This window comes from Vibrio limimangrovi (genome assembly GCF_054064025.1).
Window position 1 is genome coordinate 459,959 of sequence record NZ_JBSUGF010000008.1, and the last position, 115,343, is coordinate 575,301.

109 protein-coding genes and 2 pseudogenes (1 of these 111 cut by a window edge) are annotated in these 115,343 nt (G+C 43.9%); 54 read left to right on the plus strand and 57 right to left on the minus strand.

What is annotated here, in order from left to right:
- The 3 genes from ACWYU8_RS12865 to ACWYU8_RS12875 form a co-directional block, all read left to right on the plus strand.
- Nucleotides 1–419: the 3' portion of an aromatic amino acid transport family protein gene (locus ACWYU8_RS12865; protein WP_457519983.1), read on the plus strand. 787 nt of this gene lie to the left of the window's left edge; 419 of the gene's 1,206 nt are visible here — the last part of the coding sequence; the start codon falls outside the window, past its left edge; the stop codon is at nucleotides 417–419.
- Between the two features lie 242 nt (nucleotides 420–661).
- Nucleotides 662–1,774 carry an HD-GYP domain-containing protein gene (locus ACWYU8_RS12870; protein ID WP_457519985.1) on the plus strand — a complete coding sequence of 371 codons (1,113 nt, stop codon included), beginning with the start codon at nucleotides 662–664 and terminating at the stop codon, nucleotides 1,772–1,774.
- 118 nt (nucleotides 1,775–1,892) lie between these two features.
- On the plus strand, nucleotides 1,893–2,111 hold the full coding sequence (locus tag ACWYU8_RS12875) for a hypothetical protein (RefSeq protein ID WP_457519987.1): 219 nt from the start codon (nucleotides 1,893–1,895) through the stop codon (nucleotides 2,109–2,111).
- Nucleotides 2,112–2,338: 227 nt separating this feature from the next.
- Here the strand turns inward: ACWYU8_RS12875 and ACWYU8_RS12880 are convergent, their stop codons facing one another.
- The 4 genes from ACWYU8_RS12880 to ACWYU8_RS12895 all read right to left on the minus strand — a co-directional run bounded on the left by ACWYU8_RS12880 (nucleotide 2,339) and on the right by ACWYU8_RS12895 (nucleotide 7,700).
- Nucleotides 2,339–2,887, minus strand: a complete 549-nt coding sequence (locus ACWYU8_RS12880) for an MSHA operon transcriptional regulator (RefSeq protein ID WP_457519989.1) — start codon at nucleotides 2,885–2,887, stop codon at nucleotides 2,339–2,341.
- Between the two features lie 222 nt (nucleotides 2,888–3,109).
- Nucleotides 3,110–4,888 carry an ABC transporter transmembrane domain-containing protein gene (locus ACWYU8_RS12885; protein WP_457519991.1) on the minus strand — a complete coding sequence of 593 codons (1,779 nt, stop codon included), beginning with the start codon at nucleotides 4,886–4,888 and terminating at the stop codon, nucleotides 3,110–3,112.
- 3 nt (nucleotides 4,889–4,891) lie between these two features.
- The gene (locus ACWYU8_RS12890; protein ID WP_457519993.1) at nucleotides 4,892–6,631 is read right to left on the minus strand and encodes an ABC transporter transmembrane domain-containing protein; all 1,740 of its coding nucleotides are present in this window, start codon (nucleotides 6,629–6,631) and stop codon (nucleotides 4,892–4,894) included.
- 382 nt (nucleotides 6,632–7,013) lie between these two features.
- Nucleotides 7,014–7,700 (minus strand): DNA-3-methyladenine glycosylase I, encoded by a 687-nt coding sequence (locus ACWYU8_RS12895; RefSeq protein ID WP_457519994.1) that lies wholly within the window; start codon nucleotides 7,698–7,700, stop codon nucleotides 7,014–7,016.
- 86 nt (nucleotides 7,701–7,786) lie between these two features.
- Between ACWYU8_RS12895 and ACWYU8_RS12900 the strand changes: the two genes are divergently transcribed.
- Nucleotides 7,787–7,981 (plus strand): hypothetical protein, encoded by a 195-nt coding sequence (locus ACWYU8_RS12900; RefSeq protein WP_457519996.1) that lies wholly within the window; start codon nucleotides 7,787–7,789, stop codon nucleotides 7,979–7,981.
- Between the two features lie 91 nt (nucleotides 7,982–8,072).
- On the opposite strand, the gene ACWYU8_RS12905 is transcribed toward ACWYU8_RS12900, so the two are convergent.
- From ACWYU8_RS12905 to ACWYU8_RS12915, 3 genes are read right to left on the minus strand one after another with little or no spacing between them, the layout of a single operon-like run.
- Complete coding sequence (locus ACWYU8_RS12905; protein ID WP_457519998.1) at nucleotides 8,073–10,895, minus strand: Hsp70 family protein; 2,823 nt, start codon at nucleotides 10,893–10,895, stop codon at nucleotides 8,073–8,075.
- Between the two features lie 58 nt (nucleotides 10,896–10,953).
- Entirely contained in the window at nucleotides 10,954–12,915 is a 1,962-nt protein-coding gene (locus ACWYU8_RS12910) for an Hsp70 family protein (protein WP_457520000.1), read from the minus strand.
- Nucleotides 12,915–13,547, minus strand: a complete 633-nt coding sequence (locus ACWYU8_RS12915; protein ID WP_457520002.1) for a DUF2760 domain-containing protein — start codon at nucleotides 13,545–13,547, stop codon at nucleotides 12,915–12,917. The genes ACWYU8_RS12910 and ACWYU8_RS12915 overlap by 1 nt, the downstream gene beginning before the upstream one ends.
- A gap of 551 nt (nucleotides 13,548–14,098) precedes the next feature.
- Between ACWYU8_RS12915 and ACWYU8_RS12920 the strand changes: the two genes are divergently transcribed.
- Nucleotides 14,099–14,629, plus strand: a complete 531-nt coding sequence (locus ACWYU8_RS12920; RefSeq protein ID WP_457520004.1) for an exonuclease domain-containing protein — start codon at nucleotides 14,099–14,101, stop codon at nucleotides 14,627–14,629.
- A 194-nt stretch (nucleotides 14,630–14,823) separates the two neighbouring features.
- On the opposite strand, the gene ACWYU8_RS12925 is transcribed toward ACWYU8_RS12920, so the two are convergent.
- The 3 genes from ACWYU8_RS12925 to ACWYU8_RS12935 form a co-directional block, all read right to left on the minus strand.
- Nucleotides 14,824–15,276 (minus strand): tellurite resistance TerB family protein, encoded by a 453-nt coding sequence (locus tag ACWYU8_RS12925; protein WP_457520007.1) that lies wholly within the window; start codon nucleotides 15,274–15,276, stop codon nucleotides 14,824–14,826.
- A 104-nt stretch (nucleotides 15,277–15,380) separates the two neighbouring features.
- On the minus strand, nucleotides 15,381–17,321 hold the full coding sequence (locus ACWYU8_RS12930) for an alkaline phosphatase D family protein (RefSeq protein WP_457520009.1): 1,941 nt from the start codon (nucleotides 17,319–17,321) through the stop codon (nucleotides 15,381–15,383).
- Between the two features lie 9 nt (nucleotides 17,322–17,330).
- Nucleotides 17,331–17,678, minus strand: coding sequence for a VC1380 family protein (locus tag ACWYU8_RS12935; protein WP_457520010.1), 348 nt, complete (start codon nucleotides 17,676–17,678; stop codon nucleotides 17,331–17,333).
- A 219-nt stretch (nucleotides 17,679–17,897) separates the two neighbouring features.
- On the opposite strand from ACWYU8_RS12935, the gene ACWYU8_RS12940 reads away from it, so the two are divergent.
- Nucleotides 17,898–18,299, plus strand: a complete 402-nt coding sequence (locus ACWYU8_RS12940; protein ID WP_457520012.1) for a hypothetical protein — start codon at nucleotides 17,898–17,900, stop codon at nucleotides 18,297–18,299.
- A gap of 101 nt (nucleotides 18,300–18,400) precedes the next feature.
- Here ACWYU8_RS12940 and ACWYU8_RS12945 read toward each other — a convergent pair whose 3' ends face one another.
- Nucleotides 18,401–18,985 carry an FMN-dependent NADH-azoreductase gene (locus ACWYU8_RS12945; protein WP_457520014.1) on the minus strand — a complete coding sequence of 195 codons (585 nt, stop codon included), beginning with the start codon at nucleotides 18,983–18,985 and terminating at the stop codon, nucleotides 18,401–18,403.
- Between the two features lie 186 nt (nucleotides 18,986–19,171).
- Between ACWYU8_RS12945 and hrpA the strand changes: the two genes are divergently transcribed.
- The 5 genes from hrpA (at nucleotide 19,172) to ACWYU8_RS12970 (ending at nucleotide 27,270) form a co-directional block, all read left to right on the plus strand.
- The gene (hrpA, locus tag ACWYU8_RS12950; protein ID WP_457520016.1) at nucleotides 19,172–23,158 is read left to right on the plus strand and encodes an ATP-dependent RNA helicase HrpA; all 3,987 of its coding nucleotides are present in this window, start codon (nucleotides 19,172–19,174) and stop codon (nucleotides 23,156–23,158) included.
- 451 nt (nucleotides 23,159–23,609) lie between these two features.
- Nucleotides 23,610–24,089, plus strand: coding sequence for a porin family protein (locus tag ACWYU8_RS12955; RefSeq protein ID WP_457520194.1), 480 nt, complete (start codon nucleotides 23,610–23,612; stop codon nucleotides 24,087–24,089).
- A 219-nt stretch (nucleotides 24,090–24,308) separates the two neighbouring features.
- The gene (locus ACWYU8_RS12960; RefSeq protein WP_457520018.1) at nucleotides 24,309–24,824 is read left to right on the plus strand and encodes a porin family protein; all 516 of its coding nucleotides are present in this window, start codon (nucleotides 24,309–24,311) and stop codon (nucleotides 24,822–24,824) included.
- 351 nt (nucleotides 24,825–25,175) lie between these two features.
- Entirely contained in the window at nucleotides 25,176–26,759 is a 1,584-nt protein-coding gene (locus tag ACWYU8_RS12965) for a BCCT family transporter (RefSeq protein ID WP_457520020.1), read from the plus strand.
- A gap of 121 nt (nucleotides 26,760–26,880) precedes the next feature.
- Entirely contained in the window at nucleotides 26,881–27,270 is a 390-nt protein-coding gene (locus ACWYU8_RS12970; RefSeq protein WP_457520022.1) for an ATP-binding protein, read from the plus strand.
- Between the two features lie 72 nt (nucleotides 27,271–27,342).
- Here ACWYU8_RS12970 and thpR read toward each other — a convergent pair whose 3' ends face one another.
- Nucleotides 27,343–27,864, minus strand: coding sequence for an RNA 2',3'-cyclic phosphodiesterase (gene thpR, locus ACWYU8_RS12975; protein WP_457520024.1), 522 nt, complete (start codon nucleotides 27,862–27,864; stop codon nucleotides 27,343–27,345).
- Nucleotides 27,865–28,135: 271 nt separating this feature from the next.
- Here thpR and ACWYU8_RS12980 point away from each other — a divergent pair, with 271 nt between their 5' ends.
- Nucleotides 28,136–28,978 (plus strand): DNA ligase, encoded by an 843-nt coding sequence (locus ACWYU8_RS12980; protein ID WP_457520025.1) that lies wholly within the window; start codon nucleotides 28,136–28,138, stop codon nucleotides 28,976–28,978.
- Nucleotides 28,979–29,054: 76 nt separating this feature from the next.
- Here the strand turns inward: ACWYU8_RS12980 and ACWYU8_RS12985 are convergent, their stop codons facing one another.
- Together ACWYU8_RS12985 and ACWYU8_RS12990 are read right to left on the minus strand one after the other, a co-directional pair.
- The gene (locus ACWYU8_RS12985) at nucleotides 29,055–30,068 is read right to left on the minus strand and encodes a DUF3080 domain-containing protein (protein ID WP_457520027.1); all 1,014 of its coding nucleotides are present in this window, start codon (nucleotides 30,066–30,068) and stop codon (nucleotides 29,055–29,057) included.
- A gap of 122 nt (nucleotides 30,069–30,190) precedes the next feature.
- Nucleotides 30,191–31,561 (minus strand): MATE family efflux transporter, encoded by a 1,371-nt coding sequence (locus tag ACWYU8_RS12990; RefSeq protein ID WP_457520029.1) that lies wholly within the window; start codon nucleotides 31,559–31,561, stop codon nucleotides 30,191–30,193.
- A 248-nt stretch (nucleotides 31,562–31,809) separates the two neighbouring features.
- On the opposite strand from ACWYU8_RS12990, the gene ACWYU8_RS12995 reads away from it, so the two are divergent.
- Complete coding sequence (locus ACWYU8_RS12995; RefSeq protein ID WP_457520031.1) at nucleotides 31,810–32,421, plus strand: riboflavin synthase subunit alpha; 612 nt, start codon at nucleotides 31,810–31,812, stop codon at nucleotides 32,419–32,421.
- Between the two features lie 88 nt (nucleotides 32,422–32,509).
- On the opposite strand, the gene ACWYU8_RS13000 is transcribed toward ACWYU8_RS12995, so the two are convergent.
- Entirely contained in the window at nucleotides 32,510–32,704 is a 195-nt protein-coding gene (locus ACWYU8_RS13000) for a CPXCG motif-containing cysteine-rich protein (RefSeq protein ID WP_457520033.1), read from the minus strand.
- Nucleotides 32,705–32,944: 240 nt separating this feature from the next.
- The gene (locus ACWYU8_RS13005; protein ID WP_457520035.1) at nucleotides 32,945–33,811 is read right to left on the minus strand and encodes a fructosamine kinase family protein; all 867 of its coding nucleotides are present in this window, start codon (nucleotides 33,809–33,811) and stop codon (nucleotides 32,945–32,947) included.
- Between the two features lie 225 nt (nucleotides 33,812–34,036).
- Between ACWYU8_RS13005 and ACWYU8_RS13010 the strand changes: the two genes are divergently transcribed.
- The 3 genes from ACWYU8_RS13010 (at nucleotide 34,037) to ACWYU8_RS13020 (ending at nucleotide 36,476) form a co-directional block, all read left to right on the plus strand.
- A complete protein-coding gene (locus tag ACWYU8_RS13010; RefSeq protein WP_457520036.1) occupies nucleotides 34,037–35,011 on the plus strand; it encodes a response regulator in 975 nt (324 codons plus the stop codon).
- Nucleotides 35,011–36,000 (plus strand): diguanylate cyclase, encoded by a 990-nt coding sequence (locus ACWYU8_RS13015; RefSeq protein WP_457520038.1) that lies wholly within the window; start codon nucleotides 35,011–35,013, stop codon nucleotides 35,998–36,000. The genes ACWYU8_RS13010 and ACWYU8_RS13015 overlap by 1 nt, the downstream gene beginning before the upstream one ends.
- A gap of 131 nt (nucleotides 36,001–36,131) precedes the next feature.
- Complete coding sequence (locus ACWYU8_RS13020; protein ID WP_457520040.1) at nucleotides 36,132–36,476, plus strand: DUF3802 family protein; 345 nt, start codon at nucleotides 36,132–36,134, stop codon at nucleotides 36,474–36,476.
- Between the two features lie 88 nt (nucleotides 36,477–36,564).
- On the opposite strand, the gene ACWYU8_RS13025 is transcribed toward ACWYU8_RS13020, so the two are convergent.
- Nucleotides 36,565–37,059 carry an NlpC/P60 family protein gene (locus ACWYU8_RS13025; protein WP_457520042.1) on the minus strand — a complete coding sequence of 165 codons (495 nt, stop codon included), beginning with the start codon at nucleotides 37,057–37,059 and terminating at the stop codon, nucleotides 36,565–36,567.
- A 141-nt stretch (nucleotides 37,060–37,200) separates the two neighbouring features.
- Here ACWYU8_RS13025 and ACWYU8_RS13030 point away from each other — a divergent pair, with 141 nt between their 5' ends.
- Entirely contained in the window at nucleotides 37,201–39,210 is a 2,010-nt protein-coding gene (locus ACWYU8_RS13030) for a methyl-accepting chemotaxis protein (RefSeq protein ID WP_457520044.1), read from the plus strand.
- Nucleotides 39,211–39,468: 258 nt separating this feature from the next.
- Nucleotides 39,469–39,849: a hypothetical protein gene (locus ACWYU8_RS13035; RefSeq protein WP_457520046.1), complete on the plus strand. Its 381-nt coding sequence runs from the start codon at nucleotides 39,469–39,471 to the stop codon at nucleotides 39,847–39,849.
- A gap of 110 nt (nucleotides 39,850–39,959) precedes the next feature.
- Here the strand turns inward: ACWYU8_RS13035 and ACWYU8_RS13040 are convergent, their stop codons facing one another.
- Nucleotides 39,960–40,787, minus strand: coding sequence for a sterol desaturase family protein (locus ACWYU8_RS13040; protein ID WP_457520048.1), 828 nt, complete (start codon nucleotides 40,785–40,787; stop codon nucleotides 39,960–39,962).
- Nucleotides 40,788–40,934: 147 nt separating this feature from the next.
- On the opposite strand from ACWYU8_RS13040, the gene ACWYU8_RS13045 reads away from it, so the two are divergent.
- The 3 genes from ACWYU8_RS13045 (at nucleotide 40,935) to ACWYU8_RS13055 (ending at nucleotide 43,438) form a co-directional block, all read left to right on the plus strand.
- Complete coding sequence (locus tag ACWYU8_RS13045; protein WP_457520050.1) at nucleotides 40,935–41,684, plus strand: tRNA-uridine aminocarboxypropyltransferase; 750 nt, start codon at nucleotides 40,935–40,937, stop codon at nucleotides 41,682–41,684.
- Nucleotides 41,685–41,859: 175 nt separating this feature from the next.
- A complete protein-coding gene (gene nagK, locus ACWYU8_RS13050) occupies nucleotides 41,860–42,768 on the plus strand; it encodes an N-acetylglucosamine kinase (RefSeq protein ID WP_457520052.1) in 909 nt (302 codons plus the stop codon).
- Nucleotides 42,769–42,949: 181 nt separating this feature from the next.
- Nucleotides 42,950–43,438 carry a DUF6515 family protein gene (locus ACWYU8_RS13055; protein WP_457520054.1) on the plus strand — a complete coding sequence of 163 codons (489 nt, stop codon included), beginning with the start codon at nucleotides 42,950–42,952 and terminating at the stop codon, nucleotides 43,436–43,438.
- Nucleotides 43,439–43,524: 86 nt separating this feature from the next.
- On the opposite strand, the gene ACWYU8_RS13060 is transcribed toward ACWYU8_RS13055, so the two are convergent.
- From ACWYU8_RS13060 to ACWYU8_RS13085, 6 genes are all read right to left on the minus strand, one after another.
- On the minus strand, nucleotides 43,525–43,791 hold the full coding sequence (locus ACWYU8_RS13060; protein ID WP_457520056.1) for a DUF2960 domain-containing protein: 267 nt from the start codon (nucleotides 43,789–43,791) through the stop codon (nucleotides 43,525–43,527).
- A gap of 168 nt (nucleotides 43,792–43,959) precedes the next feature.
- Nucleotides 43,960–45,738 carry a bifunctional molybdopterin-guanine dinucleotide biosynthesis adaptor protein MobB/molybdopterin molybdotransferase MoeA gene (locus tag ACWYU8_RS13065; protein ID WP_457520058.1) on the minus strand — a complete coding sequence of 593 codons (1,779 nt, stop codon included), beginning with the start codon at nucleotides 45,736–45,738 and terminating at the stop codon, nucleotides 43,960–43,962.
- Nucleotides 45,735–46,322: a molybdenum cofactor guanylyltransferase MobA gene (gene mobA, locus ACWYU8_RS13070; RefSeq protein ID WP_457520060.1), complete on the minus strand. Its 588-nt coding sequence runs from the start codon at nucleotides 46,320–46,322 to the stop codon at nucleotides 45,735–45,737. Before mobA ends, ACWYU8_RS13065 begins: the two co-directional genes overlap by 4 nt.
- Nucleotides 46,300–47,019 carry an energy-coupling factor ABC transporter ATP-binding protein gene (locus tag ACWYU8_RS13075; protein ID WP_457520062.1) on the minus strand — a complete coding sequence of 240 codons (720 nt, stop codon included), beginning with the start codon at nucleotides 47,017–47,019 and terminating at the stop codon, nucleotides 46,300–46,302. Before ACWYU8_RS13075 ends, mobA begins: the two co-directional genes overlap by 23 nt.
- 43 nt (nucleotides 47,020–47,062) lie before the next feature.
- The gene (locus ACWYU8_RS13080) at nucleotides 47,063–47,761 is read right to left on the minus strand and encodes an ABC transporter permease (protein ID WP_457520064.1); all 699 of its coding nucleotides are present in this window, start codon (nucleotides 47,759–47,761) and stop codon (nucleotides 47,063–47,065) included.
- Nucleotides 47,762–47,767: 6 nt separating this feature from the next.
- Entirely contained in the window at nucleotides 47,768–48,586 is an 819-nt protein-coding gene (locus ACWYU8_RS13085) for a substrate-binding domain-containing protein (protein ID WP_457520066.1), read from the minus strand.
- 325 nt (nucleotides 48,587–48,911) lie between these two features.
- Here ACWYU8_RS13085 and ACWYU8_RS13090 point away from each other — a divergent pair, with 325 nt between their 5' ends.
- The 3 genes from ACWYU8_RS13090 (at nucleotide 48,912) to ACWYU8_RS13100 (ending at nucleotide 54,234) form a co-directional block, all read left to right on the plus strand.
- Nucleotides 48,912–50,363 carry a sigma-54-dependent transcriptional regulator gene (locus ACWYU8_RS13090; protein WP_457520067.1) on the plus strand — a complete coding sequence of 484 codons (1,452 nt, stop codon included), beginning with the start codon at nucleotides 48,912–48,914 and terminating at the stop codon, nucleotides 50,361–50,363.
- The gene (locus ACWYU8_RS13095) at nucleotides 50,353–52,395 is read left to right on the plus strand and encodes a sensor histidine kinase (RefSeq protein ID WP_457520069.1); all 2,043 of its coding nucleotides are present in this window, start codon (nucleotides 50,353–50,355) and stop codon (nucleotides 52,393–52,395) included. Before ACWYU8_RS13090 ends, ACWYU8_RS13095 begins: the two co-directional genes overlap by 11 nt.
- Before the next feature lie 246 nt (nucleotides 52,396–52,641).
- On the plus strand, nucleotides 52,642–54,234 hold the full coding sequence (locus tag ACWYU8_RS13100) for an ABC-F family ATPase (RefSeq protein ID WP_457520071.1): 1,593 nt from the start codon (nucleotides 52,642–52,644) through the stop codon (nucleotides 54,232–54,234).
- A gap of 422 nt (nucleotides 54,235–54,656) precedes the next feature.
- Here the strand turns inward: ACWYU8_RS13100 and ACWYU8_RS13105 are convergent, their stop codons facing one another.
- A complete protein-coding gene (locus tag ACWYU8_RS13105; RefSeq protein WP_457520073.1) occupies nucleotides 54,657–55,487 on the minus strand; it encodes a formate dehydrogenase accessory sulfurtransferase FdhD in 831 nt (276 codons plus the stop codon).
- A 326-nt stretch (nucleotides 55,488–55,813) separates the two neighbouring features.
- Here ACWYU8_RS13105 and ACWYU8_RS13110 point away from each other — a divergent pair, with 326 nt between their 5' ends.
- From ACWYU8_RS13110 to ACWYU8_RS13155, 10 genes are all read left to right on the plus strand, one after another.
- Nucleotides 55,814–56,281, plus strand: coding sequence for a DUF3305 domain-containing protein (locus ACWYU8_RS13110; protein ID WP_457520075.1), 468 nt, complete (start codon nucleotides 55,814–55,816; stop codon nucleotides 56,279–56,281).
- The gene (locus ACWYU8_RS13115) at nucleotides 56,271–56,918 is read left to right on the plus strand and encodes a DUF3306 domain-containing protein (protein WP_457520077.1); all 648 of its coding nucleotides are present in this window, start codon (nucleotides 56,271–56,273) and stop codon (nucleotides 56,916–56,918) included. The genes ACWYU8_RS13110 and ACWYU8_RS13115 overlap by 11 nt, the downstream gene beginning before the upstream one ends.
- Before the next feature lie 306 nt (nucleotides 56,919–57,224).
- On the plus strand, nucleotides 57,225–58,886 hold the full coding sequence (locus ACWYU8_RS13120; RefSeq protein ID WP_457520079.1) for a 4Fe-4S dicluster domain-containing protein: 1,662 nt from the start codon (nucleotides 57,225–57,227) through the stop codon (nucleotides 58,884–58,886).
- A gap of 9 nt (nucleotides 58,887–58,895) precedes the next feature.
- A complete protein-coding gene (locus tag ACWYU8_RS13125) occupies nucleotides 58,896–59,522 on the plus strand; it encodes a TorD/DmsD family molecular chaperone (protein WP_457520081.1) in 627 nt (208 codons plus the stop codon).
- A 73-nt stretch (nucleotides 59,523–59,595) separates the two neighbouring features.
- The gene (locus tag ACWYU8_RS13130; RefSeq protein ID WP_457520083.1) at nucleotides 59,596–59,796 is read left to right on the plus strand and encodes a transcriptional initiation protein Tat; all 201 of its coding nucleotides are present in this window, start codon (nucleotides 59,596–59,598) and stop codon (nucleotides 59,794–59,796) included.
- A gap of 10 nt (nucleotides 59,797–59,806) precedes the next feature.
- Entirely contained in the window at nucleotides 59,807–62,662 is a 2,856-nt protein-coding gene (locus ACWYU8_RS13135; protein ID WP_457520085.1) for a formate dehydrogenase subunit alpha, read from the plus strand.
- Between the two features lie 11 nt (nucleotides 62,663–62,673).
- Nucleotides 62,674–63,282, plus strand: coding sequence for a formate dehydrogenase FDH3 subunit beta (gene fdh3B, locus ACWYU8_RS13140; protein WP_118118531.1), 609 nt, complete (start codon nucleotides 62,674–62,676; stop codon nucleotides 63,280–63,282).
- 14 nt (nucleotides 63,283–63,296) lie between these two features.
- The gene (locus ACWYU8_RS13145) at nucleotides 63,297–64,349 is read left to right on the plus strand and encodes a formate dehydrogenase subunit gamma (RefSeq protein ID WP_457520087.1); all 1,053 of its coding nucleotides are present in this window, start codon (nucleotides 63,297–63,299) and stop codon (nucleotides 64,347–64,349) included.
- Nucleotides 64,333–64,749, plus strand: a complete 417-nt coding sequence (locus ACWYU8_RS13150; RefSeq protein ID WP_457520089.1) for a hypothetical protein — start codon at nucleotides 64,333–64,335, stop codon at nucleotides 64,747–64,749. Before ACWYU8_RS13145 ends, ACWYU8_RS13150 begins: the two co-directional genes overlap by 17 nt.
- 442 nt (nucleotides 64,750–65,191) lie before the next feature.
- Nucleotides 65,192–66,412, plus strand: coding sequence for an ammonium transporter (locus ACWYU8_RS13155; RefSeq protein ID WP_457520091.1), 1,221 nt, complete (start codon nucleotides 65,192–65,194; stop codon nucleotides 66,410–66,412).
- A 34-nt stretch (nucleotides 66,413–66,446) separates the two neighbouring features.
- On the opposite strand, the gene ACWYU8_RS13160 is transcribed toward ACWYU8_RS13155, so the two are convergent.
- Nucleotides 66,447–66,626: a lipoprotein gene (locus ACWYU8_RS13160; protein ID WP_457520093.1), complete on the minus strand. Its 180-nt coding sequence runs from the start codon at nucleotides 66,624–66,626 to the stop codon at nucleotides 66,447–66,449.
- Nucleotides 66,627–66,746: 120 nt separating this feature from the next.
- Here ACWYU8_RS13160 and cobB point away from each other — a divergent pair, with 120 nt between their 5' ends.
- On the plus strand, nucleotides 66,747–67,478 hold the full coding sequence (cobB, locus tag ACWYU8_RS13165) for a Sir2 family NAD+-dependent deacetylase (RefSeq protein ID WP_457520095.1): 732 nt from the start codon (nucleotides 66,747–66,749) through the stop codon (nucleotides 67,476–67,478).
- Between the two features lie 69 nt (nucleotides 67,479–67,547).
- Here cobB and ACWYU8_RS13170 read toward each other — a convergent pair whose 3' ends face one another.
- The 5 genes from ACWYU8_RS13170 to potA all read right to left on the minus strand — a co-directional run bounded on the left by ACWYU8_RS13170 (nucleotide 67,548) and on the right by potA (nucleotide 72,719).
- Nucleotides 67,548–68,585 (minus strand): extracellular solute-binding protein, encoded by a 1,038-nt coding sequence (locus ACWYU8_RS13170; RefSeq protein WP_457520097.1) that lies wholly within the window; start codon nucleotides 68,583–68,585, stop codon nucleotides 67,548–67,550.
- Between the two features lie 252 nt (nucleotides 68,586–68,837).
- Entirely contained in the window at nucleotides 68,838–69,869 is a 1,032-nt protein-coding gene (locus ACWYU8_RS13175) for an extracellular solute-binding protein (protein ID WP_457520098.1), read from the minus strand.
- A gap of 105 nt (nucleotides 69,870–69,974) precedes the next feature.
- Nucleotides 69,975–70,745, minus strand: a complete 771-nt coding sequence (gene potC, locus ACWYU8_RS13180; protein ID WP_457520100.1) for a spermidine/putrescine ABC transporter permease PotC — start codon at nucleotides 70,743–70,745, stop codon at nucleotides 69,975–69,977.
- Complete coding sequence (potB, locus tag ACWYU8_RS13185) at nucleotides 70,745–71,605, minus strand: spermidine/putrescine ABC transporter permease PotB (protein WP_457520102.1); 861 nt, start codon at nucleotides 71,603–71,605, stop codon at nucleotides 70,745–70,747. The genes potC and potB overlap by 1 nt, the downstream gene beginning before the upstream one ends.
- Nucleotides 71,586–72,719: a spermidine/putrescine ABC transporter ATP-binding protein PotA gene (gene potA, locus ACWYU8_RS13190; protein ID WP_457520195.1), complete on the minus strand. Its 1,134-nt coding sequence runs from the start codon at nucleotides 72,717–72,719 to the stop codon at nucleotides 71,586–71,588. Before potA ends, potB begins: the two co-directional genes overlap by 20 nt.
- Nucleotides 72,720–73,103: 384 nt before the next feature.
- On the opposite strand from potA, the gene ACWYU8_RS13195 reads away from it, so the two are divergent.
- The 3 genes from ACWYU8_RS13195 to ttcA all read left to right on the plus strand — a co-directional run bounded on the left by ACWYU8_RS13195 (nucleotide 73,104) and on the right by ttcA (nucleotide 75,910).
- Nucleotides 73,104–73,904, plus strand: a complete 801-nt coding sequence (locus ACWYU8_RS13195; protein ID WP_457520104.1) for a hypothetical protein — start codon at nucleotides 73,104–73,106, stop codon at nucleotides 73,902–73,904.
- A 260-nt stretch (nucleotides 73,905–74,164) separates the two neighbouring features.
- Entirely contained in the window at nucleotides 74,165–74,824 is a 660-nt protein-coding gene (locus ACWYU8_RS13200) for a DUF2987 domain-containing protein (RefSeq protein ID WP_457520106.1), read from the plus strand.
- A gap of 192 nt (nucleotides 74,825–75,016) precedes the next feature.
- Nucleotides 75,017–75,910 carry a tRNA 2-thiocytidine(32) synthetase TtcA gene (ttcA, locus tag ACWYU8_RS13205; protein ID WP_457520108.1) on the plus strand — a complete coding sequence of 298 codons (894 nt, stop codon included), beginning with the start codon at nucleotides 75,017–75,019 and terminating at the stop codon, nucleotides 75,908–75,910.
- Between the two features lie 60 nt (nucleotides 75,911–75,970).
- Here ttcA and uspE read toward each other — a convergent pair whose 3' ends face one another.
- The 10 genes from uspE to ccoN all read right to left on the minus strand — a co-directional run bounded on the left by uspE (nucleotide 75,971) and on the right by ccoN (nucleotide 84,956).
- Entirely contained in the window at nucleotides 75,971–76,918 is a 948-nt protein-coding gene (gene uspE / locus ACWYU8_RS13210) for a universal stress protein UspE (protein ID WP_457520110.1), read from the minus strand.
- Nucleotides 76,919–77,098: 180 nt separating this feature from the next.
- The gene (locus tag ACWYU8_RS13215) at nucleotides 77,099–77,845 is read right to left on the minus strand and encodes an FNR family transcription factor (protein ID WP_457520112.1); all 747 of its coding nucleotides are present in this window, start codon (nucleotides 77,843–77,845) and stop codon (nucleotides 77,099–77,101) included.
- 91 nt (nucleotides 77,846–77,936) lie between these two features.
- Nucleotides 77,937–78,614: a sulfite exporter TauE/SafE family protein gene (locus tag ACWYU8_RS13220; protein WP_457520114.1), complete on the minus strand. Its 678-nt coding sequence runs from the start codon at nucleotides 78,612–78,614 to the stop codon at nucleotides 77,937–77,939.
- A 9-nt stretch (nucleotides 78,615–78,623) separates the two neighbouring features.
- Nucleotides 78,624–78,788, minus strand: a complete 165-nt coding sequence (ccoS, locus tag ACWYU8_RS13225; RefSeq protein WP_457520116.1) for a cbb3-type cytochrome oxidase assembly protein CcoS — start codon at nucleotides 78,786–78,788, stop codon at nucleotides 78,624–78,626.
- Nucleotides 78,789–78,803: 15 nt separating this feature from the next.
- A complete protein-coding gene (locus ACWYU8_RS13230; protein WP_457520118.1) occupies nucleotides 78,804–81,167 on the minus strand; it encodes a heavy metal translocating P-type ATPase in 2,364 nt (787 codons plus the stop codon).
- A 4-nt stretch (nucleotides 81,168–81,171) separates the two neighbouring features.
- Entirely contained in the window at nucleotides 81,172–81,648 is a 477-nt protein-coding gene (locus tag ACWYU8_RS13235) for a FixH family protein (RefSeq protein WP_457520120.1), read from the minus strand.
- 89 nt (nucleotides 81,649–81,737) lie between these two features.
- Nucleotides 81,738–82,712: a cytochrome-c oxidase, cbb3-type subunit III gene (gene ccoP / locus ACWYU8_RS13240; RefSeq protein ID WP_457520122.1), complete on the minus strand. Its 975-nt coding sequence runs from the start codon at nucleotides 82,710–82,712 to the stop codon at nucleotides 81,738–81,740.
- Entirely contained in the window at nucleotides 82,712–82,885 is a 174-nt protein-coding gene (locus tag ACWYU8_RS13245; RefSeq protein ID WP_457520123.1) for a cbb3-type cytochrome oxidase subunit 3, read from the minus strand. Before ACWYU8_RS13245 ends, ccoP begins: the two co-directional genes overlap by 1 nt.
- A 9-nt stretch (nucleotides 82,886–82,894) precedes the next feature.
- A complete protein-coding gene (gene ccoO, locus ACWYU8_RS13250) occupies nucleotides 82,895–83,515 on the minus strand; it encodes a cytochrome-c oxidase, cbb3-type subunit II (protein ID WP_457520124.1) in 621 nt (206 codons plus the stop codon).
- Nucleotides 83,516–83,528: 13 nt separating this feature from the next.
- Nucleotides 83,529–84,956 carry a cytochrome-c oxidase, cbb3-type subunit I gene (gene ccoN / locus ACWYU8_RS13255; protein WP_457520125.1) on the minus strand — a complete coding sequence of 476 codons (1,428 nt, stop codon included), beginning with the start codon at nucleotides 84,954–84,956 and terminating at the stop codon, nucleotides 83,529–83,531.
- Between the two features lie 257 nt (nucleotides 84,957–85,213).
- On the opposite strand from ccoN, the gene ACWYU8_RS13260 reads away from it, so the two are divergent.
- The 3 genes and pseudogenes from ACWYU8_RS13260 to ACWYU8_RS13270 all read left to right on the plus strand — a co-directional run.
- Nucleotides 85,214–85,570: a hypothetical protein gene (locus ACWYU8_RS13260; protein WP_457520126.1), complete on the plus strand. Its 357-nt coding sequence runs from the start codon at nucleotides 85,214–85,216 to the stop codon at nucleotides 85,568–85,570.
- A 112-nt stretch (nucleotides 85,571–85,682) separates the two neighbouring features.
- Nucleotides 85,683–86,357, plus strand: a pseudogene (locus tag ACWYU8_RS13265) (FIST N-terminal domain-containing protein); the annotation flags it as partial.
- 4 nt (nucleotides 86,358–86,361) lie between these two features.
- Nucleotides 86,362–87,864, plus strand: a pseudogene (locus ACWYU8_RS13270) (ATP-binding protein); the annotation flags it as partial.
- A 160-nt stretch (nucleotides 87,865–88,024) separates the two neighbouring features.
- Here ACWYU8_RS13270 and ACWYU8_RS13275 read toward each other — a convergent pair.
- Nucleotides 88,025–88,393, minus strand: coding sequence for a DUF3693 domain-containing protein (locus tag ACWYU8_RS13275; protein ID WP_457520127.1), 369 nt, complete (start codon nucleotides 88,391–88,393; stop codon nucleotides 88,025–88,027).
- A gap of 188 nt (nucleotides 88,394–88,581) precedes the next feature.
- Between ACWYU8_RS13275 and ACWYU8_RS13280 the strand changes: the two genes are divergently transcribed.
- From ACWYU8_RS13280 to ACWYU8_RS13320, 9 genes are all read left to right on the plus strand, one after another.
- Entirely contained in the window at nucleotides 88,582–88,884 is a 303-nt protein-coding gene (locus ACWYU8_RS13280; protein ID WP_457520128.1) for a hypothetical protein, read from the plus strand.
- Entirely contained in the window at nucleotides 88,877–90,901 is a 2,025-nt protein-coding gene (locus ACWYU8_RS13285) for a replication endonuclease (protein ID WP_457520129.1), read from the plus strand. The genes ACWYU8_RS13280 and ACWYU8_RS13285 overlap by 8 nt, the downstream gene beginning before the upstream one ends.
- 83 nt (nucleotides 90,902–90,984) lie before the next feature.
- The gene (locus ACWYU8_RS13290; RefSeq protein ID WP_457520130.1) at nucleotides 90,985–91,290 is read left to right on the plus strand and encodes a chemotaxis protein; all 306 of its coding nucleotides are present in this window, start codon (nucleotides 90,985–90,987) and stop codon (nucleotides 91,288–91,290) included.
- A gap of 263 nt (nucleotides 91,291–91,553) precedes the next feature.
- Entirely contained in the window at nucleotides 91,554–91,754 is a 201-nt protein-coding gene (locus ACWYU8_RS13295) for a hypothetical protein (RefSeq protein ID WP_457520131.1), read from the plus strand.
- 284 nt (nucleotides 91,755–92,038) lie between these two features.
- A complete protein-coding gene (locus tag ACWYU8_RS13300; protein ID WP_457520132.1) occupies nucleotides 92,039–93,418 on the plus strand; it encodes a virulence factor TspB C-terminal domain-related protein in 1,380 nt (459 codons plus the stop codon).
- A complete protein-coding gene (locus tag ACWYU8_RS13305) occupies nucleotides 93,418–93,747 on the plus strand; it encodes a DUF2523 domain-containing protein (protein WP_457520133.1) in 330 nt (109 codons plus the stop codon). Before ACWYU8_RS13300 ends, ACWYU8_RS13305 begins: the two co-directional genes overlap by 1 nt.
- An 11-nt stretch (nucleotides 93,748–93,758) precedes the next feature.
- Nucleotides 93,759–95,093: a zonular occludens toxin domain-containing protein gene (locus ACWYU8_RS13310; protein ID WP_457520134.1), complete on the plus strand. Its 1,335-nt coding sequence runs from the start codon at nucleotides 93,759–93,761 to the stop codon at nucleotides 95,091–95,093.
- Nucleotides 95,086–96,270: a hypothetical protein gene (locus ACWYU8_RS13315; RefSeq protein ID WP_457520135.1), complete on the plus strand. Its 1,185-nt coding sequence runs from the start codon at nucleotides 95,086–95,088 to the stop codon at nucleotides 96,268–96,270. Before ACWYU8_RS13310 ends, ACWYU8_RS13315 begins: the two co-directional genes overlap by 8 nt.
- A 553-nt stretch (nucleotides 96,271–96,823) precedes the next feature.
- Nucleotides 96,824–97,339, plus strand: a complete 516-nt coding sequence (locus tag ACWYU8_RS13320; RefSeq protein WP_457520136.1) for a DUF1554 domain-containing protein — start codon at nucleotides 96,824–96,826, stop codon at nucleotides 97,337–97,339.
- A gap of 572 nt (nucleotides 97,340–97,911) precedes the next feature.
- On the opposite strand, the gene ACWYU8_RS13325 is transcribed toward ACWYU8_RS13320, so the two are convergent.
- Nucleotides 97,912–98,283 (minus strand): regulator, encoded by a 372-nt coding sequence (locus ACWYU8_RS13325; RefSeq protein ID WP_457520137.1) that lies wholly within the window; start codon nucleotides 98,281–98,283, stop codon nucleotides 97,912–97,914.
- A gap of 263 nt (nucleotides 98,284–98,546) precedes the next feature.
- Here ACWYU8_RS13325 and ACWYU8_RS13330 point away from each other — a divergent pair, with 263 nt between their 5' ends.
- Nucleotides 98,547–99,257, plus strand: coding sequence for a phospholipase D family protein (locus ACWYU8_RS13330; RefSeq protein ID WP_457520138.1), 711 nt, complete (start codon nucleotides 98,547–98,549; stop codon nucleotides 99,255–99,257).
- A gap of 292 nt (nucleotides 99,258–99,549) precedes the next feature.
- Here the strand turns inward: ACWYU8_RS13330 and ACWYU8_RS13335 are convergent, their stop codons facing one another.
- Nucleotides 99,550–100,203, minus strand: a complete 654-nt coding sequence (locus ACWYU8_RS13335) for a hypothetical protein (protein ID WP_457520139.1) — start codon at nucleotides 100,201–100,203, stop codon at nucleotides 99,550–99,552.
- Between the two features lie 208 nt (nucleotides 100,204–100,411).
- Nucleotides 100,412–100,762, minus strand: coding sequence for a regulator (locus ACWYU8_RS13340; RefSeq protein ID WP_457520140.1), 351 nt, complete (start codon nucleotides 100,760–100,762; stop codon nucleotides 100,412–100,414).
- A gap of 200 nt (nucleotides 100,763–100,962) precedes the next feature.
- On the opposite strand from ACWYU8_RS13340, the gene ACWYU8_RS13345 reads away from it, so the two are divergent.
- Nucleotides 100,963–101,253 (plus strand): helix-turn-helix domain-containing protein, encoded by a 291-nt coding sequence (locus tag ACWYU8_RS13345; RefSeq protein WP_457520141.1) that lies wholly within the window; start codon nucleotides 100,963–100,965, stop codon nucleotides 101,251–101,253.
- Between the two features lie 952 nt (nucleotides 101,254–102,205).
- Here ACWYU8_RS13345 and ACWYU8_RS13350 read toward each other — a convergent pair.
- From ACWYU8_RS13350 to matP, 7 genes are all read right to left on the minus strand, one after another.
- Nucleotides 102,206–102,583: a PH domain-containing protein gene (locus ACWYU8_RS13350; RefSeq protein WP_457520142.1), complete on the minus strand. Its 378-nt coding sequence runs from the start codon at nucleotides 102,581–102,583 to the stop codon at nucleotides 102,206–102,208.
- Nucleotides 102,584–102,592: 9 nt separating this feature from the next.
- The gene (locus ACWYU8_RS13355) at nucleotides 102,593–103,063 is read right to left on the minus strand and encodes a GNAT family N-acetyltransferase (RefSeq protein ID WP_457520143.1); all 471 of its coding nucleotides are present in this window, start codon (nucleotides 103,061–103,063) and stop codon (nucleotides 102,593–102,595) included.
- A gap of 157 nt (nucleotides 103,064–103,220) precedes the next feature.
- On the minus strand, nucleotides 103,221–103,682 hold the full coding sequence (locus ACWYU8_RS13360) for a hypothetical protein (protein WP_457520144.1): 462 nt from the start codon (nucleotides 103,680–103,682) through the stop codon (nucleotides 103,221–103,223).
- A 449-nt stretch (nucleotides 103,683–104,131) separates the two neighbouring features.
- Nucleotides 104,132–104,665: a DUF2726 domain-containing protein gene (locus ACWYU8_RS13365; RefSeq protein ID WP_457520145.1), complete on the minus strand. Its 534-nt coding sequence runs from the start codon at nucleotides 104,663–104,665 to the stop codon at nucleotides 104,132–104,134.
- Nucleotides 104,666–104,849: 184 nt separating this feature from the next.
- Nucleotides 104,850–105,170 (minus strand): hypothetical protein, encoded by a 321-nt coding sequence (locus tag ACWYU8_RS13370; RefSeq protein WP_457520146.1) that lies wholly within the window; start codon nucleotides 105,168–105,170, stop codon nucleotides 104,850–104,852.
- 120 nt (nucleotides 105,171–105,290) lie between these two features.
- Complete coding sequence (locus tag ACWYU8_RS13375; RefSeq protein WP_457520147.1) at nucleotides 105,291–105,602, minus strand: DUF3634 family protein; 312 nt, start codon at nucleotides 105,600–105,602, stop codon at nucleotides 105,291–105,293.
- A gap of 11 nt (nucleotides 105,603–105,613) precedes the next feature.
- A complete protein-coding gene (gene matP / locus ACWYU8_RS13380; protein ID WP_457520148.1) occupies nucleotides 105,614–106,063 on the minus strand; it encodes a macrodomain Ter protein MatP in 450 nt (149 codons plus the stop codon).
- Nucleotides 106,064–106,274: 211 nt separating this feature from the next.
- On the opposite strand from matP, the gene ACWYU8_RS13385 reads away from it, so the two are divergent.
- On the plus strand, nucleotides 106,275–107,915 hold the full coding sequence (locus tag ACWYU8_RS13385) for an AAA family ATPase (RefSeq protein WP_457520149.1): 1,641 nt from the start codon (nucleotides 106,275–106,277) through the stop codon (nucleotides 107,913–107,915).
- Between the two features lie 70 nt (nucleotides 107,916–107,985).
- Complete coding sequence (gene fabA / locus ACWYU8_RS13390; RefSeq protein ID WP_457520150.1) at nucleotides 107,986–108,504, plus strand: bifunctional 3-hydroxydecanoyl-ACP dehydratase/trans-2-decenoyl-ACP isomerase; 519 nt, start codon at nucleotides 107,986–107,988, stop codon at nucleotides 108,502–108,504.
- Between the two features lie 131 nt (nucleotides 108,505–108,635).
- On the opposite strand, the gene rmf is transcribed toward fabA, so the two are convergent.
- The 5 genes from rmf to rlmKL form a co-directional block, all read right to left on the minus strand.
- Entirely contained in the window at nucleotides 108,636–108,809 is a 174-nt protein-coding gene (rmf, locus tag ACWYU8_RS13395; RefSeq protein WP_005532367.1) for a ribosome modulation factor, read from the minus strand.
- A 170-nt stretch (nucleotides 108,810–108,979) separates the two neighbouring features.
- Complete coding sequence (locus ACWYU8_RS13400) at nucleotides 108,980–110,701, minus strand: DUF3466 family protein (protein ID WP_457520151.1); 1,722 nt, start codon at nucleotides 110,699–110,701, stop codon at nucleotides 108,980–108,982.
- A gap of 7 nt (nucleotides 110,702–110,708) precedes the next feature.
- Entirely contained in the window at nucleotides 110,709–112,628 is a 1,920-nt protein-coding gene (locus ACWYU8_RS13405; protein WP_457520152.1) for an ABC transporter ATP-binding protein, read from the minus strand.
- Nucleotides 112,606–112,848 carry a glutaredoxin family protein gene (locus tag ACWYU8_RS13410; protein WP_457520153.1) on the minus strand — a complete coding sequence of 81 codons (243 nt, stop codon included), beginning with the start codon at nucleotides 112,846–112,848 and terminating at the stop codon, nucleotides 112,606–112,608. Before ACWYU8_RS13410 ends, ACWYU8_RS13405 begins: the two co-directional genes overlap by 23 nt.
- Before the next feature lie 17 nt (nucleotides 112,849–112,865).
- Nucleotides 112,866–114,989, minus strand: a complete 2,124-nt coding sequence (gene rlmKL, locus ACWYU8_RS13415) for a bifunctional 23S rRNA (guanine(2069)-N(7))-methyltransferase RlmK/23S rRNA (guanine(2445)-N(2))-methyltransferase RlmL (protein WP_457520154.1) — start codon at nucleotides 114,987–114,989, stop codon at nucleotides 112,866–112,868.
- Nucleotides 114,990–115,343 lie beyond the last annotated feature (354 nt).

The following is a 115,343-nucleotide window of genomic DNA, read 5'->3' on the forward strand; positions in this document are numbered from 1 at the left end:
TTCACCAATCTAATCTGGGGAATATTGTTGGTGTATTCGCTGACCTCGCGCTACTGACTTCTTTTCTTGGTGTGAGTCTGGGTTTATTTGAGTTTCTGGGTGACACGATTAAGGGTAGCAGTGATAAGCCAAATCGTTTGTTAGCTGCGTTGATTACGTTTACTCCGCCATTGGGCTTCGCTCTGTTTTACCCACAAGGGTTTATAATGGCGCTAGGTTACGCTGCGATTGCGCTCGCTATTCTCGCCATATTTTTGCCTTTGGTGATGGTAATCAAGGTTCGTCGCTCTGAGGACTTTGAGGGCAATTATCGTGTGGCTGGTGGGCAGGGCGCGTTAGTTCTTACAGGTATCGTAGGCACTGGAATAGTGGTAGCACAACTTTTAATCACGCTTGGAGTTCTACCAGCACTAGGTTAATTTCTTCCATTTCTCAGATACTTCCAAAAGCCAATGAGTCATACTCGTTGGCTTTTTTAATGTGGATCAAGTTAGTTAAATATAGTCCCTGAAAAAATTGGCGAAAATCTAACTTTATTTCGTACACTTATGTTGTGGTGTATCAAAAATATGAGTGGAGAAAATTTGCTCTGATAACAGAAAAATTGCTGATAATAAGGAGCTTTTTCACCTGGTATCTTATTTGACTGGGGAGCTGGAGAATGGCACACCGTAGTTTTTACCCGTTTGCAAAGCCACTGAACGAGCAACTGCAAGCGCTGAAAAATAGGATGCAGGCACATTTGCCATGTATCGATAGGGTGTCCTTTGCAAAATATCACCCCAAACAAGATCTGCTTAAATCTTTTGCAGATACCGAGTTTGATCACTGGGATTTAGCTCACTATGAGACCCACTTGCGTAAACTTCCTAACCTCTTTATCGCGGCTCAAAACGGGGTGCCTCGTATCGTCGATGATCTATACGAGGTTGGTCAAAGTGAACGAGTTAAAATCTTACTGGAACATGGCTATCGTTCATCTGCTGCCATTCCTTGCTATGAACATGAACTGTTTTCTGGCTTCGTCTTTTTAAATTCGATTCAACCACACGCGTTTACATTAGAAGCATTAGATAGCCTAAAACCGTACTTTGATATGGTTGAGTTTGCTGTTGAGTCCGAAGATCACGTAGTGCAAGAGATCGAAAGATTCGCAGACAGGAAACAATGCATGATGCCTGGCTACTGTCCGGAATGTTACGCGCACTCCAGACGAATGAGACTCTACGCTTATTTGATCGGTTCCAGAGTTGCTGAACATCATCATTTGACGGATGAAATCGTCGAGCAAATTGGTATTTTTGCTCAATTCCACGCTGTGAGTGATCGACGCCTGCCACCCGATATTGCCTGCGGCCGTAATCATTTTTCTGCGGATCAAAAAGCGATACTTATCAGCCATATTGAGCAGTGTATTGAGTCTGCTGACGACATAGTAGCCCGAGTTGGTAGTCCTGTGCATCCGAGCGTAGTGCTGTTCATGCAAATAGTGACTTACCAGTATGAAAACTTAAATGGTTCTGGTTATCCGTATGGGTTAGAAGAGAAAGATATTCCGATCGCTGCTCAGATTGTTGCGGTTGCGAACGCCTTCGACGTATTAACAACCCATCATCCAAATCGTCAGGCATGGTCAATTCCATATGCACTCATTGAATTGGAGAAATGGGTGCACGAAGGCTTATTGTCTGGTGAGTGTGTCAATGTCTTACGTGAGCACCAAATGTATCTAAAACAAATTATCCAGAAATTTCCAGAGCATTGTGCTAACTGAGATCGGGTTCAGCTTATCGTTTAATTTAAAGGAGAAGAGATATTGACGAGTAGGATTTTATAAACAATACTGTACGCACATACAGTATTGTGGTTTAGATTACGTTTGGAGGTGAAGTATGTTGTGGGAAACCCTAGAAAGAGTAAACCGCTTACGCCAACAAGCACTCGCGAATCCTGAGTTTGTGGAGTCAGCCAAAGAGCATGAACACGCATTACAGGAGCAAGAGTATCATTATCAACCAAAGAGATCGCGTTCAGCTAAAGGCAGGCAAGATAAAAAATCATTAGCTGATATCTACAAAGAAGTGGAGTTTAGCGCAGAATCTCGTCACTAATCCTATCTATCAAAGCTGCGGCTTTATCCTGTTTTTCTTACGCCGCAGCGTAACTCTTACTGATGAGCTAAGAATAGCTCGGGGAATGTCGTCTGGTAGCAATACAGAAAATTAGAAGGTGAGAGATTTTGGGGTGTTTTTAAACCCGCTAAGGCTTTTGTCAGTTAAGGATGCTATTCAGATAAGTGCAGTGACAAAGAATTGCCACTGCTAACCATCGAGTGATATTAAAAGTCGGCTTTACGCACGTAGTGCGGGTTTTTGTATTTCTTCTCTGGACCAAATGAAGAAACAACCAGCTTATTCCACAGTGACTTATCAAACTCGCCTTTCGGAATTGAAGGGTAGAGTGTTTCCTCCTCTTCTCTCGCGAAGTTGGCGTACTGCTTTTTCTTTATTTGGTTGTATTTTTTGGCAATTTGATTGTGTTTTGAAACCCACTCCAGTTTGTACTCACGAAGCACTTGTTCAGCTTTGTCTTCACTCATGCGTGAAAGAAACAGTCTTTTATAAGACACTTTTCTGTCTAGCATAGTTCTCATGACGGTCTGAATGTATTTGCCGTGATGTGTAATGGAGATGTCTTTTTCATCAATAGGAGTAATGCACCAGCCCTTTGGAAGAAAGTCTGGCTTCTTAAATTGCTTGTTACGTTCCATCAGCGCCTGATGTAATACTAAATCAGAAGTTCCGCGAAACGTTTTTTGCCATTTACCAATACGAATTTGAATCGAACCTGGCAAACGATAAATATTAGTAAACTTATCTTTATCCATGGACTTTGGTCATGAGATTAATATGCAAAATTAGAAAGAAATTACCAGCCTATCGAGCACTAATTATTAGACTGGCTGAATTTATTGACGATTTTACAACGACATCGCGTCACTTAGCGAGGGGTTATGTCAATAATCGGTGAGGAAATAGAAAATAAATGCAGATTGTGAAGGTATGTAGCGCTAAATAGCACGCCCGTACAACATTTACGGGCGTATTTTTCAAACAGCCTCTTCTAATTGACTGGCGTCTTCATCCACAATTTCTTGCAGGTGTCTGCTCGCTTGCTGTAACTGGTACATCTGTGCGTAGCGTCCATTTTGCTTAAGCAGCGATTTGTGCGTCCCTTGCTCAACCAAATCACCATGATGCAGAACGACAATTTGGTCGGCATCCAAAATCGTAGAGAGTCGATGAGCAATCACGACTAAAGTCATATTTTGACGTAATACCGACAGGCTCTTTTGAATCAACGCTTCAGTACCCGAGTCAATGTTTGCCGTAGCTTCATCCAGTATGAGAATCTTAGGTTTCGCTACCAATACGCGAGCCAAAGCAAGCAGCTGCTTCTGACCTGCCGAAAGGTTGGTTTCCCCTTGACCTAACTGAGTATCCAATCCGTTAGGGTAACGGCGGATTTGTTCCGATAAACCGACCTTCTCTAAGGCATCCCATATCTCTGAATCCTTCACCACACGCCCCAGAGAAATGTTCTCGCGAACTGATTCCGGAAGAATATGAGGATCTTGTTGAACCATCGCCACGTCTTTACGAAGTACATGTTTCGCGAGCGTATTTAGTGGGCGGTCATCAATCAGCAAGTGACCAATTTCAGTCGGATAGAAACCCATTAGAAGCGAGGCTAGGGTACTTTTACCACTGCCTGTATGGCCAACGAGTGCGATGAAGTCTTGGTGGTCTGCTTTTATCGAGATGTCTTTTAATACATCCTGTTTACCATCGTAGCTAAATGTCAGGTTTTTTATCTCGATAGCACCCGTTTTGAGTTCTCGATTATCATCGCCGTATGTCTGTTCTTTTGCGTCGATAAGTTCGAACACTCGCTCACTCGATACTAGTGCTTGTTGCAAAAGAGCGAGTTGTTGAGTCATTTCAATCAAAGGCTCAGTAACTCGCCCCAGATAACTGATGAACGCATAAAGCACACCAACACCAATCATATCAACGCCATTGAAACCAAAAATAGCGACTAAACTCAACAACGCCAGGCCTGCTAACAAGTCCATAAGAGGGCGTAATAAATATCCGTTCAGTCGGATGACTTTTTTAGACGCAACCAAGTGCTCGGCAGTGAGTTCGTTAAACTGCTGGTTAAAACGTTTTTCTTGTTGCATCAACTGTACAACACTCATCCCTTGTATTGATTCACTTAAGTTAGCGTTGATGTCAGTGAGTAAGTCGCGCATTCTGCGGTAACTTTCTGTACTGAGCTGCTTAAACAGATACATAAAACCAATCACAATTGGCAACAGTACGATAACGACGAGCGTAAGTTGCCAGCTCATAAAGAACATGACTCCCAACATCACGATGATCATCACTGCATTTTTTACCACCGTCGCAATTAAAAGCTCATAAAACTGCTGGAGCGATTCAGTATCGTTGGTGATTCGAGATACCAGTTTGCCTGCCGGAGTGTAATCGAAAGCAGAGAGGGGTTGCTTGATTACTCCGGAAAATACTTGTTTACGAATCGTTTTAATGGTGTTGGTTGCGACAATACTAAATTGCAGTGACTGAAAGTATTGGAAAGTCGCCGAAATGACCTGAAGCGAAATGTAACCAGCGGCCAGCGTGATCAACACGCTTTGCGAGTAATCACCTTTGGCAATGTGTTCATCGATAAAATACTGAATCAACCATGGACCACCAGCACTAGCTAACGCAGCGATAAACAGCAGACCTAATCCCTTGAGCATAGGTTTTGGCTGAGACAATGGATAAGACAACAACCGCTTGAGTGTGCTCGTCTGTTTCATCTGTTACTCCTCCATAGCCTGTTCTAGTTTTTGGTACTGTAACATTTCTGCGTACCAACCTTGGTTGTGTTCCAATTGTTTATGACGACCTCGCTCCGTAATATGGCCGTGATTAAGAACGATGATCTCATCTGCGGCTTTGAGTGCAGTTAAACGGTGCGCAATCACAATTAAGGCTTGATCACGATAGTGTGTTTCAAGGTTTTTCAGAATTTGGTGCTCTGTACGCCCATCGACGGCAGACAAAGCGTCATCCAGCACAAGTATTGGTGCATTGAGTAACATGGCTCGTGCAATCGCAATACGCTGCTTCTGACCACCTGAAAGAGTAATGCCTTTCTCACCAACTTCGGTGTTGTATCCGTCCGGAAACTTTTCTATGTCGTCGTGAATACAAGCCAGTTTTGCCGCTCGATACACTTCCTCTTTGGACGCTGTTGGGTTTCCTAATGCGATGTTGTCGAAGATCGACTTCGAGAAAAGGAACGGGCTCTGATTCACCACGGCGAATCGATTTCGCCATTGTGGCAACAGTGCGTTTTTGATCGACACATCACCAAATGTAATTGTGCCATTTTCCAAATCGTGCTGACGGAGAAGAAGCGTCAGTAACGTTGATTTACCGCTCCCTACAGGGCCTGCGATGCCAAGCATTTTTCCCGGTTCCAGCGTCACATTAATGTCTGCAAGGGCTGGAGGCAGATCGGTTGACCAATGAAACGTATCAATATTAATTTGCAGTGGTAAAGGTTTATCTTGTAGCGGGGTGTTACCACTGACAATTTCAGGTTGCTCGTCGAAGATTTCTTGCAGTCGATTCCATGCTGCCGATCCACGCTCTAATATGTTGAACAGGAAAGCAAACGCCAGCATTGGCCAAATCATTAATCCGAGATACATAGTGAAAGCGGTTAAGTCACCAAGAGAAATTTCTCCCTTATCGACAAGATACGCACCTGAAGCAACACTCAGCAAAAACGACACGCCGATAGTCAGCTGAATGGCAGGGTCGAAGCGAGCATCCACACGGGCTACAGCGATATTCTTTGCGCCCGTATCGTCAACAACATCTTCAAAACGTTGTTGTTCTTGTTTCTCTAATCCGAAAGCACGCAGCATACGGATGCCGTTTAACGACTCTTGAGTCATGTCTGACATCGTAGAGAATGCTTCCTGAGCGATACGAAAGCGCTGATGGAGAATTCGTACAATATAGAAAATGATGATGGCAAGAAACGGCATCGGCAGTAATGCCATTACGGTTAGTTTCCAGCTAACTTGAGTTACCATAACAATAAGTACAGCAATACCAGTAATGAAAGAGTCCGCAGCGGTGAGAACACCTTCGCCAGCGGTCATTACAATGTTTCTGACATCATTGGTACCACGTGCCATTAAGTCGCCGGTTTTGTAACGTTCAAAAAAGCGCGGGGGTTGTGTTGAAAGGTGACGGTAGAGCTTGTTACGCAGGATAGTACCTAGCTCCCAACTTGCTCCAAACAGCCAAATACGCCACAGAATTCTACAGACATAGATTATGACAAATATGGAAGTAAGGCCTAACAACCACATAATTAACGTGCTTGTTTCTAAAGTGTTATCAACCACACCATCAACGATAACGCCCACCGCTTTTGGCGGTATTAGTTGGAGGACTGAAATCATTGCCAACAGTAAAATTGAGCCTACGTAGTGTTTCCATTTTTGTTTGAAATACCAACGCAGCTGCCAGAAAATTTTCATTACGCCTCCCAACTTAATTTATTGAAATTATTATGGAACCATTATTGAGCGAAATGGAAAGTTTACAAGCACAAATATTGAGCACAGACAAAAACGATAGATTGTATTGATTTTGAATATATGCTCTACAGAATTACTCGCATTCTTACTGCAACCCGGCAGTGTAACAAGATTATGTGAAATTAATGTTAACTTGCATTTTCAGCTTGTTTATAACAAATAAGACATCAAAGGGATAAAATATAGGTTTAATGGTGCGAAAAATGCGTAGCAGAGCGCAGTTTTTCATGTATTGATAAGAACAGTGTAAAGATATAGGAAATAATTCAGCTCGGAAACTGTGAGTAGTTAAACCGAGCTAAGTTTAAGGGTAACCTGTGAGCTAAACTCGGTTATCACCGGTACTAAACGCGATGATTTGACTGATTTCCGTCAAGCTTTGGTTACTCTCTTGTTGCCACTGCATAAAAGCTATGGTTGCGGCCTCAAGAGATTTTTTGGTGTCTTTACCACCTTCAATGATCTTACAATTTCGAAGATAAGCCTCTACATCGTTAGACAGAATGAACGTATCTGCGCCCATTTGGCGTAATGTGTATGGTCCGGTATTACCACCTAAGCGATTGCCATGTTTTTTCAGATAAGCCCAAAGCTCAGTGATTTTTTCCTGAGGCCAATCAGCCACCATTTTACCGAATGAGCCATATTCGATTTTTGCTTCATGAATCATACGGGCGTTAGCCGGAATCGACATCACTTTAGCGTGATGGCGAATAATGCGTTCGTCGGTTGACTTGGTTTCCCATTGTTCGTCAGAGAGCATAAGCAGCGGTTCTATCTGGAAGCCAAAGAAGACTTCTTCAAAGCCAGGCCATTTTTTACGTACAACACTCCAGGATATGCCGCTCTGAAATACTTTCATTGAAAATGCTGCTAACCAACGGTCGTCTGGAATCGCTGCTATTTCTTCTTTACTCAAAGGGAGCGTAAGTAGTGCTTCAAGTTGGTCGGCACCGCCTTTACGTTCCGCTGCTCGTTGATAAATAGCGTCAAATTTTTCGATACTCATAAAAGAAGTTAGCCTTAGTGGATGTCGATGTTTGGCAAACATACTACGCTTAAGTGGCTGAATCGTAAATTCATGGAGTGTCACAAATGAAGAAGGTCACATTAACGTTTGTTGGAGAAGGTTCGGAACGTATAGCAGATAGATTTTACTCTTGGTTAGCTGATGGCGGGTTAGAAGACAGTCTGATTGAGACGCTTTCGGATAGAGAAGTCTCAGTGGTTGGCATTAGCGATATGGATAATGAAACGCGAGACGTCGTCATCACGACTGAGTTGAATTAATACGTACTTTATAGCGCGTTCAGATACAACAAAGCCCTTAACGATGAAGGGCTTTGTATGCTTGAGAAAACATTTCTTACAGAGATAAGCTTTAGTGATGAACCAATGTTAAACCACTTGGAAGAGCGTCACCAAAGACACGTTTGGATTCGCTTTCTGAAAGCTCTTTCACTTCTTCAACCAACGAAACCCAAGAGTCAGGCACTTTACTCTGTTTCAGTTTCTCCAGCACCTTCTCGCGGTAGTCATCTGAAATATCGAACAATCGGTCACCCGTTTTACGACAAATCATTACCGCTGCAAACGCGATCATTGGCTCTTTTTGCCAGTTTTGCTCTAACAGTTTTGGAAGCCACTGTTCTGCTTGCTCACGGGGTATCACACTGTGCTGGCTGCCGTATAGAGGAGTACGAGATGCAAGTCGACCCATTGCCCACCAGTGAGCCTGCTGGAATTGATTGTGGTTGATGGCTTTGCTCAGGAACCAGGTTGCCAGCAATACTTTATCTTCAACTTCCAGATGTTCGAGAGAAGCAGATAGACGCACCATCGATTCATAGCCCATTTCTTGTGCAGCTTTGGCGGATTGGGGATTCTTCATCGCACCAGGATGCAAGTACTTGGCGATGTCTGCCAGAATCGTTTCCTGCTGCTCTTGGCTAAGGCCACCGGCAATTCGGCGCCAGAAAACCCACCAGTCAGTCCAACCTTGATGGTTCTTAAATTGAATGTCTTGTTGGTAAAGCCCCCATACTTGCTCGATACGCCAAGAGTCAGTCGCGTCTCCAAAACCAGGACGCAGGGCGAAACCTGCAAGACGAAGCCAGTTTTTTTCATGTTGCTCTGAACGGCGGCGACGTTTTCTGCCCTGAGCAAATGCATCAAACAACTGACGCAGGGTAGTGAAGTCCCAGTCGTCACGCTTGCCGAGCTTTTTCTCGAGATCTTTAGCTAACGTTTTGATCTCTGCGCTGTCAGCACTTTTCTTGTTGCCACTGTAAAGACGGGCAACTAGCTCTTTACATTCATTCAATCTCGGATGAAGCTGTACTTCATCGCTGTCGTCTGCTTGTTTATTACGAACTTCAAACTCTAATCTCCAGCGTTTACTGTCGTCTTCTGCACTGACACATTCCATTTTCAATGTGCCTACTTCTGTCAATTGACAAGCAAGTTGTACCTCTACACGTTCTTTCTGGTTAGCATGAAGCTCAGCTCCTTCACCTTCTAATGTGGTGATATAAGGAGGTAAGGGGACAAATAAGTCCGGATCGACATCAACCATCACACCGTTTTGAATAGCGGTGTTGTTTGCCAGTGTGTCGTGGGTCGAAGTCAGAAGATTGAAGCGAACAGGTTCACCTAACGTCAGAGAGAATCGACGCCCGCTGAGACGAATTTCATGACCTTCTTCTGTACCCTTAGCAAGCAGACATAGGGCCTTGCCCATTTTATTTTTCTCTTGCAAGTGCAGGAAGTAAGAACGAGCGGCACCACCACCGATTTTTAGTTGTGCTCCACGGCGCGCTTTACCAAAGGCAACAGCACCAAGTGCGACTGACCAGTCAGGATGAGGGTTATCCAGCACGGTCACAGGCGCGCCACGCCAGTTGGAAAGTAGGGTAGTGACACGTTGTGTGACAAGGTCACTATTAAATACGCCACCGTTCAGCAATAAGCCAACCGGAATCGCGTTTTGATTTTCGTCTTCAATGCCAAGCGCCGCGCGAGATACTTGCTGATGTTGAGATAAAAACTCAGCAACATGTTTACTCACCGCAGGGTCTGCAACGTAAGGTAGTCCGAATTCTACTACCGCACTACGGCGTTTGTCGGGAACTTCACTAAAATCAGAAAGTGGGAAGAATCCATCGAGCGCGATTTGGTGTACTTCTTGTTTACTTAGCGCAATGCTCTTCGTGCCTCCAAGTAACTTAGAGCCGCTGCCAAGCATGGTGATTTTTACGTCTTCTGGTGCACTTGCTGAAAGCAGGTTTTCTTTCGCTTTGCGGGTCTGCTGAATCAGCTTAGTGAGGCTTGCGGCAGTCAGCTTTTTGCTCTGTTCCCCTTTATTTAGGGTAAAGCGACTTTCAGCCAGATGTGCTAATGCTAGGTCAAGGTTATCGCCGCCCAACATAAGGTGGTCGCCGACGCCAATACGGTCTAGGGTCAGTTCTTCTTCATTGAACTTAGCTTCAATTAAACTTAAGTCAGTCGTACCGCCACCCACGTCGCAGACAAGGATCAGAGGCAACTCTTTAAGCTCGTCTGCCGCTGTTTGTTGGTGGCGCGCATACCAGTCGTAACATACTGCTTGTGGCTCTTCGAGCAGGACTATTTTATTTAAACCGGCAAGCTCTGCGGCTTCAAGCGTGAGCTTTCGTGCGGTCTCATCAAATGAGGCTGGTACGGTAACCACGACGTCTTGATCTTCCAGCTTGTTACTTGGATGACGATAGTTCCACGCTTGTCGAATGTGGTTTAGATAACTTGCGCTGGCGATGACTGGCGAGACTTTATCTACGTCTTGTGCTCCAGCCCAGGGAAGAATGTCGGAGCTACGATCCACGGCTTGGTGGGAGAGCCAACTTTTCGCACTAGATACCTGACGGCCTTCGACTTTTGCACCTAACTCACGTGCCCATTCGCCAATAATGGCATTTTTGATGTCGCCAGAAACAGGCTCGTTTTCCCACGGCAGGGTTAAATCAGAAGAAGAGATTTGCCCGTTAGCTGGATGGTAGCGGAAAGAAGGTAACAGCGGTTTACGAACCACTTCACCAGGACCAATCAGTTGGTCGATGTTAAATAGGGAAACTTCGGATTGTTCAAGGTTGTCGGTAATTTCACAGTAGGCTACCACAGTGTTTGTGGTGCCGAGGTCAATACCAACAAGAAAACGAGGAGATGCCATACAAACCTTCGTGAATTTAAAAACGGCACCCGATTGGATGCCGTTTGATTTCTACTTATTATTCTTCGATTGAGTCGCTTTTCGCGTCTTCGCGGACATCGAACTCAACGTGCCATTTTTGACCGTTATCTGCGGCAATGGCTTCTAGGTAAAGCGTGCCAAGTTCGGTGACGCGAGAAGCAAGAGTAACAGGAACCACTTCACCTTCACGACGTCCTTCAGACACTGGCAGCGTAACTTGAATTTCTGGTAGTTCTTCAAGCTCTTCCGGAGCCCAGTGGTCAAGATGAGTACCTGCGAGGTCATCACGACGTACTGTTGAACCAAAGAACTGGAAGTTTACTGGTTGGCCGATGATCAAGCCAAACTCCTGGCTTGGTACGTCAACACTTGAACCTTCTTCCATGCCGAATGGGGCCACGCAAAGTGCTTCCATTGGAGGAGCCATGCCCGGAATCGCTGGCATCGCGCTTTCGATACCCACATAGTACGCCGAAGCAATACCACCGCGGATGCGAACACCTTGACCACGACGAACCGAGCCGTAGTAAGCCGCACCGCTTGCGACTGCAAGATCAAGATCAACGCCAGTCAGGCGTTTAGCCATTTCAGCATCTGCTTCAAGCAACCATTCGTTAATGGTGTCTTCTAAGCGAGAAGCCAATAGCGTTGACTTCAGTACACCACCGTTAAATAGAATAGCGGTTGGTTTGATGAAATCCGTTGATTGCGCAGTGTCAGCGCCCGGCATACCTGGCATATTTGCAAACGGATTGTAGTCTTGCGCTGGTGCAGATTCAGCACCACCTTGCGCATTTGCTTGTTTAGACAAAAACGCGGCAATGTGACGAGTGATACCTGCATCTTGTGCGTAAGGCAGACCCATTTGTGTTAGTGCACCACGGTTACGTTGAACTGGGTGGTCAGTAATTGCAACTTGAGGGAAGAAGCCGTCAACCAAGGTTTGTTGCACTTCTTCTTGAGTCAATTCTGTTTTCAGCGTCGCGCCTAGTAGTTTAGAACCACGACTAGGAACAACGATTGGCACAGATTGCATCTCGCTGTCGTTCAGTAGTGCTTCTTTTGCATCACGACATGCGTGAGTCATTGCCTGAACTTGCCAAGGTTGCAGCTCTTTACCTTCTTGCGCTAGCTTCATTTTTAGACGGTACGCAAGAGCAAGATCCATGTTGTCACCGCCAAGTAGGATATGTTCACCTACAGCGATGCGTTTCAGAGTCAGGTTGCCGTCATCTTCGGTTACTTCGACCAAAGAAAGGTCCGTCGTACCGCCACCGATATCGACCACTAGAACGATGTCACCAACTTCAACTTCATCACGCCATTTGTCGTTGCTGTTATCGATCCAGTTGTATAGCGCAGCCTGAGGTTCTTCTAAAAGCGTCAGATGCACAAAGCCAACATTACGTGCTGCTTCTGCCGTCAAATCGCGTGCGGCAGGATCAAATGATGCTGGAACAGTAATCGTCACATCTTGATCGGCAAGTTTGTGATTTGGATGTTTGTGATTCCAAGCATCTTTTAGGTGCTCAAGGTAAAGCTCAGTTGCGCGAAGCGGCGATACTTTCTCTACTTCTTCTGGGCTGCCAGCAGGAAGGAATGCATCGCGACGGTTTACGCCAGCGTGGCAAAGCCAAGATTTTGCACTGGCAACCAAGCGGATAGGTGTCTTGGAACCCAGGTTGCGAGCAATTGCACCAACCAATGCTTTTGGTTCGCTAGACCAAGGCAGTACGCGAGACTGCGGGTTCATTTCATGTTCGTGTGGTTGGTATAGAAACGAGCCAAGTTGGCTGCGAGTTTCTACCGTGCCAGGCGCTGTCAATTGCGGAATCGGTATCACTTCTACACGAGCGTCTTCATCGTGAGCATCAACGAAAGACATCACACAGTGTGTTGTACCTAAGTCGATACCAACGCTGAATTGAGGAGACTGCTGCTCTGCAATCTCTTGAATGTTTTCTTCTTGAGAAACGGATTCTTGGTTCATGTGTTCCATTACAGCTCAACCTCAGCTGGAGCGATCACTGATGCGTCATAGTTCTCCGCCAGTTTAGGCAAGTTCATAGACGTTGCTTTCCAACCTTTGTGAACGAGTGTTCCGTGGAAAGGCGCGCTACCTGTTACGTTGCCAGTTAAGCGGATTTCTTGCGGGTTGAAGCCTTCTTCAACAGTGATGCGAGTTTCTTCTTCTTCATTACGTACGTTTGCAAGTGTTACGTAATCGTTCAATACTTTTTGACCACCAGTGTGGATGACGCGAGCTGCTGCGCCTACTTCTTCATCAGAGAATGAAGTTAAGTCTTCTTTAAGGAAGTCAATCAGGCGAGCTTCTTGCTGCATGATAGAGAGCAGTTGCATTGCAGAGTCGGTAGAAGCGGTTGCTAGTTTAGATTCAACCTCAACCACTTTTTCTATTACTTTTTCTACTTCCACTACTTTTTCAACTTCAACGATCTTCTCGACAGGTTTTTCAACCTCGACGATTTTCTCAACCGGTTTTTCGACCACTTTTTCAATCACTTTGGATTTACGTGATACAGCAACCAAAAGAAGTAATACGCTCGAAGCAGCCAGACCAGCGTGAAGCATATCGAACGTTTGAGGAATTAGGTTCAAATCAATGTTCATGACGTTTTTTCTCTTTCTATTGATTCATTGGTGCATAGGCTCAATGTGTTAATTTAATTGATCGTCTTTGCGATCTTGCACCAAGTTTAGACACTAAAATGATGACGGATGTTAGCATATTCAAGGCTTAACGCTGTAATAATTCGTAACTTTACCGAACGATTAGCGCGAAAAATCAACGATTGGCACTCACTTGAAAGCACATTGCTTGCTAGTTTCACAATATTTCCTCGATCAATGATATTGAATCAGTGTTAACGGCAACGCTATGTATGAGCGCTTTTGGATATAAAAATCATTATTTGAGTATAAACCAGACGTGCTTTTACATAATGGTTTGTTTCTACTGATTGAATCGGACTAGGGAGATTTCATTGGTATAAATGTTCACCGACTTGGAGCTGCAAAATGGCAATTTGACTTTTTAGTCGAAGAAAGTCGCTGTAAAGCCCGACAAGCGGTGATTAATTCGGCGAGCAAATTCGAGTTTTGCATGGCATTAAGGTAGAATCTCACGCTTTAAAATCTGAGTTTAGGGATCAAGACAAACTATGAATCATAACCGTATCGTATGCTTCGACTTAGAAATGTGTTGCTGGAACGAGAATGGCGTCGGCAGCACAGGAGAGATCATCGAAGTTGGGTTGGCTGAAATAGATTTGTCCAAAGGTGAGATCGTTAAGCGCGCTCAATACTATGTCAAACCGGAACACGACGAAGTCTCACTATTTTGTGCAGAGCTAACGGGAATTACGCCACGTAAAATAGAGAAACAGGGCCGTCCACTGGAAGAAGTGTTGAAATCTATGGTTAAGAACTTCGGCGGTCGGAACAAAATTTACGCTTCGTGGGGGCGTGATGACAAGATTCTACTCGAAGAGTGCAAGCAAAAAGGGATCGAAGCTCCGTTTACCGAGTTTTTAAATCTCTCGACACTGTATCGGATACAAAATCGTCTAAAAGAGAAACGTATCGGCCATCGGGCAGCTCAAGAAGCAAAAGGTATTGACTGGGAAGGTCGCCAACACTCTGGTTACGTTGACGCATATAACTTAGCTAAGCTTGCACTGACAATGCTTTGAGCACGAATGCAGAGACCGCAGTCAGCAAGCATAAGGTTTGTAACGGCAATTTAATTCAATCGTTGTTTTTCTGTCATGTAAGGCCGGTAATTTGGAGCCTGTCAAACAATTCCAGACCTTGACCAGTTATTTACTACGATTGGTATAACAACAAGTTGGCCTCTATGCAAAAACGCGCCTATACAGCGCGTTTTTTATTGGTTGTTATCTGTGGATTGTAGCTTTGCACGGATGAAGTCTCGGTGGTCGACATACAACAACTCGGCAGTTTTGCGGATCACTGCATCTTCGAGTGGATCGATTTCCCCATCGGCATACGCTACTTCCCACATGCTTTTTATCAGGCTGTAACGGGTTTCTTGAGTCAGCTCTCTGAGTTGAGAGGTGAAGTCGTATAAAGACGTCGCATCTTTGGTTTTTCGTGTTGCTTGTTCAAGTAAAAGCGTCGCCTCTTCAGCGCTCAATGATAGCAATCTCATTAGCAATGCATGTTTCGTTTCTTGCTCTTTTTCATCAACGTTATGGTCAGCACCAGAAACTTCGCAGAGCAAGCAGGCAATTGCCATGTTTGGGGATAAAGTATTGGTTTGTGTTAAGTCGGAACCATCGAGAAGCTGCTTAAACAGAGAAGTTAGGGAATTAAACATATTGGACACCAAGCTGATAACTGTGTTTTTGCTGATAACTATACATTTAAGATGGTCATTTGTGACTTAAATCTCAAGGGGCAGTCGCTGAAATTACGAATTCTTTACGTTTCGATTTTCGTAGGTGGGAAATGAATTTCCTCATTATCACCCGTTAATATGCTGATATGACGCGGCTTACCGTCATCATCAAGATGCAACTCGCCGATCGCACAGTGGTTAACTAAGCGATAGAAATTGTGTGTGCTTGGTGCCCGTTTATATATCTTGAGACGTTTACGTTTAGTAAACCAGTTTAAAGGTGAACGAGGGCTATACAGCAATCTATCGAGTGCGTCACAGATGGTTAGTAATCTGCTTGGAAATTGGTTCTTAATACCGCTGCACGTGATTTGATAGATATTCGGACTGTTTTTTCGGTAGCGTAATTTTATGTCGTAGGCAAAAGAGTAGTGGACATCACCGGACAAAATAACAAAGTTCGTTGGTGTTTTCGTGTGAGTGAAGATACTAATGAGTGTATTCGCACTGCCCGGATGGGCCATCCAGTTTTCCGCATCGACCAATAATGGTTTGCCGAACGCGGTAAACACACGTTGCAGGGATTCGATAAATTTCACACCAAACATTGGCGCAGCAGAAACGATGATGACTTTGTCTTCATGGATGAGTTCCTGGTGAAACTCAATCAAGGCTTCCCAATCCATTAAGCCGGATGGTTTGTTCATCTTCGACTCAGATCGCCAACGACGAGTTCGGGTATCTAATACGACAACTTTAGGGGAGGTTGGAATGGTGTAATGCCAGTCTTCGAAGCGATACAGATATTGAATCAGGGTATCTTGGGCCTCCGTCGAGCCTTGTTCAACAAACTCGTTGATACGTTTCATAAATTGGTCGTCGAATTTCTCCGGCGAGTTACCCCAACCCTGACAGAACCAATACGCGATAAGGCTGTTGCCGATTATGCGCTTGGCAAAACGGTTGCTGTACGCTGCGTGTTCCCAACCGATAGTCAGGTTCCAGTCATCGGTGACATCGTGATCATCGAAAATCATATAAGTGGGGATGTGAGCAAGAAGGCGCTGAACGCGATCTAGCCCTTCAACGAATTTATCTATTTGAACCTTTTCATCCCGCCATTGCTGTTGCCAGTTAGGATCTAGTGTGTTGCCACCGACATCAAACTTTTGTTCCAGCAAACGGTCTCGATTTATCAACGTCCATAACGTCGGTGACCAAACCAGTAAGTACATGGCAAAGCATTCTGCAAAACTGATCAGGTGATTCTCACACTCTTTCGAGCTAAAAATAGGTGCTCCACGGTGAGGGAAGAATTTACTTAGCAGACTTCCGTCATCAACGTAATGTGGCAGCAATTTATCGCGGCCATAATAACAGGCGGGATGTTGATAAAGCGCTTTGGTGTCTGAAATTGGCGCTTCTTCGAACTGCTCATCCGGTAAACCAAGTAACTGGATGATTTGCTCAATTGCATCCAAAGTAGGCCCGGCAACGTGGTCTACGTAAATCTGGTCGCCGCTCATAATCAGCATATCCGGACGTAACTCTATACTTTGGCTGGCCAGTTTCGCATCCGCCGCAACTAATGCGTCTTCACTGAAGTGATGTGGGTTACGACAAGATCCGTGAAGGATGTAATCTGCCTTCTTGCTGATTAAAAATTCGATTCCTTTATGGGCTTTAACATCTTGCTCGTAGTTTATATGAGGCAAAAGATCGGTCAGCAATCCATCTTGCGTATGGAGCTGGTATCGAAGAGCTTGATGTGCCGGGAAATCTGTTTTTAAAGACAGTAAACAAACCCACGCTTGTTGGCCAATCTGAAGTTGGGTGAGTTGCGCAAGATCCCCCGAATAATAAGAAACATCAGAATGTGCATCGATGACCTCTATCAATCCTTGTAAAGGCTTTGTGGTGACCAGCCACAGGTTAACTTCTGCGGTAGTCACTTTTCGGAGTATCGGTCCCGCTATGACAAGAGGAAGGTTAGTGAGTGGGGTACTGTCTAACGATGCAGCCAAATTGGTTCCTTATTTATCTGATATTTCTAATACTTCTATTACTTGTGAGCTACTCAGTTCGTGGCCTACGAGAAATAAATCTAACATGGCGTTTGCTTTCGAAACGTTATCACAGTCTTCATCCAGAATTTGTTGTAGTCGAGTGCGGATTAGGTCAATTTCATGGTCAACGAAACCACGGCCTTCATCCTCACCCTGAGATTCCTCTGGTGCATTATCGAAGTTCAAAAATAGTAAATTGCCATCAAGATGGGTTTCTACCAACCTTTCTGGTAGCCAATCTTCTCCCATTACAATATCTGGGTCTGTGTTGGTCGGCAAATTATTGAGGATGGAAATGAGCTCTGATGCTTTCACTTGTGATTCATTATGGTTAATTTCAAACGGTTACTTTATTTGCAACACCCGCTATTATATCGGCTAAGATCCTGCAAACATAAGCTTAAAGTCAATATTGGCCAATGATTGCTTTCTTATCCATCAACTTTACGTCATTGATGGTTTTTCTTCTCATTTCAAAACAATATGTAAAGGTCGGATTTGTTGCAAAGCCACTTTTCACCCATGCTATTTGGCATGAAAACGACAATACAATTATCTCAGTTAAACTTTGTTTACCGTGCCAAAGTCAAAGCGGTATGTGAGCCGTTTGAGGAATGCGACGGTCAGAGAAGCATGCACATCGATTCTTCATTCGATATCCAAATCGAAGGTGATAACTGCACCAATGCTGAGTTTGCTAAGCGCTTTTTTGCTGTCCACGGAGAAGGCCATCTAGAAAGTGATGGTTGGCTGGTGCTTTACTCTAAGTCATTAGAAGTCAGTGTAGGAGATAAGCTCGAGATCCCAAGTGATGTTGCTTTCAATGCTTTAATAGACAACATGGTAAAAGAAGCCGAAGAAGTGTTAGAACAACTCTACGCCGATGCAATCGAAAACATAGAGAAAGAGTTTGGTGATGATACAGAAGGCACGTAACCAAATAGGCGTATTCTAAATATAAGACTGCGAATGGCATGAAACAAAAAAGGGACGGCAGTTAGCCATCCCTTTTGAAATTGTAAGCTTTTGAGTGATACTTAAGCCAGTGTTGCCAGTTTGCTTTGAGCTTCAGTGATACCTTTAGCTGCGGCATCTTCACCCATGTTTAGCGCTTCTGCGTAAACAAACTCTACATCAGCAATACCAACGAAACCAAGTACGGTACGTAGGTACGGAGTAACATTGTCTGTCGCGGTGTCTTTGTGAACACCGCCACGAGTCGTTACGACGATCGCTTTTTTATTTTCGAACAGACCTTGAACGCCATTTTCTGTGTACTTAAATGTCACACCCGCACGAGCAATTAAGTCAATCCAGTTTTTAAGCTGAGTCGGGATAGTGAAGTTGTACATCGGTGCTGCAATCACTAGTGTATCTGCAGCTTTAACTTCTTCAATTAGTGTATTTGACAAATTCAATACGTCTTGTTGCTCTTGAGAAAGGTCACCTGTCGAGCGAAGTGCCGTAGCAACAGTAAGATCTAAGACTGGCAGGGGCTTAGCTGCTAGGTCACGAACGGTTAGTTTGTCTTGAGCTACATTTTTGATGAACTCTTCAACCAATTTATTAGATTGCGAGTTGTCGCCAAGGATGCTTGATTTTAGAGCGAGTACACGAGACATAATGGTTATTCCTTAAATAAGTGCTTCAGACTATGTGATGCATTATAAAGAGTGAACTTAGGTTCTGAAGCCGACTGGTTTGCTTAAGATGTTCGAAAAAATTGAATGACCTTTCGGTTGTCTTGTTTTGTATCTAGTGTGATACAATCCGCGCAGTTTTATGTAATGAAAAGAATAGGAAACGCTTTGACTTCGTCACAGCCCACAAAGAAAACATCCGCAGAAGAGCAACCTGCACCAGTAAATGGTGAGAAAAAGGCTCCAGCGAACCATGCTAAAGCGCCTCACGCTCAAATGAACAGTGCGGCATCACTACGCAAGGCACTTCACCAGTGTATGATGCGGGACCGCTTTCGTTTAAGTAAACGTATTTCCGGTGCGAGTAAAATCCAGAAAGACGCGTCTCGTAATGTCGTTTTTGATGAAATCGCGTTAGACATTGCCAAATCGATGATGGAAGCGGAGCAACGTGTTAACTTCCAGCCGAAAATCGAATACCCGGAAATTCTGCCAGTCAGTCAGAAGAAAGACGACATCGCTAAGGCGATTGAAGAAAACCAAGTGGTTATCGTCGCAGGTGAAACGGGGTCAGGTAAAACTACGCAGTTGCCGAAAATCTGTGCGGAACTTGGCCGTGGCAAATTTGGTCTGATTGGTCATACACAGCCGCGTCGTCTTGCAGCTCGTTCGGTCGCAAACCGCATCGCGGAAGAGATGGAAAACAAACTCGGTGATTTTGTTGGTTACAAAGTTCGATTTAACGATCAAATCTCTGAAAACACGCAAATCAAACTGATGACAGACGGTATTTTGCTGGCTGAGATTCAGCATGACCGTTTCTTGAATCAATATGACACCATCATTATCGATGAAGCGCACGAGCGCAGTCTGAATATCGATTTCATTTTGGGTTATTTGAAAGAGCTTCTGCCACGACGTCCTGACTTAAAAGTGATCATCACGTCGGCAACCATCGACCCAGAACGTTTCTCTAACCACTTCAATAATGCACCAATTATTGAAGTGTCTGGCCGTACGTACCCAGTAGAAACTCGTTACCGCCCACTAAGCGGTGATGAAGACAGCGATCGCGACCAGCTAGAAGGTATCTTCGAAGCGGTTGATGAACTATGCGATGAAGGTTTGGGCGATATCCTGATCTTTATGAACGGTGAACGTGAAATCCGTGACACTGCAGATGCGCTTTCAAAACGAAACCTGAAAAGTACCGAAATCGTTCCGTTGTATGCACGTCTTTCGGCAGGCGAGCAGAACAAAATTTTCCAACCGCACACCGGCCGCCGTATCGTACTCGCAACCAACGTTGCGGAAACCTCGCTAACCGTTCCGGGCATCAAGTACGTTATCGATCCGGGTACGGCACGTATCAGCCGATACAGTTACCGGACTAAAGTGCAGCGTCTTCCTATTGAGCCTATTTCTCAGGCCAGTGCCAATCAGCGTAAAGGTCGCTGTGGTCGTGTGGAAGAGGGTATATGTATTCGTCTGTACTCTGAGGAAGATTTTGAATCACGCCCAGAGTTTACCGATCCGGAAATTCTGCGTACCAACCTTGCTTCAGTTATCTTGCAGATGACAGCGTTGGGCTTGGGTGATATTCAAGCGTTTCCATTTGTTGAAGCCCCAGATAAACGCAATGTCCAGGATGGTGTTCGTCTCTTGGAAGAATTGGGGGCAATCAACGCTGAAGTAAAAGATCCTAAGAAGCGTCTTACAAGCGTTGGTCGTCAACTTGCCCGCTTGCCTATCGATCCACGTCTTGCCCGCATGGTGCTTGAGGCGCCGAAATATGGCGCGTTAAAAGAAGTGATGATCATCGCAGCGGCATTGTCGATTCAGGACCCGCGTGAGCGTCCGTCGGACAAACAGCAATCGTCGGATGATAAGCATCGTCGTTTCTTCCATGAGGAGTCCGACTTCCTGACTTTTGTTAACGTGTGGGATTACATCCAGAAGCAACAGAAAGCGCTGACGGGTAATCAGTTCCGTAAACAGTGTAAACAAGATTACCTGAACTACCTGCGTGTACGTGAGTGGCAAGACGTCTATTTCCAGATTCACCAATCCATGCGTGAAATGGAATTCAAGCTTAATGATGAGCCAGCTTCTTACCACGGTGTGCACAGTGCGATTTTGGTTGGCCTGTTATCTCACATTGGTATGAAAGATCAGGAGAAGAATGAATATCAGGGCGCGCGTAATGCCCGTTTCCATATCTTCCCGGCATCAGGCTTATTCAAGAAGCAGCCTAAGTGGATCATGTCTGCTGAACTGGTGGAAACCTCAAAACTCTGGGGCCGCATCATTGCGAAGATTCAGCCAGAGTGGATTGAACCGCTGGCTAAACATCTCATCAAACGCAGCTACAGCGAGCCGCACTGGTCGAAGAAGCGCGCCGCTGTGTTAGCGTACGAAAAAGTGATGCTATACGGAGTGCCAATCGTTCCTAAACGTCTGGTGAACTACGGGAACATTGATGCTTCGATCAGCCGTGAGATCTTCATCCGTAGTGCGCTGGTAGAGGGTGAGTGGGAAACTAAGCACGCGTTCTTTAAGCAAAACCGTAAGCTACTCGAGGAAGTCGAAGAGCTAGAACACAAATCTCGTCGCCGTGACATTCTTGTGGATGACGACGAGTTGTTTGATTTCTATGACCAGCGTGTCGGTACAGAAGTGGTGTCTGGTAAACATTTTGACACGTGGTGGAAGAAAGCATCGAAAGAAAACCCAGAGCTGCTCAACTTTGAAAAAGAGATGCTGTTTAAGGGCGATGCCAGCCACGTTACGGATTTGGATTACCCGAACTTCTGGCACCAGAATGGTTTAAAACTCAAGCTTAGCTATCAGTTTGAACCGGGCGATGATAGTGACGGTGTAACAGTACATTTGCCGTTGCCAATCCTAAACCAAGTGGAACAAGCCGGTTTTGACTGGCAGATCCCAGGGCTTCGCCATGAGCTGATCGTGAGTTTGATAAAATCGCTGCCAAAGACGATTCGTAAGAACTTTGTCCCTGCTCCAAACTATGCTGACGCTTTCTTAGCGCGAGTTACACCGATGGAAGCGCCGTTACTTGATTCTCTTGAGAAAGAACTACGCCGTATGACAGGCGTTGAAGTGCTGCGTGAAGACTGGAAGTTGGAACAGGTTCCGGAGCACCTGAAAGTTACGTTCCGCGCGGTTGACCATCGAAATCGCAAGCTGAAGGAAAACAAAGACCTTCACGAACTGAAAGAAAGCTTGAAAGATAAAGTTCAGGAAACACTTTCTAAAGTGGCTGACGACGATATTGAACAGCAAGGTCTGCACACGTGGAGTTTTGGTGAGCTACCGAAAGTGTATCAACAGAAACGCGGTGGTTACGACGTTAAGGCGTATCCGGCACTTGTTGATACAAAAGACAGCGTTGAAATCAAACTCTATGAAACAGAGTTCGAACAGATTACCGCAATGCGTGCTGGTCAGCGCCGATTAATTTTGTTGAATGTACCATCACCGATTAAATATCTGCATGCCAACTTACCGAACAAATCCAAGCTAGGTTTGTACTTCAACCCTTATGGTAAAGTACTGGATCTGATTGATGACTGTATTGCTTGTGGCGTAGATAAGCTTATCGAAGAGCAGGGCGGCTTGGTTTGGGAACCAGAAAAGTTTGAAGCGTTGAAAGAACACGTTCGCGCTGAACTGGGTGACACCGTAGTCGAGATCGCCAAACAGGTTGAAACCATTTTGACGACGGCTTTCAATATCAATAAAAAGCTGAAAGGTAAGATCGACTTTACCATGGCGTTCGCACTATCAGACATCAAAGCGCAAATAGAAGGTTTGATCTTCAAAGGTTTCGCAACTGAGTGTGGCTGGAAACGTCTGCCAGATATTCTTCGCTACATGCGCGCAATTGAGCGTCGTATGGAGAAACTGCCGATCGATCCAAATAAAGACCGTTTGCACATGCTTAAAATCGAATCTGTGGCGAACGACTACAAAGAGTTACTGAATAAGATTCCGAAGGGAATGGTCATTCCCGAAAGCGTGAAAGAAGTGCGTTGGATGATTGAAGAGCTGCGCGTTAGCTATTTTGCTCAACAATTAGGCACTCCGTATCCGGTTTCTGATAAACGAGTCAAAAATGCGATTGATGCATGTTAGTCAATAAGTACAATCACTTAACTCGTTTTTTATGGTTAGTGCGTTATTGGTACAGTCCTTGCTAACTATTTTATTAGCATCGTTTTGTTAGTTATTGGGAGGCAATTTTTTGCCTCCCTTATATACCCAAATGACTTCAAGATGCAGGATTCAGAGCGTTGTCACTGATGCTAGTTCAAGGAAAATAACGCAGCGGAATAGCAAGCTCTTTCCAAGTTATTTGACGCAGAAATTGTGTCAGTGACACGCTCCCGAAGGGCGAGTTGTCTTGACTCACAGCCTTTGTTAACGATTTTTGATTTAGAACCACTAGATCTTCAAATCGTTGCCGCGTCTGAGAGCCAAGTCATTCTCGCTGAACCAAGCATCTCGAGGTTATTTGGGTATATTTGCAGTACCAACGTCTTATTTCAAAGGACGTGGGGAATAATAAAGAGTGAAAAGGTAAATGATGAAAAAAACTCTATTAGCAGTGGCTCTACTTGGTGCATCTTCAGCGGCAATGGCTGATTCTTGGATTTATGGTGGCGCAAGTGTTGGTCAATCTGACTACAAAGGTGAGACTGATACAGCATACTCAGTGCACGTAGGTACAGGTATCCTACCGATCATTGGTATCGAAGCTGGTGTGACTCAACACGGCGAATTTGACATCAACGGTTACGATACCAAGCTGACATCTTACTACGCAGCACTTAAGCCAAGTATCGATTTTGGTCCACTGCACATTTATGCTAAAGGTGGTATCCACCAGTGGGACAAGGAAGTGAAAGGCGGCAGCGATGATGATGATGTCGATCTAATGTACGGTGTAGGCGCTGAATACTTCATTTTTGGTCCATTATCTGTGGGCGCAAGCTACATGAACTACACAGTGGGTAAAGATGACGTCGATACATTCTCTGTGAATGCATCCCTGCACTTCCTTTAATTGTCTTTTTTGAATTACGAGCAAACGCCGGCAATTGCCGGTGTTTTTTTATGCATCAAAACGGTATTCATTCTGAATTGATGTCACACTACAACAAATTGAATATAAGTTATTCAATATTTGATCTTAAAATCCCGACACTTTCCAATATATAGTGGTCATTCAGTTACGAGCTAGGAAGCGCGATGTCGCGCAACAATCGAACAGGATGGTTTAACTATGAAAATAAAACTCTCGTTATTGGCTTTGACGTTGTGTTCAACGTCTGCTTTTGCTGACTCATGGCTATACGCAGGTGGACAAATAGGTCAATCCGACATTGATGGCGAAAGTGACACAACCTATGGTGTGCATGTTGGTACTGGTATTCTGCCGATCATTGGCATTGAAGCAGGCTACTTTAACCACGGTAAAGTGGGGTTGTCTGTGGACGGAAATAAAGGCGACGGCGATTTTGAATCATTCTACCTGGCGGTGAAACCAAGCATCGATTTTGGTCCATTCCACATCTATGCGAAAGGTGGTATTAACGCATTTAATGTCGATTACAAAGGGGCATTAAGTTCAATCGATAAAGATGACGGTGTATCGTACATGTATGGTGTTGGAGCAGAGTACTTTTTGTTTGATAACCTCTCTGTTGGTGCGAGTTACCAAGCCTTTGGCGTCGATATTGATGGCGACAGCGACTCTTTAGATAGCTTCACTGGCAACGTAACGTTCCATTTCTTATAGAAAACCCGTTCAAAGGTTTTTGCCTATCGGTCTTATTTGTTAAGAAGCTAATGGCCATACTTTTTCGTATGGCCATTTTGATGTGTCATCTTTCTCACCGCTCCCTTCGTTCCTTCTGACAGGAACTTCTATTTAATAATAATTAGATGTCATAGTTTATATCCTTTTCTCTCTTCGACTCCAATCTTATGAATTGTCATTTATATGCAATAAAAGAGGCATTTTTGCATGTTATTGTGACTAGTGTTAGACTTTGCTTTGATTTTATTAGTTAGAGTTCAAATTAATGGAGGGCGGGATTGGAGTACTTCTCAACAGAGAAGCGTTTCAAATTACGTTAAATTTGTATTTATGGATAATGTTTCATTTAAAAAATATAGTATCGAGACGACTGATTATCAGGTAGGTCAGGACAATGTACAGAAATGGGGATTTGACGTACATAACCCCGTATTCGGCATAAGTGCTGGTCTTATTGTTTTATGTCTCGTATCACTACTTTTAGTAGAGCCAGATACCGCTCGTGACGTATTAAACGGTGTTAAAAACGGAATTATCGAACAGTTTGACGCGTTTTTTATGTGGTCTGCTAACTTCTTCGTATTATTTGCCGTGGTTTTACTGTTATCGCCTCTTGGTAAAATACGCCTGGGTGGTAAAGATGCAACACCCGATCACTCAAATGTTTCTTGGTTATCCATGCTGTTTGCTGCTGGTATGGGTATCGGTCTTCTCTTCTGGAGTGTTGCAGAACCAACCGCGTACTTCACCGATTGGTGGGGAATGCCTCTGAACGCAGAACCATACTCTGAAGAAGCGAAGTCACTAGCCATGGCGGCGACCATGTACCACTGGGGTATTCATGGCTGGGCTATTTATGCGATTGTGGCCCTAGCACTTGCTTTCTTTACTTTCAATAAAGGGCTACCACTTTCTCTGCGATCCGCTTTTTATCCTATTTTTGGTGATCGTGCTTGGGGTTGGTTAGGTCATGTCATCGACATCCTTGCGGTGTTATCGACGTTGTTTGGTCTGGCTACGTCTTTAGGTTTGGGAGCTCAGCAAGCAACAAGTGGTATTAACCACGTGTTTGGTTTCGATGGTGGTATTGGTACGCAAATGATTGTTATCACCTTTGTGACTTTCATTGCGGTACTTTCGGTCATTCGTGGCATCGATGGTGGCGTTAAGGTACTGAGTAATGTCAACATGGTGGTGGCATTTGCGCTGCTGATCTTCATTACTTTTATCAGCTTTGATACTGCATTCAGCTCAATTGTTGATACGACTAAATCGTATATCGAGTATCTCATTCCTTTAAGTAATCCACATGGGCGTGAGGATGAAACTTGGATGCAGGGCTGGACAGTATTCTACTGGGCATGGTGGGTATCTTGGTCACCATTTGTTGGTATGTTTATCGCGCGTGTATCTAAGGGCCGAACAGTAAGAGAGTTCATCTTTGCGGTGATTATCATTCCAACCGTTGTGACATTAATCTGGATGGCAATTTTTGGTGGTATCGCACTTGATCAGGTCGTCAATAAAGTAGGTGAGCTTGGTACGAATGGTCTTACGGATATTTCCCTGACACTATTCCATGTTTATGACCAACTGCCATACAGCTCGGTAATCTCGATTCTATCTATCGGCTTGATCCTTGTATTCTTTGTTACGTCGTCGGATTCAGGTTCTCTGGTCATCGACAGTATTACAGCCGGCGGTAAGATCGACGCGCCTGTACCACAGCGAATTTTCTGGGCATGCATCGAGGGCGCGATTGCTGCCGTTATGCTGTGGATAGGTGGTAAAGAAGCTTTGCAAGCATTGCAGTCGGGTGTAGTGGCGACGGGTTTACCGTTCACATTAGTCCTTTTAGTCATGTGTGTGAGTCTGGTTAAAGGACTCAGAACAGAGTTACCCGCCTACAGATAACAATAGACTACAGTCATTAATATTGAATGCCGGGCAAATCGCTCGGCATTTTTTATTTCTACTTTCCTTTTTAGGAATTTCCTTTAAAGTCTGTTCGTATCCAACCACAAACACTCAAACCATGTCTATCTGCAAACTTATTCTTATTCGCGGTCTTCCCGGCTCTGGTAAAACGACGCTTGCTAAACAGTTGGTAGAAGAACTCAATGCAAAACATTTTGAAGCAGACATGTACTTTGAAACTGAGGGGGGAGAATACCATTTCAATCCGCAGCAACTGCCTCAAGCGCATGAATGGTGTTTCCATCAAGTTCGCAAATGGTTAAACAAAGGCAAAACCGTTACTGTCAGTAATACTTTTGTTCGGCATTGGGAAATGAAACGTTACCTGGATTTCTGTAAAAAGAAGGGCATAGAGGTTGAGATCAAAGTATGTGACGCTGAATATCAGAGCATTCACGGTGTGCCACCAGAGACGATCGAGAAGATGCGTAGTCAGTGGCAGGCTTGATAATCTTCGCATACACGCCTGCACAATCTAAACTGCGATTAACACGACATTGTATTGCATCTACATGGTTGTTTATTGAATGACTTCGTCTACTACCTTGTAAACCAACTTATTCTCTCGGTACATACTCTCCATCAAAGCTATTGAGTAAACATGAATGTTTCGAGGTGTAATGTGAATGTTCTTCAACGGAGCGCCACCAGAGACATAACGAAACAGTGTAATGTGCGGAATGAAACGCCGTGATTCGGTAACGAAGTTTTGTGTTGTTAATGCGTCAATAAGTTCAGTTTGTAATCTCATCAATGGGCGATTATTGGCTAACCCCATCCAAAGCAAATGGCTTCGTTTTTGATGAAATGAACCTAAGCGATCAATACGTAAGGTGTCACAGTTGGATTTCAGTTGGTGAAGGATATCTACTAATGTTAGCTTTTCTTGCTCTGTGCACTCGCCAATAAAAGCTAACGTGAGATGAAAGTTTTCTTTGCGAGTATTATGTCCTTTCATACCATGAGTACGAACGAGATCCTGATAACTCACCAATTCGTTTTTGGTCGAATCATCAAATGTCAGTGCAAAAAACAACCTCATCACACCTCCTCGCAGTAAAAAATATCCACTCATATCAAATATTTTAGTATTAACTCATCATGAGCGTTGAGTAAGAAAACACTTTATTCAGCGGTAAGACCATTATTTATGGACATTTGATGAGGAAAACGAACTCAGTTCAAGCACTGGATCAAGGTTGCAATCCATTACTCACAATTATTGTGGTGGATCGAAGAATAACTACTGACAAATAGGTTATCGAAGAAAGTTAAGTTTCAATGTAGATGTTTTTTGTACAAGGATGACTTCCATGCCCGTAAAAATGACATTGCTCGCTCTTGCCATTATGGCTTCTACACAGCCTTATGCGGAAACACCTTTAACACCATTGGTCGCTCTGGCAGACACGTATCAAGACGGAATTGATGTGTCCGAATACTGGTACAGTGAAAAACTGGATGGTATTCGGGCATATTGGACAGGGACCCACCTCGTTACCCGCAACGGAAACCGCATTTACGCTCCGGACTGGTTTACTGCTCCACTTCCTGATTACCCTTTAGATGGGGAGCTATGGGCCGGGCGCGGTAATTTTCATCTGGTACAGCAAACGGTTTTGGACAACACACCAGTAGACAATGCGTGGCAAAAAATAGACTTTATGCTGTTCGATATGCCTTATTCTGCGGGCGACTATCGCAAACGATATTATAATATCCAGAATTTGGTGTTCGAAATAGATAAGCAACACATCAAATATGTCGAGCACAAGTCAATTCAAAACGAGGCACACTTATTTAGACAATTAGACAAGATTTCACTTTCTGATGGAGAAGGTGTGATGCTCAGAAAAGTATCAAGCCGTTATCAGGCGGGTCGTGGTAGTGATTTACTCAAACTGAAGCGTTATGAAGATACTGAAGCGCAAGTGATTGGTCATAAACCTGGCACTGGACGGTTGCTGGGTATGATGGGTGCATTATTAGTACGCATGCCTGATGGTACAGAGTTCTACATTGGCAGCGGATTTACGGACGAGGTACGCCGTACTCCACCAAAGCTCGGCTCGACTATCACGTTTAGATATAACGGATACACCCACACCGGGATACCTAAATTCGCCCGATTCTTACGCGAGCGTATCAAGGAGTAGTGAGATACCAATCTTAGAAATTAATTGGTCATTCTGGCTTCGTTAGGAAGCTTGATAACTGAGTTGGATTTTTCACTTACTTACTGTAATTGGTATTACCTACCGCTACACCGCAACGTTTAAAAAGACCCTGCCAGAACTTCACATGCTCAAGGGTTTCTTGTCTGAACGCTGTGTGTGCTTTAGAAAGTCCGTAGACTTTGCCATGAAGATCCATTCTTTTTTCAACAAGTTCAATGCCACTATTTAAGCGTTGAAAAGTGCTGTCTAAATACGCCAAATAGGGCTGTACTTCTTCTACATAGATGGATTGAAACACATTGTTCAAGTAACGAAACTGCGTGGTATCCCGATTCTTGCCACATAGTACTTTACTTTGATTCGATTCAAGCAAACGAGTCGTTTCATTTAACCATAGTGTTGTATTGGTAAGGGAATAGTAAAGCCTTCCCATTAAGCGAGACTTTTCGATCACCTCTTGGTACGACACCAAACGAGCGGCGGGTAGGCGAGAGATTGCTTGGTGAGGAGCGTCATAAATTTCACTCAGAATATTGAAAGCGTCACTCACTCGAGAGATTTGGCTTTGGTTGTCTACGGATAACCAGTCAGAAGCGGTCAGTTGTTTTTGCATCGCATCACTTGTCAATAGCAAGTTATCAAGATGAGCATGAAGGTGACTCCATTTTTGTAGGTATAACGATTCTAGTGTTGCTCGTTCGTCCCCGCTAAGCGGAAATTCGGTCAGGCAGGCGTTTAATGTCCTGAGTAACGATGTTTGATAATCAAGATCATGGAAGGCGTCCTGAACTTTCCCAAGTTGCGAGTTTTTCTCTGCTAATAGGTTAAATAAGCCACACTGACGAAGTTGATAGCTTTCAAGAAGCCCAAGCGACAACCTTGGCAGGGGCTGAAATAAATCTCTTCGGGAAGGTATTGAGATAGCTGGCTGAGGGGCTATTTCTAAGGTCGAAACATCCAGTACATTTGCTAAACGTTGATGATATTTATCCAGTAGGGCTTGCTCAGGATTGCAGTACTCACTACAACCTGAGAGCAACAATATTGAGAACAAAAATGTGAGTCTCACAGCCGTTCCTTTGCGTTTAATGTGAATCCCGAGACTGTATGCAATAGTGTATAAAAGTATACCTGACCTGAGATTAGTTCGATCAAAAAAGCCAGCGACTTGCTGGCCTTGAGAATGATTGATTACTGGATGGAAAAGTTTAATTGAACTTCCGGCTTCTGGTGGTGCATCCAGCGCAATCTGACCCCCAATAATAGAGCCGCAGAGGATAAGCCGATGATGAATCCAATCCAGAAGCCCTGCGCCCCCATTGGTTCTACGATCCAGTCTGTGCGCCCAAGTACGAAGCCCATTGGCAACCCCAAAATCCAGTAAGCGATGAATGTCCGGTTAAAAATAGCACGCATATCTTTATAGCCGCGCAAAGCACCTGCGGCGATAACCTGAATGGCATCAGTAAACTGATAAATGGCGGCTAGTATAAGTAGTTGCATTGCGAGAGTGATAACTTCCGCGTTGCTGGTATACAACTCTGCAATTGACTCTCGAAACACAACCGTAAAAACAGCGGTTATAACGGTCAAAGCCGTTCCTACCATGATGCCTACACGCGATGCTACACGGGCACCTTCAACACTTTGCTCACCAAGCATGTGACCCACTCGAATACTTACTGCAGCGCCAATGCTCATTGGTAACATAAACACCATACTTGAGAAATTGATCGCAACTTGGTGTGCCGCAACGATTAGTGGGCCTAGTGGAGACACCATTAACGCAACGACAGCGAATAGCGTGACTTCGAAAAATAGTGCAGCAGCGACAGGAAAACCAAGCTTAAATAAACGAATTTGCGCTTTCAGTTGCGGACGATGAAACTCACCGAAAATATTTATATTTTTCAAGCGAGGAGAGGTCATGACATAAAACAGCAGCAGTGCAAACATGATCCAATAAACGATAGTCGTCGCAACGCCACAACCCACGCCACCTAATGCTGGTGCTCCAAACTTTCCGTAAACGAAAATCCAGTTAAGCGGAATATTCAGCACCAAACCGATAAAACCTATGACCATTGCTGGCTTTGTCAGAGACATGCCATCGGTAAAGCTTCTTAACGTCTGAAATAAAAGAAAAGCAGGCACTGCTAGAATGACCGCATGAATATAGCCAATGGTTTTTTCAGCCATCAGATCTTCTACGTTCATTAGCCCAATAATAAATTGGGTTTGCAACAGCACGGCGATAATTGGAATACTGATCAGCAGAGCCAAAACGACGCCTTGCTGGATTTCAAACGGTATTTTAACGCGGCGACCAGAACCATTAAGCTGTGCAACCACTGGTACTAATGCCATTAACAACCCAATACCAAACAGGATTGATGGAAGCCAGATACTCGAAGCGACAGAGACCGCTGCCATGTCGGTAGCACTCACACCACCTGCCATAACAGTATCAACAAACCCCATACCTGTTTGAGCAACAGAAGCGATTAATACAGGGGTTGCCAATTTAATAAGACTCGATGCTTCTTCTTTATAGTGCTGCACGAAAAACTCCACGGCGGAAAGGAAATTGAAAGATTTGGAGAGCTCGAGAACAAAAGATGTGGCGGGGTGACCTAGTGGTTGATTTTACCCACGATAAGGTGAAAAAATGTCTCAGAGAATCTCCGCGCAAATGATAAACAATTGTATGGCCATATGCCATACCTATAACTAGCTAAAATCTCGCAAGCGGCATAACCCAACCTCTCTCTAATGGTGTTTAGTAGAGTTCAAACGAGTAGGTATAAAGTATGTTTACTGGAATAGTACAGGGCACGGCAAAGGTCGTGAAGATTGAGAAGAAAGAACGTTTTCAGACCCATGTAATCGAGTTACCTGGGGAGCTTCTTAACGGACTAGAGATCGGCGCTTCGGTTGCGCACAATGGTTGTTGCTTGACTGTGACGAAAATCGAAGGGAGTCACATTAGCTTCGATTTAATGCAAGCAACATTAGCACTAACCAATTTGGGTTCGTTAACCGAAGGGGATAGCGTAAACATTGAACGTGCCGCTAAATTTGGTGATGAAATTGGCGGACATAGTATGTCTGGTCATATTAGTTTAATGGCGACAATCGCTGATGTCATAGATACACCTAACAACCGTACAATTTGGTTTGAGCTGCCGAAAGAGTCGATGAAATATGTATTGGCTAAAGGGTATATAGGTATTGATGGTTGTTCACTTACCATTGGTGAAGTACAAGAGAGCCGTTTTTCAGTACATCTCATCCCTGAGACCCTACAAAGAACGCTGTTTGGTGAAAGAACTAAGGGAGATCGCGTCAATATCGAATTCGATCCACAGACACAAGCCATTGTCGATACAGTAGAACGTGTGTTGGCAGCGAAGAAAATCTAATAAAAATGTCAGCCTGATTCAGGACGGGGCATCGCTAGTAAAAAGGAGCATTTTAGCTCCTTTTCCTTTTTACACTTTAGATAACTTATTATTCGTAATTGTCGTCAATGTAAAGCTCCACCTTGTCATTGAGTTCATCAACATACATATTGAGGTGAATAGCGTGACAACATGCAGGGCAATCATCATAAAACTCTTGATCGCCATTACTTGCATCTAAAGTAATTCCGATTGAGTGCCCACAATGCGGACACTTAACATGTCTTTCAGTATAGTTTTTCATACAACAACTCCTAGAATTGCAGGGCTTTTTAAATATTATAATTGAAGAAGCACAGCCCCAACACTTAAATGGTCTCAATGGAAGTGAGACAGAATCTAAGTAAATATTAAGTGGACTTGTTGCTAATTGAGTCGAAATAAGTACAAAACTTGACCCCAAACTCAACCTTGAATCTGGGGTCAACAATGAGAGTGATATGGCTCGAACATTTACAGAATGTAATGATTTAACAGTTCTAAATCAGACCGAAATGATCTGGTTTATAGTTAGTTGTGCTTGCTCCAAATAATGGCCACCGAACAGATTACAGTGGTTAAGGATGTGATAAAGATTGTAAATTTCCTTACGCTCTTGATAGCCAGGTAAAAGTGGCATAACTGATTCATATCCTTGGTAAAACTCCGGCTTGAACCCACCGAAAAGCTCCGTCATTGCGATGTCGCATTCTCTGTCTCCCCAGTAGCAAGCTGGGTCAAAGCATATTGGCCCAACAGGAGTTAATGCGACATTACCGTTCCATAAATCACCATGTAATAACGAAGGTTTCGGTGTGTGATTAGACAAAAGCTGTTTCACGACGTTAACAAAGTCCTCGATATCGACCAAAGTAACGCCTTTTTCTTTAAGTAATTGCAATTGCCATCCAATACGCTGTTCGGCAAAGAACATGCACCATTTTTTATGCCATTGATTAGGTTGTAGTGTAGAACCTAAGTAATTGTCAGTATCAAACCCATACTCTTTCTGCTCACCCCACAGGTGTAATTGAGCCAGTTGTTGACCAAACAAGAAACTATTTTGGGCGTCTTCTAATTGTTTCGTCGGTAGGAAATTCAGAATAAGAAAAGAGGTATTTTTGGTTGTACCAACCAGAACGACTTCGGGTACAAAAATAGTGGAAGTTTCGCGTAACAAATGCAGACTTTCTGCTTCAACTTCAAACTTAGACAAAAATTCACGATCGTTAGTCTTTACGAAATAACGTTGTTCACCATCGTTAATCATATAGCTTTCACTGATATCTCCACCGGAAAGTCTAACTTTCTCGATGATTTGATATTCAAATAACAAAGTATCAGAAAGCTGTTGCGATATTGCTTGCCACATACAAAACCTCGCTAAACTGTTTTACCACCAATAGTTTAGGATAAACGACGAAAAATTGGCGCGGACCAGAGCATACTTCGCAAATAAACCCACTTTAACTAAGAGTAAATTTGCATAACTGTGAATCAAATCGCTTATAAGTCTATGATTTTAATGCCTAGCATATGGAGAAGTGACCATACAACATGTATTATTATTTTTTTAGACTTTAGTTCCATTGACGGCATGAAAATACTGATTTGTGATGACTCGGCAATTGCGAGAAAACTGATAATACGAACCATCGTACAGAGTACATCATTGCAGCTTATTGAAGCCCAAGATGGGTATGAAGCGCTAAGAATTCTTGAGGAACAGAATATTGACATTTTGTTTCTCGATTTGACGATGCCAATTCTGGATGGTTTCGAGGTTCTTAAGTCTTTACCCGTTAGTAGCTATCCAACTCAAATTGTTATCATCTCAGGTGACGTTCAACAAGAAGCGAAACAGCGTTGCATTGAACTGGGTGCCCTGGCTTTTATTGCGAAACCGTTATCTGAAGATCAAGTTGTACCACTGTATAAACAGTTAGGGCTTCAATATGCCTTTAAACCAGTCGTAGACTTGAGCCCAGAACAACAATTTATAGATGAGCTCTCTTCACTAGCAAAATTTCGCGAAGTGGCGAACGTGGCGTTAGGGAAGGGAGCGGCCATTATGGCAGATCATTTGCGCGAGTTCATACAATTGCCAGTTCCTCACGTTGGCCCCTTGTCATATGGAGAGCTTCATATGACGCTAGTTGATGTGATTGGACGAGACGGTTCAGTCGCAGTCGCGCAACGATTTGTTGGGGGAGGTATTCACGGAGAAGCGTTAGTTTGTCTTAGAGGAAAAGACATCAATCAGATTGGGGAAAGGTTAGGCTACCATTTAGAGTTCACGGCACATAACGAAGTGATTCTAAACGTCTCCAACTTATTGGTTTCTTCTTTCTTAACATCTCTTGGTAGTCAACTTGATAAGCAGTTCTCTCTTCGCCAACCGGGTATCATTGATACACTGCCAGTTTATAATGATGACCAAGGGAAAAAAGGGGAGCTTTTTACCATTGAATATACCTATATAGCGGAAGAACTCGACTTCGAATGCGAAGTGCTATTTTTGGTGGACAAGCCATCAGTAGAAATCATATATGAAATCATGGAGTTAATCTGATGCCCGAAATTACACTGGATATGGCTGACTTTCATTGGGTCACTCAGATACTAGATACAATGGATTCAGGCCTCATTGTGCTCGACGATCAGTATAAAGTCTGTGTATGGAACAGCTTTATGCAGTCGTACAGCGGCATACTTTCCCAAGATATTCTAGGTGAGTACTTATTCGACCACTTTGAAGACCTGCCTCGAGCCTGGCTTGAGACGAAGTTAAAAACATCAGCCGATTTGGAAACGCGTTCTTTTTCTAGCTGGGAAAACCGCCCATTTCTTTTCAAATTTAATAATTTTTCCCCTGTATCCAACAGCAGCGATTTCATGTATCAGGATATTGTTATCACGCCACTACGTTCTTTATCCGGAGAAGTCGGTCATATCGCGATCCAAATAAATGATGTATCTGAAACGGCACGAAATCGGATTCATCTAAAAGAGACTAATCAACATCTTTCGGAAATCAGCCGTAAAGATGGGCTAACAGGCTTGTTTAATCGTGCCTATTGGGAACAATCACTTAAAGACGAGTTTGCCCATTTAAAATTATTCGACGGGCCAAGTTCACTGGTTATTTTCGATATCGACCACTTCAAACACGTCAATGACACCTATGGTCATCCTGTGGGGGATGAAGTGATTCGTCGAACATCGAGTTTGCTTCGAAAAACAGCGAGAAGTAGTGACATTTGCGGTCGTTTTGGAGGCGAAGAGTTTACCGTATTGCTTCCGAATACGACTCAGGAGCAAGCGAGTTATTTTGCAGAGCGTTTGCGCAAACGGATAGAGCAAGAAATTGTTAAAGTTGAAGATTTCTTAATTAATTACACCATCAGTATTGGTGTCTGCGAATATAAACCTACTTTAAACAGCCATACACAATGGTTAAAAAGCGCTGATGCGGCGTTATATTGCGCCAAAGAAAAAGGCAGAAATAAAACTTGTGTTTACGAAAACCTATTGGATTGCGTACGAGAATCATCTATTTGATTAAAAACCATCCAGCTAATTAATAAACTCACATTAATATGAATTAAGTTAGTGAATTTTTCTCGCCATGTCTTACTATTGAAACAGTTTTACTTTCAGCTTAGAAGCCTTCTATTAAATGGAGAAAAGCAGTGGTTGTAGAAACCGATGGATATCTCGCTCTTATCGAACACTTGTCGTTTAACTTGGATATTTTTACAACTGAAAATGGCGACTCGGGTTTTGAAAGCATTGAGGATGTAGTAACCGATATGGTTGCTTCAAACATCATGGCGATATTCGAGCAAAACCCAGAACTTCACTCAAGCGTTCGCTTTAAATTGCTAAAAGAAGCCGATGCTGTAGTAGAAGATCTAGGAGAAGTTCTTGCCGGAGTCTGGAACAAAAAAGCAACCAATGAGCAAATTACTTTTCTTGATGAATATGTAGCCTTAGTGAAAAACTTGTTTGATACCGCAATCGCTACCTACGACTAAAATATTTTTCACGAATGTACGAGAAGAGCCTTGGCAGGCAGAACAATGTCCTAAGGCTTAACTCGTACCGATTCGTTTTGGTATTGAGTTACAATGTCACTCTTCTGATCTGCCAAAACTTTGATGCCCAATAGGGGTTATCCATCCTGGAAATAATCACACCTTTTGACGTCGAAGCGTGCATAAATTGTTTATCGCCCAAGTAGATTCCGACATGGTACGTCGTTCGTCTGGTCTTAAAAAAGACTAAATCCCCTTGCTGAGCTTCTCTCCAGCTCAATTTAACGCCTTGCTTTGATTGTTGTTGTGTCGTACGTGGTAGAGCAAGTTGATAAGCTTCTACAAAAGCCTTTTGCACAAATGCCGAGCAATCAATACCAGACTTCTTTGTACCACCAAGCCGATATGGCGTGCCGTGCCATTCATTATAAAAATCCAACAAGTCAGGTTTGTTGGAGAAGTTCTGTGCTTGAAATGCTACCACTTCAGCTTGTTCAATCTCTTCTGGTTCTGGTGTCGAAGAGCAAGCGGTAACTAGCCCACTGATTATTAAAGTAATATAAATTCGACGCAAATCATCCACCTGTCATCTCCGTGACTTACAACTGAAACGTAAATGTCATAACCAATTCATAGTATGGGGCCAGAATCACGGCTTTATTTAGATTGTGTGACAGATGCACAATTAAACCGTCTTAAACCCAATAAAGAATAAAAATTGATCATGACAGCGCGCAATCGATTACGCTTTTCTCTCTCACTGATTCAGACCATCAGTGCAACATTTTTAACTATCATAGCCCTTGTTATAGCTCTTTCTGCGGCAAGTTTCAAAGGAATGGGTCAGATTAAAGAGCAATTTGATGAACTGTCTCAAAAAGAGTTACCAATGGCATTGGCCAACGCCAGGTTAACCAGGAATGTTCTTGAGATTGTCAAATTACTCAATTATGGGATGCAAGTGACTGAGGCCAAAGAACTTCCTCTTGTTGAAGAGGAAATAGAACAGTTAGCGAAACAGACAGCGGAGCTTGCAAAGCAAACGTCTGGCGTAACAACAGAGCCGCTTGAAAATAAAATGAAACGCAATGTGGAAAACTTGCATCAAATCACCCGTTCTATTCTTTTAAAACAATCTATTGTTATTCAAATACAAGCTGATGTTGATTCCGCCTCTGGTGGCTTTCGTTACGGTCTGAGTTCTATTGGTCCGGAAATGAACAGAATCAGCTCTTTCCTAAGTGCCGATAGTCCGGAATCAAGTGATGCGGCAAACCGATTTATCGCTTCTGCCAGTTCAATGGAAAGTACCTTTTTGGCGATGCTGACGCATACCGATTTGGCGAAAGCGGAAAAAGAATATCGTGAGATGCGCAATCGAATCGCAGGCATTAACCTCGCGTACTCAGATTTTAAAGCGCTACAGCCCGAGGTGACCGAGTTTTCAAGCCTGACAGCACCGTATGAAATGGTTAAATCTGGGTTTGGAGAAAAGGGGATTTTGCATTTAATTATGTCTAGGCTTGAGCAAAGCGAGCAACAACGAAGCGAGTTTCTACGTGCATCTCAGATTGCAAATGAGACGATGTTGTTGCTCGATCAGATTTCTCTTTCGTCATCCGATTTACTTGACGAGAGAAAAGTGGTGGTAAACCACACAATAGAGAATGTCAGTTTGATGGTACTCATCGCAGCAGGTGTTATCTCTATGACTATTTTATTGACGTGGTTCGGTTTAAAAACATGGACCAACCGTGGTTTAGATAACGTACTTGACCGCTTATCTGCGCTCACTGAACATGATTTTCGAGGCAAGGCTGAAGAAATTGGCCCAACAGAATTAAAAGAAGTAGCGAGGAAATTAAATCAGGTGATTGATTCAACACATGAGTCAATTGAGACGGTTACTCGTAACTGTGAAACACTTTATCAAACTGCAGAAATTAGCCATACAGTGACAGAGGGGACGAACGAAGGTTTGAGCATGCAGAACGAAGCCTTGGCAAATATCGTAACGACAATTAGCCAGCTAGAAGCGTCCATCCGGGAAATTGCTATGGTGACGAATACGTCATCCGTAGATGCGCTGCTTGCTACTCAGCAGACCGAGAAAGGGGTTCAGGTCATTGAACAAAATCGCTTACACCTCGAGTCATTGGAGAACGCTTTAAACATGAGCGAACAATCCATGTTAGATCTGGATCAACGAGTCAAACAGATCCGTGAAATGGTAGACATAATCAAGGATATCGCTGAAAACACTAATCTATTAGCGCTGAACGCCGCGATTGAAGCTGCGCGAGCGGGTGAGCAAGGGCGTGGATTTGCCGTTGTGGCTGATGAAGTGCGTAAGTTGGCGAGTGATACTTCGCAGCAAACGGCAAACATCCGTGACATGATGAACGAACTCATTATCGCTTCCGAGCATTCTCGTCGGGCAGTACACGATTCAAGGGAAGAAATGGCCCATGCATTAAAGTCGAGTCATTACGTAAAATCGACGTTTATAGAGATCAACGATGCGATGAAACACATTCAAGAACGCGTTGAGCAAATATCTGTCGCCACGGAAGAGCAAGAACGAGCCACCGCAGACGTTTCACGCTCAATTACGCAGATTTCAGAACAGGGTGAGCAAACAAAGCAACAGCTTGAGGCTATGGTAGAGAGTTCCGAGCAAGTCGCTGATATCGCAGGACAACAACAAGATATGCTTCACAAGTATCAACTTTGAGTTTTAAACAAATCAGCGCAAAGCCAATGCGAGCTTCCATTCCGCCTTGGCATTTTTACATATTCAAACGTTTGCAACAGTGCGAAGTTCTAAACCAGTAGCTATCCTTGCAGTAGCAGCAAGTTCATAACCGAATACTTTTCCGCGGATTTGGTCATGTCTAAAGGCATGATCGGTCTCAAAAATCACCACAAAATTATAAATTGTTCGATTTGATCTATATGCTTTTCGCCATTAACAAAAAATAAGGAAACGATGATGGACAAATTCGTAGTGTTTCTCTTATGCCTTTTTTTAACCGTTGGCGGTATTGTCCATATCTATGACAATATTGTTGATGGTTTGTTGCCTTATGATTTTGCCCCACGTTGGTTAAATATCTATTGGAGTTTACTGGGCATTTTAGATTTGTTCGCCGCCTACCTGCTGATTCGATACCGCCGTGTTGGTATTGTATTGATGTTGACTATCTTGGTAACCAATGTGGTCTTTAATACCCATGCTATCTACACGCTAGAAGTTTTAGATAATCGGACTGCGTTACAGCTGAAGACCTTGTTTTTGGGATTTTCTATTGGTGTATCAATCTGGCTATGGAACGCTCGGCAGAATCGACAATCACGCCAGATATTTCGTTAGAACCGAGGTTGCACGGATAAAACGTATCTATCATTGAAAACAAAAATGGGCTAGTGGTGAAAAGTATACCTTGAGCATAATTCACTTTAACCACTAGCAGACCACGCTGGCTAATCACTCGATGTATTACCTTTAACATGATAACGAAATGGTTGTGTTATCAGCTTATCGAGCCTTTGCTCCTGTTCATCTTTAATATCGGGCAGACCTATCACTACGTGGTCATGACCAAGTTCTGGCTGCGCACGGTAGGTACCAAATAATTGATCCCAAACAGACAAGAAGAAACCAAAATTAGAATGCGTTTCTCTCGGAATGACCGAATGATGAACACGATGCATGTCCGGCGTTACAATTGCTTTCCTTAACCAGGCATCGACTGACAGAGCGAGCCTTGCATTACTGTGATTAAACATAGCACTGGCATTCAGAATGATTTCGAAAATGACGATCGCATGAGGAGACACACCAAGAACAAACACAGCTCCGATTTTAATCACCATGGAAATCAGAATTTCAATGGGGTGGAAGCGTGCTCCGGTCGTCACATCAATATCCAGATCGGCATGATGCATTCGGTGAAGCCTCCAAAGTAAAGGGATGCGATGAAAGACAATGTGTTGCGTATAGATAACGAAGTCGAGCAAAACAACAGAAATCAACACATTGAGCCAAATAGGAACGGATACCCAGTGCAGTAAACCCCACTGGTTTTCACTCGCAATTACGGCGACCTGAAATGCCGCAATGGGCATAACTAAGGCGACGATCACGCTATTTAAAGCAACCAGTGAGAGATTGTTTACCCAGCGAAATGCGCGCGAAACCGTCAGTGTTTTACGTGGTAACTTGTTTTCCCATAAGGTACAGAGTAAGAGCACACCGATAAAGCAACTGAGCCTTATCAAGGATGGATCATTAAATGCTGTTTCTGTCACAGATGTTACCTCTCTGTATCTGCTCTACCTGTATAGGCCTAATTCAACGGGAAATAATTTCGGTGTACCATTTTCCATACCTTACCTTGAGGCCTGACGCTTATGCCAGTAGAATCGCGCTCTCGTTTTTATTTGGCATCTTCATTCATGAGAATTCACGCTTTCCACCGTCTATACAACCACCGTCAATCGCTCTCGACAAAACCTTTTAATGCACGCGGCTGTAAAGTCATCCGTTGCCCGTATTGTCAGGTTTCACAGCAGTATTGCCTGTGTGAAATGCAGCCAAACATAAAGTCGAACCTCGCCTGTATGCTCATTGTTTCGGAAAACGAAGTGTTTAAGCCAAGTAACACTGGCCGATTGATCGCTGACACGATTCAGGAAACTTACGTTTACCAATGGAACCGAACCGAACCCTCGGACGAGATGCTCGCGCTATTGAAAAGTGAAGACTATCAACCGGTCATCGTATTCCCGGCAGATTATGTGGATGAACCTCAACGATTACTGGCACGCCTCAACCCAGAACGATTAGTAAAATCTCAGGGCAACAACAAGAAATGGTTACTGATCTTCATTGATGGTAGCTGGCGTGAAGCGAGGAAGATATTTCGCCGCTCAGACTATTTACAGTCATTGCCGGTATTGTCGATAAAACCAGAGTCGCTGTCCGAATATATAATGCGACGTTCCGATAATGAGCAACATCTCTCTACAGCAGAAGTCGCCACGCTGGTGTTTAAGCAAACAGGTGAGCACCATGCTTCCGAGTGTCTTCAACTGTGGTTCGAAGCTTTTAGAGAAACGTATATGTTAACGAAAACTCGTATCAAAACGGATCCAAACCGACCACACCTGAAACGTTATATTGAGTGGTCAAAAACCGAGAGCTGACTCCAAAGAATAAGTTTTTGTTGATCGCTTGTTGTTCAGCTGGCTTGGACGAGGGGATAAATCTGGATTTGGTCACGGTTTGTAGGCGTACAGATATGGATAATGCCAAAAGTTTATCTTTTTGACTCCAGTAAACTTTTTGGGAGTCGATTTACACTTTTTAGGAGAGAAATACATGTATTATGGCTTTGATGTCGGTGGTACTAAAATTGAATTTGGTGCATTTAACGAAAAGCTTGAGCGTGTAGCAACAGAGCGTGTATCAACACCAACCGATAACTATGAATTGTTGGTTGACACTATTGCTGGCCTTATCAGTAAGTACGACAATGAATTTGGCTGCGAAGGTTCAATTGGTCTCGGTCTTCCTGGTATGGAAGATGCGGAGGATGCGACAGTTCTTACTGTGAACGTTCCGGCAGCAAAAGGCAAACCACTACGTGCAGATCTAGAGGCGAAAATCGGCCGCACAGTGAAGATCGAAAACGATGCCAACTGTTTCGCACTTTCAGAAGCGTGGGACGAAGAGCTACAAGGTGAACCATCTGTAATAGGTTTGATTCTGGGTACAGGCTTTGGTGGTGGTTTCATTTTCGATGGTAAAGTTTTCTCAGGTCGTAACCACGTCGCGGGAGAGGTTGGTCATATGCGCCTTCCGCTTGATGCATGGTTCCACCTTGGTGACAATGCGCCTCTACTGGGTTGTGGTTGTGACAAAAAAGGTTGTTTAGACAGTTACCTATCTGGTCGTGGTTTCGAGTTAATTTACGCGCATTACTACGGTGAGAAGAAAAAAGCGATAGACATCATTGAAGCCTATCGAGAGGGCGAAGCAACAGCCGTTGAGCACGTTGAGCGCTTTATGGAACTCCTTGCAATCTGTTTTGCGAACATCTTTACGGCAACCGATCCGCATGTTGTCGTTCTAGGTGGTGGTTTGTCTAACTTCGATGTTATTTACGAAGAGATGCCAAAGCGCATTCCGAAATACCTGCTGTCTGTCGCGAAATGTCCAAAGATCATCAAAGCGAAGCACGGTGATTCAGGTGGTGTTCGTGGAGCTGCGTTCCTAAACATCAAATAAATCGTTCGCTTACTAAGCTAAGTAACTTAACAGAGCCCTGTTCATTGAGTAGCAGGGCTTTTTTGCGTACATTTCGTCAAGAAACCACCTTTACCCAGCTTTACACTTCATTTACGTCGCTTGAAACAAGCTCTGATATGCTTTCCCTTAAGACTTAAAGATTAAATTAACGGGAATGGCTATGTTTAAACTTTCAACTTTTCGTAACGGTGCACTCGCGATTGTACTGGTAAGCATGGTGGCTCCATCCATGGCTAAGCAGGCTCCGGGACAGTGGCACGACCAAGAGCATAAGCCACAGAAACCAAAAAAAGTGGTTGTGGTGCAACCGAATTATCGGCCAAGCCACAAGGCGCCGTCACATAGGTCTTACCACCATAGCGGATTACCTGCTACAGCGGCATTTTTGGCAATTGCAGGCATTACGTATGCAATTATCGATAACGCTTATTACAAGCAAAGTGGGGATCAATATATTTATGTTGAACAACCACCAGTATCTGCCTCACAGCAAGCCAGCAGCAGTTTATCAGGACAAGTAGTAAACGTTTTGCCAAGTGGTGTGGTTAACGTAAAAGTAGATGGCGCAACGTATTATGTGCGAGGCAATGACTGGTATGCACCGATTGCAGGCACCAATAAGTTTGTCGTTGTTGCTCCTCAGTTATAAAGGGAGCTTGCATTATCAATAAAAAAGCTCGCGTTATTTGATACTAATCGTAGTAAGTAACGCGAGCTTTTTGCTGATTATAAAATCTATTTATTCTTTTTCCCGACGCCCAAATTTTCTTTCTGAGCCAGAGTGATTTTTGTGAAACCGAGTTTTCTAAAGTGGTTATCACGGTAGTTTCGAACGGCTTTAGTATCAGAAATTGCTTCGAGCTGCTGTTCCATTTTAAGGTATTCAGAAATGTCGATACCTTCGGCTTCAGCAACCGCTTCATGAATGTTGTGGTGTTGCTGGTAAGAGAACGTTAGTTCCTTGTCTTCGTCTTTGTAAGTGTACAAAATGGTGCGAGCCATAATTATCTCTCGAATGTTTTGTTAGTGTCTTTAGCTAAACCGTGTGAATTCCTCGCGGCCGGATGAGCAAGATTAAGATCTACTCTCAAAGTCTGCTGCAATCTGTTGCTAAAAACGAAAGGTCAGCTCTGCTGACCTCTATGGAATCGTTGCTATGTAGAGCTAGGGTTAGATTCTGCCTTGAAGTGGGATGATTGTCACGTTTTCTCCCACTTTAACCGTATCAATAGCAGGAGATATCTCGATAAGACAATTGGCTTCGCTCATCGAACGTAAAATACCGGAACCTTGCTTGCCTGTCGTATGTACGGTGAGACGCCCGGTTTCGTCTAGCTCATAGATGCCACGACTGAATTCCGTACGACCTTGGCGAGAACGTAAGTCTTCCTTTGCAATTGCATTGACTTTCAATGGCTTCCAGCCTTGTTCACCCTGCATTTTACGGATTGCAGGCTCAACAAAGTTGATGAATGAAACCATAACCGCAACCGGGTTACCCGGCAAACCAAAAAACGGTTTGTTGTTGATTTGACCAAAGGCGAGAGGGCGACCAGGGCGCATGTTGATACGCCAAAAATCGATTTGGCCAAGCTTATCCAACGCTAACTTAATGTAGTCGGCATCACCAACCGACACGCCGCCAGACGTCATCACCATATCCGCTTGCAGGGAAGCTTTTTCCAACGCTTCAATCATCAGTTGTTCATCGTCTTGCAGAATGCCAAAGTCCAGAATCTCACAACCGAGTTGTTCAAGCATTCCCATAATGGTGTAGCGGTTTGAGTCGTAGATAGAATTCGCTCTCTGCTCAGTTCCCGGAGCCTGCACTTCGTCACCAGTAGAGAAAATAGCCACTTTCAATTTACGAAAGACCTTAGCGTCACCGAAACCAAGTGAGGCGATCATGCCCATTTCTGGCGAGGCAAGGCGAGTACCCTTTGTGAATACATCACTGCCTACTTTTAAATCTTCACCAGCTTGACGTACGTTCTGACCAGCTTTTATGTTTGAAGCATTGAACGTTACCTTGTCACCACTTTGAATGGTCTGTTCGCGCATCACTACGGTTCCACCATTAACCGGAGTAGGAGCACCCGTCATAATTTTAACGGCTTGACCAAGTTCTAGCGGCTTTTCATACGCATGGCCAGCAAGTACTTCCGCCATCACTTGATAGGAATCTCGATCCAGATCGTCGCTACGAACAGCATAACCGTCCATCGCGGAGTTTGTATATTGGGGAACATTAACAGGAGAAACGATGTTTTCAGCCAATACCCGGCCGTAACTTTCTTCTAATCTGCATTCTTCGACTTCAGCAACAGGGTTAACTAAAGAGATTATTTTGTCTTGCCCCTGAACAACAGAAAGGTACGCAGGAGATAGCGTGTCACAGCAAGCGATTTCCTTCTCTTTCTGTTTCGGTTGTTGTTTGTCTTCGACGTACTGAAGAACAAACTTAGCGATAGCATCCAGATCGTTGATATTCATTTTTGGTAAATCAGAGTCAAGATCACCACTGTCTGAAGCAATCGCAATGATGTTTTCATCAAAGGGATAAAGCCACGGTTTGCCGACTTCTTCACGGTGAAGTTCGATTTTTGGGAAAGCGATATTTTTACAGCCTTCGACCAGCACAACATCTAACTCGCTTTCATCAAAACGAGTGAGTAAGTATTCGAACTCAGCTTCTGCTTGAGGAGTCTCCGTCATCAACGCAAAACGGTTTCGAGACGCGATCAACATCTGAGAAGCACCAGCTTTACGTAATCGGTAACTGTCTTTACCCGGTTTATCGACGTCAAAGTTGTGGTGTGCGTGTTTTAACATACCAATACGTAAACCCGCTTCGGTCAGTTTCGGCAATAAAGCTTCAAGAAGCGTGGTTTTACCGGTACCTGAATAGGCTGCAAAACCAAGAATAGGGATATTTAGCGTGTGTTTCATGATTCTAATTGTCCAAATTGAGCCAGTTCTTCCGGAGTGTTTAAGTTGACGAAACAGTTTGGTGAGTCACTAAAATCCACGTAACGGGTGTTACACTCTTGATAGAGTAGAATGATCTTTCGATCTCCACGCTCTAAAAACGCCGTCAATTTAGGTAAAACTCGTTTATGGTACATCGTAAAGACAGGTTGCTGGTGATCACCGTCATGAGCGACCAAAATATCCGTATTTGCTTCAACCGCTTGGCAAAATCGTTCTACTAAATCGGTGTTAATTTGCGGACTGTCACAAGGTACAAATCCGACCCAATCGGTTTGCGCGTGTACCAAACCGGCATGAATTCCGCCCATCGGTCCCGGGTAATTCTTAAACTGATCGCTGAAGACGAAACCAAACTGACGGTACGCGTCTTGGTTTCGATTCGCATTGATTAAAATGCTTGGTGTTTGCGGTGATAAACGTTCGATAACGTGAGCAATGAGTGGCTTGTGATTAAGCTCTATCAAACCCTTATCTTTTCCACCCATGCGACTGGCCTGGCCACCAGCTAAGATGACCCAACTAGTTTGTGTTGGTTGAAGCATATTCGTTCTCTTGGGATGTTTCTTTTGATATGACATACAACAACGGCGACTCTATTAAAGTCTTGTCTTTAATCCACCACTGTTTTTTACATAAATCGGTTAACGCGTTAGTTTGATGACTTGTGACGACAATGCTAGAGCCACGATCCAGCAGATCTTTTGCCATTACCACTAATCGCTCGATAGACTCTATGTCTAATGATGCGCTTGGCTCATCCATCAATAAAATGGACGGTTTTAATATCCAGGCTCGCGCCATGGCTACGCGCTGTTTTTCTCCGCCTGACAACACAGAGATGTGTTCGTCAGCCAATGTTTCTAAACCTACCATGCGTAAAGCGTTAATAACTTGAGCTCGCTTATCTTTTGCTGTGTCGTGCTGATATTTCATGCCGTACACGACATTTTCATACACGGAGCCATCAAAGAGGTAAGGGGACTGATGAAGATAAATGACGTCGACTCGGCCATTACGTCGTGTCCATTTCTTTAGCCAGGAATCTTTAGGCGCAATGATCTCACCTGTCGACGGTTTTAACAGGCCTGCGAGAATTTTAAGTAAGGTCGTTTTGCCGACACCATTATCACCTTTGAGATAAATCGCATCGTTTGGGCCAATTGTCAGCTCCGGAATATGAAAAAGCACGCGTTCTTTAAAACGCATAGACAATTGTTCGGCGGTAATTTTTATAGTCATAATACGCCTTTATATTGAGTTGATGACAATTCGATGGTTTGCTTCATGTTCTGAGATAGCCTTTGCCTCTCATACTCGATAAGAAGAAGTTTAGTGCTAACGCTAAGGATAATAATACAATTCCTAGTGCAACACCTTGAGCAAAAGCGCCTTTACTGCTTTCCATCGCGATAGCAGTAGGAATATTGCGAGTAACGCCCATAATGTTGCCGCCCACCATCATCGAACAGCCAACTTCGGTGACAATCCGCGAGAATCCCGCGATGATCGCTGCAAGCAATGGGAAGCGCGTTTCCCAGATCATCGTAGAGGCAACCCGAGGGAGTGACACGCCCAAAGTAATCGACGTTTCAATCATTCGACGATCGCTCGACTGGAGGGCGCCGTGCATCATTGATACTAAAACAGGAAAGCAGATAAGCATCTGACCAAATATCATCGCTTTTTGGGTAAACAGCATTTGCCAGCCGCCCCAAGGTCCCGCTCTCGAGAGAAGCATGTACAGCAAAAGTCCAATGACAACGGTGGGCACGGCCTGAAGTGTATTCACGATAGACAGCAGAAACCACTTGCCACGAAAATTGGTGTAAGCCAGCACAAAGGACATTAATATCGCCGGCAATACCACTAAAGATACTGCCGTGATAGAAACGCTAAAGGAGACCGCGACGATCTCCCATAGCTCTGCATCAAAATTCACCAGTAGCTTAAGCGCTTCCAGTGTTGTTTCAGCAAGATTCATATAGCGTTATTTAGTTTCTGCATTACCAACGAACAACTGTTCACCGTTTAGACGGAAACTGTTTATCAGTTCCTGACCGTGTGCATCCACAAGCCAATCACTGAATGCTTTCGCACCTTTGTGATTAATAGTTGGGTAACGCTCTGGGTTCACTAAGATAACCTGATATGGGTTAAACAGCATTTCGTCACCTTGGAACAGGATTTCCAGTTCCAGTTTGTTTTGATATGCCAACCAGGTACCGCGGTCGGTCATAGTGTAGCCTTGCATCTCAGAGGCCATGTTCAGAGTAGGGCCCATGCCTTGGCCAACGCTGCGGTAACCACCGAAGTTCGGTTCAATTTTAGTTTGCGCCCAGAAGCCCATCTCTTTCTTGTGTGTGCCTGAATCATCACCACGAGAAATGAAGGTCGCGTCTTTGCTTGCGATTTCTTTAAACACATCAAGGACGTTTTTGTCGTCTTTGATTTCTGCAGGATCGGACTTAGGGCCGACAATCACAAAATCGTTGTACATCAGTTTGCGCGGCATAACACCGTAACCTTTCTCAACAAAATCGCTTTCCGCCTTTGGTGCATGCGTCATCACCAAATCCACGTCACCGTTTTCGCCCATTTTCAGCGCTTTACCTGTTCCTGCAGCAAGAATATCGACTTTGTATCCAGTGTCTTTTTCAAACTGAGGAAGTAGGTAATCCAGTAAGCCAGAGTGATAAGTACTGGTAGTGGTAGCCAAGCGAATATGTTCAGCCTCTTGAGCAGAAAAAGCGGAGTAGCTTACTAGTGTGATTGACGTTGCTGCCAAAGTTAACGCAATTTTTTTCATTTTTATTTGTTTCCTTTCCAATGATGATTCTGCTTCTTTTGTGCTTTTAAAAGCATGAGAAGTTTCCTGGACGATCTTGATTGCTCAAATCCGCAATTACCCAAAGCAGAAGGACAAAACGAGTCCAACATATCAGATAATCTGGACACCCTTTATAGCAAACAAGATGCCAATAATTTACAAGTTAAAATTGTATTATTTATGCGCTATTTCATAGGCTTGTTTAAATAAAACTATTTAGTGGTACAAAATGTCTCATCTGTCTCGGAATGTATCACGCTAAAGTTGGTACACTCTGTCCCATCTCAGCCTTTCCGGGGTAAATATGTCTAACCACTCTCATACTAGTACAAACCAACAATATAACGCCTTTTCCGTGCTTGTCGTCGATGACGAACTGGGCATGCAAGCGATATTAAAAAAAGCACTTGGGAAACTTTTCTCTCAAGTTGATACGGCAGGCAGTATTGAAGACGCAGAGCAGCTGCGCAACGCACGTCATTATGACCTGATTTTGCTCGACATTAACTTACCCGGTCGCTCGGGTATTGAGTGGGAAGAAGTGTTTGAGGACGATGACAGGCGAGCAGACGTGATTTTTATGACGGGTTACGCCGATCTTGAAACCGCAATTCGTGCTCTGCAATTAGGCGCTTCAGACTTTATTCTCAAGCCTTTTAACTTAGAACAAATGCTGAAGTCAGTTATTCGATGTATGGACCGTCGGCTCAACGATCGCATGCACTATGCGATGAAGCGGGACTATCAGCGTCATAACAGTTCAGAAATCATTGGTAATTCAACAACAACAAATCAACTCAAACTACTGATAAGTCAATTTGCGCCTTCTCGTGCGTCTGTATTGATTGAAGGAGAATCAGGCACTGGTAAAGAACTGGTTGCCCGGGGCATTCATCAGGCGAGTGGGAGAACTGGGCCATTTGTTCCTATCAACTGCGGGGCGATTGCACCAGAGTTATTGGAAAGCGAACTGTTTGGTCATATTTCCGGTGCGTTTACTGGCGCTAAGAAATCACGTGAAGGGCTGTTTCGTGTTGCAAATGGCGGGACGCTATTCTTGGATGAGATCGGAGAAATGCCACTGGCTATGCAAGCATCACTTTTACGTGTGTTAGAGCAACGAACCATTCGGCCTGTTGGCTCTGAAAGAGAGATCAGCATTGATGTTCGTGTAGTAGCTGCGACAAACCGAAATCTACAAGAGGAAGTAAACCTTGGTAATTTCCGAAGCGATCTCTATTACCGTCTGAATGTACTTAAAATTGAAGTTTGCCCACTTCGAGACCGCAAACAAGATCTCTTCGAGTTGGTACCGTTTTTTAGCAACATGTTAACAAGAGAATTAGGCATGCCAGCGCCTAAATGGGCTCATGAAGATATGGAAGCGATGAGCGCATACCATTGGCCTGGTAACATTCGTGAGCTAAAAAATCTGATTGAACGTTGTATCCTGCTTGGAAAACCTCCAGCTCACTATTGGCGCGAAATAAACGGTGATCACGTTTTTCCAAATACTTCTACCGAGGTTTCGGCTACAGATGCTCTTGTGGAGTTGAAGGAACACAATGCGTCCACTGGCGAGGGTTATCCCAACGACTGGACCTTGAAAGATGTGGAGAAAGCGCACATTCAACAAGTTGTGAGTCTGCATGATGGTAATAAATCGGCTGCCGCTCGTGATCTCGGTGTCGCACGCAAAACCTTAGAGCGCAAATACAAAGAGTGGGATACAGAGGAAGAGGAATATGCCAACTAAATGGCAACAACACAAAGGACTGTCTAAATGGATGCACCGGTTTAAAACCATGGTGCGTTACCGCTTACTCATTCTGACTTCCGCACCGATCTTTGTGACCCTGCTTGCATTGATTGGCATCACGATTTATTGGTCTATTCAATACACGTGGCAAAGTACTCTTCAGGACGTATCTGAACGGCTTGGGGTAGCGCAAAACAGTGTCGAGTTACTGCAGCAGAAGCAAGCGAACTACGTTAGAGCGTTCGCCGATTCTTTTGATTTTCGTACCCGCATTAATCAACATACGCCGAAAGATGAAATACAAGCATGGGTGAAAGAACAGCAGGGTCGTTACGGTTTAGATTTCCTCTCTTTCAAGTTCGTCAATTCAGTGGAAAATAAGTTTCGCTTCATGGACCTGACTAAACGAGAATCCTTCTTCGATGTCTTAAACAAAGATGAATTGGAACAACTCGACCCAGCATTAGCGAAACGAGCCGAAGTGTCGATTCTGAGCCAAGAGAGTGGATTGGAAACCCGTGGATTAGTGAGCCGTACCGTGATTCCGGTTTACAACCGATTCGATGATTTGATTGGGTTCTTAGACGGTGGGTTACTTCTCAACAACAGTACCGTGTTAGTCGACCAAATCCGTGACCTGATTTACCCAAACAGCAATGACCGTTTGCGTCCGGTGGGCACATTAACTTTGTTTCTTTCCGATCTTCGTGTTAGCACTAACGTACCACTGGATAGTGCTCACCGCCTGGGGCGTGCGATCGGCTCAAAAGTGAGTAATGAAGTCTCTGAACAAGTGCTTTCCCGTGGAGAGCAGTGGGTAGGCCAGGCCTATGTATATGACGCCTGGTATATCACCGCTTATCAACCCATTAAAGACCAATACGATAATGTGATAGGTATGATATACACTGGCTATCTGATGTGGCCATTTGTTAAAGCCTATATCACCAATATCGCGGAAGTCAGCTTAATGACGCTGGTTCTATTAGTGGTATCAGGTGTGATGGTGTATCGCGGTTCAAGAGATTTGTTCAGACCCATTGAGCAGATTCACAGGGTCGTCAAGCTGGTTCAGTTAGGGAAAGAAAAGCGTATCGGTCCTTTGGGACTCGACGATGATCATGAGTTGGCTCAACTGGCCAAGCAATTCGATAATATGCTCGACGCGCTTCAGGTTCGTAAGACTGAGCTTAAGCATGCAGCAGCCCAACTTGAATGCAAAGTACAGGAGCGTACAGCAAGTCTGCGTGATAAAACAGAAGAGTTGGAATTGCACATACATTTGCTCAACCAGACTCGGGATAAACTTATCGTACATGAAAAGCTCTCTGCGCTCGGGGAGTTAACCGCAGGTATTGCACACGAAATAAATAATCCGACCGCCGTCATTCTCGGCAACATAGAACTGATTCAGTTTGAACTCGGCGAGGAGGCGAATCGAGTTCAGGAAGAAATCGATGCCGTTCATTCCCAAATTGACCGAATCAGAAACATCACACGAAGTTTATTGCAATACAGTCGACAAGGTGGCGTCCAAGATGAAATTACATGGCAACGCGTCAATCCAATCATTGATGAAAGCATCACGCTGGTAAAAACAGGGGCCAAAAAGCGGGACATTCAGTTTATCACCGATCTGCAAGCGCATACCTCAGTGGAAATTAACCGTCACCAACTGCTGCAGATTCTGGTGAACTTGCAGATGAATGCGATTCACGCCATGAACGGACAGGGCAAATTGACCGTCAGCAGTAAGGACTGGGTGGAGAATGGAAACGTCAGGGGTGCGGTGATTCGCGTAGCGGATGAAGGGTGTGGTATCAAGCCAGAAAATATCAGTCGTATTTTTTCTCCGTTTTATACAACCAAACGCGAAGGTACTGGTCTGGGGCTCTCCGTTTCACAAAGTATTCTTAGTCAAACCGGTGGTGAGCTGAAAGTCGAGTCCGAATGGGGCAAGGGTAGTGTGTTCAGTATTTACTTGCCGAACAAAGCAGAGTTAATGCTTGAAGTGACCAATATTGCCTGATGCATTGATGAGCGTTCTTTCTCAAACACTAAATATGCCAAAGGGTCAGTTGATTACGGACCCTTTGGCTTAGCTGAGAATCCAAATATTTTAGACGACAGATAAACATCCTCCTATCTCGCTCATTTTCATCCAAAACGATCTTTTTCTGACCAATTAATAAAAACAACACTTGCAGTATGTAGCCTGAACAAGTACCGTTGCCCGGTTTTTCCTAAACTCACTCAAATTGCTAAGGTAAAGGTTTTGATCTCCACAGCGAATATCACTCAACAATTCGGCGCGAAGCCGCTATTCGAAAACATTTCAGTTAAGTTCGGTGAAGGTAACCGTTACGGCTTAATTGGAGCTAATGGTTGTGGTAAATCAACCTTTATGAAAATCCTAAGCGGCGAACTTGAACAGACAAGCGGCAACGTTAGCTACGATCCAAACGAGCGTGTTGCTAAGCTAAATCAGGATCAATTCGCATACGAAGAGTTCACTGTTATCGATACGGTAATCATGGGCCACAAAGAGCTATGGGAAGTGAAGAAAGAGCGTGACCGCATTTACTCTTTGGCTGAGATGAGCGAAGAAGACGGCATGAAAGTAGCTGACCTTGAAGTTGAGTTCGCAGAAATGGACGGCTACATGGCAGAAGCAAAAGCGGGTGAACTTCTTCTTGCTGTAGGTATTCCACTGGAACAGCACTTTGGTCTTATGAGCGAAGTTGCGCCAGGTTGGAAACTTCGTGTCCTGCTTGCACAGGTTCTATTTGCTGACCCAGATATCATGCTGCTTGACGAACCAACCAACAACCTGGATATGGACACTATCCGTTGGTTGGAAGACACGCTCAACGCGCGTAACTGCACCATGATTATTATCTCGCACGACCGCCACTTCCTAAACTCAGTTTGCACGCACATGGCTGACTTGGATTACGGTGAGCTACGTGTTTACCCAGGTAACTACGACGAGTATATGACAGCGGCTTCACAAGCTCGTGAACGTCTACTAAACGACAACGCAAAGAAAAAAGCACAAATCGCTGAACTACAAACCTTCGTTGCACGTTTCTCTGCAAACGCATCGAAAGCAAAGCAAGCAACATCTCGTGCTAAGCAAATTGACAAGATCAAACTGGACGAAGTTAAAGCGTCTAGCCGTCAAAACCCATTCATTCGTTTTGAACAGTCTAAAGAGCTATTCCGTAACGCTCTGATTGTTGAAAACCTGAGCCAAGGTTTTGAAGATGACCTGTTCGCGAACTTCAATGCAATATTTGAAGTAGGTGAGCGCGTAGCCATTATTGGTGAGAACGGTGTAGGTAAAACCACGCTGTTGAATACTTTGGCTGGCGTTCTGGAACCTCGTACAGGTACGTACAAATGGTCTGAGAACTCAAACATCGGTTACTACGCACAAGACCATGCACATGAATTTGCAGAAGACTTAAACTTGACAGATTGGATGGGTCAATGGCGTCAGGAAGGCGATGATGAGCAAGTCGTACGCAGTTTCCTGGGCCGCATGCTATTTGGCCAGGATGACATCAAGAAGTCGGTAAAAGTACTGTCAGGTGGTGAGCAAGGTCGTATGTTGCTTGGTAAACTGATGATGCACAAACCAAATATGCTGCTGATGGACGAACCAACCAACCACATGGACATGGAATCGATCGAATCTTTAAACACGGCCCTGGAGCAGTACAAAGGTACGCTATTCTTCGTATCACACGACCGAGTATTCGTAGACTCTCTGGCGACGCGCATCATTGAAATTCGTGATGGTAAGATCACAGACTTTAAAGGTACTTACTCAGAGTTCCTTAAATCTCGTGGTGTTGCTCAGTAACACAACGATGTAGACAGACGCTATGAAATTAAAAAGACCTCACTGCGAGGTCTTTTTTTGTGCGCTTATTCCTTGAATTGACCGGTTAGGTAAGCATAAATCCCAACAACACCGAATGTAATTATCATCGAAACCATAATGCCACTCGGCGTGAGCAAAAAGTTCCAAAGCTGATCATTGTCCATCGTTCACATCCTTTGTGAAATAAGTAGTATAGAAAAACACCAACAGTAATAAACGATATGTATTTCTAGCTTGTTACAGCACTCGAGAATTGTGTTACTTTTTGTTGTACAAGACGTTGCTTGCAGGTCTATTGGTAATCGAAAAACTTCACCGTGTTCTCAACCAATTTCCTTACGCCATTTCGAATCACTCACTGTGATTAATATTAAGTCTACACCAAACTTCAACTTTGCGAATTATTCGTCGCTGACACCTTTGACATCAAACTCAATTTTTTCTGCTCCAGTAAATACCTGGAAGCGCAGACCTTTTGCGCGCGCAATCGTGGTAATGCCATACTGTCGGGCGAGATCTAAACCCATCTGCGTTACGCCAGAACGAGAGAGGAGCACCGGAATCCCCATTTGAGCGACTTTGATGACCATCTCTGAGGTCAGGCGGCCAGTGGTGTAAAAGATTTTATCTTCACCTGTCTCCTGATTTAACCACATCTCACCAGCTAGCGTATCTACAGCATTGTGACGACCTACATCTTCAACGAAAGACATTACCTGATTATTTTGACACACCGCGCAGCCATGCACGGCGCCAGCTTTCCTGTAGGTATCGTTGTAATGTGTTAGGGCTTCAAGTGTGGCATAGATATCTGACTGCTTGAGCAGTACTTGCGGCACCTGATAGTTTTCTAGCTGCTTCATCACATTGCCGTACATGGTGCCTTGTCCACAACCCGAAGTAACCGTTTTCTTTTTTAACGCGCCTTCCAGATACTCGGTATCTTCTTTCGTTATAACGGCGGCAGAGTGGGTTTCCCAGTCGATAATGACGGACTCTATAGCGTCAGGATCAGACAAGAAGCTTTGGTTCTTCAAATAACCTAAAACGAGGGCATCAGGGCGAGAGCCAATGGTCATCAGCGTAACGATCTCTTTCCAGTTCAGCAGTACCGTCAAAGGACGCTCACAAGCGATTTGTTTCGTCAGCTTTTCACCGTATTCATCGTACACATCGACTTCGATGGTTTGCAGGGGATTTTCACTGGTTCTAATAATATTTGGTTTTACCACGTTGTTGTCCTAATCAGTGAGGGAGTGCTCAACTCCGCTGGAATATTGTAATTATTGTGCAGTTTGTTCAGCAAATATCATTCCAACATAGCGCTTGCGGCAAAAAATGCGAGTCTTTCAGTCTGGTAAACATAAAAATTGAGAGTTCGCAGGAATGACACACTCGCTTGTTTGTGTTTCGACTAAGTTAGTATTAATTCTCTTAGCTTAGTGTTTATTAATATGATTGATTTGGCGCATTTATTGCTTTGTAACCTAAGAGGTTTGCAAGCAAAGGACAAAATGTCCTTTCCGCCAACAGACCTGGTAAGTAAGTTGGGTGAGTTATGTCAGACAATAATAAAGATTTAGAAAACAAATACGAGAAGACCGAAGATTCATGGCCTATGGGCATAGAGCTGGTTGAACATGAAATTATCACAGGTGCATGGTTAACAACCCAATGGCAGTTAACCAGTTTTCAGTTGACTCCGAATGACGAAACATCTGATGTTTGTCTGCTCCAACTGCACAGAGACGAACGTACTGATTACCGATTTAATTTAAGCTCTCAAAAGCCAAAACTCTTTCTGGTAATGGATAACCTCGATTCCGGAGAGAAACCTACGATACAGCTTCTTACTGCTTCTCAAGCCGTTGCTGCGCGGTATATGGATGGAGACAATCTGGTCTTGTCTAATGACATGCCCTTACCAGTACAGGCATGGATGGAGGCGTACATCGGGCGCAACGGTGAAATGTTAGAGGTCAAACGTAAGAAACGAAAAGGAGCAGGTAGAGCAAATGGCAACTAGCAGTTTTATAAGCCGTTGGTCAAAACGCAAGTTAGAAGAAGCCTCAAGTGAAGACCATGATCTAAATGTCGACCTAAACACAAATGCACACAGTGACTTAGAGCTAACTCAAACTGAAGCAACATTCGTAAAACCTGACGATGGGTCTGTTGATAAAGTCAACGTTGAACAAGCCAACGCAACAGCCCCAGCGCCTGAAGAATCAAAACCAGAAGAGATGTCTATTGCGAGCTTACTGGTTTCTGAAGCTTCAGAGAGTGTGAAGAAAGCCGCATTACGTAAGCTCTTCTTATCAGAAGAGTTTAATGTTCGGGATGGCTTAGACGATTACGACGATGATTATAGTAATCTGAAGTCAATGTCTGAAGGTATCGCAGAAACTCTGCGTGATTGGGTTAAAGAGAAGACAGACGAAGCCCCTCCGATTGATGAAGATCATACAACAGTGGCGGACACGGAGCCTGAGGTTGTCGCCCCTGATGAGTCAGAACAAGAAAATGCCAAAAATCCACAAAATAACGAAAAGCTGTATATAAACACAGTGCCTAACAAAAGTGGCACTTTAGAGCAAGAAACGGCATCAGAGCAAATATCAGCATCTGATCAATTAGGACAAAATATACCACAGCAAAAATAGGTACATTTTGACTAAATACTCAACGAACCGAGTGGGACAAATTGTCTCATTCGGTTTTTTTATCGGAAAAATTTGCCAACTATGATTATAACTAACTGTATTTGTTCAATTATTTAGTTTGGCACACCCTTTGCTATTAATGCTTCAGAACTGATCTTCTGACGTTTAGAACGCATGTACTTTGCTTGGCTTTGTACTCTGATACTCCGATATATAAGATCTTATTTATATATTCATCAGCAGAACCTGCGTTGCTAACTACAATGAAGATAGAAAATTATCCATGTTAATCAATGGAAACGAGCAATGTTGAAACAACTATTAGAACAAACAACTTCCAGTAATGGTGAAGCAAGACTGTACGCTTTTGAAAATACCGTAGAGTTGACGAATCTCATCCCACCTACAGTGAGCTACGAAAGTGGTGGTAATACACTGATTATTGGTCCTACAGCGATCATTGAAAGTGCTGCTGCACAATTACCACAAATGAACAGCCTGACACTGCTTTCAACGGATGGGGAAAAGGGCAACAACCCTGAGGTTTACTACACAAACTCTGTTCAGGTTTCAGGTTTCCTAGGGACATTTGAAGTCATAATCGAAAATAATGGTGCTACGAACAATTTAGCGAAAATTGCTATTAATAGTGATTGTTTCGATATCGTGCTCGATCTCTGCCTAAACAGTTGCATGTCAGAAGAGGTTCCGGCTCCGGGTTATTATCCAGTAGGGCGCGGTTATCCGAAACTGGCTGAAGCATTGGAAGAGATCCCAACTTTGATGGGGACGTTCGATAAACCGAAATTTTTCCGTTTAGACACAGATCTATGTGCACACAGCTCACGAGGCGTCAAAGGTTGTGAGCGTTGTGTTGATGCTTGTCCGGCAGGTGCATTATCAAGCGAAGGCAGTGACAAAACAGGTCATCGTATTGAGATTAACCCATACCTATGTCAGGGAGTGGGAACTTGTGCGACGGCGTGTCCTACTGAAGCGATTCATTACGCACTCCCAAATCCAGAAGATACTCAAAAATTCATTGAACGTACGCTGGCAAATTACGAGAAAGCAGGCGGCGTTGATCCTATCGTGCTTATTTGTAGTTCACGCCATGAAACGTATAACGTGATGGCTCTGAAAGCGCTACCAGATAACGTTATTCCAATTGTGGTAGAAGAACTTCCTTCCGTTGGTATCGATACCTGGTTTGCAGCACTGGTCAACGGTGCAACTCAAGTTTTATTTGCTGCCTCTCGTTTTATGCCTCCAACCATTTTGAGAGTACTTAATAGTGAAGTTGGTATTGCTCAAGAACTGCTTGATCAACTTGGTATTGCAAAAGAAACCATCGATATCCTTTATTTAGAGTCTCTGCGTGAAGGGGCTCCTACGCTTTGTACGGATTCATTCGACTTAGCGTTGGGCGAGTTACAAGGCAATAAACGTCAGCGCCTGTTTACCGCTTTGGATGCACTGTCAGCATCACGTATTCCTGTAGAAAATGTAGTTGAACTCCCTGTCAATGCTCCATATGGCTCAGTTTCTTGTGAAAGCAAAGACTGTACGTTGTGTATGAGCTGTGTGGCGGTTTGTCCGACTCGTGCTCTGCATACCGATGGTAAATCTCCATCACTTAAGTTTGTTGAACAAGATTGCGTTCAATGCGGTTTATGTGCGAAAGCCTGTCCGGAAAATGTCCTGACTTTGTCTCCGCGTATGAACTGGGTGAAAGAAGAACGCCAGAAATCAGTGGTTATTCATCAGGAGAAGGCGGCGGAATGTCTTCGTTGCCACAAGCCTTTCGCTCCTCAATCAATGATCGATATGTTGCAAAACAAGCTTCGTGGTCACTCCCACTTTAGTGATGAAGCAGCAATTAACCGTATTGCGATGTGTGAAGACTGCCGTGTCGTCGACATGTTCGAATCGATGGCCTCTGACCCGTTGAAACAACTGAAATATTAGGAGCCCACAGTGGAAAAACAACAAGACCAAACGCTGAGAACGGAAATTTACCTTGTTTTATCCGCGCTTTTCCGTGGTGCACCAAGTAAAGAGATGCTTGATTTTCTGAAGTCATTGGAAGTTGAACCTTCGGCTAGCGCAATGCAACAAGCTTGGATTGCGCTTCAACATGCCGCTAATCAAGCCGATCGCGAAGACCTTGAAGATGAATATCAAAATCTGTTTATCGGTATCGGTCGTGGTGAAGTCGTGCCATTTGGATCATGGCACCGTACCGGTTCAATGATGGAAAAACCCTTGGCTGAGATTCGACACGATCTTGAGTTATTAGGTATTGAACGTGCTGACAATGTAAAAGAACCAGAAGATCATATTTCAGCCCTTTGTGAAGTCATGGCAATGCTTACTGAAGAAGAAGAGGGGCTGCAACAAGCCGTGTTTAATAAACACATTGCTCCTTGGTTTAGCGCATTCACTCACCAGCTTGAAAACGCTGAGAGCGTCGATTTTTACAAGCCAGCAGCGCAACTTTGTGACGCATTTTTAACTCTGGAACAGGTGCGTTTTAGTGAGAACACAAAGAGCAGTAAAGCCAAATTTAAAATTGATGTGAAAAACGTCACTGATTACGAGTAATCGAGCAGTACTTGGTCATATCGATAGAGAGGCATTAACCTCCACAGATCTACCGGAAGGTAAGGAAGCAAAGATGAAAGATAATAAAACAATAAACTCAAGCCGCAGGGAGCTACTAAAAGGCTTCACAACCGCTGCCGTTGCAGGTGCCGTCGTCGCAGGAACCACAAAAGTGGCTAATGCTTCGGAGACGGTTGAGTCTTCAGAAAATGATGTGAAGAAGAAAGGCTATCGTGAAACTCAACACATTCGTGATTACTACGACACACTTTAGGAGATAACGGATGAAACTTATCAAACGCTCCGACAGTGTGAGCAAAGAAACTAACCAGCTTGGCATTTCTCGCCGTGCATTCATGAGAAATACATCGCTTGCTGCTGGTGGTGCAGTGGTTGGTGCCAGTCTGTTTGCACCGGGCATGATGAAAAAAGCACAAGCGAAATCCGTCGATCCAGAAGCGGCAACAGAAATTAAGCGTACGATCTGTTCTCACTGTTCCGTGGGCTGTGGGATTTATGCTGAAGTTCAAAATGGTGTTTGGACAGGTCAGGAACCCGCTTTTGACCACCCATTTAACGCTGGTGGACACTGTGCAAAAGGTGCAGCTCTACGTGAGCACGGACATGGTGAACGTCGCCTTAAATACCCAATGAAGCTAGAAAACGGAAAGTGGAAAAAGCTCTCTTGGGATGAAGCCATCGAAGAGATCGGTAACAAGGTATTAGATATCCGCAAAGAATCCGGTCCTGATTCCGTTTATTTCCTGGGCAGTGCAAAACACAGCAATGAGCAGGCGTACCTGTTCCGTAAAATGGCATCACTTTGGGGTACCAACAACGTTGACCACCAAGCGCGTATCTGTCACTCAACCACGGTGGCGGGTGTAGCAAACACGTGGGGCTACGGTGCGATGACCAACTCTTTCAATGACATGCACAACTCGAAGTCGATGCTGTTCATTGGCTCAAACCCTGCTGAAGCGCACCCTGTAGCGATGCAACACATTCTTATCGCCAAAGAGAAAAACAACTGTAAGATCATCGTTGCTGATCCTCGTCGCACTCGTACCGCAGCTAAATCCGATCACTACGTTTCTCTTCGTCCTGGCTCTGACGTTGCGTTCATTTGGGGTCTGTTATGGCACATCTTTGAAAACGAGTGGGAAGACAAAGAATTCATCCGTCAGCGTGTATTTGGTATGGATGAAATCCGAGCTGAAGTGGCTAAATGGACTCCATCGGAAGTTGAACGTGTAACAGGCGTGACTGAAGAAGATGTTTACCATACCGCGAAACTGCTCTCAGATAACCGCCCTGGCTGTATCATCTGGTGTATGGGTGGTACGCAGCACACCACAGGCAACAACAACACACGTGCTTACTGTGTTCTGGAACTTGCTCTGGGCAATATCGGTAAATCTGGTGGTGGTGCAAACATTTTCCGTGGCCACGATAACGTACAAGGTGCAACAGACCTAGGCGTACTTTCTGATACCTTACCAGGCTACTATGGGCTTGCTGAAGGCTCATGGCGTCACTGGTCAAAAGTTTGGGATATCGATTACGAATGGATCAAAGAACGGTTCGATGACAACGAATATGGCGGCCAAAAACCAATGCATAGCGCTGGTATTCCGGTCTCTCGTTGGATTGATGGTGTTTTAGAAAATAAAGATAACATCCAACAGCGTGAAAATATCCGTGCAATGTTTTATTGGGGGCACGCAGTAAACTCTCAAACTCGTGGTGTTGAGATGAAAAAGGCGATGCAGAAACTGGATATGATGGTCATCGTCGACCCATACCCAACGGTAGCAGCGGTAATGAACGATCGTACCGATGGTGTTTACCTGCTTCCTGCAACGACTCAGTTTGAAACTTACGGCAGTGTAACGGCATCAAACCGTTCTCTTCAATGGCGTGATCAGGTTATCGAACCTTTGTTTGAGTCAAAACCTGACCATGAAATCATGTACCTGTTGTCACAAAAACTTGGGTTTGCTGATCTTCTGTGCAAAAACATCCGTGTAGAAAACAACCAGCCTCTTATTGAAGATCTCACCCGCGAGTTCAATAAAGGCATGTGGACAATTGGTTACACAGGTCAAAGCCCTGAACGCCTTAAAGCGCATCAACAAAACTGGCATACCTTCCACAAAACCACACTCGAGGCCGAGGGCGGTCCGATTAATGGCGAGACCTATGGTCTACCTTGGCCATGTTGGGGCACGCCAGAGATGGGGCACCCAGGTACTCACATTCTTTACGATACCTCGAAAACCGTTGCTGAAGGTGGCGGTACCTTCCGTACGCGCTTTGGTGTGGAATTTGAAGGTAAGAGTCTACTAGCCGAAGACAGCTATTCGAAAGGCAGTGAAATCAAAGATGGTTACCCGGAGTTCACTGACAAACTGCTTAAACAGCTTGGATGGTGGGATGATCTAACGGCGGAAGAGAAAGTCGCTGCAGAAGGCAAGAACTGGAAAACTGACTTGTCCGGTGGTATTCAGCGTGTCGCGATTGCACACGGTTGTATTCCATTTGGTAACGCCAAAGCTCGCGCCATAGTCTGGACATTCCCAGATAGAGTCCCGCTGCACCGCGAACCGTTATATACACCGAGACGTGACCTTGTAGCAGATTACCCTACATGGGATGACAAAGAAGCGATCTTCCGTGTTCCGACCTTGTACAAATCTATCCAGGATCAGGATAAGTCTGGCGAATACCCAATTGTTCTGACTTCAGGACGCTTGGTGGAATACGAAGGTGGTGGTGACGAGACCCGTTCAAACCCTTGGCTTGCAGAGTTGCAACAAGAAATGTTCGTAGAAGTAAACCCGAAAGACGCGAACGATCTTGGCTTCAAAGATGGTGACGAAGTTTGGGTTGAAGGTGCGGAAAAAGGCCGAATTAAGGTGAAAGCGATGGTAACTCGTCGTGTTAAACCAGGATTGGCATTCATTCCATTTCACTTTGGCGGTGAATTCGAGGGAGAGGATTTACGTCCTAAATACCCTGAAGGCACTCAACCTTATGTGAGTGGTGAGTCTGCTAATACGGCAACCACTTACGGTTACGACCCTGTCACCTTGATGCAGGAAACCAAAGTAACCCTATGTAACATTCGTAAAGCGTAAGGAGTCTTAAGATGGCACGAATGAAATTCCTATGTGACACCAAACGCTGTATCGAGTGTAACGGCTGTGTTACTGCATGTAAGAACGAAAACGATGATGCTCTAGAGTGGGGAATCCAGCGTCGCCGCGTCGTAACACTCAACGATGGTGAAGCGGGTGAAAACTCAATCTCTGTAGCTTGTATGCACTGTACTGACGCGCCATGTATGGCAGTTTGTCCGGCAGATTGCTTTGAACACACAGAAGACGGCATCGTACTGCACAACAAAGATCTTTGCATTGGTTGTGGTTACTGTCTGTTTGCATGTCCATTTGGTGCGCCGCAGTTCCCTAAACAGGAAGCGTTTGGTGAGCGTGGCAAAATGGATAAATGTACCTTCTGTGCAGGAGGTCCAGAAACTGAACCAGGTTCGGTTGAAGAGCGCCAAAAATATGGTGCAAACCGTATTGCAGAAGGCAAGCTGCCTATGTGTGCATCACTCTGTTCAACAAAAGCACTACTGGCGGGCGATGCAGATAAAGTATCTGATATTTTCCGTCAGCGTGTTGTTGAACGTGGGGCTAAGAATGCAGGTTGGACAGACGGAAATGATCTTTCTTACGACGCAACCAAAAGCTAAGTAAGGAGGGACACATGTTAAACACTCTAAAACGTGCGTCTCTGGTAATGCTGTCAGTGTTGACAGCATTACTGCTGACTTTCTCCATGCCAACGGCCGCAGAAGAGCAATCCTCTAAAGTCGTACAGCAGGAGATGACTCAACTGGCAGGTGCGGATTATTGGCGTCAGGTAAGGCAGGGGGAGTCGGGTTACACCACGTCCCAGTCCCCGGAGCATGGCGTTCTAATCAGTAAGCCTGGTGAGACCTGGTACATCCTTAAAGAAAAATGGATGTCACCTGCTGGTGCCATCGCTATTTTCGGTAGTATCGCGATGGTTGTGTTGGCTTATGTTTTTGTTGGTCCTCTGATGCTAAGCAAGCCTCGAACAGGCAAAAAGATTAAGCGCTGGTCTCGACTCGATCGTGCACTGCACTGGAGCATGGCATTTACCTTTTTAACCCTGGCATTCAGTGGATTGATGTTGGTTTATGGTAAACACTTCCTGAAACCATACGTACCTAGTGAGTTCTGGGGTTTCATCGTTATGTTGGCGAAGCAATACCACAACTATATGGGACCGTTGTTTTTCATCTTGTTAATGTTAATTCTGCTGAAATGGTGGCGTAAATCGATCCCGAACATGACTGACGTACGTTGGTTCATGAAAATGGGCGGGATGGTTGGTAAACACAAAGGCACTCATCCATCGGCAGGTTTCTCAAACGGTGGTGAGAAAGCGGTATACTGGTTGCTAATTTTTGTCGGTGCTATCGCTGCAGCAAGTGGACTGGTTTTGGATTTCCCTATCTTTGATCAAACCCGCCGTGATATGGAGTTGTCTAACCTGATTCACGCAGTCTCGGCACTCATTCTTATCTGCGGCTTTGTTTTCCACATCTATATTGGCTTGTTCGGTATGGAAGGCGCACTCGAAGGCATGGTGACGGGTGAGGTTGACGAGACATGGGCGAAGGAACACCACGATCTTTGGTATGAAGAAGTGAAATCTAAAGAGGCGATGGGAGAATCAGACGAGGTTAAAGCAACAGATAAAGGAGAAAAAGCGAATGAACAAACATCATAACGGGATTTGGGTTGCTTATATCCTGAGTTGTTTTACCCCATTTACGTTTTTGATCTCAGGCGTTATCGCCATTATTTATGCTGGCTATCGTTTGGATAAAGGGGAAGACAGTGATGTGGTGATTTCGCACTACTATGGCTTAATCCGCACCTTCTTCCTGTACCTCACGTTCTTTGTTGTTTTGATCGTTACGGTAGCGACCACAAACGGTGTATTAAAAGGTGTAAGTAATTATTGGGTCCGAAGTTCACTGTTAGACACTATCGCTTATGTTATTCCTTATATAGGTAGCTTGTTCGCTTTAGTAGCGATAGGGGTGTGGATTTGGCGAATGCTCCAGGGTATGCATCAGTTACGTAATAACAAGCCACATAGACCATCAACAGGACCAAACCTGTAATAAAAATGCACACAAACTAAAAACCGCCTTTTTGGCGGTTTTTTTCTAAAAAACATCGTAAATAAAGCCCTATCTTAACCGCGATGCGATATTCATTAAAATTAGCCTCTAAAACAACCCCCTTTATATGCACTTTATTGGTGCCAGATAGATCTGCGTTGCATATAGGCTCTACAATTAATTAACAATTTGGTGCGCATTAATATAGTGCAATAAGGCTAATTTGGTGCGTAAATCGATAACTTAAAGCAATGATTTAATTATTTAATAAAGTAACTTTGTATTTATAAACAATGAGATAAATAACATTAGCGAGGTTGGGGATTTTTTGGAACGCTAATTGCTTTCCTACGCTCTTTACAAATTTGATTCACCATTTTGGTGATGGTTTATTTTACATTGCACAGGACAAGTGCGCGACACACTAACGGAGACAATCATAATGAGTGTAACTGCCGATCAGGTACATGGCGCTGTACAAACTCTAACACAAAGTTCCGATACTCTATTCTTATTGCTTGGTGCCATCATGGTATTTCTGATGCACTCTGGCTTCGCTTTTCTTGAAGTAGGGACCGTTCGCCAAAAGAACCAAGTTAACGCTCTGGTAAAAATCTTGGCCGACTTCGGTGTATCTGCTCTAGCTTATTTTTTTATTGGTTATTGGATTGCTTACGGTGGAACCTTCTTTGCAGACGCCCAAACGTTGTCTCAAGGTAACGGCTACGAACTCGTTAAGTTCTTTTTCTTACTGACGTTTGCTGCCGCTATTCCTGCCATTGTCTCAGGTGGTATCGCCGAGCGTGCTCGATTCTATCCGATCTTAATCGCCACATTCTTTACAGTAGGGGTCGTTTATCCACTATTTGAAGGGATTATTTGGAATGGCAATTTTGGTGTTCAAGAGTGGTTTGAAGCAAGCTTTGGTTTTGGCTTCCATGATTTTGCAGGCTCAGTGGTTGTACACGCTGTCGGCGGCTGGATTGCACTCGTTGCAGTTATTTTCTTAGGCATGCGTAAGGGGCGAATTCGTGCAGGTAAACATACCAACTTTGCCCCTTCAAATATCCCATTCTTAGCATTGGGTGCATGGATTCTATGTGTTGGCTGGTTTGGCTTTAACGTGATGTCAGCTCAAGCTATTAGTGGTATAAGCGGTCTGGTAGCAATGAACTCTTTAATGGCGATGGTAGGTGGCATTCTTGCCTCACTTATCGCAGGTAAAAATGACCCTGGCTTTATTCACAATGGTCCTTTAGCGGGTCTGGTTGCTGTATGTGCCGGTTCTGACCTTATGCATCCTATTGGCGCTCTTGTCACTGGTGCCATTGCTGGCGTGTTGTTTGTCTTCCTATTTACCCATCTACAAAATAAAACCAAAATTGATGATGTGTTAGGTGTTTGGCCACTGCATGGCATTTGTGGTGCATGGGGCGGTATTGCAGCCGGCATCTTCGGACAAACAGCCTTAGGTGGCTTGGGTGGTGTTAGTTTTGTTGTGCAGGTTATGGGAACAATCCTGGGGATCTCAATTGCAGTTTTGGGTGCACTGGCAGTTTACGGTGCGATTAACGCATTGACTGGCATAAGACTATCAGAAGAAGACGAGTTCAATGGTGCCGATCTGGCTATCCATAAAATCTCTTCGACTAATGAAGACTAACCAAAATGTAAAAGAGCGGCATTAAGCCGCTCTTTTAACAATTACCTTTTTTAGCCTGACCTGGAGGGCAGAAACCGCCATTGCTTCGATGTCTGTCATGATGATCATTGGTACCGACGCTCACTCTTACGTCATCAATTTCGCCTTCTACATTGGTCAGCTGACAACCTGCTAAAGTCGTAAGTAAGACAAGAGCCAGAGTTACGTGCCTCATTGCTTTTCCTCTCAAAATATAGTTTTAATAATGCCCATTACTACCATGGTCTAATCCATAATACTACAGCTGCTCGTGTTTCAGTGTTAAGCTAATGAAAAAGAACAACAAGGATCAGTTATGAATTTCCCATATAGAAATATTGTAGTACTTACTGGGGCAGGTATATCAGCGGAGTCCGGTATTCAGACATTTCGTGCTCAAGACGGTCTTTGGGAGAATCACCGCATTGAAGATGTGGCGACGCCAGAAGGATTTGCACGGGATCCAGACCTTGTTCAGGAGTTTTATAATCAACGCCGTAAAAAGCTGCAAAATCAGTCCATTCAACCGAACGCAGCCCATTTGGCTCTAGGCCGTCTAGAGGCGGAGCTGGACGGGAAAGTGACCGTTATCACGCAGAATATTGATAATCTGCACGAAAGAGGTGGCAGTCACAATGTTATTCATATGCACGGAGAACTACTAAAGGCACGTTGCAGTGAATCTAACCAAGTGATCGATCATGTCGATGACATTAAAACCGGAGAACTTTGTCACTGCTGCCAGATTCCTTCTCAGATGCGTCCTCATATTGTTTGGTTCGGTGAGATGCCTCTTCGAATGGGTGACATTTATGCCGCGCTTGAAGAAGCTGATTTGTTTATTTCCATTGGTACTTCTGGCGTGGTTTACCCAGCGGCTGGCTTTGTTCACGATGCCAAAATGCATGGTGCACACACAATAGAAATAAACCTGGAACCAAGCGCGATAGAGAGTGAGTTTGAAGAAAAGCGCTATGGTAAAGCGAGTGCAGAAGTGCCTAAGTTGGTTAACGAGATATTAGAGTTACAAAACCAAGCCCGAGTTTAAAAATCGCTCTGAAACTAAAAAGCGACCAATCGGTCGCTTTTTAGTTTATGTCATATCAATCCAACATGATCAATTGTTTACTTTAAGCTTTTGAAAGTACTCATCGTAAATCACGCTAGCGTCACCAACCTCATCTTGCCAGATACCACTGTCCATTACGGCCTGTGGAGGGAAGATACTTTGATCATTAACAAAATCTTTCGGTAGCAGATCGTATGCCGTCTTAACTGGAGTAGGGTATCCAATCTCCATTGCAATCTTAGCGGCATTCTCAGGACGAAGCAGGAAATCAATCATCTTATGTGCCGCTTCTACGTTTTTCGCCTCGGCAGGAATTGCTAAGCTATCCATCCAGAAGATAGTACCTTTTTCCGGCCAGATAATGTCGATTTTGGCACCTTCCTGACGAGCCATATAAGCAGAACCATTCCACAGCATGCCAAGAGAAACCTCTCCAGCTAAGTATGGATTTGCCGGGAAGTCCGAGTTAAATACCAACACGTTTGGCATCAGCTTTTGCAACTCTTCGTAAGCCGCCTTGATTTCGTCAGGATTGGTAGTATTCGGAGAGTAACCAAGTTTTGTTAATGCAATATGGAACACCTCGCGAGAGTCATCCATCAACATTAACTGACCTTCCCATTTGCTATCCCAGAAATCATCCCATTTGGTAACAGATGACTTATCAAGCATATCAGCATTAATACCAATGCCCGTCGCTCCCCAGATATAAGGAATCGAGAAGTTGTTGTTTGGGTCAAACGGTTTGTTTAAGAAGTTAGGATCAATATCAGCAAAGTGGGATAGCTTCGATTTGTCGATCTGCTGAAGCATGCCTTCTTTACGCATTTTAGATACGAAATAGGTAGACGGTACTACCAAATCGTAGCCAGAACCTTGAGTTTTTAGCTTAGCGTACATGCTTTCGTTGGACTCGTACGTTGAGTAAATCACCTTGATTCCGGTTTCTTTTGTAAAGTCTTCAAGAACGTCATTTGGAATGTATTCCGACCAGTTGTAGAAGTACAGTTCTTGATCAGCCGCTATTGCAGGAGTAGCGATCAACGTCGCTGCACATAGAACGCTTGCGTAGAATTTACTTTTCATTTGTTTTCCGTTTTGTTTAGCAATTGGACAAATAAACACCAGATGTGGCATTGAGTTGAGCCAAACTGCAAGAAGTACAATTCTGTTTATAAAATTCGGTCTGTTTAATGAATCCGGCTTCTCTCATTCCATAGAGATGAATCCAGCCGAGAGATATAAACGTAGCAAGGCATAAGTATATCAGCCAATTACAAAAATAGGCAGCGATTGCTGCCTATTTCACTTTTGGTTATTTGTCTATGACAAATTCGATTACTGACCAGCTTTTAGCTTAAGGAAGTAATCTTCGTATTTTACTGTCAGGTCGCCAACGGCATCTTGCCATTCAACACGGTCAAGATCTTCTTGTGAAGGGAACAGTGGTGCAACATCTTTAAACTTATCGTTAGATGCTTTAACCGCAGTTAGGTAACCAGTGTCACGAGAGATTTGCTCTGCGATTTCTGGTCGTAGCAAGAAGTCAATCATCTTATGTGCTGCTTCTACGTTTTTAGCGCCAGAAGAAATTGCGAAGTTGTCTACCCAGCCGATACCACCTTCTTTAGGGAATACCAGTTTCAGGTTCAGGCCTTCATTTTGGGCTGCTGCAGCACTACCGTTCCAAAGCATCCCAACACCGACTTCACCAGACAGGTAAGGTGCAGCTGGGTTGTCAGAGTTAAATACCAATACATTAGGCATTAGCTTTTGTAGCTCTGCATAGGCTTCGTCGATTTGTTTAGGATCGGTTGAGTTACCTGAGTAACCCAGTTTACGCAATGCGATATGGAATACTTCACGCGTATCATCCATTAGCATAATTTGACCTTTAAGCTCAGGTTTCCATAGGTCAGCCCAGCTTTGGAAGTCGTTTGGATCGTACATATCAGTGTTTACTGCAAGACCCGTAATCGCAACAACGTGAGGAATAGAGTAGTCATTCTTAGGATCGAAAGGCTTGTCCAGGTAGTTCTGATCAAGGTTACCGAAGTTCTTCAACTTAGACTTATCGATCTTTTGTAGCATACCTTCATCGCGCATTTTCGCTACGAAGTAAGTTGAAGGTACTACTAGGTCATAACCTTGGTTATGCGTTTTTAGCTTAGCGTACAAAGTTTCGTTCGACTCGTAAGTCGAGTAGATGACTTTGATACCAGTTTCTTTAGTAAATTGTTCCAGGAGATTACTGTTGATGTAAGGCCCCCAGTTCATAAATACCAATTCATTATCGTCCGCTGCCGCTGAACCAGAGAACAGAGAAAGCGCACATGCACTACCAGCTAATAAACTAGCCCATTTTTTCATTGACGTTAGCTCCAAACCAAACGTTGCCCAAATCATTTTGGACGGTAAATAGAAAAACAGAATGGCATGTTACCATTCTGTTTCGCGATGTTAACGGTACTGATTCTACTTCACTTTTTCTCTTGCAAGCAACTGAGAAATAACCACAAGAACCAAAGAAACAATCAACATAACCGTTGCCAGGGCGTTCACTTCCGGTGAAATGCCCACCTTAACCATTGAGTAAATCTTCAATGGTAAGATTTCATATGTCGGTCCCGTCACGAACGAGCTGATAATCACGTCGTCCAGTGACAGGGTAAAGCTTAGTAGCCAACCTGCGGCAACCGCTGGTTTAGCAAGGGGAAGGATGATCTTCTTCAATATCACCCACTCACTTGCACCCAAATCTTTTGCCGCTTCCAGCATTTTCACATCAAAGCCGTTTAGTCGGCTATAAACGGTTACCACAACGAAAGGTAAACAGAATGTGATATGCGCAATCAGCAATGTAAAGAAGCCAAGCTGAGCACCCAACACTAAGAATAAGGCTAACAACGAAATCGCCATCACGATGTCTGGTGACATCATCACGACAAACAGCATGCCATTAACCACACCTTTACCTTTAAAGGAGTAACGGAATAGGGCAACGGCCGTCAGACTACCAATAATAGTAGCAGCAGTTGCAGAAAATACTGCGACGTTTAGCGAGTGCCATGCAGCCTGTATTAGGCTGTCGTTGTTAACCAGCGTTTCGTACCACTTGGTGGTAAATCCACCCCATTTCATACCAAATTTATTGGCATTAAATGAGTTCACAATCAGCACGATAATTGGTAGATACAAAAATGTGTATACCAGTGCCATAAAGCTAAATCTAACTATGCGTCCCATTAGTCTAGCTCCACTTTCTTATTCAATAATTTGCCGGCTCTGTAGTAGGCGTATAGCATGATCGCCATCGCGATGGTAAGCGCGATACTGGTTGCTGCACCAAACGGCCAGTCACGTGCATTTAAGACCTGACTCTTAATAACGTTACCGATAAGTAGGTTCTTCGCACCACCCAGAAGGTCAGAGATGTAGAACATACCCAGAGCAGGTAGCAGAACCAACAAACAGCCGCCGATAATGCCAGGCATTGTCAAAGGCAATATCACCTTAGTGATTGTCTGAAACTTGTTGGCACCCAGGTCTTTCGCTGCTTCGATGTATGTGTTGTCCAGTTTCTCGATTGCCGAGTAAAGCGGCAGAATCATGAAAGGAAGCAAAATGTACACCAGACCAATCATGACCGCCGTTTCGGTATACATGAGTCGTAACGGTTTATCGATGATATCCATCGCCATGAGTGCTTGGTTCAGAATGCCTTGGGTACCGAGAACAATTTTCAGACCGTATGTACGGATCAAAGAGTTTGTCCAGAAGGGTACTATCACCAAAAAAAGCATGAACGGACGCCAATTTGCAGGCATCTTTGCTACAATGTACGCAAATGGGTAACCAATCACCAGACACAACAATGTCGCAACGATCGCCATATAGAACGAATGCATAAGTACTTTCGCATACAATGGATCTAACAGGCGAAAGTAGTTTTCAAATGTAAACGTCAGTTCAATTAAGTTGGCTTCATCGCGCGTTAAGAAACTCGTACCAATAATCATCAGGTTTGGTATTAACACAAACAGTGTTAGCCAACCGACAATCAGAGTAATGATGGCGTTCTGAAGATTAACTTTCTTGGTTATCATTGAGTACTACCTCCCAGCTCTCAACCCAAGTAATAGCGACTTTCTGGCCGAGTGAGTGGTCCACATCTGGATCATCTTCGTTAAAGAATTCGCTTACCATCACGCGCATGCCTGAATCAAGTTCGATTACAGAATCTAGCGTCATACCTTTATAGGTGCGCTCGGTAACATGACCAACAATGCCTTTTTCTTCAGATTCTTTGATCTCTTCGATACGTAAATCTTCAGGGCGGAGTAGTACTTGTAGCTTGTCTCCTGCTTGCGCTTCATTTTCGAAGTATACAACTGACTCAACACCTTCAATTTCTGCGCGGATACGCTTTTCATCAATACGTTCAAGCATATTGGCATTGAAAACGTTGATCTCGCCAATAAAGCGAGCAACAAATAGGTTCTTAGGTTCTTCGTAAATTTCTCGAGGAGAGCCATCTTGCTCAATCACCCCATCACGCATAACGATAATGCGATCTGACATTGATAGTGCTTCTTCCTGATCGTGTGTTACAAAGATAAAGGTAATTCCAAGTTGACGCTGTAACTGCTTCAACTCACTCTGCATTTGCTTACGTAATTTGTAATCGAGTGCAGAAAGCGACTCATCCAACAGCAATACTTTTGGTTTATTCACAACCGCACGAGCGATAGCAATACGTTGCTGTTGACCACCTGAAAGCTGATGTGGCTTACGCTGCGCCATTGAATCAAGGCGAACCATGCGTAGCGCTTCCATTACACGCGGCTCAATATCTGCGGCTGGCGTTTTCTGCATGCGCAGGCCAAAAGCAACATTATCGAACACGGTCATATGAGGAAATAGCGCGTAACTTTGAAATACAGTGTTAACGTGTCTTTGCTCAGCAGGAATCTGTGTAACGTCTTGGTTATCCAATATAATCTGGCCATTATCTGCCGATTCGAAGCCTGCAATCATGCGTAAAACGGTCGTTTTACCACACCCTGAAGGGCCCAGAATGGTAAGAAACTCACCATGATTTACATCCAGATTTAAATTGCTGATGATTTCCTTACCATCAAAACTTTTGCTAATACCAGTTAAACGAATGACTGGTTTTCCTGCTTGCTGTTTAGCGTTCAACGTCTGTATTTCTCCCACGTTCGAATTTGGGTTTACGCCTACTGATTTGACTTTAGTCAATTAGTGTTAGAGGGGGGCATCATAATCACCAATATTGTGAAATCAAAGCATTTTCTTACCCTGAAATTGAAAAAATTTCACAGGCAAAAGCAATCATTACTTACCATACTGTTTTTATAAGATAAATATAATTTAAGCCGCGTTTTATAAAGCTTACATCTCTGTAACAATTGTTTTCAATTTCAGGGCCTTGTGAGTGGTTAATTATCATCCAAATAGAAGATATTGCAAGATTCAAGAGTCAGTTATGATTTTAGACGCGGAAAGATTTCTTTATAATGACGGACACATTAATTGACTGGAATCCCAGTAAAAATTTCACAAGTTAATCTTGGACAATATATGAACAACGACTTTGAAGACGATTTCAACCTTGGAGGAAGTGTAGAGCGAGCGTTATCTGGCGCCTACGAACTGAAAGCCGGTGCCGTTTTTGGCGAAGCATGGCGAGCGACCATTCAACACTTTTTGTCCTTTTCTCCTGCAATTATCGTTTTGCTTTTGGTTCAGGCGGGCATTTTCTACATTGCATTGCAACTGCAATTGGGTGACTTAAGTGTCATTTGGGACGCGATACAAAACCCAGATTCTTTTTCCAACAACATTGTATCGGCTATTTACATCGCTAACTTCAGTTATGAGGTGATCAGCGCTCCGATTTACGCGGGCATCAGCTTAATGGCAATGAGCCACGTAGCGGGTCTAAAAACAAAACTTCGCCACGTTGGAAAAGGTCTACAGTTCACGGTACCTGTTATCTTAGCCACATTGGTGAGCTTGCTGCTTCAGGGCGTGGTCGGGATGCTTTTAGCTCCGTTGTCCCTATACCTATCTGTGGCTTTCAGTCACTCTATCTTGTTGATTTGTGAAAAACGTGTGCCGCCGATGCAATCTCTGTTGCTATCATTGCGTGCGGTGAACAAGAAAATCTTTGTTGTTGCAACACTTTATCTGGGTGTGATGTTAATGTTTGTCGTCGCGGCAATGTTCTATGGCATTGGCCTGATTTTTGTTCTGCCATTTTTCTTCCACGTGAAGGGCATACTTTACCGCGAAATGTTTGGCATCAAACTCAAGATCGTCGCGAGACAGAAAAATAATGACAACGATCACGATGGTAAGTCACAGGTATTTGATGCTTAAACCCTAAAATTCATGTACTAAAAATGGCGGCCCTACGAAGTCGCCATTTTTATATCTTTTCCAAATGGTCACCATTGGCCTTATCAGAAGCATTGGCTTTAATTCAAATCGAAAGGCAATCTGCGTGGGGAAGCTCTCGTTTTCTCTCATGATTAAGTCACTTAATAATGGAAAGGTGCTATAAGGAAGAACGGAACTGCTCGTATAACACAGAGCATGATCACCACCATAACGCAAACTAAAATAAATCTACGGTTCGAATGAAGAAATTAAGCCTAAGTATATTGGGTAGTGCAGCGCTAATGTTAGCTGCACCTGTGACGCACGCTCAAGAATACATGTTTACGTATTCCAAACTTTATACCCAGCTGAAAAACAATATTAAAGAAGGTCACGACGATGTAAAAGTTGGCGTCTTTTTTGTTAATGCAGACACAAAACGGCTGTGCGATATCGAAAAAGCCTGGATGGAGAAGGAGGAACACTACGAAGAGTTCGTCATTCCATCGTCTAAAGAGTTGCCATTACCAATCGACAATAACCTTAAGTCTGCAAACCCTTTGGTATTCGTACAGACACCTAAAGACACACGCTGTGATTACTCCCTGGTTGTTATGACTAAAGAAGCATTACAGGGTAACGTATCTTACGAACAGCTTGTTCCGTTGATGCCTCAAATGCAAAGTATGTTAGAAGATTTGGGTGGCATGTTTGCCAGTTGGTTCACGCCTGATGTTCAGGGTGTCACGATAGAGTTTGCAAACGAGCTTAATAGCACAATTTCTTTCTCTAACGGAACAGAAAAGCCGATTGTGAATGGCAAAGTACAAGTTGCGCTCAGCGAGATCGGCGAGGGCGGAACGATGAAACTCCCAGAGCCAACCATGCGAGTTCTGCCTTACCTTCCAAATGCGAAATAAGCCAAATCAACCTAATCTAAGAGCCGCGACAGCGGCTTTTGTCGTTTTAGGGAAAATATTTAATGGGATTTATCCATTCTCAATTAAGACAAACATTTAATCCTGCGTAAAAAGACCGTATAATCCACGCCCCATAGAAAACCACGTTAGGAAGTCCTACCGTCGATTTTATCGGCGATGTGAGAGCCCGCAATGAACCAGACAGATACAAGAAAAGAAACCCTTGAATTCAACAAACTTCAAAAGCGCTTAAGAAGACATGTTGGAAATGCCATTACTGAATACAACATGATCGAAGAAGGCGATGTTGTCATGGCATGCATAAGTGGTGGTAAAGATTCATTTGCGATGCTTGATATCCTGTTGAATCTTCAAAAGGCAGCACCGATTAAATTCGAAGTTGTGGCAGTAAACCTTGACCAGAAACAACCTGGATTTCCTGAACATATTCTTCCAGAGTATTTTGAAACGCTGAACATTCCTTACTACATCGTAGACAAGGATACTTACTCTGTTGTGAAAGAAAAGGTGCCAGAAGGCAAGACAACATGCGGTCTCTGTTCTCGTCTGCGCCGCGGTACGCTTTATTCGTTTGCTGAGAAGATAGGTGCAACCAAGCTGGCTCTCGGCCACCATATGGATGACATCGTTGAGACTATGTTCCTAAACATGTTCCACGGTTCTCGACTTAAAGCGATGCCGCCAAAGCTGCGCTCTGATGATGGTCGAAATGTTGTAATCCGTCCGCTGACTTACTGTCGTGAAAAAGATCTGATTAAATACGCAGAGCACAAGGATTTCCCGATCATTCCTTGTAACTTGTGCGGTTCTCAAGAAAACTTGCAACGTCAGGCTATTAAAGCGATGTTGATGGAGTGGGACAAAAAGACACCTGGACGAGTTGAAGCTATCTTTAAGTCGATCCAAAATGTAAGCCCAAGCCAATTAGCGGACAAAGCGTTGTTCGACTTCGTTAACCTTCCACTTGATCGTGAAGGTAACCGTGAAGAGTACGAATTCAACGAAGCTGTCGTTTCTTCCACGAACATTGATGAGTCGCTGTTTATTGATGTGACTAATATCTGATTTGTAGGGAAGAAAAAATAGACCTAGGTCCTAGAATTCTAGGGCCTAGGATCCTAGTTCTTACGTTGCGGTATTAGGGTCTAGCGGGCTAATGTAGCCTTTTGGTTTCAATGCTAAAACATCACAATTAATCTTATCAATCACATGCTCCGCTGTGTTACCAATGAAGACGGCAGAAAGACCCGTACGCCCAGTGGTGCCCAAAATAACCATTGCTGCACTTAAACGTTCTACTGCAGCAGGGATGACATCTTCAGGTAAACCTTGTTCAACGATGGTTTGTTCTTCATTCATACCATGTTTTTGACGCAGCGCTTTCATGGCTGTCAAATGGTGACCACGCACTGCATCTGTGTAAGTCGTTGGGTCAAACTCAGGTAACTCAATTGTGATATTCGCAGGAGTGACCGGGTATGCGTTAACAAGATATGGGTCAGCATCTAAGCGATTAGACATCTCTTGTAAGCGCTCAACCATAGCGTCGTTAAGATCGATATGTGTTGGGTTTTCTGATCCAATGTGTACAGAAGCCAGAATTTTAGCGTGCTCTGGCCAATTCGCATTTTTGATAAGAAGCACAGGAATAGGGCACTTACGTAGCAGGTGCCAATCTGTAGGTGTAAAAATCACAGACTCAAGAATATCGTGCTTACGAGTGCCTTTGATAAGAAGATCGTGATTGCCCGCAAACACTTCAGCAATAATTGCTTCGTAAGGGCGGTTATGCCATACCACACACACATCAAAGTCAAAGCTTTCGCTTAAGTATGGCTGAGCGATTTTACGCATCCACTGTTCACGCTGATGGATAACACCGCGTCGCATAGCATCTCTCTCATCCACCGATAGCATTGAAGTCATGTCATACGAGAAATCATAGATGGATAAAAAGAAAGTAATTCGGCTTCTGGATACACTTTTTTGAGCTAATTGAACCGCTCTTGCGAGTGCTGGTTGTTCATCACTATTGATGTTAGCAACAACTAGAATCTTACTGTATATACTCATAACTAAGCCCACTTATATTGCAAGACCAACTACTGAACATAAAGTAAATCAGTATATTGGAGTACTCACCGTACATTTTTAATGTAGCTTAGTTTGAAGGAGATTTTGAGGACTTTCGAAGGGATTTTGTAAGAAACATGATGTGGCTCAGCTTAAAGCCACATCAATTAATAGGGGAGCTTACTCTTTGGTTACGCCAGCCAGTTCCATCAGAGCATCGTGATCTAAGATAGTGATATATTTACCTTTCACACTCAATATCTCAGATTTCTGAAAACGGCCCAGTAGGCGACTGATTGTTTCGACTGTCAGGCCCAGGTAGTTACCGATATCGCCACGAGTCATGGTAAGGCGGAACTCTCTAGGGCTAAATCCACGTTGAGAGAATCGTGTCGATAGATTGAAAAGAAATGCAGCCAGACGTTCTTCAGCGTTCTTCTTAGATAGAAGTAGGATCATCTCCTGGTCACCTTTGATTTCATTGCTCATCAAACGCATAATTTGCTGACGCAGCTTCGGCATTTTACCAGATAGATCATCGAGAATTTCATATGGAATTTCACAAACCATCGAGGTCTCTAGCGCTTGCGCAAAACTAGGGTGGCAATCGCCAGTAATTGCATCAAAGCCAACAAGGTCGCCAGCTAAGTGAAATGCTGTGATTTGCTCATCACCCTGTTCAGTAATTGTATAGCTCTTAATGGTGCCAGAACGAATAGCATAAAGAGACCTAAGATCATCACCAGCCTTAAAAAGCTCCTGACCTTTTTGAATCGGCTTTTTACGCTCAATGATTTGATCTAACTGGTCAAGTTCAGACTCATTCAGAGTGAATGGGATACACAACTGACTAATGCTACAATCTTGGCAGTGAATCGCACAACCACCTGATTGAATACGCTTTGTTGCTGGTTTTTCAGAAATCATAACAACCTTTCACTATTTGATATACATCAATATTTTAGCACCGCTTAATCCTAAAGGGTAGCAAAAAAAATTGTGGGTATAGACTTTTGCGCTATATGAAACCCAGTAAGCGCAAGGCTCCCACCGCAGTATATCCACCGTAGCAAATCAGGATTAGCGCAGAGATGTTTCTAAATATTAATGATTTTTGCAGTTTCTGAAAATAGCTTGCGCCAAAACTAATAGCAAGCATTGAGGGGAGAGTCCCAACACCAAACGCGAGCATGATCAATCCGCCATTAACAGCACTACCCGAAACCGCAGACCAGGTTAACGCAGAATACACCAAGCCACATGGAAGCCATCCCCAGATAAAACCAAACGGTAAGGCGTGCACTGGACTTTTTAGCGGTAGCAGCCGCTTTCCGGCAGGAGAGATGAACTTCCAAACATATTGGCCAAGTTTCTCGACCGCGAGCAGTCCTTGCCACCATTTAGCAATATAAAGAGCGACTAAAATCATAAATATTGCTGCGACAAGACGTAACCACGCGAGTGAGTAATTTAACCCGCTCAATTCCGATAAACCTGAAATGGCCCCCCCCACCAGAGCTCCAATCAATATATAACCGGCCAATCGGCCAAAATTGTAAAACAAGGGGATAAGAGAAGAGGGTTTGGTTCGAGATGATCCGATAGAAAGCAAAGAAGCAATGCCACCGCACATCCCCATACAATGACCGGACCCAATGAGCCCGATCATCAATGCACCGATAAAGTCAGGATTCATAACGTAAAACTACGATTTTTTATTCTCAGACTGATCTTCTTCGTCCAGAAGGATGTTATGTCCCTGACGCTCCAGATCTTCAAATTGGTCACTTCTTACTGCCCAAAGAAAAATAGCGACAGCAACACAGACCAGAACGATGGCGATGGGAATTAAGATGTAAAGACTTTCCATGTTAGCTTTCTCTATTTATTTCTCTTTCAGCAATCTTAAAGAATTGGATACAACAATAATTGAGCTTGCAGACATGCCTACCACCGCAATGTATGGTGCAACCAGGCCAGCAACAGCCAGCGGTAAAATTAGCAGGTTGTAGCCCAATGACCAAGCCAAGTTTTCTCGGATGATCTTTCTCGTGCGAAGTGCAAGTTGACGAGCTTCAAGCAATTTTTCCAGATTGTCACCCAGTAGAGTCATATCAGCAGACGCTTTTGCCACATCTGTACCTCCGCCCATCGCAACCGAAAGATGAGCACCAGCAAGAGTAGGAGCGTCGTTAATACCATCACCAACCATCAAGGTGATGTCATCGCTGTCCAAGCTCTTAAGATACGCGAGTTTGTCTTCTGGTTTTGCAGAAGCGATCACATGGTCGATACCAATCTCATCCGCAACAGGTCGAGCATTTTGAAGGGAGTCGCCAGTAAGCAGAGTAGTCTTGATACCAGCTTCAGCAAAACGTTGGATGAAGGCCTGACTTTCTTTACGAATCGGGTCGCGATAATAGAATGTCGCGACATGTTCGCCATTTACAGAAAGATAAACAGCGTTACTTTCCTGAAGATTTTCCCCAACCACAAACAATGCGCTGCCGATCAGAACCGATTTACCATTCCACAAACCTTCGATACCAGAACCAATAACGTTTTTCACATTTGAAACCACGACATCTTCACTTGCATACCCTGAGAAGGAACGTGCGATTGGGTGGTTAGCATGAGCCTCAAGTGCCGCGGCAAGTGCAAGGCTTTCTGCTTCAGTAAGCGAACTGAAAACACTGGTACGACTGATTTCGATGTCACCTTTCGTCAACGTACCTGTTTTATCGACAACGAGGTGATTCACTTTGCAAAGCGTTTCGAAAACATGGCCTTTACGTAACAAAATACCAAAATTACCCATACGGGAAGTGGCACAAGTCAAAGCAGTTGGCGTTGCTAAAGATAGGGCACAAGGACACGTCGCGACTAATACTGACAACATTATCCAGAATGCGTCATCTGGCTTGGTCTGATGCCAGTAAAACCAGGTTCCCGCAGAGATAACAAGAATCACACCCACAAAATAACGCGCCACCACATCTGCGATTTCTGCGATTTTCGGCTTAGAATACTGAGCTTCGTCTTGTAAACGAATAATGTTTGAAATCATTGAATCAGCCTTGGAACTGGTCACTTCAAGCTCAAACGACTCATCGCCATTTAGCGTACCTGCATAAACCGCATCGCCTTCTTTTTTAACGACATGTACCGATTCACCCGTTAGCATTGATTCATCGATATGAATGCGGCCAGAAATCACTTTACCATCGGCTGGAATATGCTCACCGGGAAGAACGCGAATACGATCGCCAATTTTTAGCGTCTTAACCGGTATTTGATCTCCGTCGAGGGTTGTCGCAATCGCTGGAATCAGCTTAAGCAGGTTACCACTCGCGGCTGCCGCTTTACGACGCGCTCTCATCTCCAAGAAACGTCCGACAAGCAAGAAGAAGGTGAACATCGAGATCGATTCGAAGAACACCTCACCTTGTTCTGTAACAGTTGCAATTAAGCTAGCAATGTACGCAAAGATCAGAGCGATAGAGACAGGAACATCCATCCCCAATGTACGGCCTTTGATGCTTCTCAGCGCATTCAAATAGAAAGGAAGCGCAGAATAGAGCAAAACGGGCGTAGCAAATATCAAGCTAACCCAACGGAAATAGTTCTTAAACTCCGGCTCTAAATCACCAAAAACTTCAAGATATAAGGCCACAGCAAGCATCATTACCTGCATTGTTGCTAATCCAGCTATCCCCAATCGGTAAAGGTACTGCTTCATCATTCGATGGTAAGAAGCTTCTTGTGTATCTGCTTCAAATGGCGCGGCTTTGTAACCGAGTTTATGAATAACGGAAAGCAACTCACTCAATCGTACTTGGGTTTTATCCCAGGCTAACAACGCACGGTTAGTTGTCGTATTAACACGGATAGAAACCATACCTTTTGTGCCAGAGACCTGTTTTTCAATCAGCCAAGCACATGCAGCACAAGAAACACCTTCTAAAGAAAGCGTTACTTCCGAAATGTTCTCGCGACTACGCACAAACTCAGATTGCACGTCTTCGTTATCGTAATGTATGAGCGCTTGCAGTTGCTCTGGAACAAGTTCAGCTTTTTCAGCAGGGGCAGTTCGGTATTGGTAATATGAGACAAGGCCGCTATCTACAATAGTTTGAGCAACCGTTTGACAACCTGGGCAACACATTTCGCGGATTTCACCGAGTATCTCTACCTTAAAATCCGTGTTGGCTGGTACTTCTTCACCACAGTGGTAACAGGATTTACTCATCAGATTACTTCATCAAAACAGTGTCGGTGGAAGGAAATTCTACTTTCCCTTGAATCATCCACTTCTGGTCGTGTGGCTGAAGTTCAACAAACCAAGGTCCCATGATTTCATGGTCCAGCGTTAATCGGTAGTTTCCAGAAGCATCTGCGGTCACTAGTTTTGAAAAGTCGCGATCAGGAAGCGTACGGTGAGTGAAAGTGGCAGTCAAAGCCGGGTAGTGAGCTAATTCACCTTTGTTGAAATGAATGACAACCGTATTACTTTCAGAAGAAATATTAGCGTTAAGACTCAGGTCACGAGCAACATTCATTTTACTGATGTCGACGTTAATACCTTTACCTTTTTTATAGTAATCCTCAGCGACTAAAGAGACTGAGTTGTTCGAGAAGACAACTACTGTAACTATCGTCCAGGAAATAACAGTCAGTGGCAGAATGATCAGGAACCACGGCCAGAATTGTTTATACCAAGGCTTTACCATAAAAATGTTCTCAACAGCTAAATGAAAAAATAGGAGGCGTTAAATTTAAAGGAAAGACAGCCCCTATGAAAGGGGCTGTTATTGAGATGTTACTTATTCTCGGAGTTGCTTAAGCTCCAGACATATGATGCAACCAACTGGATCTTGTCTTCGCCCAGAATATCTTTCCAGGCAGGCATGACACCAGAACGGCCATTCATGACAGTTTCAGTAACCGCTGCACGTGAATCACCAAACAGCCAGTCTTGGTCAGTCAGGTCAGGAGCACCCACTGCTGGGTTACCTTTACCATCTGTACCGTGACACGCCGCACATACAACAAAGCGTGCTTTACCTGCAGCTGCTTCACGAGCATTAACTTTACGCCCAGAAAGGCTCAGCGCGTAGCTAACCACTTCTTGAACGCCTTCTTCACCAAGCGCATCTTTCCATGCTGGCATTTGACCTACACGACCATGCGTGATGGTAGTTACGATTGCTTGCGGTTCACCGCCATACAGCCATGCGTTATCAGTCAGGTTAGGGAACCCTAGCTGACCACGAGCATCAGAACCGTGACATTGTGAACAGTTTTGCAAGAACAAACGTTGACCAACTTTAAGTGCTTCAGGGTCGTTAGCAATTTCAGGAACAGGGCGTAAGCCGTTTTCGTTATGTGCTAGTTTGCGGAATGCTTCACCGAAGTAAGCATCTGCATCGTCCAACTCTTTAGCGTATTGGTTAAGTTGTTTGTTCGATTGTGCTGTCGCGATCGCGTCTTTTGACTCTTCAAGTGAGCGTACGGTTTGAGCCGAACTCTCCCAATTCAAGAAGCCTTTAAAGCTACCTAGACCTGGGAACAGAGCTAGATACACCGCAGAAAACACGAAAGTACTCACAAAAAGGTAAGTCCACCACTTAGGTAGCGGGTTGTTTAGCTCGCGAATACCATCGTACTCGTGGCCCATGTCAGCCCCTTCCTCGACGCCCATTTTATCTTTGGCGCACCAAGTCAGGAGGATTGCACAGCCTACTAGCGTACCGATAGTAATCACGATAATCCAGAGACTCCAGAATGTAGTCATTACTTCTTCACTCCTTGGTTATGTGGGGTCGCTTGTTCTTCGTCAGCAAAAACCAGGTAAGCATCTTCTTCGAAACGCGATTTACGCTTCTTACTAAATGCCCACCATACAATGCCGATAAAAGTGGCGAAGAGCACAACGGTATAAACACTATGAATAGTACCGAAATCCATACGTCCCCCTTACTTCATTGCATGACCAAGAGACTGAAGGTAAGCGATGATTGCATCCATCTCTGTTTTACCTTCTACTTCTTTAGTCGCATTCGCGATCTGTTCATCTGTATATGGAACACCGAACTGATCACGGAACAATTCAAGTTTCTTCTGTGTCAACTTACCGTCTAAGACGTTTTCCGCTAACCATGGGAAACCAGGCATGTTTGATTCCGGAACAAGTTCACGAGGATCCATTAGGTGAACACGGTGCCACTCGTCAGAATAACGACCACCTACACGAGCCAGATCTGGACCAGTACGTTTAGAACCCCAAAGGAATGGATGTTCCCAAACGCTTTCACCGGCAACAGAGTAGTGACCGTAACGTTCAGTTTCTGAACGGAAAGGACGAACCATCTGACTGTGACAAACGCTACAGCCTTCACGGATGTATAGATCACGACCTTCCAATTCAAGAGGTGTGTAAGCGCGTAGGTTTTCTACAGGCTCAGTAGTTTGTTTCTGGAATATCAGAGGCGTGATCTCAACAAGAGCACCCCAACTGATAGCAAAAACGATAAAAATAGCCAACAAACCGACATTACGTTCTAAGAATTCATGGCGATTATTAGAATTATTACTCATTCTTTAAATCTCCTTATGCCGGATGTGGGATAGCCTTGAGGCTCTCTTTTGGCGCAGTAACCGTTTTGTACGTGTTGTATGCCATTAGAAGCATGCCTGATAGGAAAGTTAAACCACCTATAAAACGCACAAAGTAGAATGGATATGATGCTTCCACAGACTCAACAAAGCTGTAAGTCAGTGTACCGTCAGAGTTAACCGCACGCCACATCAGGCCTTGCATTACGCCAGAGATCCACATCGCTACGATGTATAGAACGGTACCGATTGTCGCTAACCAGAAATGCACGTTAACCAAACCGACAGAGTACATACGCTCTTGACCAAACAGGCGAGGTACCAAGTGGTATACCGAACCGATAGAAACCATAGCAACCCAACCTAAAGCACCAGAGTGAACGTGACCAATGGTCCAGTCGGTGTAGTGGGAAAGCGCGTTGACTGTCTTAATTGCCATCATTGGACCTTCGAAGGTAGACATACCGTAGAACGACAATGAAACAATTAGGAAACGTAGGATAGGGTCATAACGAAGCTTATGCCAAGCACCAGACAACGTCATAATACCGTTGATCATACCACCCCAAGATGGAGCAAATAGAACCAATGACATCACCATACCCAGAGACTGAGTCCAGTCAGGCAGAGCAGTATAGTGAAGATGGTGAGGACCAGCCCAGATATATAGCGAGATCAAAGCCCAGAAGTGAACGATAGATAAACGGTAAGAGTAAACAGGACGTTCAGCTTGTTTAGGGACAAAGTAGTACATCATACCCAGGAAACCAGCGGTCAGTAGGAAACCTACCGCATTGTGCCCGTACCACCATTGAACCATTGCATCCACTGCTCCAGAATAAATCGAGTACGATTTAGTCAAGGAAACAGGGACAGCCATACTGTTCACGATGTGAAGTACTGCTACGGTGATGATAAACGCACCAAAGAACCAGTTCGCCACATAAATGTGGGAGGTCTTGCGTTTTACCAATGTTCCGAAGAACACCACTGCGTACGAAACCCATACAATCGCAATCGCGATATCAATAGGCCATTCCAGCTCAGCGTACTCTTTAGAGGTGGTGATCCCCTGTGGTAGAGTAATTGCTGCGGCTAGGATAATTGCTTGCCATCCCCAAAAGGTGAAGGCTACGAGTGGGCCACCAAAAAGACGTGTTTGACAAGTACGCTGAACAACATAATAAGATGTTGCGAACAGGGCACTAGTACCAAACGCAAAAATTACCGCATTAGTATGCAGCGGACGTAAACGACTGTACGTCAACCACGGCGTATCAAAGTTTAGCTGTGGCCAAACTAATTGAGCGGCAATCAAAACACCAACAGCCATACCAACTATGCCCCATAAAATGGTCACAAGGGTAAATTGGCGAACGACTGTATAGTTGTAGTTTTGTTCAAGCTGCTTTACTTGGCTCATTATGCATGCTTCCAATTTCTAATTAACTACACTTTACTTCCAACACGACTTGCGTCGTAACACCACCCAAGTAAACTCTAGAACTCAAGTGTTATCATCACTTTATTTCTATTGCTGACTTTAATAAAAAGTGGCATTTTCAGCTCGACACTATACTTGAATTAACAATTCAATGACAGGGTAGTAACCTTATTGAAGCTCGGGAAAACATTTTTTATTTAAAAAGTTTGAAGTTTGTAACAAGGATATTGGTAATTATGCCGGCACAAAAGTTAACAAAGGCACGACTCGCACAAATATTAATCATGCTCAGTATTTTAGTTGGTGCATTTTTCTGGCGTACCTTTACATACGAGACACCTGATAGCGTTGATTGCTCACAAAAAGAACGATGCGATTTAACAATATCTGGGGAGAAAATCTCAATTAATCGTAATTCGATGGGAATATCGTTCGAAACCCCAAAAAGTAGCAGTCTGAAAATTGATCCAGATCAATCGGGTGTGTTTAAAGATGTGCGGAAATTTAATCAAATCATCGAATGGGAATCTATTTCACCGGCCCAAATGATTACACTCAAAATAGAACAAAATATTGTCGTAGTGCATTTATAAATAAGAAATGACACGCGATAATCGAAACTTCTTAAAGAACGGTCATCGTCTTTCGTAGCGATAGCTCGTTAGAGTGGTATAACTAGAACATCAAACACAAAATTAAAGTCATATGCAGTGCCAATCAGTTTTTACTCATATACCCGATGAACACTTAGCCATCGAACAACTTCGTTCTGAACTGACCCAGCCGAGCCTGGCATACGTTATTTGTTATTACACAGAAGAGTACGATTCTGAGTGCATTCGCACGGCTATGCTAGAACATTTTCCTCACATACCTTTTCACGGAGCAAGCTCCTGCCAGGCAGTTATGACGGATAAAGGATTTCATGTAGGACCAGTCATCGCTGCATTAGCCATCTATGACCCAGAACCTCATGCCTATGGTACGGGCATATCTCAATGTACTCAAAACAAGGGGGTGATGCGCGCTCTGGATATGGCACTAGAAGATGCCAATAGAATAGGGGAAGTCCCTGATCTAATCTTACTGCATGCCACGCCAGGTCAGGAAGAATTGGTCATTGAGTCTATCGATGAACGGTTTGGTACACTGGTACCAATTATTGGAGGGTCAGCTGCCGACAACAACATTTTGGGTAAATGGTCAGTGATCACCACACAAGGGCAGACACAAGAAGGAGTAAGCCTTACATTATTTTACTCCTCTCAACATATCGATATCGCATTTAGTGCAGGGCATACACCAACAAAGGTAAAAGGTATAGCCACCAAAACTGAAGGCAGATGTCTTTTAGAAATTGATGGTGAACCTGCACTCGAGCGCTAACAGACATACTTTCAAAACCTTTATATCTACAAATCGTGTATTCGACACAGTTGATTGGTTACACGGTAACACTATAGAGAGAGCCCTAAATGGTGAATGTATCCTACTGTTCGAACCGTTAAGATTAGGTGAGTTCTCTAACTTAAATGTCTTAGTCCAAAGTCACGTTAACTCGGTCATTCTGACAGGAATTCGCTCTGAAGTAACACAGAGCATTATTTTATTAATTGGGGGACAAAAAGGGCATTTTAGTATTGAAAACAGAGAGACCATTCGACGTTTTCGCCCCTTAATAGAACGTGCTGTCATTGATATTGAAACGAAAGAAAAGTTACAACGTATCGTAGATGTTAGAACGACACAACTTGCCAAAGCTCGTGAAGAGGCAGAACTCGCTAACCAATCTAAATCCGAATTTCTGGCGATGATGAGTCATGAAATTCGCACGCCACTAAACTCCGTTTTAGGTATGCTCGATATCCTTCGCCAATCAACCTTATCTAATGAGCAGTTTGATGCACTCAGCCAAATGGAAGGTTCAGCCGACCTGCTACTCGCGATAATCAGCGACATACTCGACCTATCCAAAATAGAGTCAGGAAGTTTTCAGCTACATGAACAGTGGACTCATTTAAGCGACACTGTAATATTTATTATTTCCCAACAAAAACAATTAGCTAAAAACAAAGGTCTAGGTTTTCAATTTAACTGTACACTGCCTTCAGACAAACAATACTGGATTGATTCAACAAGGATATCTCAAATCTTATTTAACCTGATTGGTAATGCGATTAAGTTTACTGATAGTGGTAAAGTCAACGTGTCAATACAAGAACAAAAAGACGAGTTGATTATTGCCGTCTCTGACACAGGAATTGGAATTTCAAAAGCCAAACAATCACGACTTTTTACTGCATTTCACCAAGGAGATAGATCGATAACCAGGCGGTTTGGTGGCACTGGATTAGGGCTCGCAATCACAAAGCACTTAGTAAAAATGATGCGCGGTAGCATTACAGTGGATAGTGAAGAACATGCTGGCTCGCTGTTCGTCGTAAAGATTCCCGTCTTAACACGGTTTAGTCAAAATCGACCAGTAAAAATAGAAGCGAACGGAGCTACTAAGGCACTGAATCTACTCGTCGTAGAAGATACTCAATCAAACCAGCTCGTTATTAAATTAATTTTGAACAAGCTCGGTCACAACGTCCACATTGTAAATCATGGTGCAGAAGCAGTGGCATTTTTAGAAGAACACAGTTCATCAATCGATATGATTCTGATGGACGTGTCTATGCCAGTGATGGATGGAATTACAGCAACTCGTCTGATTCGAGGAAAAGGAATAACAATACCAATCATTGCATTGACAGCACATGCTTTAGAAAGCGACCGAGACAAGTGCCTGGATGCCGGCATGGACAGATTCATTTCCAAACCAGTTCGTAGACAAGATATCTACGAAGTCATCCAAACGATAACAGGAAATGATCACTCTTAATATAGATCTTAACAATCGATAGATTATTAAGATCTATATTAAGTATTTTATGGTAAATAGCCATTATGTTTAATCACGACTTCATATCACTAGATTACATTCAAACTGAGAGGGATAGGAGACTTAACTGAACAAGTTTTCACGTAGCGTAACATTATATTTAACATAACACATATAATGCGCACTGAATCGTGGATCTCACCGGACTCGAAACTACCACCGCCAAACCAGCCGCAGCCATTGATATCCCTGATAATCCAAGCCCGTTATACTTTTTTGCAATGCTTTCCCACATGCTTTTTATAGCTGGATTTTCATTGCGATCAGCGTGACAACCTAACAAAGCAAGTTCAGGGTCAATACCTGCACCGTTCGCAAGAAAAATTGCTTCTTCATCAGACACATAGCGAATGCCTTTTCTTATTTTGCTTATCTTGTTCGGTTGCAAATTCAAATCGTGGGCAATCTGCTTGTCTTGTACGTAGTTATGAGCCTTTTTGTAGGCGTTTAATAGTTCATTGGCGTACATAAGCACCTCCTTTTTTTTCCATTCTAGCCCTAAAAGTTCGATTTTTCGCATCTTGTAGATTCGATTTATCGCAATTATAGTTCCGATAAATCGAATTTAGACCGCCTCGGCTTGGGGCGTTTGCCCTTGACGCGTACGTCTTGGCTTTGGCGGTCATTCTATCAATTCAACTCGTCAAGGTGGTTGTTATGTCTCGTTCTAAGTTTGTGCTTTGTCAGGACTGTCTCAAAGTCTCAATCTATTCTGATGCTCGTCATAGCGAAGATGAGCTGTGCTCTTGTGGCGGCCAGTTCTGTGGCTGCTCATCGTGTGATGCTCAAGCGCAACAAATCGTAGATAACGACGAAAATCATGTTCTTCATGGCCTATCTGATTTTGCTCTTTTTGACTTATCTGAACCAGATAATGACGATGCTTTGCAAGCGTATGAAGAACACTCTGACCGCTTGACGGATGCTTACTTAGAAAGAGGTATTCGTAATCATGCGTGAATTGGTTGTCGATATCGCATCAGGTAAACAAGAATACATCGAGTTTGTTCCTGTTCACTCGTGGAACTCGACCGCGCATATTGCTGACAACCTGTTCAATCATCGCTTTACTTATACCGACCACACACGCCCAGATTACCCAATGGCGGCGCGCGTGATGTCTGCATTAGACGCGCAAATCTACTCACACGATAAGTCAGATTTTATTACGCGCCCTACTTCAAACCCTTGTTTTGACCTGCCTAAATCGTTACATCGTAACGGCGCATTTGCCCCACATATGACCCGTGCTTACACGGATATCTTAACGGCTCGTGATGCAGTCGAAGCGGCTCGCGCTGTGAATGACGCTCACGAGCGTTTAACGACGCACGGTTACAGTTATGCGATGTCAGACGATGAAATCAGCGCGTTAGCTAAGCGCAAGTCTCGAGATTTTGCTCGTGTGATCAACGCGATACCCGAGGAATTCTCACAAGCTCGTTTTGATAAAGCTGTTCAGCTTCTCGACTCACTCGGTCTGGCGTTTTCTGACGAGGCAATCGGTCATGCAGAAAACAACTGTGAACTCTTTGCTCTGGTTAACCGTGCGCTTGATGAACACTGGTTAGTTCGCCAGCTTCGCCGTAAGTGTGCTTACGAGGTGGAATGTGTTGCCCGTGATTTGGCACTCGTTCAACGCCGTAAGCAGGTTTACTGCTCTGATTTCTCGCTGCATCGTCAACGCGACCGCAATAGCTCTAACCGTATCGCGTTAGACAATACGGTCGCATACGACGAAAACGATCTCTCTAACTACTTCACACTGAGTGAGCTTTCAGCCAAGTCGGTTTCTAATCCCGAAATTCGCCGTTCTGAGATGTTCGTGCGTCTGCGCGGCTTTGAGGAAATAGCACAAGAATCGAATCATGATGCGGTGTTCTTTACGGTGACGGCTCCGTCTCGCTTCCACTGCGTATCAAACGGAACGGTTAATTCCAACTGGATTAACGCCGACAAACCCGACGCGAAACAGGCTCACGGTTATCTCATGTCAGTCTGGGCAAAGCTGCGTAAGTTCCTTGATAAGAACAAAGTCAAAGTGTACGGGATGCGCATCGTTGAGCCTCATCAGGACGGCACACCGCATCACCACATGCTGCTGTTTATGGAAAAGTCGAGCCGAAAACTGGTCACGAACGAGTTTAGACGCTTGGCCATGGCCGATTCACCAGAGGAAAAAGGCGCGAAGAAGTTTCGCTTTAAAGCCGAGGTGATCGACTGGTCACAGGGTTCGGCAGTTGGCTACGTCGCGAAATACCTAAGCAAAAACATTGATGGTCAGCATATCGATTCTGATAAGGGCTCGTCTCTTTCTGGCTCTGATGCGGCTGAGCGCGTTGTCACGTGGGCTCGCGTTAATCAGATACGCCAATTTCAATTTATTGGTGGTCCATCTGTCACGGTATGGCGCGAAATGCGTCGTTTACGTGAGGAATTCAAAGAGGATGACGCCTTGTTCACTGACCTAAACCAAGACGAACACTTTCTGTTAGAGAGCGTTCGCCGCGCTGCTGATGAGGGCGACTGGAAAGCCTTTTGTTATGCCATGGGCGGCGTGTTCGTCAAACGCAAAGACCAAACTGTTAAAGCGGAATACACCGTATCTAATGCAATTGAAAAGCTGATTGCCTCCGGTGGTGAATACTCCCCTACCCGCTACGGCGATATGGCTCAGGCGCGCTTAAACGGCCTGATGTTTCAGAAGGTGTTTATCGCCACTCGTTTCCGTAACTGGAAGACCGAGAACAAAGAGAAATTCTTACGTGCTCAACAAGGGATCATGTCTAACGTGGTCGATTACTTTGATGCACTAGAGCGCGAACAAGAGTACCAGCGCATGTGTGAAGACTTATACAGCCAGTATGAAAAACACCTAACGATGTATGAAGAAATGGAAGCGTTGTTGCTCACAGCGCCAGAGGAAATCATGCCAACCAATAAGGAGGGCGAAGCCCCTCCAGATTGGTGGCACTGATTTCCCTTGGACTTGTGTCAATAACTGTCTTTTCTATTTAAACCAACAACTAAACGTAAAAATAAGGGCAAACGATTATGAGAATGGAAGGCTTGATTCTAGATGAATCTGATATCACTCAAGAGACCAAGGTAGACCGCAACGGCGAGCAAAAGACCAATGGCAAGTTGCGCCTCATCACCACCAATCCGACTGACACGATTGAAGTACGTGTGTCTCCTGAACTGTGGGACAACGGCAAAGCAGGCGAACTGCTTAAACGCACGATTGGCAAACGCATCATGTTTGACGTTGAACACAAGAAGTTCAGCTTCGCCAATGACGATGGTAAGCACGTTGCTATTGAAGGTTTCCATCTCTACGCCCTGCCTGTGCTTGGCGATAAGTAAATGAATACTGAGTCTCGGCAATAGCTTGGGACTCGTTGTGTGTAATTGGAGTTTATGAAGGGGTCTGTATGTACGTTCTCATCTGCGAGCAACCAATAGTAAATAACAATTGCGCTTCTGGGTTTAGTTCGGTGCTACTCACTGACATCGTGCCGAACTATATGACCACCGCCCAACTCATCGAGGTAATGCCAGCGGCGACTCTGTTTCTGGCGACCTGTTGGTGTTGGAAAAAAATCTCTAAGTAAATAAGGAATAGACCTATGAACAATATCAAAACTCGTATGCTAGTTGCGGCTGGCGTTCTTATGACCTCTGCATCTGCTTTCGCCAACACAACTGGCCCTGATTCATCAGCGGTAGTCGGCACGATTGTTGGCTTTGGTGCCTTCGTTGCTGCCGTGGGTGGCGCAATGGTCCTCATCACCGTTGCTAAGAAAGCATGGGGCAAAATCGGCGGTTAATCACCCTCTTTTTCTTTCTTCTGACTCAAGGGGGCGTTCTTCGCCCCTTTTTTGATCCAAGGGCAAGTTATGACTTATGACACTTTTCTCGTCGTCCTTTTCCTTATCGGTATGTTTGTTCTGTTTGGGTGAATGTGATGATTAAAATATTACTCATTTTTGCAGTTTTCTATTCTTCGTTTTCATTATCTTCCACGAACACACTTCCAGTTGGAGATATTTATAAATGTTATGATGCTCATACTAGTAGCACCTCTTTCTTCTCAACATCTCCAAGTGTCTGTATGTCCAGCCGTGACTATCACTTTTTCAATGAGAACATCTGTTCAGATGAAATATGGGTTTTAGATGACAGATACCTTCATTGTAAGGCTCGTTCAGGCTCTAATTTTGCGGGTAACCTCCGTGTTGCTATTGCCATTCCCGCTGGTCAAGGTTGTCCAACGTCTCATCCAAACGAAAATAATGGAAATTGTTACTCAGAACCTTCCAAAGAACCTCATCAATGTCCTGAATCTGGCACTTATATCTCGACTACGTGGGGTCGTGAAGGTTTAACTGGCTGGTCGGTTTGTCGCTCTGATAATTGTGTCGCCGCTGCACAAATAGATAAACATTCCTCAATGCCTGACGGCCTTTGTTATTTTGATGGTGCGCAGAGTAGAAAAGTTTGTCGTTATAATCTTTTCCATACAGGTCAAACATGCACTTATAACCCTGACAATCCTGGTGTTAACCCGCCCGACCATAAATATCCTGATTCTCCAGTTGAACCGCCTACTCCCGACGAACCGCCTAGCCCTGACCTACCAGATTCGGGGAGCGGTGGCGATGACCCTATTTACGATCCCGACGGTAAAGGAAAACCGGATGACCCAGTAGAAAAACCGAACCCTGACCCAAAACCAGACCCTGATGATCCTAATTTAACGAAAGGCGATAACGCTATTGTGGGTGAACTGAGCGAGGCAAATAAGTGGCTTGAAAATATCGACAATACACTTGAGGACCTGACTAACACAACCAAGATTGATAACGACACTATGCGTGAATACCAAACTCACCTACTTGGTGAATTGAAAGCAGCCCATGAGACTTTAAAAAACAAGCCTACTGGCGGCGGCGGTGGCGGTGTTGGACTGCAAAGTGCTGTTGCGGAAGGGAACAACAAGTTAGACGGCATCGGTGAAACATTAAAAGGTATTAAATGCGAAATTGATGACAACTGTGAAGGTGAAGGAAAAGAAAAGCCAACCGCAAAAGTCGATTGCGAACTCAGCATATTTGAATGTAAGGGCGATGTCATTCAATGCGCATTATTAAAAATTGAGTACGAGAATTCTTGTCCTACTGGAGAACTAAGCAAACTCGAAAATGAAATGAACAAGCTATTTGGTACGGATAGGACTGATGAACTCGTAGATAAAGATGTACTCGACTTTTCAAAGATTGATTCGAAATATATGACTAATGGAGTCTCTTTTGGTAACGCAACTTGCCCCGCACCAGAGAGCAGCACATTCAGTCACTTTTCCGGAAGCACAACGATTGAAATATCTTTCGAACCCGCTTGTCACTACGCGAGAATCGCAGCACCAATCCACGTGATTTTGGCTTGGATTGCGGGACTGTTTTTAATTGGTAGAACACAAGGAGCGTTCTAATGCCTTACGTCATTGGTTTTTTTGCAACTGTTTTAGTCCCGCTACTTCCAGCAATCATGCGAACACTGGCGACGTACGTCGCTATTTCTATCGGGTTCGGTTTGGTGGCTTATACGGGTGTGAATTCCTTTCTCGATATGTTGGCCGATTATATCCAAGCGAATATATCGGGCGTTCCTTCAAAGCTGGCGCAACTTATGGCACTCGCGGCCATTGATACGTGCATTAACGTGATCCTCTCGTGCCTCGTTTTTTCATTCACGCTTAACGGCTTGATGGGTGCAACCGGTTATCGTCCGTCGTGGCGAAAACCAACCAGCCCAGTCTAGGAGTCTGACTTATGTTTTTTGCTTTTAGTGGTGGCGTGGGTACGGGTAAAACTCTCCACGCGGTGAAAACACTCATCGAGACAGAATCCTTCATCGGTCGCCCTATTTATTATCATGGCGTGCGCGTTCTCCTTCTGGATTACTCCGTTTGTGACAGTTTCCAAGGTTGGTTCTATGGTATTCATTGGCCTGCAAACAATCACAACAAAGCATTAGAAAAGAAGGTACTGAAAATCGAAGATGAGGGACGGCTAGCCGAGCTTGAAGACTTCCCGTATCTGGCCTACCAGTATTCGAAACACAACCCTGTCGAGCAATGGCTCTTCTGGTACAAAAAGACCGCCTCCAAGAAACGACTGGTTCAACTCCAAGAGGCGTTGGACGTTCTTGAAATCGATGAATCCGAGATTGAAGCCTCGCACATTATCGAGCTTGGTCTATCTTGGAAAAGTTTTGATAACCCTTTGGAGATCCACAATCTTCCGGCGGGTTCGGTTATCTTCGTTGATGAGGTTCAGAATATCTGGCCTCCTCGCGGTGGAAGCTCCAAACCAACTGACGCACTGAAATGGATGACAAAGAGCCGTCACGGTGGTTCGGATTTGGTCTTTGTGTCTCAGGACTTTCGAGACGTTGACCAAATTATCAGACGCCGTATTCAAGCGCATGTTCATTTAGAGTTTATCGGTGGTGATGCGCTGCATCGATACGAGCACATCGAAGGTATCGAGACTCCTGCAGATTTGGCCAAGGCTGAAAAGAAGAAGATCCGCCGTGATTCCAATTTCTATGGCGTTTACCTCAGTGCGATTAAACACACGCAAAAGCCTAAGCTCGACCCACAAATCAAAAAAGGGCTAACCATGCTCGGCTTTGTTGTTGCTGGTCTGTCCGTGTGTGCTTATGGCTTTTACTACTTCTATCAAAACTCAGTAGTTCAAGCGACCGAGTTAACACCCGTTGAAGATTTTCAGTCAGCGCATTCCTCAGTAATTGGCGCTAACACTGCCAATCATTTTTATCCTGGTCAAAAGAGTGAAAACTACATCACTCGATTACTTCCTGCTGAAGAATCGCTTCCGTTCTCTGCCCCTGCCTATTCGCAGTTAACAGCCGAGGCTATCCAGTATCCACAATTAACTTGCGTCGTTAACTATTCCAATTGCGCTTGCTTCACTCAGCAAATGACCCGCTATGCAATCAGCGATAACCACTGTGAGAACATTGCGCGATATGGCTACTTTGATCCTTTTTCGGATCTTCAGGAAGACGGCGAAAGAAAGAAACGAAATAGAAAAACTCACACGGCCAACGGACTCAACAAAGGAGGTATTCACAATGGCTAGATTCTTACTGGTACTCATGCTGATTTCACCACTGGCGAATGCGTTCGAGTCAAACCTATCCGGTAAGACACTGAACGAGTTTTTCATAATCGCGAGTCAAACCTTCCAAAAGACAATTGTTGCTGACCCGTCTATTGATGGTGAACTGAAAATCTATCAGGCATCCGGCGCGGCTAACTTTCGTGATGTTTGGTTTAGCGTCATGCGAGCACACAACCTCACTTACATCGAATCCAATAGCGTGATTCGAGTACAGCCGCGTAACCAGCTCGACGCGGGGAACCTCATTACCACTCGAACATACAAACTCGAATTCATGGCCGCCGATGATCTCAAAGACTCATTAGCTGCATCACTTCGAGTGCAAGCTTCCGTTCTCGACGTTCCTGATGTGACTCATGTTTCGAGCATTATCGCGGGGACCGCCTTAATGGTCACAGCTCCCCAGAACATGCACCCATCTGTTGAAGAATTCATTCGCTACATTGACAAGCCGATGCGCCAAATAAAAGTAAGAGCCGTTATTGTAGAAACCTCTCGCGGCAACCTGTCCGATTTAACCGTCGATTGGAAAGCGGGTGCGGGTGTGGTAAGTGCGGCCTTTTCCGGAGCTGCTGCCGGATTCATGAATGGCGTTCCTAACCTCTCATCCAACAGTGACGACTTCACGGCCTTTATCCGATACATCGAATCCAATGACAACGCCGAAATTCTCAGCCGTCCAGAGCTGACGATCTTACATGGCCAAGATGGATTGATTAGCGTTGGCCAAGAGCTGCCTTTCGTGACTGGCAGCTATACCACTGAATCAGATTCGAGTGATAAACCCTTCCAAACCATCGAGCGCAAAGACGTAGGGTTATCTCTTTACGTTCAGCCCCACATTGGCGCAAACGGGAATATAAAACTCCGCATACGTCAGGAGCTTAGCCGAGTTGATAAGTCTATTGAAGCGAGTGACATTGTAACGAGCAAGCGTCAAATCGATACCGTTCTGACGGTTAAATCGGGTGATACCGTTGCACTTGGCGGAATGACATCGAAAGAAACACAGAACGTAGAAATCAAAGTTCCGTTTCTTGGTGATATCCCTTTCATCGGTCTGTTGTTCCGTTCTGAATCTGAAAAGGTAGCAAACCGAACACTAAGTGTGCTGCTTTATGTGGAAGAGGCATAGCTGTCAGAGACAATATAACCACCTTTCAGTTGTCTCTAATAACGGGAAAATACAATAAGTTAGATTCCTACGATTAGGTGATTTTGTACGCTTCATCAGAAGTGCTCCGAACTAATTTTATTAATATTGACATTACACTCAATTAATCTCACATATAAGCCAATATGCACTTAGATTTCATTCTAATCTATGCGTTAGTGATGTTTTTCGTTTTCCCTACTTCTCGATGGTCATTGGGTTGGAAAGTCATCACTTTACGTTAACGAGCATAGAGACAGAAATTATGAAGAATAGAACGAATGATATTCTAGCTGTTGGAATATGCATGGCCTTCGGGGTTGTGACTGTGGCGAATGCAAAACCACCGGTAGACGACTTGGAAGCAACTTTAAATACGAAAATTAGTGAACTGGAGGCACGCGTAGTAACACTTGAGACTAACGAACAACAGACATGTCGGCTATATCAGACGATTATTGAAAGTCCCAGTCCACCGTCTCTCGACACCGAAGACATGCCCGAATTCTGCGCCGATCATCTAGAACCCAAAATTGTGTTCATCACAAACGGGCGCGGTTGGAATGGAGAGTTGGGTGGTATCTCGGGCGCGGATGAAAAATGCCAGAATGCCGCTGATGCAGCCTCAGAAGCAGGTATGCTCCCCTCTGGTGGTCAGTACAAAGCGTGGCTCGCGACGTCCACTGTTGACGCGCCAGTAAGTAGGTTCTCGCACTCAATAACCCCTTATGTCCTCAACGACGCCATTGATGGTGCGGGCGCGACCATTGTCGCCAACGATTGGAATGATTTAGTCGACGGTAGTCTTCAGAATCCTATTAGTATCGATGAGTACGGCGGATCTGTTGGTAATACTTTAGTTTGGTCTAACGTAACCACCGAAGGAACCTATGAGCCAAGTTGGAGTGATTACAACTGTGGCGGATGGATAGCGTCATCCAATGTTTACTTTGGTGGGCTAGGCAGGGCTATTCTCACAGACGCGGGCTGGACGCAAGCTTCTATATTTACATGCGAAGTTCCCTACCCGTTATATTGCTTCCAGCAGTGAGCCGACAGGTAAGGTTCCTCCCCGCTAGTAGCAATATGTTGACCAAGTGCGCCCGAGAGTAGTGGGCGCATCTACTATTGATCCGACTTTACTATCCTCCGACAATAGCGAACACATGACATACTGCCCCGCAGGGATAAGCAATGCACGAAGTGCAAGCGAGGCACCAAGCCGCCCACTAAACCCAAGTTAGCGATTTAATTCAATCGGCGCGGTTAGCTCTCCAAATCTGATTCGACATGCAGCCGCCCCCCGCCGTGCTAAGCCCGCCTCGCAGAGCCTATCAACATCAAAGGCGCGTTATCCCACGGGAACTCATTAAAAATAAAGCGAATCCATTTTTAAGCTAGTAGGAAGTAAGGTGTTTGAAGTTTGAGCCACACAAAAAAGCCGAACCCCATCGCTAATAAGGTTCGGCTTTGTTTGGCTTCATGTCATGTGGAGAAAAACACTAGTTGGATGTTGAAGCCCGTCGAGGTCAATCGACGCGCCAAAGGTATCGGCTCGGTACCTGCTGTGTAAATCATCACTAGTAACGTTTCGACGCAGTTCTAAATCTTTATTGTGCAGAACTATTTTCTCAACTGCCGTATCGCTCTAACGTATTTCATTATCTTAGTAGCAATCACCAGGTCTGATTCGGCTCCTATTTCTAATAGAGCGATACCAGTTAAAATTTCTTGGGGTGTGACATACTGGCCTGTCGGTAATTCAAGTTTGTCTTTGTGCATTTTGAAATGCTCCCATTCCTCAGAAGCTGCCAGTTCTCTTCCTTTAGTCATTCTCATTAGCCGTTTGCACTCCGGTGGTATCGGCTCCCCTTCATCCCACGATTTGACCACCCTGACACACCGAAAACACAGTGTTGCTGTCTCTTCTACACTTAAACCACACACAAATTCACGAAAAACGTAATTCTTACTCATCTTTCGAAAGTTCGTCATATAACCCCTTAATTTATAAAGGGAATCACATGCATCATCAGTGACATTAATATCAATTATGAATTATGGACTATGCGGCGAGGTTCGAATTATAAAGTGAGTAAGTCTCTGAAAAACTTGCTATAAAAATTTCGAAGCGTTGTCATTTGTAATAGAAACCTCTTTAGTTAATAACGGTCATGTATTTTGACTAATAGGTAACTAGCTGGAGCTCGAATCAATGCAACGAATATGTGCTAATTTTTATATGTCAAGGATATGAAATGGCTAAGTTTTTAAATACAAGTGCTACAAACTACTATTTAGAAGATCTCATCAAAAATGCATCAGAGAGGCTGATTCTTATTAGCCCTTTTCTGAAACTTAACGATCGAATCAAAGAACTTCTCGAAGACAAGGACCGCTTAAAAATTGATATCAGAATTGTTTACGGAAAAAGCGAGTTGCAACCAGATGAGATTAACTGGCTTAAGGGGCTCGCTTTTGTTCGTACTAGCTTTTGTAAGAATCTTCACGCTAAATGTTACATGAATGAAAGTTCGAGTATCATCACAAGTTTGAACTTGTACGAGTTCAGTCAAGTCAATAACAACGAGATGGGAATCTTTATCGATCGTGACGAAGATACACAGCTTTACAAAGACTCATATGAAGAAGCCCAACGCATCATCCGCATAAGCGATGAAGTTAGGATCTCTCTTGAGAAAGTGGCCATCAGTTCAACAGAAATTGTAAACGCTAAACAATCAAATATTGAAGACGAACAAGCTAAAGTTACGTCTTCTAAACTAGCTAAAAATCACAAACTCAAGACCGAAGACTTCCTTCAGTTATGTGTTACCAAAGGCTACCTTTCTTTCGATGATGGAAAACATACCTTAACTGATACAGGAAAAGAGCAAGGCGGTGAATTCAAGTACAGTAAGCGATTCGGCCCCTACTTTATCTGGCCAGAAACACTCGAAATTGAATGACTTTAAAGTAGCTTAGCCAAGACTTACCTGTCAGCATTAAAATCACTATGCAATCTGATCTGACAGGTTTTTCTAACTCGCCTTGCCCTAAAGCTTGTTTGCGTCGAAGAGCTTATAAGTGTGAATAACTTGTAAGCGCTTTTGGGCTGTTATTATCATATTCGAGCTAATAGCAGCCAAAGGCAAGACCTGCCTTCTGTGTTTTGGGGATCTACAACACCTTAATAGTATTAAGGGTTGTAGGCCTCCATACGACTTCACGTCGCGTACCCCATTTGTCTGTTAAAAATTATTAGTCAGGGAGCAACTGATTGGCTAACAACTCGTTTTTACAGGCTTCATATTCAGGCTCTGTAAGAAACATAACAATGTCGGTATTTTCTAGTGGATCCATGGGATAGTTATGGAAATACCTCCCCACGTAGTCGTCATTATTATCAAACACATCATGATACACAAGCGCGTAGACAATACCTGAACCAGCTTCATACTCGCGGTCGTCGTAAAGACCAACCTGTGAATCAAGAGTCTGATTCACTCTTTCTAAGACATTACCACCATGAGTACCAACATCTGCTAATTGCGCAAAGGTCCAGACTGGGCAAGCACTTTCATAGTTCACACAGGGCATGGCAGGGTCGCCTTCTTGCATCTTACTATTGTATTTCTCAAGGATTTTACGGGATGGCGGCGTTAAATCGGAAAGATTCTCTGGGTCAACAGTAGTTTCCCCATCTTGAGCCTCACAATAGGCAACACAAAGTCCATAAAGGCCGGGCGTCGAGTATTTTAATTCATTACAAATTGTCTCTTCGGCAGGAGTTGTTTCGTCGTTGGCAAAGGCTGTGGCACTTAGCATGAATAAGGTCATAGTACGTATATAAAGCAAGGTTTGGAAGCAGCCTCTTTCCCCCCCGATCTGGTGTTGAGTCTTGGTGGTATTCATGGTTTATCTCCCAGTAAAAGTAAATTCCTGTAAGAATAGACCCAAATAGATGGATGCTTCCTTGTAAATGATAAATATATCAACTGTGAGAAAAATCGACAGATAGTTACATATGGGCAAGTCGGTGTTTAAACCTTGAATAGCCACTTCGCCAATCTTGTTTGATCGTTTATGAGCCATTAAATATGAGGGCTCTTTCAGAGCCTTTTTACATCATACGTTTTAGCGCCCTAGCATATTTCAACACTCGCCTTGCTGCTTCTAAGTCACTCAATGCCCCTATTTCTAGGAGCGCAATTCCAGTCAAAACTTGCTGAGCTGTTACCAATTGTCCAGTTGGAAGTTCTAACCTGTCATAATGCATTTTAAAACAATCCCACTGTTCCGAAGAGCTAAGTTCTCTACCTCTAACCATTCTCATAAGTCTTTTACACTCTGGAGGAATTGCTTTTCCTTTATCCCATTCTTTGATAGTCCTCGCAGTTTTTAAACAAAGCTCAGCAGTTTCCTCAATGGATAATCCACATTCAAATTCGCGAAAAATGTAGTTTTTAGTCATTTCGCAACTCTCCGTGGAATTGTTCGTTAAAATAACAATTTACGTATTGAAACGTTATTTTATTATTATTGAACATAAGGAGATATAATGCGCACTGAATTTGTAGGAGCAAAGTTGTAATGTCACTATTTAACAAAGTTAAAATGTCTCTTTAGCATACAATCACTAGTCCTTATTTACTTTGGATTTGTGCTAAGGACATGATGAAGATGCTAGTGACTATGAATGACTCTGATATCAATCGTTTTAAAGTAATCCAGGATGTTTGTGATCGTCGAATCCGACGAGTCGATGCGGCAGACATTCTTGATTTGAGTGTTCGCCAAGTGCAGCGACTTATGAATCGTCTGCGAGAATTTGGCCTTGCAGGACTGACTCACCAAGCTCGAGGTAAGCCAAGTAACAACCGTTATCCCAGCGACTACCGAGATACAATTTTAAAGTTGGTTCGTGATAAGTACTCGGATTTTTCTCCAACTGCAGCTGATTAAGTTCTTGCACGGTATCTTTGGTTACGTTCGACACCATGCTAGCGTTCTCAAAGCTCATCGACAAACGCTTCTGGGAATTCCACTCGGCTTAACGTCAACCCTATACTTTTTTCAGTTCTAGTTGTTGCCTGCTTGTTTTCATTACGCTGAAGTTATTGACGGCGTAACTTGCACCAAGTTAAGGCTGCTTATGGCTCTTGGCATTTCTCAACTGCCAATTTCATTTCTATTGGGAACTTATCACCAAAATGTGCGTACGCGGTTTGCTCGCAGAAAGTTCCCCGTTCCTAACTAGTGTGACATGTGACAGTCGTTGCAGCACCAATAACAACCATTTGACTGGTGATATTTCTTTTTTGCTTCAATGACTGCTTCAGCGCAATTATCAAATAAGCCTAAATAAGTCTTAGATTGGATTTTATCAAAATGAGGACAGCCTGAGTTATGAACCTCATGGTCACCACTATTATGTACTTCGTGGTCGCTATTATCTTGAGCTATATCGCTTACGTAATATGCTAGTTTCATTGTCTAGCCCATCTTGTTAAATGTGATATTAAAGATAAATATAGCTGAAAAAAATATACTGAGAGTACTCGCTAAAACTTGTGTAGTCTCACCAATATTAAGTTACGCGGTCACTAATAATTATGCTCATCAGGATGTTTATTTGCATCCTGTGGAATTAACTAACTGACGTCCCTAATTTTCTTTTAGACGATTAGGATAAACATCAGCAAGTTAGTAGAAGAAGTTAGAAAAGAAAGAGCCGTACCGATCGCTAAGGTTCAGCTTTTTTTTGGCTACATGTATGGAGGGGGAAAGCTCCAAGCGCCCTACTTTCCCTTCGCTTATCTGGCTTTATCGCAAGGCAGTTTGAGCGCCACCAGCTACCATAAAAACTGAGTCAAACATGCTAAATGCCTTGTGAGTCGAATCGCTATAGAGAGCTTTAGGCCATCACACACGCACTGATGTGTTTGTTGAATGAAACGAGATCGAACGATCCTTTGATCTCAAAACGCACTTTACCGACTTCACTTAGATACAGTTCGATCTCGCAGTCCAGGTCAAATGTGCCAGATGTTTCTACAGAGAATGCGTTCACTTTGCTATATGGCAACGATGTATAGTCGACTTTTGAACCGGTAATGCCCTGAACGTTGGCAGCGATTACTCGTTTGTTGGTGAAAATCACCTGATCACGGACACTTTTGAATCCGGCAATAATTTCCTCACCATCAATGAAAAATTTGTAGAAATCTTCTCTAACTTTCGATTCTTCAATCGGTTTTAATTTGAACACCGACGAATTTTTAAAATCGATCATGACTCTCTCCTATACAACTAATCGTTTTTGAGCCAGCTGGCCTCGCGTATCGACCTCACCAACGTCTAACCAACCATGTTTACGGTAGAACGTGATGCCCTGACTATTGGCTGGTAAATACCTTAACTGCACATACTCACATTTGGCAGATTTTAATTGTGAAAATATGAAGTCTTGCAACTTACTACCTAAACCGTTGTTACGAAATTCTGGCTTTAAATACAAGAGGTTTATGTAACCATATTTCACGCCATCGTCGTCTAAAAAGCCCTTTCTAAATTCGATTTGGCCAATCGTTTCGCCGTTCATTACAACATGGAAGAAGCCCGCATCTGAGAAGGACGCTAATCGATAGAACCATGATGTAGTTTCCTCGCAACTGAAACCGTCTGTATTTCCATAACTGACTGCGTACGCATCTTTACGAAACGAGATACACAAATCTAATTGTTCTTCGATATTTACCGGAACAAATTCCATATTGCACTCCGTCTATTAGTAAAAGAACTGCGAAGTTTGTCGCAAGGTTTCACATGCGCTTTCATTGTTGCTGTTTAGCAACGCTCAACCCTTTATGGTCGCTGAATGTAGTAAGCACCGAGACATCGTTAGAATTTAACTTTACTGGGGTTCTGAGCTAATTATATAAATTTAAATCATCGACGAGCTTAGAAAGATTAAACGGACGTGAGAAATCCTTTTGCAATTTCATTAACTCTGCTTGGTCGAGATGGTTCACAGCTTCCAAAACTGCCTCCTCAAGTGGGGAGAGAGCTTCTTGAAATAGATGTAGTAAAGACTTATTTCCATCACGTATTAGCGCTAGTTTAAGAGCTTCTGCTTCATCTTTTATACAGTTTCTGGAGTTATAGTTATAGTTATAGTTATAGTTATAGAGGTATCCTATTACAGCTTTTTGGTCTTCGATACTTAAGGATTTAAACCAAACATTATCTGGGAACTTGGGATTATCACTTTGAGACATAAAGCACATTTCATACTTGTTATCCCAGTTCTTTAAAGCTGTAACACTATCAGAAGAGCTTGAACAACCAACGACTAGTATGGAGATAAGGAGTACTTTATTTTGATGCTTCACTTACACACCTCCAAAATTCTTGCTCTTTACCATAAGTAAATATTTCTTTTTGGTAAGCAATTATAAATATTTGCGCTCTTACTATTTTTGTTGAAGAGTTCATTGCTCAAGCAAACATCTTCCAGTCATACTCACGTATAGTAATGCCCATTTCAAATGCACTATTTGTCACACTAGGACTAGCAAAAATTTGGAACAACGGAACTGTAGAAACTGTACTGGTAAACAAATTTCCTTGTTTCAGGATTTCTCTAATATCCGATACTGATTTTTTGCTCTTTCGTGACAACTTAAACCCCTTGATTTCACAAAACCCTATCTTTTCCATTTTATAACCTGCTTTACTTCCATACCAAAAACAAGGTTCCAGAACATATCAAGGCAAAAGCATGATAATTTGTACTTGTTAACTATAAATTTTGAATGACTTTGCCCAACCTAACGGCAGTCTAATTAAGCAGAGCGACGGTCACTAACGGATTACACGTTATCTCAGTATCTCTTTCGATGACTTGGGCGACATGTATTGGGTCATAATTCCCTGTAGCTTCAAACCTAAGTAGCTTGTGATGCCCCTCTAATGCAGAGTTGACGTACAAATCACGTTCTTGACGCTTTTTCTGCCTATGAGATGAATCATCCAACTCTATAACAGCGAGTACCTTAGTGCTTCGATCGGTAATGACGTAATCCACACGTTTAGCCCAGGTTCGTGAGTTGTCTTTGAAGCTCACAGGCTGAACCAAAGCCATCAGTGAAACCTGACAATGCACGATATAATCAGAAGGTAATATCTCTTGCAGAACCTGATAGAAATTACGCTCTGTCTTGGAGCCCAGATATACATGTTTCTTATGAGGTACAAAGGATGGTTTAACAGACTTTTTTGTTGCTGTGGGGAACGTAGTGACTCTCTTATTTCCAGAACCAACAAATGGCTTAACCTCACCGTGATGTCGATTCCTTTTTGATTTCGTCGACATGTAGGCAATCAACACCAAGAATAAAACTATGACTAATTCAAACAATCTCTAAATCCTTCTATCAGAAACGATAACAACATTCGGGCTCTATACCATTTCCTCGGACGTTGTAGAATCCAATGGTTTCGATACAGCTACCATGCCACTTAACGGGTTTATAAAATCCAGTGCGTGGTATTTGAGGCTAATTAGTGGAGATATGCAGCCGTATATACTTCTCCGGAAACTTGTAGCTAAACCGCTTACCTACTTTTAAATTCGATTTAACATACCGACATACGGGTTGATCGCCGGTACCTGTGACTCGCTTGATCGATGCCTTACTTCCCTTATGCTCCATCTCTATCATGACGTCGCAGTACCCCTGATAACCATCGAACTTGTTACTTACTTTACTTTGCAGCTTCTTTTTGATCTTTCTTGCGACTGGGTTTGTTTCAGAATCATCCGAAAATGCGGGTCCACTCAGTAAGATTAGCGCAATAAAAGTGACAACGTATCTCATAGACCTATCCATATATTTAATTAAAAATCAGATGGCTATGTTAGTTTGTGATTGTCCAAATACAAAAATGGAACGCTGATTTGCGTCCCATTTAACATGAATAAGTAATTGATATGTAAGTTAAGCGCGCTTCTTACCTTTAGCGGTTTTAAAGCCTTGGTGAGGAAAAACATTTCTGATTCTTTGCTGAGTTTTCTTCGGTACATCTTTAGAGAAAACCAAGCGCATCCCTGTGCGCTGGTTATAAACTTTCATCTCACCTGTGAAGGGGTTGTGTTCACTGATATCTTCTAAATTGTGTTTGAAAGACGGCGGAATATGTCCTTTCACTTTACTGATACGCCCTTCGTCAAACGAAACTTTGAGTATTGGTCGGTCGACTGCAATCAGCCAAAAGATAACACCAGCAGCAATCAATATTACGTATAACATTTTAGCACTCCTTAACTGGATAGCAGCTTACTCAAGTCTTCTTTAAGGGAAGAGACTTTCTGACTTGCTTTTTCGCTTCTAGATGCCTCAGAAACCAAATATTCAATCGCATCTGAGAGCGTACAACCTAGTTCGTTTGCGCGGTTTGAAAGTTTTTCCCAAACTCGGTAATCCAGATCGATAGATTTCTTCTTAGTATGGACTTGTTCAGCATTGAAATGACGTTTCCGTTTTGCACGTATCGCTTGCTTAAGTTTATTATCAAGCTCTTCTGACATGTGGTTTTCTATCCATGCCAATACCTGTGTAGGTTCGTGCTCAAGGCGTCGTAGCTCAGATACTGCGGCATCTGCTTCACTGGAATCAATATGACGTGTTATCGCTACGCCATCCTTCCATTTTTTGATCAGATAATTCCACTTCCACCCACATTCCAAATTTTCAAGTTGCTGATATTTCATCCTTTCCGACCTATGACTTGCACCTAGTGACAGCGTAACCCAGATATCCATATTCAGCAAACAAATCTCTTAGAAGTATCGAAGCGGATCACTCATTTGTCTATCTCTTACACATTGAATCCTCACTAATTTGTGATTGTTCAAATTGGGACTAGGGAGTTATTAACCGTTTCGCTATAATGGCGCCAAGATTGAATTATGATGAATTTTGATGAACCAACTTAACTGGCAAGACGTTACGCCTTCGTTCGACCAATACGATGCATTATTGAAGTCCGCTTCGACATTACCAAAGAAAACATTTGTTGATCTACAACCTCGAATGTCAGCGACAATTACACGATTTACAAAAATTAGTGGCCTAACCCGTATCCTGCTGATTAATTGCGTAGACAATTCGATATACCGTGGTTTTATCAGTGCAGCGGTCAAACAGAGCGCTTCTGCACCAGTGATCACAACCGAATCTCTAGATGCAAAGCTTCTATTTGACCGTTATAGCATTGCAGAGAATGGTGAAATTACATTTGAAGCAGGACTCATTTCTCAAGCCAATGGTGGCTACCTGATGGTTCCCGCGAATTTAGTCTTAGCGAATCCCGGCTATTGGCCAAGTATTAAAGCTGCCGTTCAAAAGCAGCCATTTGTTGCAATGAACATGAGCCCTACTCGCATTCCTGCTTCTGCCGTTACAGCAAATACGTATGACGTTAAACTGATTGTCACTGGTGACAGAAGCCAACTCGCTGAACTTGAGTATGTCGATGAAGACTTTACGTCAGGCTTAACCATGTACACCGAGGTCGAAGAAGATATTCATCTATCGCCTGATAATTTGGCTTCATACCTAGGTTTTGTAAATTGGGTGTGCAGCGAACACAAGCTCCCAAGCTTAGACGAACAAGCATTTAAAAGGCTCATGTTAGCGGGCATGCGTCTAATGGAAGACCAACATTACCTTCCTCTGGGCGTATTATGGCACTACCAGCTCTTAGCGCTTGCAAGCCAGTACTGCGAACACGATGTCATTGACTTTAATGCGATAGATAACGCTATTGATGACAAATACTATCGAGAGTCTTACCTGCCACAACGTGCGGTGTACGACATTCTCGATGGTCAGGTAATCATTGAAACGACAGGTGAACAAGTTGGGCAAATTAATGGCTTAACGGTCATTGATATGGCTGGGCACCCTGTTTCTTACGGTGAGCCTGCACGAATTTCGTGTGTGATTCACTTTGGTGACGGTGATGTATCTGACGTTGAGCGTAAAGCTGAACTAGGCGGAAACTTGCACGCCAAAGGTATGATGATCATGCAAGCGTTTTTGAGTTCAGCACTCAATCTTGATGAACCGTTGCCCTACGCTGCGTCTATTGTGTTCGAACAGTCCTATAGTGAAGTAGATGGTGACAGTGCTTCTCTTGCCGAATTGTGTTGTTTAGTAAGTGCACTGTCTGAATGTGCTGTTAATCAGCAGATTGCCGTGACAGGTGCCGTAGACCAATTTGGTCGCGTTCAGGCCGTAGGTGGTTTGAATGAGAAAATCGAAGGCTTCTATCAGGTTTGTAAGCATCAGGGCTTTACTGGGCATCAGGGCGTGATTCTGCCTAAGTCTAACCTTAAGCATCTGGCGTTACATAAAAGCGTCATAGAAAGCATTCAAAATGGAGAGTTCCATATTTGGTCAGTATCTACAGTTGATGAAGCGATCCCTATCTTAATGGGTAAACCATTCCGGGGTGAAGACGGCAGTATTATTGGTAAAATTGCTGAACGTATTGAAAACTTTGAAAGACATGAACACGCAGAAGGAATTGTGCAGCGTATCAAAAACTGGTTTGTTTAGTACTGGTAGGAGTTGTTTAGCGTACACGTGTTCACTAACATGCACCTGTCAAAAATTGGAGTAATTGATAATGCAAAACAAACGTGATTCTTACACTCGTGAAGATCTTCTAGCTTCGAGCCAAGGTGAGCTTTTCGGCCCAGGTCGCCCACAACTGCCTGCGCCAAACATGCTTATGATGGATCGTATTACCAAAATGTCAGAAACGGAAGGTGACTTTGGTAAAGGCTTAATTCAAGCGGAATTGGATATTACTCCAGACCTTTGGTTCTTCGATTGTCACTTCCCTGGCGATCCAGTAATGCCAGGTTGTCTTGGCTTAGACGCAATGTGGCAACTTGTTGGCTTCTACCTAGGCTGGATTGGCGGTGAAGGTAAAGGCCGTGCGCTAGGTGTGGGTGAAGTGAAATTTACCGGCCAGATCCTTCCTACAGCGAAGAAAGTGACTTACGAAATTCACATGAAGCGCGTAGTAAACCGTAAGCTTGTTATGGGTCTGGCAGATGGCCGTGTATGTGTTGACGGTAAAGAGATCTACGTAGCGAAAGATCTTAAAGTTGGTTTGTTCCAAGATACCTCAAGCTTCTAAGTATCAATAAGATTCCAAGCATCAACGCTTTAAAATTTCTTGAAGGCTCCTGTGGGAGCCTTTTTCTTTTCCTATAAATGCAGAAAAGGCTCAGAAGAGCCCTTTCAAATCCTTATAGTTGTATGTGGGAGTTATTTATAGAGACCAGATTGTTTTTCATCTCTGGCATCACGCCAACCACCTAACCAATACGACCGAGCATCAATTTGTTGATATGGGCAAGCCTCTTGGGACCTTCCATTCAACCCAGCTTTATAGCCTTGAGATTGAGCTCGTTCTAGGCGATCACGCTTTTGTCTCTTCATAGTTAATTCCTCATACAGATCCATTTATAAATTTGCTTCTGTTTTTGTGAAACTTTGATGGAGTTTTTATGACTCCATCTACAAGAATCGATCAACTTTGAAATTTTCTCAAGACATAAAAAAAGCACAGACTCATTTCTGTGAGTCTGTGCTTGTATTAAAATTTTTAACTATTTTCTACGGAACCCAAACAAGCCAAGCATGGTCAAAGCTAACCAACCAAGACCAGCACCTTCACGTGAGGAATTCTCTTCATCCAAGCTGCGCGTCACAATGTCGTCTTGCGTTTGATTAGGGATCGGCAATAGCTTAACGGCGACAACCTCTTCGGTACCATCACAAGACGCGTTGTGAGCTGTCGAGCTGTATCCACCAGCACACTTCAGTGCAGTGCCAGAAATAACACCAGCATCGTTGATATCTGTTGCATCAATAATACGGAATTCGTTGTTCGCGTCAGAGTAATCACCGCCGTTCGTCAACGTGTCCAACAACCATGCCTGGCCACCGAACAATGACTCCGCACGATCACTTGTAGAACCGTCTGCACTGTATGGGTAAATAAATCCGCGTTTACGGCGTGGCTTACCATCGTCTTCACGCGTTGAATCTGCATCTAACTGACCTACAATCTCGTTGTAAGCGTTGATGCCACCCATCTTACCACCAGCGCCAGAGAAGAAGATGCCAGAGTTTAGATAAACAGCGCTCAGAGAGTCAGCTCGCACGTCGTTTACTATAAACAGACGATTAGGATAGGCGCCTGACGTCGGTATGCTGCGTTTCGCCTCTCCGATACCAACAAAGTTTGAGTTAACGGCTGTCAGACGTGAGTTTGAGTGAATGGTGTCACCATCTTCTCGCTGACGTGCACCCGTCACCACTTTGTTTGCCCATGTCACGTTCTCAGCCGACGTTGCAGATTCTAAAGTACCTACAAACACCGTCGCATTCATGTAGTTGTTATCTGAATACGTATTGTAACCAACACCGTATACTGTCGTACCATCAACGATGAAATCACGCATACTACCTTGCGCTAGTCTGTTATTATCACTTGCAGTATTACTTGGCCAAGCTAGCTCTGAAACATTACCTGCCTGATCCCAGATAGCTGCTTTAGACGTATGGTGCGTACCATTATTATTGCCAGCCGTCCGCGACACACTACCCGATGTGAAAGTACCATCTGTTTTCCAAGCGTGGCTTTCCACCACCGCAGCCTCGTCATCCCCCGTAACAATATTTGGAGTGTAAGGTGCAACGACGGTATTGCGGCTTTCTAGAGTAGATGAGTCCTCTGCACTGACCACACTTTGGTTACCAACCGCTTCACCGCCAGACGTTAAGCTATTGATAACATTGTTGTACTCATTTTCATAAGCTGCGCTATCACCTTCCACAAACGCCAATGCATTGGAGGTAAAATCACTATAGCGCTCGTTATCCCAAGGAACGATATTTACTGCAGACCATGTCTCACAAGTATTGTAACCAAGGTTGTAATAACAGTAACTTTCGAAGTCATCACGATCGTCTACATAAGCGAATCGAGAATCCATAGCGAATGGCACTTCTTCACGATAGCTAATACCGTCGACAGCCTGACCTGCAGATAAAGGCGTGGTACGCGATTCTACGGCTAACTTAAATGTGTCTTCTGTACAGTTTGCTGTTGCATCAAAACAACCAAGAGTGAATGGATAGCCTGTAGAGGCGTCTTCTACATCACCTTGTTGGATCGCAACGCCGTAAGCAGTTTGATAATCAACAACGTCACCATTCACTTCAGGTGAAACTTCGATAACTTGATACAATGCAGCATTTGCACTCATCGATGAACCTACCATCATCGCGATGGCAGTCAGTTTGAATTTGTTACTACAATTCATTGAATTCTTAACTATCCTGTTGCATTGCTTCGAGTTCTTCCCATCTCTCGAACGCGATTTCCAACTCCTGCTCACGAGCAGCAAGCTGTTCCAATATCGGCTGAGTTTGCTCTACAGATTTAGTGAAGAACTCTGGGTCATTCACTTGTTCTTGCAACGTCTCAATATCCGACTCTAATTTTTCTAGTGTAGCTGGAAGAGCTTCTAGTTCTCTTTGCAGCTTATATGATAATTTCTTTGCATTGTTCTTAGGTTGAGGGGTTTTGGGAGTTTCCTCAACCACTTTTTCTTTACTCGCTGCTTTTTCAACCGACTGACGAGCGACAAGCACCTGCTCACGTTGCTGTCTTGCATCGTGATAACCACCAACAAACTCTTCAATGATTCCATTACCTTCGAAGATCCAACTTGTGGTTACTGTATTATCTACGAACTCACGATCGTGGCTTACTAATAGTAGCGTACCCTGATAGTTGGCAAGCATTTCTTCTAAAAGTTCCAACGTTTCGATATCCAAATCGTTAGTTGGTTCGTCAAGAATAAGTAAGTTGTTTGGTTTCAGCAAGATACGAGCTAACAATAGTCGGTTTTTTTCACCGCCAGATAACGCTTTTACTGGTGTTCTTGCACGTTTTGGCGCGAACAAGAAATCTTGCAGGTAACTCAGAGCATGACGCGGACGACCGCCAACCATCACTTCCTGCTTTCCATCCGCTAAATTATCAATAACCGTTTTTTCCGGGTCTAATAGCTCACGATATTGGTCGAAGTACGCCACTTCCAGTTTAGTACCGCAATGTAAACGGCCAGATTGCGCTTCTAGTTGGCCGAGAAGTAACTTCAGTACCGTACTCTTACCGCAACCGTTCGGTCCGATTAAAGCGATTCTGTCACCACGCATAATATTGAAGCTGAAGTTATCAACGATCTTCTTGCCTTCATAAGCAAAGGAAACATTTTCTGCTTCAAATACAATTTTGCCTGAGCGAGAAGCATCATCGATGTTCAGGTTAACTTTACCTTGTACATCTCGACGATTACTACGCTCTTCGCGAAGTTTCTTCAACGCACGGACACGTCCTTCGTTACGAGTACGACGCGCTTTAATACCTTGTCGAATCCAAACCTCTTCTTGAGCAAGTTTCTTATCGAATTCTGCATTTTGCATCTCTTCGACGCGAAGCATCTCTTCTTTTTCCGTTAAATAGTTATCGTAATCGCCCGGGAAAGAAGCAAGCTGGCCACGATCCAGATCCACAATGCGAGTTGCCATGGATTTAATGAAAGCGCGGTCGTGTGAAATAAAGATGATCGAACCTTTAAAATCTTTAAGGAAGTTCTCCAGCCACTCGATTGTCGTTACATCAAGGTGGTTGGTAGGTTCGTCAAGTAGTAACACATCTGGATCACAGACAAGCGCACGTGCTAATGCGGCTTTACGCTGCCAACCACCAGACAAATCACTCAGTTTGGTTTCAGGGTTAAGTTTCAAAGCACTAAGAACATTGTTAACACGATCATCAAAACGCCATGCATTTGAGTGATCAAGTTGCTCTTGGATCTTCGACAAGCGATTAATGTTCTTTTCACTTGGGTCATTCGCTACAAGATCGAGAAGATCATGGTAGATCTTTAGTTGCTCACCGACTTCCGCTAAACCACCCGAAACGTATTCGTATACGCTACCTTCCTGATTACGCGGTGGATCCTGTTCTAAACGAGAAACCACCACATCTTGCGTAACCTGAATTTTTCCGTCGTCCAGCAGGATGTCACCAGCAAGCACTTTCATTAACGTGGACTTACCAGCACCATTACGCCCTACTAAACAAACACGTTCGTTTTCTTGCAAGGCAAATTCAGCGTGGTCGAGTAACGGATGATCTCCGAATGCTAGCTGTGCATTATGAATGGTAAGTAATGCCATTATTTTCCAACCAATTTGTAAGTTGCTCTAAGTCAAACGGCCAGTTCAACTCAGAATCTTGATATTTTAATACGGGTATTGTGACGCCGTAACGAGAAAATAGTTCATCGTCGAATGCAATATCGACGATATCTGTCTGTTCGGTCAAGCCAACCTGACCTACGAGAGAAAATGCCATCTCGCAAAGATGACATCCCTCTGTGCTATACAATGTCAGCACGTCCGAAATCCTTCTGTTTAGTCTGCGTGAGTGACTAACCAACAGTTATGAATCTGTTTATTGCGCTCAAAGTCCAACGGAAGAGTCTGAGAAGAAATGTTTTGCGCTTTCAGACCCAGCTCCGCCAATGCTTCTTCATCCATCTTAAAGTGACGCTTATTGTTCGAGAATACGATAGTGCCTTCATCTCTCAGCATACGCTTAAGATTCTTCATCAATTTAATGTGATCGCGCTGAACGTCAAATGAGGTGTCCATGCGCTTTGAGTTTGAAAATGTCGGCGGATCAATAAAGATAAGGTCGTATTGACCTTTTGCGTTTTCTAACCACTGCAGACAGTCTGCTTGCTCATAGCGATGTTGACGCCCTACACAACCGTTAAGCTGCATGTTGTCTTTCGCCCAGTTTAAGTAGGTATTAGACATATCAACGGTTGTTGTAGAGCGAGCACCACCAACGGCAGCGTGAACGGTAGCACTACCTGTGTATGCAAACAGGTTTAGGAAATCTTTCCCTTTTGCCATTTCACCAAGACGACGTCGCGTGATTTTATGATCCAGGAAAAGACCAGTATCAAGGTAGTCGTGCAGGTTTACGATCAGCTTCACACCGTATTCATGAACTTCGAGTGTTTCTGAAACCTGACCGAGTTTTTGGTACTGATTGCGCCCTTTTTGTTTTTCACGAACTTTCAGTACAACTTTATTGGCTTCAACACCAGTAACCTGAATGGTCGCGCGAATGATATCCGTCAGACGACGTTTTGCTTTTTCTTCAGGAATATTCTTTGGTGCGGCATATTCTTGAATAACGATCTGGTCACCGTATACATCAATTGCCACGTTGTATTCAGGAAGATCGGCATCATAGATACGATAGCATTCTAGTTCTTCTTTACGAGCCCATTTACCGATTTTACCGATATTCTTTTTCAGGCGATTAGAGAAGTCTGGCGCGATTTGAACATTTGAGTCCGCACCTTTTACTTCATCAGCGCTACGTTCAGCGATAGTGTAGTTTTTTTGGTGACACTGTAATGCACCATTATTCAATTTGAATTGTCTATCTGCACGCATGCGCAAACAGCTAAGTAGTTCATCAGAGCTAGAGAAAATAGATGCTTTGCAACCACCAAACTCAGACTTAAGTTGACCACCAAACGCTGTGTACAGCGCAATCAGACCAGGTTCAGTACCGAGACGCTCACCGTATGGCGGGTTAGAAACGATCACACCATTTTCGAATCCAGCAGGACGAGTAAGCGTTGCAGCATCACCTTGGGCGAATTCAATCAGATCTTCAACACCTGCTCTGCGCGCGTTATCTTGTGCGACTTTCAATACTTTAGGGTCGTTATCGAAGCCAAAAAACTTCGCGTCAACTTTTTTGACACCACGACGCGCCTGTACATTGGCCTCTGATTTAATCTCGGACCACAGCTCAGGTTCGAAGTCTTCCAGAGACTCAAAACCCCACTGCTTGCGCTTAACACCCGGTGCCATATTAGCGGCCATCATCGCCGCCTCGATAAGTAACGTACCCGAACCGCACATAGGGTCCAGCAGTGGCTGGTGGCCATCCCACCCACAACGCATGATAATAGCAGCGGCTAATGTTTCACGAAGCGGTGCACGACCAGATTCTGGACGGTAACCACGTTGATGAAGACCACTACCCACCATATCAACACCAAGCAACGCTTTATCTTTGTGCAGACGAACATGAACGCGAATATCCGGACTTTCTTTGCTGATGTTCGGACGTGGTAACCCTTTCTTTTCAAAGCAATCTACGATGCCGTCTTTAACTTTCATCGCACCGTATTGGCTATTACGTATTTCTCGGTTTGTACCGTTAAAGTCGACGACAAAACGCTTTGAACTGTGGAATTGGTTTACCCAGTTAATCGACAAGGTAGAAAGGTAAAGGTCCATATCGTCGTTACAGGTAAATTCAGATAAAACACGTACAAATCGAGACGCTAAGCGGCTCCACAAACAACAGCGATAAATTTGTTCCTTTGTCGCTTTAAATTTTACGCCTGCCTGTACTGGTTTCGCATCTTCGATGTCTAGTTTAGTCAGTTCTTCAACAAGCAAATTTTCCATGCCATTTGAAGTTACCGCGAGATATTGATTCATAGTGTTCTTTCGCTGATAAAAAATGGTTTCAATTATACCTGACTTTACGATCAATGCCTCGTTTTTAAAGGTATTTTCCGATTCGTTAGCACAAACACTCACCACTCAAGTGATCTGAAAGTTCCTACATTTCAAATTCGCTTTGCCAATCGCCTTTTCTTCTCCCGGCAATTAATTGGCCACTCTAGCGATAGTGAATGCTTATTCACGTAAATTTTGGTATATACCAGAGCGATTTTATCGTTGTTATTTAATTACATTTGAGGCGTATAGGGGAATAAAAAGGCAAATGTTAAGCTCCAAGTTGCCTAACATTAGAGAAAACTAAGGTAAAAAAAGTGGAATAAAAGTGAC

What these genes read in the sequence shown, in the direction of transcription:
- ACWYU8_RS12870 (WP_457519985.1), top strand. Translation starts at nt 662, where the DNA reads ATGGCACACCGTAGTTTTTACCCGTTTGCAAAGCCACTGAACGAGCAA.
- ACWYU8_RS12875 (WP_457519987.1), top strand. Translation starts at nt 1,893, where the DNA reads ATGTTGTGGGAAACCCTAGAAAGAGTAAACCGCTTACGCCAACAAGCA.
- ACWYU8_RS12880 (WP_457519989.1), bottom strand. Translation starts at nt 2,887, where the DNA reads ATGGATAAAGATAAGTTTACTAATATTTATCGTTTGCCAGGTTCGATT.
- ACWYU8_RS12885 (WP_457519991.1), bottom strand. Translation starts at nt 4,888, where the DNA reads ATGAAACAGACGAGCACACTCAAGCGGTTGTTGTCTTATCCATTGTCT.
- ACWYU8_RS12890 (WP_457519993.1), bottom strand. Translation starts at nt 6,631, where the DNA reads ATGAAAATTTTCTGGCAGCTGCGTTGGTATTTCAAACAAAAATGGAAA.
- ACWYU8_RS12895 (WP_457519994.1), bottom strand. Translation starts at nt 7,700, where the DNA reads ATGAGTATCGAAAAATTTGACGCTATTTATCAACGAGCAGCGGAACGT.
- ACWYU8_RS12900 (WP_457519996.1), top strand. Translation starts at nt 7,787, where the DNA reads ATGAAGAAGGTCACATTAACGTTTGTTGGAGAAGGTTCGGAACGTATA.
- ACWYU8_RS12905 (WP_457519998.1), bottom strand. Translation starts at nt 10,895, where the DNA reads ATGGCATCTCCTCGTTTTCTTGTTGGTATTGACCTCGGCACCACAAAC.
- ACWYU8_RS12910 (WP_457520000.1), bottom strand. Translation starts at nt 12,915, where the DNA reads ATGGAACACATGAACCAAGAATCCGTTTCTCAAGAAGAAAACATTCAA.
- ACWYU8_RS12915 (WP_457520002.1), bottom strand. Translation starts at nt 13,547, where the DNA reads ATGAACATTGATTTGAACCTAATTCCTCAAACGTTCGATATGCTTCAC.
- ACWYU8_RS12920 (WP_457520004.1), top strand. Translation starts at nt 14,099, where the DNA reads ATGAATCATAACCGTATCGTATGCTTCGACTTAGAAATGTGTTGCTGG.
- ACWYU8_RS12925 (WP_457520007.1), bottom strand. Translation starts at nt 15,276, where the DNA reads ATGTTTAATTCCCTAACTTCTCTGTTTAAGCAGCTTCTCGATGGTTCC.
- ACWYU8_RS12940 (WP_457520012.1), top strand. Translation starts at nt 17,898, where the DNA reads ATGAAAACGACAATACAATTATCTCAGTTAAACTTTGTTTACCGTGCC.
- ACWYU8_RS12945 (WP_457520014.1), bottom strand. Translation starts at nt 18,985, where the DNA reads ATGTCTCGTGTACTCGCTCTAAAATCAAGCATCCTTGGCGACAACTCG.
- ACWYU8_RS12955 (WP_457520194.1), top strand. Translation starts at nt 23,610, where the DNA reads ATGAAAAAAACTCTATTAGCAGTGGCTCTACTTGGTGCATCTTCAGCG.
- ACWYU8_RS12960 (WP_457520018.1), top strand. Translation starts at nt 24,309, where the DNA reads ATGAAAATAAAACTCTCGTTATTGGCTTTGACGTTGTGTTCAACGTCT.
- ACWYU8_RS12965 (WP_457520020.1), top strand. Translation starts at nt 25,176, where the DNA reads ATGGATAATGTTTCATTTAAAAAATATAGTATCGAGACGACTGATTAT.
- ACWYU8_RS12970 (WP_457520022.1), top strand. Translation starts at nt 26,881, where the DNA reads ATGTCTATCTGCAAACTTATTCTTATTCGCGGTCTTCCCGGCTCTGGT.
- thpR (WP_457520024.1), bottom strand. Translation starts at nt 27,864, where the DNA reads ATGAGGTTGTTTTTTGCACTGACATTTGATGATTCGACCAAAAACGAA.
- ACWYU8_RS12980 (WP_457520025.1), top strand. Translation starts at nt 28,136, where the DNA reads ATGCCCGTAAAAATGACATTGCTCGCTCTTGCCATTATGGCTTCTACA.
- ACWYU8_RS12995 (WP_457520031.1), top strand. Translation starts at nt 31,810, where the DNA reads ATGTTTACTGGAATAGTACAGGGCACGGCAAAGGTCGTGAAGATTGAG.
- ACWYU8_RS13000 (WP_457520033.1), bottom strand. Translation starts at nt 32,704, where the DNA reads ATGAAAAACTATACTGAAAGACATGTTAAGTGTCCGCATTGTGGGCAC.
- ACWYU8_RS13005 (WP_457520035.1), bottom strand. Translation starts at nt 33,811, where the DNA reads ATGTGGCAAGCAATATCGCAACAGCTTTCTGATACTTTGTTATTTGAA.
- ACWYU8_RS13010 (WP_457520036.1), top strand. Translation starts at nt 34,037, where the DNA reads ATGAAAATACTGATTTGTGATGACTCGGCAATTGCGAGAAAACTGATA.
- ACWYU8_RS13015 (WP_457520038.1), top strand. Translation starts at nt 35,011, where the DNA reads ATGCCCGAAATTACACTGGATATGGCTGACTTTCATTGGGTCACTCAG.
- ACWYU8_RS13030 (WP_457520044.1), top strand. Translation starts at nt 37,201, where the DNA reads ATGACAGCGCGCAATCGATTACGCTTTTCTCTCTCACTGATTCAGACC.
- ACWYU8_RS13035 (WP_457520046.1), top strand. Translation starts at nt 39,469, where the DNA reads ATGGACAAATTCGTAGTGTTTCTCTTATGCCTTTTTTTAACCGTTGGC.
- ACWYU8_RS13045 (WP_457520050.1), top strand. Translation starts at nt 40,935, where the DNA reads ATGAGAATTCACGCTTTCCACCGTCTATACAACCACCGTCAATCGCTC.
- nagK (WP_457520052.1), top strand. Translation starts at nt 41,860, where the DNA reads ATGTATTATGGCTTTGATGTCGGTGGTACTAAAATTGAATTTGGTGCA.
- ACWYU8_RS13055 (WP_457520054.1), top strand. Translation starts at nt 42,950, where the DNA reads ATGTTTAAACTTTCAACTTTTCGTAACGGTGCACTCGCGATTGTACTG.
- ACWYU8_RS13060 (WP_457520056.1), bottom strand. Translation starts at nt 43,791, where the DNA reads ATGGCTCGCACCATTTTGTACACTTACAAAGACGAAGACAAGGAACTA.
- ACWYU8_RS13065 (WP_457520058.1), bottom strand. Translation starts at nt 45,738, where the DNA reads ATGAAACACACGCTAAATATCCCTATTCTTGGTTTTGCAGCCTATTCA.
- mobA (WP_457520060.1), bottom strand. Translation starts at nt 46,322, where the DNA reads ATGCTTCAACCAACACAAACTAGTTGGGTCATCTTAGCTGGTGGCCAG.
- ACWYU8_RS13075 (WP_457520062.1), bottom strand. Translation starts at nt 47,019, where the DNA reads ATGACTATAAAAATTACCGCCGAACAATTGTCTATGCGTTTTAAAGAA.
- ACWYU8_RS13080 (WP_457520064.1), bottom strand. Translation starts at nt 47,761, where the DNA reads ATGAATCTTGCTGAAACAACACTGGAAGCGCTTAAGCTACTGGTGAAT.
- ACWYU8_RS13085 (WP_457520066.1), bottom strand. Translation starts at nt 48,586, where the DNA reads ATGAAAAAAATTGCGTTAACTTTGGCAGCAACGTCAATCACACTAGTA.
- ACWYU8_RS13090 (WP_457520067.1), top strand. Translation starts at nt 48,912, where the DNA reads ATGTCTAACCACTCTCATACTAGTACAAACCAACAATATAACGCCTTT.
- ACWYU8_RS13095 (WP_457520069.1), top strand. Translation starts at nt 50,353, where the DNA reads ATGCCAACTAAATGGCAACAACACAAAGGACTGTCTAAATGGATGCAC.
- ACWYU8_RS13110 (WP_457520075.1), top strand. Translation starts at nt 55,814, where the DNA reads ATGTCAGACAATAATAAAGATTTAGAAAACAAATACGAGAAGACCGAA.
- ACWYU8_RS13115 (WP_457520077.1), top strand. Translation starts at nt 56,271, where the DNA reads ATGGCAACTAGCAGTTTTATAAGCCGTTGGTCAAAACGCAAGTTAGAA.
- ACWYU8_RS13120 (WP_457520079.1), top strand. Translation starts at nt 57,225, where the DNA reads ATGTTGAAACAACTATTAGAACAAACAACTTCCAGTAATGGTGAAGCA.
- ACWYU8_RS13130 (WP_457520083.1), top strand. Translation starts at nt 59,596, where the DNA reads ATGAAAGATAATAAAACAATAAACTCAAGCCGCAGGGAGCTACTAAAA.
- ACWYU8_RS13135 (WP_457520085.1), top strand. Translation starts at nt 59,807, where the DNA reads ATGAAACTTATCAAACGCTCCGACAGTGTGAGCAAAGAAACTAACCAG.
- fdh3B (WP_118118531.1), top strand. Translation starts at nt 62,674, where the DNA reads ATGGCACGAATGAAATTCCTATGTGACACCAAACGCTGTATCGAGTGT.
- ACWYU8_RS13145 (WP_457520087.1), top strand. Translation starts at nt 63,297, where the DNA reads ATGTTAAACACTCTAAAACGTGCGTCTCTGGTAATGCTGTCAGTGTTG.
- ACWYU8_RS13150 (WP_457520089.1), top strand. Translation starts at nt 64,333, where the DNA reads ATGAACAAACATCATAACGGGATTTGGGTTGCTTATATCCTGAGTTGT.
- ACWYU8_RS13155 (WP_457520091.1), top strand. Translation starts at nt 65,192, where the DNA reads ATGAGTGTAACTGCCGATCAGGTACATGGCGCTGTACAAACTCTAACA.
- ACWYU8_RS13160 (WP_457520093.1), bottom strand. Translation starts at nt 66,626, where the DNA reads ATGAGGCACGTAACTCTGGCTCTTGTCTTACTTACGACTTTAGCAGGT.
- cobB (WP_457520095.1), top strand. Translation starts at nt 66,747, where the DNA reads ATGAATTTCCCATATAGAAATATTGTAGTACTTACTGGGGCAGGTATA.
- ACWYU8_RS13170 (WP_457520097.1), bottom strand. Translation starts at nt 68,585, where the DNA reads ATGAAAAGTAAATTCTACGCAAGCGTTCTATGTGCAGCGACGTTGATC.
- ACWYU8_RS13175 (WP_457520098.1), bottom strand. Translation starts at nt 69,869, where the DNA reads ATGAAAAAATGGGCTAGTTTATTAGCTGGTAGTGCATGTGCGCTTTCT.
- potC (WP_457520100.1), bottom strand. Translation starts at nt 70,745, where the DNA reads ATGGGACGCATAGTTAGATTTAGCTTTATGGCACTGGTATACACATTT.
- potB (WP_457520102.1), bottom strand. Translation starts at nt 71,605, where the DNA reads ATGATAACCAAGAAAGTTAATCTTCAGAACGCCATCATTACTCTGATT.
- ACWYU8_RS13195 (WP_457520104.1), top strand. Translation starts at nt 73,104, where the DNA reads ATGAACAACGACTTTGAAGACGATTTCAACCTTGGAGGAAGTGTAGAG.
- ACWYU8_RS13200 (WP_457520106.1), top strand. Translation starts at nt 74,165, where the DNA reads ATGAAGAAATTAAGCCTAAGTATATTGGGTAGTGCAGCGCTAATGTTA.
- ttcA (WP_457520108.1), top strand. Translation starts at nt 75,017, where the DNA reads ATGAACCAGACAGATACAAGAAAAGAAACCCTTGAATTCAACAAACTT.
- uspE (WP_457520110.1), bottom strand. Translation starts at nt 76,918, where the DNA reads ATGAGTATATACAGTAAGATTCTAGTTGTTGCTAACATCAATAGTGAT.
- ACWYU8_RS13215 (WP_457520112.1), bottom strand. Translation starts at nt 77,845, where the DNA reads ATGATTTCTGAAAAACCAGCAACAAAGCGTATTCAATCAGGTGGTTGT.
- ACWYU8_RS13220 (WP_457520114.1), bottom strand. Translation starts at nt 78,614, where the DNA reads ATGAATCCTGACTTTATCGGTGCATTGATGATCGGGCTCATTGGGTCC.
- ccoS (WP_457520116.1), bottom strand. Translation starts at nt 78,788, where the DNA reads ATGGAAAGTCTTTACATCTTAATTCCCATCGCCATCGTTCTGGTCTGT.
- ACWYU8_RS13230 (WP_457520118.1), bottom strand. Translation starts at nt 81,167, where the DNA reads ATGAGTAAATCCTGTTACCACTGTGGTGAAGAAGTACCAGCCAACACG.
- ACWYU8_RS13235 (WP_457520120.1), bottom strand. Translation starts at nt 81,648, where the DNA reads ATGGTAAAGCCTTGGTATAAACAATTCTGGCCGTGGTTCCTGATCATT.
- ccoP (WP_457520122.1), bottom strand. Translation starts at nt 82,712, where the DNA reads ATGACTACATTCTGGAGTCTCTGGATTATCGTGATTACTATCGGTACG.
- ACWYU8_RS13245 (WP_457520123.1), bottom strand. Translation starts at nt 82,885, where the DNA reads ATGGATTTCGGTACTATTCATAGTGTTTATACCGTTGTGCTCTTCGCC.
- ccoO (WP_457520124.1), bottom strand. Translation starts at nt 83,515, where the DNA reads ATGAGTAATAATTCTAATAATCGCCATGAATTCTTAGAACGTAATGTC.
- ccoN (WP_457520125.1), bottom strand. Translation starts at nt 84,956, where the DNA reads ATGAGCCAAGTAAAGCAGCTTGAACAAAACTACAACTATACAGTCGTT.
- ACWYU8_RS13260 (WP_457520126.1), top strand. Translation starts at nt 85,214, where the DNA reads ATGCCGGCACAAAAGTTAACAAAGGCACGACTCGCACAAATATTAATC.
- ACWYU8_RS13275 (WP_457520127.1), bottom strand. Translation starts at nt 88,393, where the DNA reads ATGTACGCCAATGAACTATTAAACGCCTACAAAAAGGCTCATAACTAC.
- ACWYU8_RS13280 (WP_457520128.1), top strand. Translation starts at nt 88,582, where the DNA reads ATGTCTCGTTCTAAGTTTGTGCTTTGTCAGGACTGTCTCAAAGTCTCA.
- ACWYU8_RS13285 (WP_457520129.1), top strand. Translation starts at nt 88,877, where the DNA reads ATGCGTGAATTGGTTGTCGATATCGCATCAGGTAAACAAGAATACATC.
- ACWYU8_RS13290 (WP_457520130.1), top strand. Translation starts at nt 90,985, where the DNA reads ATGGAAGGCTTGATTCTAGATGAATCTGATATCACTCAAGAGACCAAG.
- ACWYU8_RS13295 (WP_457520131.1), top strand. Translation starts at nt 91,554, where the DNA reads ATGAACAATATCAAAACTCGTATGCTAGTTGCGGCTGGCGTTCTTATG.
- ACWYU8_RS13300 (WP_457520132.1), top strand. Translation starts at nt 92,039, where the DNA reads ATGTCCAGCCGTGACTATCACTTTTTCAATGAGAACATCTGTTCAGAT.
- ACWYU8_RS13305 (WP_457520133.1), top strand. Translation starts at nt 93,418, where the DNA reads ATGCCTTACGTCATTGGTTTTTTTGCAACTGTTTTAGTCCCGCTACTT.
- ACWYU8_RS13310 (WP_457520134.1), top strand. Translation starts at nt 93,759, where the DNA reads ATGTTTTTTGCTTTTAGTGGTGGCGTGGGTACGGGTAAAACTCTCCAC.
- ACWYU8_RS13315 (WP_457520135.1), top strand. Translation starts at nt 95,086, where the DNA reads ATGGCTAGATTCTTACTGGTACTCATGCTGATTTCACCACTGGCGAAT.
- ACWYU8_RS13325 (WP_457520137.1), bottom strand. Translation starts at nt 98,283, where the DNA reads ATGACGAACTTTCGAAAGATGAGTAAGAATTACGTTTTTCGTGAATTT.
- ACWYU8_RS13330 (WP_457520138.1), top strand. Translation starts at nt 98,547, where the DNA reads ATGGCTAAGTTTTTAAATACAAGTGCTACAAACTACTATTTAGAAGAT.
- ACWYU8_RS13335 (WP_457520139.1), bottom strand. Translation starts at nt 100,203, where the DNA reads ATGAATACCACCAAGACTCAACACCAGATCGGGGGGGAAAGAGGCTGC.
- ACWYU8_RS13340 (WP_457520140.1), bottom strand. Translation starts at nt 100,762, where the DNA reads ATGACTAAAAACTACATTTTTCGCGAATTTGAATGTGGATTATCCATT.
- ACWYU8_RS13345 (WP_457520141.1), top strand. Translation starts at nt 100,963, where the DNA reads ATGATGAAGATGCTAGTGACTATGAATGACTCTGATATCAATCGTTTT.
- ACWYU8_RS13350 (WP_457520142.1), bottom strand. Translation starts at nt 102,583, where the DNA reads ATGATCGATTTTAAAAATTCGTCGGTGTTCAAATTAAAACCGATTGAA.
- ACWYU8_RS13355 (WP_457520143.1), bottom strand. Translation starts at nt 103,063, where the DNA reads ATGGAATTTGTTCCGGTAAATATCGAAGAACAATTAGATTTGTGTATC.
- ACWYU8_RS13365 (WP_457520145.1), bottom strand. Translation starts at nt 104,665, where the DNA reads ATGTCGACGAAATCAAAAAGGAATCGACATCACGGTGAGGTTAAGCCA.
- ACWYU8_RS13370 (WP_457520146.1), bottom strand. Translation starts at nt 105,170, where the DNA reads ATGAGATACGTTGTCACTTTTATTGCGCTAATCTTACTGAGTGGACCC.
- ACWYU8_RS13375 (WP_457520147.1), bottom strand. Translation starts at nt 105,602, where the DNA reads ATGTTATACGTAATATTGATTGCTGCTGGTGTTATCTTTTGGCTGATT.
- matP (WP_457520148.1), bottom strand. Translation starts at nt 106,063, where the DNA reads ATGAAATATCAGCAACTTGAAAATTTGGAATGTGGGTGGAAGTGGAAT.
- ACWYU8_RS13385 (WP_457520149.1), top strand. Translation starts at nt 106,275, where the DNA reads ATGAACCAACTTAACTGGCAAGACGTTACGCCTTCGTTCGACCAATAC.
- fabA (WP_457520150.1), top strand. Translation starts at nt 107,986, where the DNA reads ATGCAAAACAAACGTGATTCTTACACTCGTGAAGATCTTCTAGCTTCG.
- rmf (WP_005532367.1), bottom strand. Translation starts at nt 108,809, where the DNA reads ATGAAGAGACAAAAGCGTGATCGCCTAGAACGAGCTCAATCTCAAGGC.
- ACWYU8_RS13400 (WP_457520151.1), bottom strand. Translation starts at nt 110,701, where the DNA reads ATGAATTGTAGTAACAAATTCAAACTGACTGCCATCGCGATGATGGTA.
- ACWYU8_RS13405 (WP_457520152.1), bottom strand. Translation starts at nt 112,628, where the DNA reads ATGGCATTACTTACCATTCATAATGCACAGCTAGCATTCGGAGATCAT.
- rlmKL (WP_457520154.1), bottom strand. Translation starts at nt 114,989, where the DNA reads ATGAATCAATATCTCGCGGTAACTTCAAATGGCATGGAAAATTTGCTT.